Raw genomic sequence first — 96,535 nt, 5'->3', positions numbered from 1 at the left:
AAAAAAAAATACTTTTTACTTTAAAACCTAATTATCCTTTATGAAATTACAACCCCTTGCTTTACTTCTCTTTTTATTAGCGTTTTCTATAAATAGTTTTTCTCAGGAAACGACAACGCAAATATTGGGTGAGCTCTCGCCTGTAAAACTTATAAAACAACCTACAACAACACTACCTGAAACAAAATTTGAACCAATAATAACGGTTTTTATGTCGCATTGGACAAAAAAAAACACCGTTGGTTTTGACCTAAACGAAATTGCTTTTTCTAATTGGAATGCTGGTGGTGTAAGTTCTATTTCGGGATTATTAAAAGGCGAATTTACAAGAATTCACACCCTTAATAAAAGCAAATGGTTTAATGAATTGATAATTAGATACGGTGTAAACAAACAAGATGGATTTGCGGTAAGAAAGTCTGATGATGCCATCCGATATACCTCCACTTTCGGATATAGAAAAGATACTTTATCCAATTGGTACCATTCTGCAAAATTTAATTTTAACACTCAATTTACTTCTGGATACAATTACCCTAACACACGTTCTCCCATTTCAAAACCTTTTGCACCGGCCTATACTTTCCTTGGAGTTGGAGCAGAATATTTCAACAAAAAACAAAAACTCAATGTATATATTTCTCCTTTAACGATGAAAAACACCTTGGTTTTAGATCAAAATTTAGCTAATCAAGGCGCTTTTGGTGTAACCAAAGCCATATACAACTTAGAAGGAAATCTAATTTTAGAAGGCGAAAAATCAAAAACGGAACTTGGTTTTTTAGTAACAAACTATTATAATAAAGTGGTTTTGGAAAATATTGTTTTGGAAAATCGTTTGAGTTTTTATTCAGATTATATCAATAATTTTGGAAATATTGATGTTGATTGGGAATTAAAGCTTGACTTGATTGTAAATCAATATGTCAAAGCAAATATTGGAACGCATATTATTTATGATGATGATATAAAAGCAAAAAAAGAAATTAATGGCGAACAAATCATCATTGGCTCAAAAATACAGCTCAAACAAATATTGGGTGTGGGATTACAATATGTGTTTTAAAAATTAATTACGCCTTTCTACCGTTGATGGTTTCGTATAATTCCAAAGCGTTTCCATCGGTTAAAAGGGACACGTAATGGCAAATATGCAAGAGCCTTTTGTACAAATCCTCTTTCTCCTCAAGAAATTTTTCAGGTAACATTTTTAATAAAAGTTTGTCGTAATTAGAAGCATTTCCGTTGTATTTATTGTTAAAGGCCATAATAAATTTATCCAACAAGGTTTGAATGATTTGGTAACCGACAATTTCTTTTTCAATGACTTCTCGACTTTGATAAATATTTTTGACACTCAATTTGATAATGTCGTCCATTTGAACTTTATACTTGCTCTTGTCCATCAAAGCGTATGGAAATCTGCCTTGCAAAATGGCGTCTTCGTTTTCTACAAATACCTTCACGGCATCATTTATTAAACTGCCAATTGCCAATGCACGCAAGTAACTAATACGATCTTCTTTAGTGGTTAATGTATTGTATTTAGAAGTGTCAATACTGTCTTTTACTAATTTTATCAGATATTCCAGGGCAAAATCTTCAGAAACTAAACCTAAATTTATGCCGTCTTCAAAATCGATAATTGTGTAACAAATATCATCGGCTGCTTCCACTAAATAAGCCAAAGGATGTCTTTCGAAGCCAATGTCGTTTCCTTCTTTATTTGGAATCATCCCCAATTCTAAGGCTACATCTTCGAAGGATTTTTTGTCAGATTGAAAGAAACCATATTTTTTGTCGGCTATGTTTTGTGTTGGTTTTTTGGGTAAACTTTCCTTTGGGTATTTCATAAATGCGCCGAGAGTTGCATACGAAATTCTCAATCCACCTTCAATTCCGGGACGACTAGCTGTAAGAACTGAAAAACCATTGGCATTGCCTTCAAAATCAATTAAATCCTGCCATTCTTTATTTGATAATTGGTCTTTGTATTGTTGTCCTTTTCCAATAGAAAAATATTCGCCAATAGCCTTTTCTCCCGAATGTCCAAAAGGGGGATTCCCAATGTCGTGTGCCAAGGAAGCTGCGGCAACAATTGCCCCGAAATCATTTGCTTGAAAACCGTGAACTTCTTTTAAATGAGGATGTTTTTCGATAATTTTCTTACCCACTAATCGCCCAATTGAACGACCCACAACCGAAACCTCTAAACTATGTGTCAAACGAGTGTGTACAAAATCGGTTTTCGAAAGCGGAATAACCTGCGTTTTATCCTGCAAACTTCGAAATGCGGCTGAAAAAATAATTCGATCATAATCGACTTCAAAACCCAAACGGGTGTCGTCTTGTTCTATTCGTAATCGTTTGCTCGTATCGCCTTGACGGCGAAGTGATAAAAGTTGTTCCCAGTTCATTGTTGCCTTTTAGATTTTAGAATAAGCGAATATAAAGAAAAAGGATTTGTTTAAAATAAAAATAGCCGTCAAAATAACGGCTAGTCATATCTTTTTTAATTTCGTTAAGGAAATAAAACAACTCCCTTTTTTTTATTGAATTTGTGTTTCTTCACAACATAAGTCTCGGAAGATAGATCATGTAAACCTCTGGCGTTACTTCCCAAGAATGTCAGGCATTCAAGAGGAATAAAACGAGAAAGCGTTCGTTTTAGAAGAGCATTGAAACCCGGTTTTGTGCCGTCTTTTGTAACCACGATTGTTTTAGAAAAATATTTGGCAAAGGTTCTTGAAAAATACATTTCGGTCAAAAAGTAATATAAAAACATAATGACAAGCCAAAAAACTAATTTTTCATTAGTCGTTGTAGATTCAGCCCAGTTTGACAAGGCATAAATGCTGGTTATTTCGCCTATTATAATGACCGTCGTTCCAAGGCTGATCCATATAATATACACAATCAAGAAATCCATAATAAAATTTAGAAAACGTTGCGCTCTGGAAGCTAACAAATCAGCTGTAATTGTAAATTCTTTATTTTCCATTTTGAATGTTTTTGATTACTATGAAAAATGTTTTTGTAGCGATAACTCTCTCAAATATAGTGAATTATTTTTGAAAAAATGGGTTTAAATGGAGAAAACTAGCCCCGATTGTAGTGAAAATCCTTTTGTTTTTTTCTTTAAAAAAAAGATTGCAACGCAAAGCGGGACACGAGCGCAGCGAACTGACGAAGTAAATAGCTGCAAAAAAAAACAGCCATCATCAAAACGATAGCTATTTCTATTATTGGTCGAGATAAAATTACTTCATTCCCCGCAATGACTTACGAACCACACATTTCACACTCATCAGGACCTGCATTTTTGGCTATTTCGATCATCGCTTTGTATTCATCTGCACTCATTTCTGAATTTTCAACTTCTACTTGAACCGCTATATCTTGAGTGGCCTCTGTAGGATCTGCTTTTTTGTCGTTATTCAAAGTAAATTTTATAGCATCAACAGCTGCTTTTGTTCTCAAATAGTACATTCCGGTTTTCAATCCAGATTGCCAAGCGTAGAAGTGCATGGACGTTAATTTTGAATAATTGGCGTTTTGCATGAACAAGTTCAACGACTGTGATTGATCTACAAAATACCCTCTATGGCGTGACATATCAATGATGTCTTTCATGGACATTTCCCAAACGGTTTTGTACAATTCCTTTAAATCTTGTGGGATATTTAGGTTTTGAACCGATCCGTTCTCACGCATTAATTCTTGTTTTAGGTCTTCTGTCCAAAGTCCTAATTTTACTAAATCTTCAAGCAAATGTTTATTGACTACAATGAATTCACCAGAAAGTACGCGTCGTGTGTAAATATTAGAAGTATAAGGCTCAAAAGCCTCGTTGTTTCCTAATATTTGGGAGGTCGAAGCGGTTGGCATTGGCGCTACTAAAAGCGAGTTTCTTACTCCGTTTTTCAACACTTCTTTACGCAATCCTGCCCAATCCCAACGGCCTGAAAGTTCTTCGTCTTTCATTCCCCATAGGTTGTGCTGGAATTCTCCTTGCGATATTGGCGAACCAACATAACTTGAATACGGTCCTTCTTCGATTGCCAATTCCATTGATGCGGTTACGGCAGCAAAATATAATGTTTCGAAAATTTCTTGGTTCAATTTTTTAGCTTCGTCACTTGTAAACGGCAAACGCAACATAATAAATGCATCAGCCAATCCTTGAACTCCCAAACCAATCGGCCTGTGGCGTTTGTTGGAGTTTTCTCCTTCAATTACAGGATAATAATTTCTATCGATTACTTTATTCAAGTTTCTAGTCACGCGTTTGGTAACGGTAAACAACAAATCGTGGTTGAATTTTCCGTTTTCAACAAACATTGGTAACGAAAGGGAAGCTAAATTACAAACTGCAATTTCATCTTTTGATGTGAATTCCATAATCTCGGTACACAAATTCGACGAACGAATTGTTCCCAAATTTTTCTGGTTCGATTTTCTATTGGCGGCATCTTTGTACAACATATATGGTGTTCCAGTCTCGATTTGCGATTCTAAGATTTTCTCCCATAATTCGTGGGCTTTGATGGTTTTTCTGCCCTTTCCAGCTGCTTCATATGAAATATATAATGCTTCAAATTCTTCGCCATAAACATCGTATAAACCCGGACATTCGTTAGGACACATCAACGTCCAAAGTCCGTCTTCTTGAACGCGTTTCATAAACAAATCGGAAGTCCACATTGCAAAAAACAAATCTCTGGCGCGCATTTCTTCTTTTCCAGTATTCTTTTTCAAATCCAAGAAATCGAAAATATCAGCGTGCCAAGTTTCAATATAAATCGCAAAACTACCTTTACGTTTTCCACCACCTTGATCTACGTAACGTGCAGTATCATTAAAAACGCGCAACATTGGAACAATCCCGTTTGACGTTCCATTCGTACCGCGAATATACGATCCTGTTGCACGAACATTGTGAATTGAAAGTCCAATTCCGCCAGCAGATTGCGAAATTTTAGCCGTTTGTTTTAGCGTATCGTAAATCCCGTCGATGCTATCGTCTTGCATTGCCAAAAGGAAACACGAAGACATTTGAGGTTTTGGCGTTCCCGCATTGAACAAGGTTGGCGTAGCGTGAGTGAAGAATTTTTTCGACATTAAGTCGTACGTTTCTATCACAGAAGTCAAATCGTCTAAGTGAATTCCAACAGAAACACGCATCAACATGTGTTGCGGACGTTCCACGATTTTTCCGTTTATTTTAAGCAAATACGAACGTTCCAAGGTTTTAAAACCAAAATAATCGTAGTTAAAATCTCTGTTGTATATAATGTGCGAATCCAAAAATTCGGCGTTATCCATAATCACTTTGTGCACTTCTTCGGACAGCAAAGGCGCTTTTTGCCCATTTCGTGGGTTCACGTAAAGATACATTTCGTTCATCGTTTCCGAGAACGATTTTTTGGTGTTAGAATGCAAATTCGAAATCGCAATTCTCGCTGCCAATTGAGCATAATCAGGATGCGCAATGGTCATCGAAGCCGCAGTTTCGGCTGCTAAATTATCTAATTCGGACGTAGAAACCCCATCGTAAAGTCCTTCAATTACTCGCATTGCTACTTTTACAGCATCAACCAAATCGTTCAAACCATAGCATAGTTTTTTAATTCTATCGGTGATTTTGTCGAACATCACAGGCTCTTTGTGGCCATCTCTTTTTACTACGTACATACTTTTTTTGTTTTTTAAAACAGAAAATCCCTTCGCTGTTTTTCGTTATTTGTAATATTTTTTGGAGCTATTTACTTCGTCAGTTCGCTACGCTCGTGTCCAGCTATCCATTGCAATATTTTCATTACTATCTGGGCCAGGGCTTCAGATGTAAGATTAAATTTCAAGCGTTAATTACGATTTTATAAAAAACCGGAACTCTAAGTCGTGTAGAATTTATATTTTAAAAATCAGCGTCAAAGCTAATTTTTTGAGCTTGAGAATCCGTATTCATAACTCCCGATTTTTGATATTCGGCTACTTTCTTTTCAAAGAAATTGGTTTTTCCTTGAAGTGAAATCATATCCATAAAATCAAACGGGTTCGTAGTATTGTATTCTCTGTCGCAACCTAATTCAACTAACAATCTGTCGGCAACAAATTCTAAATATTGCGTCATTAAAACTGCATTCATCCCAATTAAACTAACAGGAAGTGATTCGGTAATGAATTCTCTTTCGATTTTTAAAGCGTCTACAATAATCTCACGAATTCTTGCTTTTGGAACTTTATTAATCAAGTGGTGGTTGTGTAAATGCACTGCAAAATCACAGTGAACACCCTCATCGCGAGAAATTAATTCGTTAGAAAAGGTTAAACCTGGCATCAAACCACGTTTTTTTAACCAATAAATAGAACAAAATGCACCAGAAAAGAAAATCCCTTCTACGGCTGCAAATGCAATTAACCGTTCTGCAAAAGAATCTGATTCAATCCATTTCAAAGCCCAATCTGCTTTTTTTCTAATTGCAGGAAAAACATCTAATGCATTGAAAAGATCGTCTTTTTCTGCCTCATCTTTTACATACGTATCAATCAAAAGAGAATAGGTTTCGCTATGAATGTTCTCCATCATAATTTGAAAACCATAGAAAAATTTAGCTTCCGCATATTGTACTTCGTTAACAAAATTCTCGGCTAAATTCTCGTTTACAATTCCGTCAGAAGCGGCAAAAAATGCCAAAATATGTTTCACAAAATAGCGCTCATCATCAGAAAGTTTGTTGTTCCAGTCATTTAAATCCTGAGACAAATCAATTTCTTCAGCAGTCCAAAAACTAGCCTCCATTTTCTTATACCATTCCCATATATCGTGGTGCTTGATAGGAAAAATCACAAAGCGATTCTTGTTTTCTTGTAAAATTGGTTCAACTTGTGACATCGCGATTTTTTGTTTTTTTTTAAATTTCAACGAAATTTTATGTTTTCATCGTTTACAAAGATTGTAAATTCTTGCGGTTATTAAAAGCCAAACTTATTCACAATTGGCTTGAGTTTTTAACAAATGTGATTAATTTGAATGTTTTTAATGAAAATTTTAAAGTGCTCTTAATCAGTATTTTAAAAAAAATAAATACCCTTAGATACCGTAAAATATAGGATTTAATAAATTATAAAAATAAAAATAAACACAATTTAAGAAATTATTTTTTCAATTCGCGCGCAACTTTTTCGAGCTCTAAATACCAATCTTCCCCAAATCTTCGGATGAGCGCTTCCTTGACAAATTTGTAAACCGGAACTTCCAATTCCTTGCCTAAAGAGCAGGCATCGTCGCAAATTTCCCATTTGTCATAATTAACAGCAGCAAATTCAGAGAAATCTTTAACACGAATAGGATATAAATGGCAGGAAACGGGTTTTTTGAAAGTAACTTCCCCTTGATTGTAGGCTTGTTCAATTCCGCAAAGCGCAGTTTTTCCATCATATATAACGTATGCACAATCTTTATTGTCAATTAAGGGCGTTTCCAGATCACCATCGTTTCCTTTTGCCCAGGTTCCCTGAGCTTCTATGGCAGCAACGCCTTCTTTGCGGAGAAATGGTTTTACTTTTGGATAAATTTCTTCCAAAATCTTGGTTTCGGCCTCACTCAAAGGTGCCCCGGCATCGCCATCAACGCAACAAGCGCCTTTACAAGCCGATAAATTACAAACAAATTCTTTTTCGAGAATATCTTCCGATATGATGGTTTTTCCTAGTTGAAACATTTTACAAATATAGTTTGCAATTCTCAATTTCGAATATTAAATTTTGTGTTTTTTAGGTAGAAAATGACTGGAGTGCTATTCCATTTATTAGAATAAAATAAATCTTGACAACAAATATATTATTTAGACTTTGCCAAATAATAACCACAATTTGACATTTAACTTATAGAATTTAATACTTTTGTCCCATAAATAAAGAAATTATGCAACTTGATTTTAAAGAGATAATTACCGTAAGTATGGTTCTTTTTGCTGTAATTGATATTGTGGGAACGATTCCCATTATTGTCGATTTGAGAGCAAAACACGGCCACATCGAATCTGAAAAAGCTTCGTTAGTGGCGGGTTTTATAATGATTATTTTCCTTTTTGTAGGAGAGGAATTATTGAAATTAATTGGTATTGACGTGAATTCATTTGCCGTTGCAGGTTCTTTTGTATTGTTCTTTCTGGCACTCGAAATGATTCTCGGTATTCGCATTTATAGGGACGAAGAAGCAAGTTCGGCTTCGATAGTTCCCATTGCTTTTCCGTTAATTGCCGGAGCTGGAACGATGACTACTTTGCTTTCGTTGCGTTCCCAGTTTCATTCGGTAAACATTGTAATTGCGATTGTTTTGAATATTATTGTGGTGTATGTCGTTTTGAAGTCTTCATCTAAAATCGAAAGAATGCTAGGTAAAAATGGTTTGGGAGTGATAAGAAAAGCTTTTGGGGTAGTTCTTTTGGCAATTGCTGTTAAATTATTCGCCGCTAATGTTAAAGGTTTGTTTGTCTAAAATAATTTTTTATAAATTTACCCAATCATTTTTTATATAAAGGCAGTCTTGATTTTTTTTTAAAACAGATAATCAAAATAAGAGTTATTGTTAAATTCTTCTATTTTTTTATAAAAACAAAACACTATTTTATGAAAATTTTTACTAACGTATTGGTGTCTTTGGCATTGGGGTTAATCGTTTTCAATATTACCCTACTAGATTTTAAAAACCCTCTTGAGGGGGACAGTATGATAGCTTTCATTGGAATCGCTGCTTCAATTTGTGCTGTTTTAATTCTTCTTATTTTTAGAATGTCGAAGAATATCGAAGAAAAAATGAATGATAAATTCTAACTTGTTTGGTGTTTTACTATTTGACGGTGGTGTTTCGGGAATTCTTGGTAACCACAAACAAGAACATCTATAAAAACCTAAATCATTTTGGTGTTTGGTTATTCCTATACTTTTAAAATTGGTGGAATGATCCACTATATTGAACCCCATCAAAAGTTACTTTTTAAAAAACAAAGAATCCAACTAAACAATAGGGGTTACAAAGTTGCCAAAGGTATTTATGTCAAAATAACACTTGCTGGCAGGAGAAGTCAAGCAGCAATTACTACCGGAAGCGCTGCTGCCGTGGTGACCGACATTCTTACGTTATGAAATGAAGGAATTCAAACACAATCGCATAACAGCATTAAGAAGTAAGATTTTAACCCCATAAAAAATTAAGAAAATAGTAGTAGATTTACATTTTCTGTAAATTATTTTTATGTTTTCATTTATACTAGGCGTTAACAGGTTCATTCTTTTTGTATTATATCTTTCCTTATTTTTGTTCATATACTATTTTTTAAGTTTTTTTTGGAGCAAAGAAGTTAGTTTTAAAAAAGGGTTGTTATTGCGTGATTTCTTAATCCGAATAACAAATTTTATTTTAGGCATAAGGGTAACTATTTACGGAGAAAGACCCACTGTACAAGGATTAATTGTAGCCAATCACCGTTCCTATTTAGATCCTATTGCGATCATAAGTCAAGTTCATGCCTTTCCCGTGGGAAAGAAAGAAGTGGAATCATGGCCTCTCATTGGATATATTGGTAAAATATCTGGAGTCTTGTTTGTTGACAGAAAGTGCGAGAAAAGCAGACAAAATACTGCCGAAAATATTCGGGAAGTTCTTAGCAAGGGATATTCAATAGTTAACTTTCCTGAAGGAACAACTGATATTTTGCCCACAACTGTCAATTTTAATTATGGCTCATTTGTCATGGCCGCTAAAATTAAATCGGCACTTATACCTGTGGCTATTGACTTTAAAGAGAAAACGGATGCCTTTGTAGGAAATGACACCTTTATCCCCCATTTTATAAAATGTTTTGGCAAACTTACAACAGAAATTAAAATGACTTTTTTTCCACCCATATATTCCGAAGACCCTTCGTATTTATTAAACACCTCTAAAAAAATGATTGACGAAGAACTCATTCGCTTTAGAAAAGAGTGGGATAATGAAAAATAGGTTTTTGCCGCGGTTATTTCTTGATTATTTTGTTAACCATCGCGTCATTTTGTAGTATTATTTCATAAAATTTACTGTCATTATATAACTGACGGGCAAATTCTGCTGATAAATACCGTTTGACCAATGACTTGTTTTTTTCCAGATTCAAATCTAGTGCATTCTTTAAAATAAATTTTTGAAAAGCATCGAAATACAAATCAGTTCCTTCCATTTTTGTCTTGAATTGCATAAAAGAGAACCCTTTGAAAGCATTCCTATTGCGATCTAGTTGTTCAAAAACAAATTGCCCCAAAATACCTGACTGCAATAAATAAATTGTATTTCCTTTGCTGTGATCCACTTCAATTGGAACAAAAACATCAGGAACAATTCCACCACCTCCGTAGACGATTTTTCCTTTTGGTGTTTTATATTTTAACTTTTTTGATGTTTTTATGCTGTCTTTGTTAAATAACTCTCCGTCTTCAAAACGGGAGTCCGATTCCTTAAAATATTCCTCATTACCTTTCGAGTAGGGTTTTTGTATCGAGCGACCTGTAGGGGTATAATATCTCGCAACGGTCAGCCGCACAGCCGATCCGTCGTCAAAATCCATTTCGCGTTGCACCAATCCTTTACCAAAAGAGCGACGGCCAACAATAGTTCCTCGGTCATTATCCTGAATTGCTCCTGCTAGAATTTCGCTTGCCGAAGCACTATTTTCATTAATCAATACATATAAGTTTCCGTTTTCGAAACTCCCATTTTTAGTGGCGAAAGTTTGGGTGATAGTCCCTTTTTTGTTTTTGGTGAAAACAATCAACTGTTTGTCTTTCAAAAATTCATCAGCAATAGCAATGGCTTGCTCCATATATCCGCCTCCATTATCACGAAGATCAATCACCAATGATTTTGCCCCTTCTTGTATCAACTTAATCAAACCTGCGTTAAATTCATTATAAGTGGTTTCGGAAAACCGATTGATTTTTATGTATCCTGTTGTTGAATTTAAAAGTAAGGCGGCATCGATACTTTTTATCGGAATAACACCTCGTCTTATTTTAATTTTAATTTTTTTGTGCTCTGATTTTCTGTAAACAGTGACCTCAACTTCGGAGCCTTCTTCTCCTTTAAGTTTCGAAAACAAAGTATCTGTTGGGAGTTTTCGTCCAAATAGTTTTGTTCTATCGGCATAAAGAATCCGGTCTCCCGATTTTATTCCGGCGTTTTCTGAAGGGCCATTTTCGATAGGTTTTATTATTGCTAATGAATCCTTATACATAAAGAAACTTATACCGATCCCTACAAAATCACCTCTCATATTTTCGGCAATTTGTGATTGCTCGCTTGGTGGAATGTAAACTGAATGGGGATCTAGTTGCCCTAAAATATTGTCAACTGTATGATTCACTATTGAATCCGTATTGATGCTGTCGACGTATTCATTATCAATAAAATCAATGAGTTTGTTGAGTTTGTTTTTTGAGTTGTTTTTGGCAAAAAACTGATTTTGGCCCGGAAAATTGAACCATCCCCCAAGCAGAATTCCAAAAGCAAGCGTTGCAAAAATAAGAATTGGGAAATATTTGGACTTTTGTTTCATATGGTGATATATTGTTCTTTATCGTTCATATGTAATCACTTAGCCTGTTCACTTTCGTTTGAGTTACATCTAATAATAGCTGTTAGCATTTCCGTTATGCTTCATCTATTTATCCTAAAACTTCAATTTGTTCTACTATTACTCCTGCCTTTGTAAGGAAATCCACGCCGGAAGTGTCTCTGTAACCTGTCTGGTAAACAACTCTTTTTATCCCTGATTGATGAATTAATTTACTACATTCTTTGCAAGGTGATAGAGTGATATAAAGTGTGGCGCCTTCACAGGTTTGTGTAGATTTTGCAACTTTTAAAATGGCATTTGCTTCGGCATGAAGCACATACCAATTGGTTAAACCTTCGTTGTCTTCGCAACAATTTTCGAAACCTGAAGGTGTTCCGTTGTATCCGTCTGAAATAATCATTCTGTCTCGAACGATTATGGCTCCCACTTGTTTGCGTTTACAGTAGGATAAAAGACTCCATTCTTTGGCAATTCTAAGATAGGCTCGGTCGTATTTATTTAATTTTTTCTTTTCCATGTTTTATTATCTATTCCAAAATTCACTTTGGAGAATCATTGGCAAAACAACTCCAATTACAAAAGACGACATCACTAATGTCCAATCGCGTTTTGAAAATCGGAAGAGCGTTTGAACTATATACGAAAGTATCAGTACAATAAAAATAACAATTATTTGAGAAGTTTCAATTCCGAATGCAAATTCTAATAATGGCAGTAATTTCGACTGTGGCGAACCTGTATGTATTGTTTTAAAATAAGCGGCAAAACCTAAACCGTGTAAAATCCCAAAAAACAAAGTGACGAGACCAATAATGCTGATGCTCTCTTGTTTCGATGATTTTCCGGAAGTAAAAAGATTAAAAAAAGCTACCGCGATAATCGTTATTGGAATTAAAAAATCGGCCAAATTTCCTCTTAGAATAATCACGCCAAAAACGGATAACATTAAAGCTAATGTATGACCAATTGTAAAAATGGAAATCAAAAGCAGTAATCTTTTCCAATCCTTGAATGCGTATGGAACCGTCAATACAATTAAAAACAAAATATGATCGTAAGCAAAAAGATTAAGAACGTGCCTTAACCCTTTTTCAAAATAAATCCAAAATTCTAACATTGTAAGTGGTTTTAAATATTAGGGGCTGTCAAACTTACAATTTATTTTGAAAATACTTAGAACAGATGGTGTTAAAAGCAATTTCTGCCTAATTTATTTTACTGAAATCATAAAAAATTATTAATTGACTTTCTTTAAAATCGAAATAGAATTATCTTTGTTAGACAAAAACCCAATATTATGTCAATTTCAGATTTATTCAACAACGAATTCAAACAAAGAAATAAAGGTCATTTTTCTGCAATTGTTCGAGTGGCACTTGCCGATGGAAAAATCGATCCAGAAGAACAATCATTTTTAGACAGACTGGCTAGAAATCTTGATATTTCGGAAACGGAATATGAAGAAATTCTAGAAAATCCATTAAAATACCCTGTCAATCCTCCCTATTCAGGTACCCAAAGAATTGAGCGTTTGTATGATTTGGCTAGAATGGTTCATATTGATCATCATTTAGGGGACAAGCAGGTCTCAATGTTGCGAAGACTTGGTTTGGCATTGGGATTTACTCCCGAAAACGCAAACTACATTGTTGACAAAGCGCTTTCACTTACAGATAAAAAAGTGGATTTAGATACTTTTATTTATGAAATGGAGCATATGAATAAGTAATATTTTCGACCATTGAGAAATTAATAAAACAAGGTGAAGCCTTAATAAGCTAATATTTCTTAAAGTTCTAAATTCTTAAAACATTTTTTAGGATTTACTTAATTCCGCTTTCTGCATAAATTCTTCCGCCTTATTGACCATATTATGGCTTCCGCAGAAAAAGGGAACTCTTTCGTGTAATTCTGTTGGCAAGATTTCCATTATTCTATTGAAACCGTTCGATGCTTTTCCTCCTGCTTGTTCGACTATAAAAGCCATTGGATTGCATTCATAAAGCAATCTCAATTTTCCTTTAGGTGATTTTGAGCTCGTAGGATATAAATAAATCCCCCCTTTTATCATATTCCTATGAATATCGGAAACTAAACTTCCAATATATCGCGAAGTGTAAGGCCTGTCTTCTTCTTCAAGCTGGCAATATTTTAAATAGTTTTTTACCCCTTGCGGAAAATGAACATAATTACCTTCATTGATGGAGTAAATAGTTCCGTCTTTTGGGAATTCCATTTTTGGGTGAGACAAATAAAATGTGCCAATGGCTGGATTCAAAGTAAATCCATTTACTCCAAAACCAGTAGTATAAACAAGCATTGTCGATGTACCGTAAATTACATATCCTGCGGCAACTTGGTTGATTCCGGGTTGCAAGAAATCTTCTAAAGTAACCGGAGTTCCTATAGGAGTTACTCTTCTATAAACCGAAAAAATAGTTCCTACCGAAACATTTACGTCTATGTTTGATGAGCCGTCGAGTGGATCCATCAAAACCACGTATTTATTATTATGACCGTGGTCGTTCCCTTCAACGGTTATAAAGTCGTCATTTTCTTCGGACGCAATGCCACAAACAATCTCGCGATTTATCAAAGTTTGAATGAAAATTTCATTGGCATAAACGTCTAATTTTTGTTGATCTTCTCCCTGAATATTTTGCTCCCCAGCCGCACCAACAATGTCAACCAAACCGGCTTTATTGACTTTGTAGTTGACCACTTTTGCTGCTAATCGAATCGAATTAATGATTCGAGATAATTCGCCTGACGAATATTGAAAAGCATTTTGATTTTCGATAATAAATTCTCCTAAAGTCTTGTTGTGTTCTTCCATTTCGAAATCGTTGTAGTTGTTTTGAATTCACAAATGTCGGGTTTTTTGTGAAAATGATTTTATTTTATTTAGTTCTTTTATCAGAATTGTATATTTGCCATTTAAAGTATTAAATTTTTCAAATAAAAGTTGCTTTTCCAAGGCAAATACTACTATAAACAAAAATATATGATAATTAGAAAAGGAAATCCCGAAGATATGGAAGCCGTTTTAGGACTTATTCAAGAACTAGCTGATTTTGAAAAAGAACCTGACGCTGTTTTAGTAACAGTTGATGATTTAATTCGTGATGGTTTTGGTCCGGTTCCGTTATTTTACGTTTTTGTTGCCGAAGTCGAAAAGGAAATTGTGGGCATAGCATTATATTATTATCGCTACTCGACTTGGAAAGGAAAAATTATACATTTGGAAGATTTAGTAGTGAAAGACAAAATGCGAGGAACAGGATTAGGTTATGCCTTATATTCTGAAATCATGAAACAAGGAAAGAGAGATAATGTTCGAAGAATCGACTGGCACGTGCTTGATTGGAACACATCGGCAATTGAATTTTATGAAAAATCAGGCGCGAAAGTTTTAAAAGATTGGTATTTAGCGCAAATGGATGAGGCTGGAATTAACTATTTCGTGGATAATCAGTTGAGATAAAAACCCGCCCTATAAGAATAATTAGAAAAATAAACCTATAAATAAATCGCTTTCAAATTTCAACCGTTAATCTGAAATCTGAAATCTGAAATCTGACTTTTAAATGAGAGTATTCAAATTTGGTGGCGCTTCCGTGAAAGATGCCGAAGGAATTAAAAACGTGTATGACGTTTTACAAAAAGTGGGTTACGAAGATGTTTTGTTGGTAGTTTCCGCAATGGGAAAGACTACCAATGCCCTTGAGGTGGTTATAAAAAACTATTTCGACAAATCGCCAGAATTACAATCATCAGTTCAGGAAGTAAAAAAATACCACAATCAAATCCTTTTGGATTTATTCGAAGATGAAAAAAATGAGGTTTTTAGAGCAGTAAACAAGCAGTTCTCTGACTTAGAATATTTCTTGACCAGCAACAAATCACCCAATTATAATTTTGTCTATGACCAAATCGCAAGTTATGGAGAATTAATTTCGACAACTATTTTGAGTCATTTTATGACTTTTATGGGCATAAAAACCCAATGGCTCGATGTGAGAAACTTCATCAAAACCAACTCAAATCATAGAGATGCGGAAGTGGATTGGGAGTTAACCCAAAAAAATATTTCGAAAAATGTTAAACGAAAAACATTGAATATTACACAAGGGTTTTTGGGTTCTGACGAAAATAATTTTACCACAACCTTGGGCCGTGAAGGCTCGGATTATACCGCTGCCATTTTTGCTTATTGCTTAAATGCCAGAAGCGTAACCATCTGGAAAGATGTTCCCGGAGTGATGAATGCCGATCCAAGATATTTTGAAAACGCTAGTTTATTGAATCAAATTTCCTATCGCGAAGCTATTGAATTGGCATTTTATGGTGCAACTGTTATTCATCCCAAAACCTTGCAACCTTTACAAAAAAAGGAAATTCCCTTGAATGTGAAATCGTTTTTAAACCCTATGTTACCCGGAACAAGTGTTGCAAAAGGTGCTGATTTAGAACCTTATTTACCTTGTTTTATTGTCAAAAGAAACCAATTATTGATTTCGCTTTCCTCCATAGATTTCTCGTTCATAATGGAAGAAAACATCAGCGAAATTTTCGCTTTGTTTCATCAATTCAAATTAAAAGTAAACTTGATCCAGAATTCTGCCATCAGTTTTTCGGTTTGTGTTGAGGATAAATTTGAAAATTTTAAGGAATTGAATGCTATTCTGTCGAAAAAATTTAAAGTCGATTTTACAGAAGATGTTACTTTGTATACTATTCGCCATTTCGATGCAAAAGCGGCACATGCTGTAGAGGAAAACAAAACCGTAATTCTAAAACAGGTGAGCCGTGAAACAATGCAGATTGTGACGAAGGAAATCTAGTTGCCCTATTAAACTGAAACTATTTTTACCGCAGATTCACCAATTTCAAATTTGTGGCTCTGTGGTTTTTTTAATACTTATTTGAAAGAAATGGACTTTAAGCCTATTGTTTTGTTTTATCAAGTCATTTTCAACTTCAAAATCTCTTCATTAAAATTTCCAAATAATAAATACTACTTTTGATACTTTCGAGTTATACTCTTTATGCTAAAAAAAGTATTGATTTTGTTGACAATAATCTATTTTTCTGGGCTTCATGCGCAGGAGACTAACTCGTTGTACAAAACAAAAAAAATACCTGTGTCACTTGACACTATTCATATCGAAAAGATTAGCCTCAACTCCAGTTTTTTTAAGTTGCTTGACGCTAATGAAAAAATAATTGACACTTCTTTCTATAAAATAAATTTTGAGAAAGGAGCTTTGATTTTAACCGAAAATATTTTATTAACCTCCGATTCCATATCGGTGTATTACCTAAAACTCCCTGATATTCTGACTAAAGAATATCATATTTACGACCCCAGTCGGGTGGTTAGTAACGAAGTCACCTTGGAAAATTTATATACAATTGAGGAAAATACACAGAAAAAAGCCATTCCTTTTGATGGATTAAACACTTCTGGTAGCATAACCCGTGGCGTAACTATTGGCAACAATCAAAACGTGGTTTTAAACTCCAATCTAGATTTACAAATCACGGGTAAAATTTCCGAAAAAGTGAGCTTAAGGGCTTCGCTTCAAGACAGTAATATTCCTTTGCAAGACGGGGGTTATTCCCAAAAACTAGATCAATTTGACAACGTTTTTATGGAACTATTTAGCGATAAATGGAACATTCGAGCGGGCGATGTTTTTCTTGAAAACCACAAAACAAAATTTCTAAATTTCAACAAGAAAGTCCAGGGAATCGCCACTAATTTTGACTTTGGAACAGAAGAAAACAAAACCAATATTTTTGCTTCAGCTGCATTAGTAAAAGGTCAATATGCCAAAAGTGATTTCATGGGTCAAGAAGGAAATCAAGGCCCTTATAAATTAAAAGGACAAAATGGAGAATTGTATGTTCTTGTAATTTCAGGTTCAGAGCGGGTTTATGTCAACGGAATTTTATTAAAACGAGGTGAAAACAACGATTATACCATAGATTACAATGCCGGGGAAATTGTGTTTACGCCTCTTTTTACGATCACCTCCGAAATGCGAATTAGTATCGAATATCAATATTCCGATAGAAATTACACCCGGTTTGTTACCTATGCCGGAGGAACTCACGAAAGCAAAAACTGGAGTTTTGGCGGCTATTTATATTCCGAAGGCGATTTGAAAAACCAAACTTTGCAACAAAACCTTTCGTCGGAACAGGCTCAGATTCTATCCGATGCTGGCGACAATCTTGATTTGATGACGGCGCCTTCGGCCTATGTAGATTCCTATTCTGACAACAAAGTGTTGTACAAGAAAATTTTGGCTAACACGGTTGAAATTTTCGAATATTCGAATAACCCTCAGGACGAATTGTTTACTGTTCGATTTAGTTTGGTTGGAAATAATAAGGGAAATTATAGGCTGTCAAATGCAGTGGCAATCAACCGGATTTACGAATATATAGCGCCTATAAATGCCATTCCACAGGGAAATTATGAACCCATTATTCAATTAATTCCTCCAACAAAAATTCAAGTGGTTACCTTTCTTGGTAAATACGCGCCCACCGAAAAAACTTTCGTTGATTTTGAACTAGGACTGAGTAATAATGACAAAAATCTTTTTTCTTCGATAGACGATTCCAACAATCAAGGTTTGGCTGCAAAAATAAACGCCAAACAACGGTTATTCTCGAAAAAATGGGAAGTAGATGCTTTTGCCAATTACCAACTTATACAGAAACATTTTAGTTCGGTGGAGCGTCTTTACAACATTGAATTTGGAAGAGATTGGAATCTAGGAGCAACCACAATTGGAAATCAAAGTTATCTAATTTCCGGGCTGCAATTTGCCTTACCTGAAAAAGGAAGCTTGATTTACCAATATGAAAAACTGGATTTCTCAGATAGTTTTACTGGAAATCGTCATGTTTTGAATGGCGCCTTCAAGTTAAAAAATTGGATCATTCAAAACCAAGGAAGTTTTTTAAAAAGTGACGCTGCTGCTTCGACATCAAAATTCATTAGAAACCAATCGCAAATTCGTTATCATTTCAACAAAAACTGGATTGGAACCAGAATAAAATTGGAAGATAATCAAGAAAAAAATAAAGCGACGAATCAACTTTCGGCTTTGAGTCAAAAATTTACTGAATATGGTTTGATTGCAGGTCGTGGCGACAGCACGAAGGTTTTTGTGGAATTGGGTTATTTCAAAAGAGCGAATGACAGCTTGCAAAACGGATTATTGCAACGAAAAAACAATTCCCAAACATTCACTTTGAAGTCTAAATTAATTCAAACTACCAAAAGTAATTTGTCAATTTATGCCAATTACAGAATTTTAGATTTTGTAGATGCTTTGAAGAAAAACGAATCTTCTTTAAATTCAAGAATGGTTTACAACGATCGTTTTTTTAATCAGTTGATTCAATCTACAACTGTTTTTGAAACGAATTCCGGTTCAATTCCGCAACAGGAATTTACGTATTTAGAAGTTCCTGTAGGACAGGGTGTCTATACTTGGAACGACTACAACAGCAATGAAATTCAGGAATTGCAAGAGTTTGAAGTGGCGCCATTTATCGATCAAGCAAAATATATCAGAGTGTATTTACCTAACCGAATTTACATCAAAACACACCAAAACAAGTTTTCACAATCGATAACTTTAAATCCCAATCGATGGCAAAATGAAATTGGTTTTAGAAAAATAGTTTCTCATTTTTACAACCAAACTTCCTTTATCATTGATCGAAAAATAAAAAATGAAGGCGCTAATTTTGATTTAAACCCTTTCGATAATTCCAATGAAAACGTACTGGGATTGAACTCCAGTTTCAGGAATAGCTTGTTTTTTAATCGGGGAAAACAAAACCATTCGGCAACCTATTCGTATATTCAAAATAGGACTAAAAACTTGCTTTCCGTTGGCTCACAAGAAGCTAAAAACAGTTCCCACCAACTGCAATATTCTCACTTATATAGGAAAAGCTGGTTGTTTGGAATGTTTGCCAAAAGAATAAACACCTTAATATTATCTGAAAATTTTCCTGAAAAAAATTATGAAATAAAAGGGTGGCAATTGGCTCCAAAAATCAGTTATTTATTTTCAAAAAATACCAGTTTGGATTTGTTTTACGAATTTCAAAACAAGGAAAATCAAATTGGAAATTCGGAAACTTTGTTGCAAAATCGTTTTGGAACCTCCTTTATGTTTGCGGGTAAAAAGAATTTCACCCTGAATGGAGAAGTTTCTTTTTATCAAAATAAATTCGAGGGGAATGAATTTTCGTCGGTTGGGTTTCAAATGCTCGAAGGATTACAAGCGGGGCAAAACATGACCTGGAAATTGCTTTTGCAAAAAAACCTGACTCAATTTCTGGATATAAACCTAAATTATCAAGGTCGGAAAAGCGAAAATAGCCAAACCATTCATACGGGAAATATTCAACTGAGGGCCTATTTTTAAATTTATAGTGCAACATAAAACGAATAACTTAATGGTATATTAATGTTCTGGAAACGTGAAAATTTGCTGTGTTTTATAATTTTGCTTAAACATTGAAAACCACATCTGCCAAAATATGAATTCAATTGCTGATAATAAAACAATCTTGATTGCTCCTTTAAATTGGGGATTAGGTCACGCTACGCGTTGTATTCCAATAATAAAAGCCTTGCAGGAAAATAATTATATTCCAATAATTGCTTCTGACGGGATTGCACTTGAACTACTAAAAAAGGAGTTCCCCTATATAAAAACACTAAAGTTGCCTTCCTACCAAATAGAATATGCCAAGAACGGCAAAAATTTTAAATGGAAACTGCTAAAGAATTTGCCCAAAATGATTGAAGCGGTATTGAATGAAAAAAAAATGATCAAGAAATGGGTTAAAAAATATGGCCTTGACGGCATTATTTCTGATAACCGTTTGGGGGTTTTTAGTAAAAAAGTACCTTCGGTATTTATCACTCATCAATTGAACGTGATTACAGGAAATACCACTTGGATTACAAGTAAACTACATCAAAATATTATAAAAAAATACACCACTTGTTGGGTTCCTGATTTCGAAGGAATTCTAAATTTGACAGGCAAATTGGGTCATATAAAAAATCCAGATTTCAAGCTAAAATACATTGGGCCATTAAGCAGAATGCATAAAAAAGAAACCCGAAAAGTATATGATTTAATGATTATTCTTTCGGGCCCGGAACCTCAACGCGGATTATTGGAAGAAAAATTAAAAAAAGAAATTCTGACCTATAATGGGAATGTTGTTTTTATAAAGGGCGTTATACAAAGAGTTCAAAAAAAGGAACAAATAGGGAATGTTACTTATTATAACTTTATGAATACGCGCCAACTCGAACGCACCTTCAATGAAAGTGATGTAGTATTGTGTCGTTCGGGTTACACGACGATTATGGACTTGGTAAAACTAGAGAAGAAAGCTTTTTTTATTCCAACACCCGGTCAATATGAGCAAGAATATCTGGCAGAAAAATTAAAGGAAGAAGGATGTGCTCCTTTTGCAAGCCAGGAAAATTTCAAAATGGAAGACATCTTAGAGATTAAGAACTATAAAGGATTCCCTTCTTTTGATACTCCAATTGATTGGACAAGTTTGTTTGAGATTTTCGAAGAAGTTAACCAAGTAGCTTTATAAATAAAGTGGTTTTTTTACAAAAAAACAATCTAAATCACTCAAAATAAACAGTTAATTTAAGTTTGAAAATTTTGGTTTTGAATCTGTATTTGTTTCAATTTTTTTGGCGTCCTTGTTTTTAAAATAAAAATGGATGACGACTGCTTGAAAACATAAAAAGAGAACAATCATTACTATCGATAGAAATGTGATCGACGAAAAAAATTAATGCAACGTTGCTATTTTAGGGAAAAATAACCTGATTCAACAACTAGGCTTTGTCCTTCTGGGCTTAATACCCAATCAATAAATGCTTTTGTTTCGCCAGTTGGTCTTTCTCTTAAATACATATACAAATACCTAGAAATAGGATAGGTTTTGTTTTTTATCGTTGCTGCTGTTGGATATATTCCTTTGCTTTTAGCGTCTTTTTTTACTTTGCAGTCCTTAACCCCTTCTGCATAAGCGGCTCCGCCGTAACCAATGCCATATTTGTCTTTTCTTACGGCATTTACAATCGCTGCTGTTCCTTGAAAAGTTTTAACATGTTTAGAGAAATCTCCTTTAACCACGTGCTCTTTAATAAATTCGAAAGTCCCTGAGCTACGTTCTCTTCCGTAGAGCCGAATTTTAGCATCGTCCCCTCCAATTTCTTTCCAGTTAGTGATTTTTCCAGAATAAATGTTTCCTATTTCTTCTATTGTCAGTTCAGAAACCTTGTTTGCTTTATTTAAGAAAATTGACAAACCGTCTTTAGCGCAAGGAACTTCAATTGCGTTTTTTTTATATTTTTCTTTTATTTTTTCTGATTCAGCAGAATTTATTTGGCGACTAGAATTAGCAATGTCGGTTGACCCATTAATCAGGGCAGCGAGCCCTACTCCTGAGTCGCCTCCTGTTACCTGAATGGAAACTCCTGGATGTGTTTTCATGTACGTTCCCGCCCATTTTTGAGACAAAATAACTAAGGTGTCAGAACCTTTTATAGTTACTGTATTTAAAGTTGTAAAAGAAAAACCTATTGTCATTATGACCAATAAAATTGTAACTATTTTAATTTTTTTAGATTTCATGTGTTTATTAAATTTGTATTTTATAAAAAATGAAATGTCCCTTACTACAAATTAGCATAGGGATATTAAATTATTATTCGCTTGAATTATAATTTCCCCTTAAATATCCTTTTGAATATCTTGTCCTAATGTTATTAAAACACAAATAATAAAAAGGCTGCTGAAAAGGGTTTTCATTCTTTATACTTTGAATTAACTTGGCGCAAAGATGTGGCTCCAATGTTAATTTAAGGTTAAGTGAGTGTTATTGTGTTAATAAATCGTGTCTAAGGCGTTAATTTATTAATCTTTGGGAAATTTGCTCTTGGCGTTAGAATCTAATAAATATTGTTGTTGAGCACGATACTTATCTGGGTTTTTTAATCGTTTTGTTGGACTTTTTTTAATGTAAATGAAAACTCGGAACCTATTCCAAACTCGCTTTCTGCATAAATTTTTTCCTTATGGGCTTCAATTATATGTTTCACGATGGCAAGTCCTAGCCCAGAACCTCCCTCTGATCGAGATCCACTTTTATTTACACGATAAAAACGTTCGAAGAGTCTTGGGATATTTTGCTTCTCTATTCCTTCGCCGTCATCACTTATTCGAACCAGCACTTTTTTCTTTGTTAAATTGATTACATCAACTTCTGTTAACCCTCCTTCCTTTCCATATTTTATGGAATTAACAATCAGGTTCTCGATTACTTGCTGTATTTTATCTTTGTCTCCGTGAACAAAAACGGGCTGAATCTGATCGTTTTCAAAAGCTAGGGTAATCTTCCTCTTGTCGGCTTTCATTTCTAATAAGTCAAAAACATTCTGGATCAATTCGACAATATCAAAATCAGAAAAATCTAAATTCAAATCACCTACCTCAAGCTTGGTAATCATATCTAAATCTTCGACAATATAAATTAACCTTTCTACACCCTTTTCCGCTCGTTTCAAATATTTTTTTCGAATGGTTTTATCCTCCATTGCGCCGTCTATAAGTGTAGATAAATAGCCTTGCACGGTAAATAATGGTGTTTTTAATTCGTGAGAAACGTTTCCGAGGAATTCTCTTCGGTATTCTTCCCTAACTTTTAACATTTCGATCTCTAATTTTTTGTCGGTTGCAAATTTCTTCACTTCTCTTGTCAGGGTTTCCATATCAGTTGTTATGGGATGACTCAGTAAATTACTGGATTCAAGAAGGGAAACATCATCGTAGAATTTTTTAACTCTCCGATAAATAAAATGTTCCGCCCTATATTGGATAATAATAAATGAATATATATATATACTAAAGATAAAAATAACGCCAAACGTCAATATACTTTTGAAGCTGACATTGAATAGAATTGTAGCTAGCGGCATTACTAATGCAGTAGCGAAAAGACTAATATAAAAGGCTGAAATTAGAGCAAATCTATAGGTTTTTTTAAAACTTATTTTCATTTTCTATGGTTGGTAATTAGCATAAAATGAACACTATAATTATACTTCAAATTTATACCCGACTCCTTTTATAGTTTTAAAAAGGTCTTCTCCTATTTTTTCGCGAAGTTTTCTGATATGAACATCTATAGTTCTCCCTCCCACAATAACCTCGTTTCCCCAAACTTTATCTAAAATTTCGTCCCGTTTGAAAACCTTTCCTGGTTTTGAAGCCAACAAGTAAAACAGTTCAAATTCTTTTCTTGGTAATGCGATTACGACGTTATCTTTTATGATTTTATATTCTTCCCGATTGATTTCGATTCCGCCTACATTTAGCGTTTCGCTATTTTTTTCTTGTTCTTTCAATCGTCGCAACAATGCCTTAACTTTGCTTACCAATAATTTTGGTTTTATTGGTTTTGTAATATAATCATCGGCACCGGCATCAAAACCGGCCATTTGCGAATAATCTTCACTCCTAGCGGTCAAGAAAGTAATAATTACGTTATTTAATTCTGGAATTTTTCTAATGTTTTCGCAAGCCTCCATTCCATCCATAACTGGCATCATTACATCCATAATAATTAGGTCTGGTAATTCTTTTTTAGCTTTTAAGATCGCTTCTCTACCATTTGTTGCTGTAATAATTTGATATCCTTCTTGAGCAAGATTGTAACCCACTATTTCTAAAATATCCGGCTCATCGTCAACTAGTAAAATCTTCGTGTTTCGCTTTTTCATATTGAGAAAATAAAGTAAATTCATTGTGTTTATAGCTTAAAAACATACAATGATTGCCATTTAGATTGTAAATATAGCAATAAAACAGTGGTTTAAACCGTAGTTAACTGTAAAATAATTTCGTTACAATTTAATAACGTTTGAGACATGTAATGGTAACAAATGGTTAACTTAAACTTTACAAAATAACTTTTCCTTTGCATAAAAAATTTTCATGAAAATTAGATTAATCCTCTTGTCGCTTTTTATCACCGCGATTGGCTTTTCACAAAACAAAGGTACTATTACAGGAACACTGACTGATAAAGATGCCAATAACGAAACACTGCCTTTTGCTAATGTATTTGTTAAAGGAACCAATATAAGTACGACTACAGACATAAACGGGAGCTATACCTTAAACATTGAGGCCGGAAATTACATAGTTCAATTTAGCTTTATTGGATATGATCCTTTGGAAACTTCCACAACCGTTACTTCTGGGGAGACCGTAATTGTAAACAAAGCTTTAGGTTCTGGAGGCTATAAACTAGAGGATGTTATTGTTAAAAGAACTGTTAACAGAGAGAAAGAAACTGCTTTATTAATGGAGCAAAAAAATGCAGTTGAGATCAAACAAGCTATTGGATCCGAAGAATTAACAAGAAAAGGCGTAAGCGATGTTGCTTCTGCTGTCGCTAAGGTTAGCGGAATTTCTAAACAAGAAAGTTCTGGAAGTGTTTTTGTAAGAGGCTTAGGGGATCGTTATAACATAACTACTTTAAATGGCTTGCCGCTTCCATCGAATAATCCAGCAAACAAAAATATTCTTTTGGATATTTTTTCTACAGATATTGTTGAATCTATAGGTATTAGTAAAACTTTCGAATCTCAAAATTATGCTGATTTTGGAGGAGCAAATGTTGATATCATATCAAAAAAAATGAATGGTTCGCCATACTTTAAATTAGGCGCAGCCATTGGAGCAAATTCAAATGTATTAAAATTGGATAATTTTTATTTGCAAGAAGGCCCTTCTTACTTTGGTTTGAAGAAAGTAAGCGCTCCTAGCGACCCCTTATTGCCATACAACTTTGCAACTAGTTGGGATAGAACAAAAAGCAATAGAACGCTAAATAACAATTTTTCTTTATCCGGAGGGAAAAAATTCAATGTTGGGGAAAACAGTAGTATCGGAACTTTTTTTACCGCCTCGTTTGATGCGGATGACAAATATACCGAAGGAATTAGTAGGGGTAGAATAACTGCTCAGGGAACAATCAATACTGATTATTTTAAAAAATCATATAAATTCAATACCAATACAACGGTAATGGGTACTGCTGACTACAAAATTAATAGCGGGAATTCCATGTTATACACCTCTTTATTTTTAAATTCAACTGCGCAGGATTATAGTGAATACAATGGGACAAATATAGATTTTCCGGGTTCGAATGATGCAATAGGTTATATTAAACGTGGTACTTTTGACAAAACACAATTATTTATTAACCAGCTTTTAGGTAAACATAAAATTAATGAAAGATGGAATGCTAATTGGGCTGTTGGATATAGTGTTTTAGATAATACAACTCCAGACCGCATGCAGAATACCTTTGCTCCTGCGCAAAACGGATCAACAGATTACACTTTTGTTAGTACTTCTAGTATTAACAACCATCGGTATTTTCAAAGTTTAGAAGAAAAAGAATTTTCAGCAAATCTTTCTACCTCTTACAGTTTTAATAAAAAAGGAGACGATTTTAAAGGAAAAGTAACGCTAGGCTATTCTGGCAAAATGAAAAATGTTGATTTTAATTCTCAACAATATTCATTTTTTCCTGTAAACAACAAAACCCTTTTTCCAATAGAAGGTGTTAATAATACCGATTTGTATTTAGGAGATGCTAATTTCAATCCAAATTCAGGTGATAATGCTAGTAAACTCTCCCAGTTTTACTCTGGACGTTTAAATATTCATGCCGCATACGGTAATTTATTATACAATTTTAACGATAAATTATCAATTATTGCAGGAGGCCGATTAGAACAAATAGAGCAATACGTTTATTTTCTATCTTTATTAAGACCAGACGGTGACGCATCTACATTTTCGCCCGTAAAGATTTTGCCTAGTCTAACCGCTAAATATAAATTAAACGAAAAGCAAAATTTAAAATTTGCAGCAAGCAACACTTATACATTACCGCAGTTTAAAGAAAAGGTAAGAATACTTTTTGAAGATGTTGAGCAAACTTATGAAGGAAACAGTAAATTATATGCTTCAACAAATTACAATGTCGATTTAAGTTGGGAGTTATATCCTAGTAAAGATGAATTGCTAACGGTAACCACTTTTGGTAAATTAATACAAAACCCAATCAATGAAATGTTTACCAATTCATCTTCAGGGAATATTACCTATGCCAACACCGGAGAAAAAGCTGTTGTTGCTGGAGTTGAATTAGAGTTCAGAAAAAATATTTATGAAACAAAAGACGACAACAATTTAAAGGAAAAATTAACTTTTGGCTTTAATGGTTCTTACATGTACCATGACCAAGATTTAAACACTCAGAAAGTACTTATTGAAAACGGATTTGGCGCAAATTTCACTTTCAAAAATTCAAAGTTATCAGGAGCGTCGGATCTTTTAGCAAATGCTGATGTGTCCTTTACAAAAGAATTCAACAATGATAAAGACCTAACGGCAACTTTGACTTATGCCTATGTGTCTGATAAATTAGCGGTGTTAGGAACTTCGGAAAGAGCTAATCTTGTCGATAAATCAGTCGATAGATTAGACTTTATTTTAAAATCTAATTTGTCTAAAAAATTTAAAGTAGGATTGTCATACAAAAATATTTTAAACCCTAGTTACAAAAGAGTCTCTGAGCAAAGCAAAGCCCCTATTCAATCGAATGATGTCTTAGTGAGTTCCTATAAAATTGGTTCTAATATGAGTTTGTCTCTAGAATATAAATTCTAAAAAACACTTTTTAAAGCTTTAAAAGAGGTAGTCGTTAGCTAACGTCTACCTCTTTATATTTAGATTAATCACTCATGTAAACCTAATGTTAATTAAATGACAGGAATTGTTAAAAATATTAACAGCAAGGTAATAATCCCTTAACGTATTAAAAAAGTATAGTGTGTTTCTTTGCAATGTTAATAAACAAATAAAAAACTAAACAAAAATGAAAAAATCAATTTTAGCAATTTTAACCGTCGTGACAATTGCATTCTCTAGTTGTACTAAAGACGAAGTAATTCCTCAAAGCACTTTTGTATTAAATTCAGCTGATTTAAAAGGAAATATTGAAGATGGAACCGTATCATTAGATGCTACAAAAACGTATACTTTAACCGGTGGGCTAATTGTAAGAAAAGGAGCCATTCTAATTATTCCTGCTGGAACAACAATTATGTCGGATCCTACGGCCGATACTGAAAAAGCAAAAACAATATATATTGCTGTCGAAAGAGGTGCAAAAATCTTCATTAATGGTACAGCGAGCAAACCTGTTGTTATGACATCTGGGAAAGATGTGAAAGCAGAAGGTAACTGGGGTGGATTGATTATATGTGGTGACGGAAAAGTAAACACAGGAGACAACGGATCATCTGAAGTAGGTGATTTGAGCTACGGTGGTAACAACAATGCTGATTCATCTGGAGAAATCAATTACTTGAAAATTTCATATACTGGTTCTCGATTTAGCGCTACTAAAGAGTACAACGGTATTTCTTTCTTTGGTGTAGGTAGTGGTACCATAGTATCAAATATTTACACTTACGAAAGTGGTGATGACGCTGTTGAATTTTTTGGTGGAGCCGTAAACGCTACTAACTTAGTTCTCGTAAACTCCTATGATGACTCGTTAGATTATGCTGATGGTTATGTTGGTACAATTTCAAACGTATATATTTCTGGAATTTCATTTGCGGGCATTGAAGGTTCTAACAACGGAGCTAACGATGTTGCTTTGCCAATGACAAACGCAAAATTATCTAACATATCAATTGTAAAAGGAGCAAACGCTAAATTTACTGCTTCTGAAAAAGCAATCAATTTTAAAGAAGGTGGTGGAATACAAACTTATACAAACCTATTTGTAGATGGTATTACTACTTTTGCTAAAATAGATGGCGGTACAGGGGCTACCGCAAGAATTGCTGCGGGAGAATTTAAAGTAAATACAATAAATTTTGTAACCGCAACCAATACTACCACTACTTACGTAACTACTCAAAATGGAGCTGGTAATGGTGCCACTTTACCTTCTTGGGCAGATTGGACTAAATAAAAATAAATCTTATTTTTAAATACGAAACCGTCTAAAAAAATTTTAGACGGTTTTTTTTATTTAAAAACCAGTGCTTGATTCTCTATTTATGACTATTTTCCTGGAGCAAAATAAATTTAACCTCTTGCGCTACTAGTAGATCCGAATTCACAAATGCAGCTTATGGTACTAAATTTATAACTGCTTTAAATATATTACTTAACCCGTTGGGTGTAATTATTAAAAAACGTCTATTCCAGTATTTTTTGTGCAGTAAAACGGAACAAAAAATGTATCGAGAATCGTTTTTAACGAAATTTAGCACAACAACATCTGTTAAAGAACACATATTAGAACACTCTTTTTCTAAATCAAGCTTCAAAACGTATTTTTATTAATTATGGCATACAATTTGAACTGTTTTTTTTATATCTTTACTGCTCCAAATCATACTGATGGCAAAAAATTACTTTTATATTACTCTTTTATTGGTCTTTTTCTTTTCTCTTGATCTTTCTGCACAAGAGGCAAGACAACAGCCAAAGCTTCAAGAAACTACTTCTATTGAAGGGTTAAACTTGTACCCAAACCCTGTGAGTAATGGCAAAGTATACATCAGCTCGAAAAATGATTTAAACAAGGAAATTATTATTTTTGACGTACTTGGAAAAAAAGTGTTTCAACAAATGATGAGTTCAAAAGAATTGAATATTTCCAATCTTACGCCAGGCGTTTACATCATCAAAGTTAACGAAGCCGGGGCTACTGCCACTAGAAAACTAATCGTTAAATAAGTTTTCTCCTCTTTTTTACTTACCCTACTGTTTTACTTACGACTATTGATTTTGTAGTTCTAAACGGAATTAAAAAATTAACTTCAAAAGGTTTCATAACCAATACTTCATTTGTTCCTTCAAAAAACCAGGCGCTATTAGAAACTAAACTATGAATATTTTTGTGTCCTAAATACATTAAGTTAGTTTTACGACCTTTCGCATTTACTGGCAACTACAAATTGTATAAATCACAAAGAGAAAATCTCAAAAATCATTATTTTATGCTATTTAAGGGTTTAGAATTTTAAAAAATGGCTTGAGTTATTTGAAATTCCAATGTTAAGTTTTCTCAATGTAAACAAATTGTTAAGTAAATGTGTCTTTTATGTAAATATAATTGTTATATTTGTTTAACAAAGCAACAAAATTAAAAACTCTAGTTATGAAAAAGTATATAATTATAATGGCAATATTATTCACAGGAACAATATTCGCACAAGAATCGAAACCCGTATTAGAATTGTTTGGCAAAAAAATTAGAGCAACTTATTTTTATGAAAATGGTCAAATACAGCAACAAGGGTTTTTTGAAAATGGAAAACTAGAAGGTGTTTGGCTTGCTTATGATGAAAAAGGCAATAAAACAGCTACTGGCGAATATACAAATGGTCTTAAAACCGGTAAATGGTTTTTTTGGACTCAAGAAAAAGAAGCGTTGGTTAAAAATTTATGCGAAGTTGATTATTCTAATAATAAAATAGCAGAAATTAAAAACTGGACTCCTAACGCTATGGCGAATGGCTATTAATTATTATTCCTAATTGGGGAAATTAAATAAATTATTATAAATAGCGACAAATGTATTTGTCGCTATTTTTTTTGATGCCACTTACTCTTCTGTCCCAAAAATATTTCCCCAGGTATTTGAATCTTCAAAGTTAATGAAGGAGGTCATCAAAGCCAGTAGAAAACTAATAATTAAACGGTTATACCTCCTTTATGTTTTAAATTAATGATTTTTTTACATTGAATTTTTCTCAATGAAAAAATATTTTGTTATATTTACCTTCTAATTTTAAAAAAAATGTTATGAAAAAATTTTACACTTTATCTTTTATTTTATTGGCAACAGCAATGTTTTCTCAAAACCCAGTTTTAACCGCTTTAGTTGATGGTCCTTGTCCAGGTGGAATACCAAAAGTATTAGAAATTTATGCTAATGGAACAGTTGATTTCACATTATTTACATTGGAGAATCAAACTAATGCTAACACGACTTGGACCGCTCCACAAAGTCTAGCTGCTTTTGGAACAAGAACAAATGAATTTGTATATGTTATTATGACAGGTGCTAATTTATCACTTGCAACCTCCGAATTTCCAGGAATTGTAGCCGGAAATTCTATAGAGTCAGGCACTATGAATTTGAACGGAGATGACAAAGTACGTATAATTAACACTTCTACTACCGCCGTAATTGATCAATACGGAATAGATGGAGACGGAACTGGCTTAGCTTGGGAATGGCTTGATACATACGCAAAAAGGAATAACGGAACTGTTACTACTGGGGGTTTTGTTATAGCTGATTGGACAATTACTCCAATTAACACGCTTGACACTGCTGGTCTTTGTTTAACCACTCCAGGAGCTCAATTGCAAACAATTGTTTCTTTAGGAAGTTTTAGCCCAACTTTATCAAAACCCGAATTTAATATTAATGGCCTTAAAGTATATCCAAACCCAGTAACTGATGGTAATTTATATATTACATCTAATAGCAGCAGTGCTAAAACGGTTGCTGTTTATGACATCTTAGGAAAACAAGTTTTAAACTCTAAAACTTCAAACAATGCTGTAAATGTTTCTAGCCTAAAAGGCGGAGCTTATATTGTAAGAATCACTGAAGACGGAAATACTGATACTAGAAAATTAATTATTCAATAATTAATTTCTTCCCCTTTTCAAAACTCCATTCACTTAGTTGAATGGAGTTTTTTTATTTAATTACCTTTGCGAAAAAAATTCTTGGTGCCAACTCCTGACATATTTTCTATTTCTAACCAAAAGCAATTTGAAAAAGTAGCACTTAAAGTGTTTCGGTTTCAATATGAAAACAACTTGGTCTATCATGAATTTTGCGATTTTTTAAAAACGGAGGTCCAAAAGGTAAAATCATTGGAGCAAATCCCGTTTTTACCAATACAATTTTTTAAAAGTCACAAAGTAGTTTCTAATACAAATCCTATTCAAGAAACCTTTACCAGCAGCGGAACTACCGGAACATTGACGAGCAAGCATTTCGTTACCGATGTTTCTTTATACGAAGAAAGTTATCGAAAAGGGTTCTCTCAATTCTATGGTAACATTGAGAATTATGTGGTTTTGGCTTTGCTTCCTTCCTATTTAGAACGCGAAGGTTCCTCCTTAATTTATATGGTCGAAGATTTAATAAATAGAACCAAAAATCCCGAAAGTGGATTTTATCTTCACAACCACGACGAACTCATCGAGAAATTAATACGATTGGATACTGCGGGACAAAACGTGATTTTGATTGGCGTAACTTATGCTTTGTTAGATTTAATTGAAACCTTCAATAATAAAAGTTCATCAATTGAAAAAGAAAAGAAGGTTCCTGACAACCTTGGGCAAAAAACTGAAAAACTGTCAAAAAAACAAAAATTCAATCTAAAAAACACCATTATAATGGAAACTGGCGGAATGAAAGGCCGTCGCAAAGAAATGATTCGGGAAGAATTACACGAACAACTATGCCAAGGTTTTGGCGTCTCAGCCATACATTCTGAGTATGGAATGACCGAATTATTATCGCAAGCGTATTCGTTAGGAAACGGCGTGTTTGAATGTCCTTCTTGGATGCAAATCCTCATTCGCGATACCGAAGATGCTTTGACTTATGTCGGAAATGGAAAAACTGGCGGAATCAACGTAATTGATTTGGCCAATATAAACTCTTGTTCTTTTATCGCCACGCAAGATTTGGGCAAAAAAAATCCCAACAACTCTTTCGAAGTATTGGGACGTTTTGATAACTCTGATATTCGAGGTTGTAATTTGATGGTTATTTGAAAAAGTTATGAGTTATGAGTTATGAGTTAGGGGTTATGAGTTATGCAGTTCTAATCACAAATATTATCATTCATAAATATCTTTACGATGACCTAAATCTATGACATCAATTAATAGAATCGAATCGAAAATTTCATAGATAATTCTGTAATCTCCAACACGAATTCTATATCCTTTTCTGCCTTTCAGCTTTCTATAACCTTGCGGCCGAGGATTATCTGCTAAATCATAGATTTGTTTTTTGATTGCAGAATAATGAGGCTCATTTATTCTTATCAAAGCTTTAATAGCTTTTTTCTTTAAAGTAACGCGTTAAGTCACCACTAGCTTTTGCGTTTGGCTTCAATTATTTTAAATGCCTCTTCAATTGACACTGAAGGTTCATTTAATGATTTTGCCTCATCGTAAAGACGAACATCTTCTAAATCTTCCAATTTCTCAATCATTTTATTGTATTTTTCAATTGGCAACAAAACTGCTGTTTTTTTTCCTTTTTTATCTGTCAAAAATTGAGTTTCCATAGCTTTCATTTATTTAAAGTAAAGTTATAAAATTATTTAACCCGAATCACAAAATAATTTTTCTTTCCGCTTTGCAGCAACACAAATTGATTGTTGATTAAATCTTTGGCAGAAAGCACAAATTCTTCGGTTACTTTTTCTTTATTTACCGAAATAGAATTGGCTGCCAAAGCACGTCTTGCCTCACCATTTGATTTTAGAAATCCTGTTTTTTCGTTTAAAACATCAACAATGTTGATTCCAGCTTCGATTTCAGTTCTAGCAATTTCTGCTTGAGGAACCCCTTCAAAAACTTCTAGAAATGTAGCTTCATCCAGTTGTTTTAAATCATCGGCAGTGGCATTTCCAAAAAGAATAGTAGATGCTTTTATGGCTTTTTCCAAATCTTCTTTCGAATGAACAAATACAGTTAATTCTGTGGCCAATTTTCTTTGCAAAACTCGTAAATGAGGAGCTTTTTTATGCTCTTCGATTAACACATCGATTTCTTCTTTTCCTAAAAAAGTAAAAATCTTGATGTATTTTTCTGCATCAACATCGGTAGTATTCAACCAAAACTGATAGAATTTATAAACCGAAGTTTTATCGGCGGTAAGCCAAACATTTCCACCTTCGGATTTCCCGAATTTGGAACCATCGGCTTTAGTAATCAACGGACAAGTCATTGCAAAAGCTTTGGCTTCGGTGTTTGGATTCATTCTGCGCACTAATTCGGTTCCTGTCGTGATATTTCCCCATTGGTCTGAACCGCCCATTTGCAAAACGCAATTGTAGTGTTTATGCAAATGATAAAAATCGTATCCTTGAATTAATTGATAGGTAAACTCCGTAAACGACATTCCCTCGCCGTCGCCTGTCAAACGTTTTTTGACAGAATCTTTGGCCATCATATAGTTAACCGTGATTCTTTTACCCACTTCACGAGCAAAATCGATGAAGGTAAAACTCTTCATCCAATCGTAGTTGTTTACTAAAACTGGGGCGTTTATTTCCTTGGAATTAAAGTCTAAAAATCGGGATAATACTTGTTTTATTCCAATGACATTTTTAGCCAAAGTAGTTTCATCAAGCAAATTCCTTTCGTCTGATTTTCCCGATGGATCGCCAATCATTCCGGTTGCTCCGCCAATTAATGCGATGGGTTTGTGACCAAAGTTTTTCAAATGAACCAAAAGAATTATCGGCACCAAACTTCCAATATGCAAAGAATCAGAAGTGGGATCAAAACCAATATAAGTCGTGGTCATTTCTTTCAATAATTGATCTTCCGTTCCTGGCATGATGTCGTGAACCAATCCACGCCATTGTAATTCGGTAATAATGTTTTTCATTTAATAATCAATTTTGACAAAGATAGCAATTCGGAAAACAATAGCAATATCAATTTCAATGGCAATTTCAATGATGATTAGTAAAACAAAAATCGTAAATTCGCAATATGGTTTTAGTAACAGGAGGAACGGGATTAGTAGGCGCGCATTTACTGCTTCATTTAATCGAAAATGAAGAAAGTGTTCGGGCCATATATCGAGATGCCAAAACGATTAAGAAAACAAAAACCCTTTTCTATCTCTACAAAAAAGAGAATTTATTTGAAAAAATAGAATGGATCAAAGCTGATATCATCGATGTTCCTTCACTAGAAATTGCTTTCGAAAACATTGATTATGTGTATCACTGCGCCGCTTTGATTTCGTTTGACCCAAACGATGAAAATTTAATTCGAAAAATAAACATCGAAGGAACTGCAAATATTGTCAATTTTTGCATTGCAAAATCCATAAAAAAACTTTGTTTTGTGAGTTCTACGGCAGCTCTTGGAGACTTAAAAGAAAACGAGAAAGTCATCACCGAAGAAACAGAATGGAATCCAGAAAAACCTCATAGTGATTATGCTATTTCTAAATATGGCGCCGAAATGGAAATATGGCGAGGGCAACAAGAAGGACTAAATGCTGTAATCGTTAACCCTGGAGTTATAATTGGCCCTGGTTTTCAGGATCAAGGAAGCGGTAAACTTTTAAAGAATATACAAAACGGATTGCCGTTTTACACCAACGGCTCTATGGGATTTGTTTCGGTTACGGACGTTGTTAAAATTATGTTCGAGTTGATAAAAAGTGAAACAAAAAATGAAAGATTTACTTTAATTGCACAAAATGTTGTTTTCAGAGATTTTTTTGAGAGTGTTGCCAAAGCGGCTAAAATAAAAAAACATTCAATCTACTTAAGTCCCTTAATGATTGGGATTTTATGGCGAATCGATTGGGTTTCTTCGACTATTTTCAGGAAGAAAAGATATTTGGATAGAGCTACTGCCAAAGCTTCTTACTCTAAAAACTTGTATTCGAATGAGAAAATTAAAAACACTTTGGGTTTCAAATTCTTGGATGTTCATGACTATGTAAAAGAAATTTCAAGCCTATAAAAATTTCTTCTTTTTCTTTGATTTTTTTATTGAATCAACTGCTTTTATGTTTGTAATTCTTTTTGTTAAATCAGTCTCTTTTTTTAATATAGTTCCTTTTTTTAGCTTTTTTATTGAATCGGAACCTTTATTCGTTTTTATTTTTGTCTTTGCTTTTTTTTCGGCCTTTAGTTTCCCTTCTTTATTTTTTTGAGCCGTAATTTTCTTGCTTTCAATCTTAATTAAGGTATCCATCAAGGATTTATTTTTCTCTAATCGCGACTTTATCTGCTCGAACATTGCCTTGTAAGCCTTGTAGTCAGATGCGTAATAGATATTGTTTTGCGCAAATTGAACACTATCAATTTTATGTTTTTTATAAATATATTCGGTTGGGTTTATTTTAAAACTGTCTAGTGACGTTGGATTTGTCGTTTTTACACTTTCTAAAATTGACAAATCATATATAATATTTATCATTTTATTTTTTTCAATAAGATGATCAGGCGTCTTTACAATGTCTTTTTTACAACTGACAAGAATAGAAACAACAACTAAAAGTGGAATTATTTTTTTCATCTTTCTTATATTTATCTGCCAAACAATAGCCGTTTTCCAGCGCGAATATCCTTTACTTTAAAAGCGGAATAAACAAGTTGCCCGTTTACAAAAGTATGAGTGACTCTAGATTTAAAAGTAAATCCTTCGAATGGTGACCATCCACATTTAGAGAGAATATTCTCTTTTTTAACGCTCCAAGGCAATCCTGGATTTACGATAACTAAGTCAGCATAATACCCTTCTTTAATGAAACCACGTTTTTTAATTTTGAATATTTTGGCTGGATTATGGCACATTTTTTCAACGATTTTTTCAATACTTATTTTTCCTTGATGATAGGCTTCAAACATCGCTACAACGGCATGTTGAACAAGTGGTCCGCCAGAAGGTGCTTTTAAATACGGTTGTTTCTTTTCTTCTAATGTGTGAGGGGCGTGATCTGTGGCGACCACATCAATTCTTCCATCTAGCAAGGCTTCCCATAAAACTTTTTGGTCATTCGCTGTTTTTACGGCGGGATTCCATTTTATTAAATTGCCTTTAATAGCATAATCCTCATTAGTAAACCATAAGTGATGAATGCAAACTTCGGCCGTTATTTTCTTTTCTTCCAAAGGGATTTTATTCGTAAATAAATCCATTTCCTTAGCGGTCGAAAGATGAAAAACATGCAATCTGGCTCCTGTTTTTTTGGCTAGGGCAATCGCTTTGGAAGAGGAAATATAGCAGGCTTCCTCACTGCGAATAAGGTGATGCGCGGTTACCGGGACATCCCCGCCAAACTCTTCTTTGTATTTTTTCAAATTATTTTTAATGGTGTCTTCATCTTCACAATGCACGGCAATAAGCATCGGTGTACTTGAAAATATTCTTTCTAGAACGTTTTCATTATCGACCAACATATTTCCTGTAGAAGACCCCAAAAATATTTTTATTCCAGCTACGTTTTTCGGATTTGTTTTTAGAACTTCCTCTAAATTGTCATTTGTCGCGCCCATCATAAACGAATAATTCGAATACGATTTCTCAGAAGCCAATTGGTATTTTTGCTCCAAAACCTCCTGTGTTACGGCATTAGGAATCGTGTTGGGCTGTTCAATGTAAGATGTTATTCCGCCAGCAACTGCTGCTTTTGACTCTGATTCTATATCTCCTTTGTGTGTGAGTCCAGGTTCTCTAAAATGCACTTGATCATCGATTGCCCCGGGCATTAAATAATTTCCTTCGGCATCAATGATGTGACATTCTGATGATTTTGGACTAATGCTTTCTGAAATTTCGACAATTATGTCGTTTTCTATTAAGACATCTCCTTCAAAAATAGTTCCTTCGTTTACTATTTTGGCGTTCTTGATTAAAACCCTATTCATTTTCTCTTTCCCTTATAAGGTGTTGACTAATTTTTTCAATCGGAGTGCAATAACTCCTAAAACGGCTTCTTTAAAAATGGCGCTACTCATTTTAGACTGTCCTTTTGTTCTATCGGTGAAAATTATGGGTACTTCGACAATTTGAAAATTCTTGCAAAATGTTCTGTATTTCATTTCGATTTGAAACGCGTATCCCACAAATTTAATTTTATCTAAATTTAACCCTTCAAGCACTTGCTTCTTATAGCAAATAAATCCCGCCGTGGCATCATGGATTTTCATTCCTGTGACAATTTGCACATAAACAGAGGCAAAATAAGACATTAAAACTCGGCTCAAAGGCCAGTTTACAACATTTACTCCAGTTACATAACGAGAGCCAATGGATAGGTCAGCGCCTCCAAAATGGCAAGCATCATAGAGTTTTTCAAGGTCATTTGGGTTGTGTGAAAAATCGGCGTCCATTTCGAAAATATAATCATACCTTTTCTCTAAAGCCCATCTAAAACCATGAACATAAGCGGTTCCCAAGCCTAATTTACCTTCTCTTTTTTCTATAAATAATTTACCTTCAAATTCGGATTGAAGTGTCATTACCCTATCGGCGGTTTGGTCTGGTGAATTGTCATCAATGACGAGAATATGAAACTGTTTATGTTGCGAAAGTACCGATCTAATGATGCTTTCGATGTTTTCAATTTCATTATAGGTGGGGATTATAACAATGCAATCGTTCATGTTTCGAGTAATTTCAAGGCAAAAGTAAACTTTTTATACGATTTCATTCCTACGAAAATACTATTTGTTTTTAAAGGAATGGGGTGTCGCCGTTCTTCCAGTATATTTACATTTTGAATCACGGTGATTTCATAATAAATTATAATAAAAAGAATGAAATAAAAATCAGTAATTTTGCATCGTCATGATTGAAAACGTACTACATCCTAGAATAATAGAAAATAAAGAATGGGCAACGGCATTATTCGTGATGTCATTTGCTGTCATTGCGTTTACAAAATCAGTTTTTGAAAATCGTTTTGCAGACTTTGCTAATTTAATTTTTTCAGATAAGTATATTAAAGTATACCGGGACGGTATTCACCTCAAAAGTGGTTTTACTATTTCTTTGTTTTTTGTACAACTCATTTCATTGGCTTTCTTTATTCAGCTTTCGATGGCACATTTTGGTTACGCTTCAAAAACAGATTGGATTTTGTATATCCAAATAATTACTTTCCTTGTTTTCTTTATATTATCGAAATTTCTAATCGAAAAAATTATCGCCACCGCATTTGACATGGAGGAATTTGTTGAACAATTTAACCTTCAAAAAGTCACTTACAGAACCTATATTGGATTATTTATGCTTCCAATCAATGTTATTCTGTTTTATTACGACTCCATTTCAAGAAATATTTTATTCGTGCTAATAGGTATCGTTTTGACAACAAACGTTTTAACTTATTTAGTCTCAATAAAAAATTATCAAAATTTAATATTCAGTAAGTTGTTTTATTTTATTTTATATCTTTGCGCTCTCGAAATAGCACCGTATTATTTCATGTACTATTTGTTTACAAAAGATATTGCTTAGAAAATATTAGATATGAAAGTGAAAACAATTTTGGTGTCACAGCCCGAGCCTAAAGTGGAGAATTCTCCTTACTTTGAGCTTCAACAAAAACATAAAGTTAAAATTGATTTCAGATGTTTTATCCACATAGAAGGGGTTAGCGCTAAGGAAATCAGACTTCAAAAAATTGATCTTAATAATTTTACCGCCATTATATTAACAAGTAAAAACTCTGTGGATCACTTTTTTAGGGTTGCAGATGAAATGCGTTATAAAGTTCCTGAAGGTCTGAAATATTTTTGTCAATCAGAAGCTGTTGCTTTTTATCTTCAAAAATATGTAGTGTATCGCAAACGGAAAATCTATGTTGGTCCAAAAGATTTTGCCGATTTGTCCCCGTTAATAAAAAAATATAAAGACGAGAAATTTTTGTTGCCAGCATCAGATCAATTGAACCCTGATGCACCGGTTACCCTTAACAACCTCAAAGTTGACTGGACACAAGCGACATTTTACAAAACGGTTATGAGTGACCTATCAGATTTAGCTGATGTCTATTACGATATTTTGGCGTTCTTTAGCCCAACAGGAATAAAATCATTATTTATGAACTTTCCTGACTTCAAGCAAAATGAAACACGAATCGCTGTTTTTGGAAGTTCAACACAAAAAGAAGCGCTGGATGCTGGGTTAAGAATTGACATTCTGGCTCCAACTCCAGAAACGCCGTCTATGTCAATGGCCTTGGAAAAATACATTGCAGAAGCAAATAAAGGAAAATAACATCGTACTGAAATTCATTTACAAAATAAAAATTACAAAAAAACCGCGACAAACGCGGTTTTTTTTTACACTGTTTGCAAAACATAAAATAAAAATTCTTTGCTTTATTTGTTTTTTACTTAAATTTGGTTTCAAATTAAAACTAAACTCTAAAATTTAGTTTCAAATAATAACTCATGAAAATTAACTCTCTAGTTGTAGAAATCGACGGAATCGACAAGGAAATTTTACGTTTCTTAATGGAAGATGCTCGGAAACCAATCCTTCAAATCGCCAACAAAATAGGAATATCTGGTGCTGCCATTCATCAAAGACTTCGAAAATTAGAGCAATCTGGTGTGATATCAGGGTCTAAATTAGTGGTAAACCATAAAGTATTGGGCTATAATACTATGGCATTTGTTGGTGTTTATTTAGACAAAGCCGCCAGAAACGCAGAGGCCGTAAAAGATCTTAGAAAAATACCAGAAGTTCTGGAATGTCATTATACAACTGGGAATTGGTCCATTTTAATAAAAATTATTTGCCGTGATAACGAGCATTTGATGCATTTATTAAACACAAAAATTCAAGCAATTGAAGGTGTTTCTAGAACAGAAACCTTCATTTCTCTGGATCAACAAATCGATAGGCAAATTCAATTGTAGATTAGAATAAATAAAAATTCGCCTCAATAAAATTAAGGCGGATTGTGTTTTTTAAAACAAGCTGGAATTACCTTCTATTGAATATAGAAACATAATACATCAGGGTAGCGATTGATCCCAAAGCAGCAACAACATAAGTTCTCGCAGCCCATTTAAGAGCATCTTTTGCACCCGCTTGTTCTTGTTGTGAAAGCATGTTTTTGTTCTCTAACCAAGCCAATGCGCGATTACTCGCGTCGTACTCCACGGGTAAAGTGACAATCGAAAACACGGTAGTGGCAGCAAAAATTACGATCCCAACTAACAATAACCCTGGAAAAGTATTCAGCATCAAAATACCTCCAATTAAAATCCATTGCATATATTTTGACGCAACGTTTACAACGGGAACCAATTGAGAACGCATCGTTAACCAACCATAAGCCGTTGCGTGTTGTACGGCGTGACCACATTCGTGGGCCGCAACTGCTGCTGCTGCTGCGTTTCTTTGATTAAAAACCGCTTCACTCAAATTGACGGTTTTATCCGTAGGATTGTAATGATCCGTTAATTGGCCCGCCACCGAAATCACTTTTACATCTGTAATTCCATGATCAGCAAGCATTTTTTCGGCAATTTCTTGTCCCGACATTCCGTTTCGCAATTGTAATTTGGAGTATTTTTCAAACTTGTTTTTCAATCTTGAGCTTACTAACCAACTGGCTAGCATAATACCGCCCATTAAAATCATCGATGGCAAACTAAATCCTAACATAAATTTCTTTTTTAAATTAATTTTTACAACAAACTTTAATCAAATTTTGAGCCAAATTAAACAATGCCATTTTGACATTAGTTAAAAATTTATTAAAAAATTTGAATGGGAATGACAATGTCAATTTTTTTCTACCCTACCAAATTTATTACCTTCCCCGGAACAATAATAACCTTGTTCGGGGTTTTTCCGCCCAATTGTTTCAATGTTCTTTCATCTTTCATGATGATTTCCTGAATTTCGGCAACGGTTAAATCCAAAGGCAATTCGATAGTAAAACGCATTTTTCCGTTGAAAGAAACGGGATATTCCTTGCTACTTTCTACCAAATGTTTTTCGTCCAATATTGGAAAAGCAACCGTAGAAATTGATTCTGAATTTCCTAATTGACTCCATAATTCCTCGGCAATATGTGGCGCATAAGACGAAATCAAAATAGTCAATGGTTCCAAAATGGCACGGGAATGACAATTTTGAGTTGATAATTCATTCACACAAATCATAAACTGCGAAACCGAAGTGTTAAAAGAAAACCCTTCGATATCTTCTGCTACTTTTTTGATGGTTTTGTGTAACGATTTCAGGTGGTCTTTCGTCGGTTCATCATTGTTTACAATCAACCCATTTTCATCAAAATACAAACGCCATAATTTTTTCAAGAAACCAAAAACTCCCGAAATCCCTGCCGTGTTCCAAGGTTTTGCTTGTTCCAATGGACCGAGAAACATTTCGTACAAACGCAACGTATCGGCTCCGTATTCATTACAAATGTCATCTGGTGTTACAACATTGTATTTGGATTTTGACATTTTTTCGATTTCGCGACTAACAATGAATTTGCCATTATCTTCTGTAATTAATTTTGCGTCTGCAAATTCCTCTCTCCATTTTTTGAATGCTTCAATATCTAATTCATCGGATGTATTTACTAATGAAACATCAACGTGAATAGGTTGTACTTTTTGACCTGTTATTTTATTTATAGAAACATACGTATTTGTTCCGTCTAATCTATAAACAAACGCACTCATTCCCAAAATCATTCCCTGATTAATCAGTTTTTTGAATGGTTCTTCGGTTGGTGCAAAACCTTTGTCTTTCAGAAATTTGTTCCAAAATCGGGAATACAATAAATGTCCGGTTGCGTGTTCACTTCCGCCAATGTATAAATCTACGCTTTCCCAATATTTCAAGGCATCTTTGCTGGTAAATTCTCCGTCATTGTGCGCATCCATATAACGCATCCAATACCAGGAACTTCCCGCCCAACCTGGCATTGTGTTCAATTCAAGAGGATAAATTGTTTTATTGTCTGCCAAATTTGTGCTGACTACTTTATTATTTAAACTATCCCAAGCCCAAACCAAAGCATTTCCTAAAGGCGGCAATCCGTCTTCTGTTGGCAAATATTTTTCTACTTCTGGCAAGACGATTGGCAAATGTTTTGCATCAATCATTTGTGGCAAGCCATTAACATAATATACCGGAAATGGTTCACCCCAATATCTTTGGCGAGAAAAAACCGCATCACGCAAACGGTAATTAATTTTTCCCTTTCCTTGGTTTATTTTTTCGAGTTCTAAAATAGCTTTTTTGGTCGCTTCTTTGTAATTCAATCCATTTAGAAAATCAGAATTGGCAATAACAACATTGTCTTTCGAACCATACGCTTCTTTGGAGATATTGACATTGGCAAAAATATTCTTGATTTCTTGCATTCCGCTTTGTCCTTTGAAAAAATGGGCAAAAGCATAATCTCTTTCGTCGCCGCAAGGAACCGCCATAACGGCGCCAGTTCCATAACCAGCCAGAACATAATCCCCAATCCAAACCGGAATGGGTTCTTTGGTAAAAGGATGTTCAGCATAGGCTCCGGTAAAAACTCCCGAAATGGTTTTTACATCCGCCATACGCTCTCTTTCGGAACGCTTTGCCGTCTTTTCGATATAATTTTCAACAGCTTGTTTTTGTTCTGGAGTCGTAATTTGCGCGACTAATTCGTGTTCTGGAGCAAGAGTCATAAAGGTGACTCCAAAAATAGTGTCAGGACGCGTAGTAAAAACTTCTATTTTTTTAATTTCAGAAGCTGAACCAGCTATTTCATCTAATTCTTTGGTGATGGTGTCTAAAACGCCATTTAAATTTCTTAAAATTTCTTCTTTATTAAAACGTATAATTCTAAACCCTTTTTCAGTAATAACTTTCGCTCTTTCTAGATTCGTGACTTGCTGAAAATCTTGGGTTTCTTCATTAATTAAGATGACGAACATTTTAGAAAGACAAACAAAATCAACGATATAATCACCTATTAAATATTGGTGTCTGAACTTATAATCTAATGCTTTAGACTTTAGACTTTGCCATAATATATGTTCTGTTTCTGAAGGATTTTGTCTTAATTCTAGTGCTTTTTCAAGCAAAATATGAGTGTTGTTTTCATTGTTAGCATTTGCTGTTAAAATTGGAAAGGCAACCAACGCTCCAATCGATTTTCCAATCCAGTTTCTCTGACTTTCTTTTATGCTTTCGCTCCAATCGATCTCATTTAAACCTTGTAACAAACGTTCTGCGTAAGCAGAAATTCGCATACTCCATTGGGTCATTTTTTTACGAATAACAGGAAAGCCCCCACGCTCCGAAACACCGTTTACAATTTCGTCGTTGGCTAAAACAGTTCCTAATCCCGGACACCAGTTCACTTCGGTCTCGGCTAAATAAGTCAATCTGTATTGCAATAAAACTTTTTGCCGGTCTTCTGTCGAAAGCGCTTTCCATTGGCTTGACGAAAAAACAGCAATATTATCGTCACAAACAGAATTTATGTTTGCATTTCCTTCGCTTTCGAAAACGGAAATTAAGGTCGAAATATCCTCGGCTTTGTTGCTGTTTTTATTGTACCAAGAATTGAACAATTGAATAAATATCCATTGAGTATGCTTATAATAATCGGCATTTGAAGTGCGAATTTCCCGGCTCCAATCGAAAGAAAATCCAATTTTATCCAATTGTTTTCTGTATCCGGAAATTTGATTGCCTTCCTTATCAATGCCTCCATCAATATTTACCGATGTGGTGTCTTCTGGACGTTGACCTGTTTGAATAGCGTATTGTTCGGCAGGCAATCCAAAACTATCATAACCCATTGGATGCAAAACATTGAAACCGCGGAGTCTTTTGTATCTCGAATACACATCCGAAGCAATGTAACCCAGAGGGTGTCCAACATGCAAACCAGCTCCTGATGGATAAGGAAACATGTCCAAAACATAATATTTTGGTTTTTCTGAATTGTTCTGTGCAGCAAAAGTTTGATTTTCGGCCCAATATTTTTGCCATTTGGCCTCTATTTCGTTCGGATTGTACTTCATATCTTTAATATATCCCTTTCTGGGTTCAAAACACCTAAAGGGTATTTAATTAAACTAATAAAATTAGGTTGCAAATTTACATTTATTGTACGAAAGTTAAAAGTTTGAGCGTTATTAACTTTAAATAAAGAAATTCTTTATTATTTTTACCCCATAATTACAGTAAACTATGGCTTCTTCATTTGATAAATTTCAAAAACGCAGGTTAATTTCTTCTTATTTCTCAGTTGTACTAAGCATATTCTTGGTATTATTCCTGTTGGGAATTTTAGGGTTTTTTATCATTAATTCTAAAAAATTAGCAGACGATTTTAAAGAAAAAATTGCCATGACGGTGTTTTTTAAAAATGATGCAAACAACAGTGTTTTGAAATCTTTTAAAGGAGAGCTAAAAACCGCTCCATTTGCAAAATCATTTGTGTTTGTTTCCAAAGAAACTGCAGCAAAAGAACACACCGACATTATTGGCGAAAATTTTATGGCTTTTCTTGGTGAAAATCCTCTTCAAAATTCGTTCGATATTAACCTTAAAGCGGATTACGTTGTTAAGGACAGTATTGCAAAAATAGAAAGTCGTTTGCGAAAAAACCGTATGGTTTCCGATATTGTCTATGATAAACAACTGGTTGAATTAGTAAATGACAACATTAAAAAAGTGAGTTTTTGGATACTGATAATAAGCGGTTTCCTTACGGTAATCGCAGTTTTGTTGATCAATAGTTCGTTACGTTTGTCCATTTATTCTAATCGATTTATTATTAAAACGATGCAAATGGTTGGTGCTACCAAAGCATTTATCAGAAAACCGTTTGTGATGCGCAGCATAAAACTAGGAATGATTGGTGCGGGATTTGCCGTTCTTGCGTTAATAGGCCTACTGGCTTATATTCAGGTTAACTTCCCCGATTTAGGAATTCTTGATGATAAATTACTTGTTGGTTTAGTATTATTGGTAGTTTTTGGAATTGGTATTTTGATAACTTGGATTAGCACTTATTTTGCGACACAGCGCTTTTTAAATTTAAGAACTGACGACCTTTATTAATTCACAATATTAGATTTACACTTTTTATGAAAAAACAAGATCAAAAAACCAAAGTGAAACACGAATTTCTTTTTGAAAAAATAAATTATAAAATCCTATTGATTGGCATTGCGGTGATTACATTAGGATTTATTTTAATGTCTGGAGGCGGAAGTAATGATCCAAAAGTTTTTAACGAGGCTGTTTTCAATTTTAGAAGAATCCGCTTGGCGCCAACAACCGTTTTAATAGGATTTGGAATCGCCATTTATGCTATTCTTAAAAAACCTAAAAAAGAATAAATGAATACTTTTCAAACTATTGTTCTGGCCATTATTGAGGGAATTACCGAGTTTTTACCCGTTTCTTCAACAGGCCATATGATTATTGCCTCTTCTTTTTTTGGGATTGAACATGATGAATTTACCAAACTCTTCACCATAGTAATCCAATTAGGCGCTATCCTTTCGGTAGTTTTTTTATATTTTAAACGGTTTTTTCAAACCCTTGACTTTTATTTTAAATTATTGGTGGCCTTTATACCTGCCGTAGTTTTTGGATTACTATTTAGCAAAAAAATAGATGCTTTATTAGAAAGTCCTTTAACCGTTGCCATTTCTCTCTTAATTGGCGGAATTATTTTATTGAAAGTTGACGACTGGTTTGCTAATTCCGAGGCAAGTGAAACATCAAGTGAAATTAGTTACTTGCAAGCTTTTAAAATAGGATTGTTTCAATGTTTAGCTATGGTTCCTGGGGTTTCAAGAAGCGGCGCAAGCATCGTGGGCGGAATGTCTCAGAAATTATCTCGAACAAGCGCTGCTGAATTTTCCTTTTTTCTTGCAGTACCAACGATGCTTGGCGCAACAGCCAAAAAATGTTATGATTATTATAAGGATGGTTTCGTTTTATCTCCCGAGCAAATCAATTTGTTAATTATTGGAAATGTCGTGGCATTTATTGTGGCGCTATTAGCCATTAAAAGTTTCATAGGCTTTTTGACCAAGCATGGCTTCAAAGTATTTGGTTATTATCGTATTGTTGCTGGAATTGTGCTTTTGGCAATTCACTTTTTCATTCATCCATTGACAGTAATTTAATGTTAGCCGAAGATTTTCTTAACGGACAAATTTTACTTATCGACAAGCCTTTGCATTGGACGTCTTTTCAGGCTGTAAATAAATTGAAACATTTGTTGATTAACAAAGTTGGTTTGCCAAAAAAATTTAAAATTGGTCACGCAGGAACTTTAGATCCTTTGGCAACCGGATTATTGCTGGTTTGCACGGGGAAATTCACCAAAAGAATTAGTGAACTTCAAGGTCAAGCAAAAGAATATACTGGAACTTTTTACATTGGAGCAACAACGCCATCATACGATTTGGAAACGGAAATAGACGAAGCTTTCGACACTTCACATATTGATGAAGCCTTAATTCGCATAACGGTAAAACAATTTTTGGGGGAAATTGACCAAAAACCACCCATTTTTTCTGCCATAAAAAAAGACGGAATCCGTCTTTACGAGCATGCACGTGCTGGTGAAACCGTAGAAATAGCTACTAGAAAAACTACAATACACGAATTTGAAATTACACGAATTGCACTTCCCGAAATCGATTTTAGGGTTGTTTGTAGTAAAGGAACCTACATTCGCTCTCTGGCTTTTGACTTTGGAAAAGCAATGGATTCTGGTTCGCATTTGACTGCGTTACGGAGAACGAAAATTGGTGATTATGAGGCAAAAGACGCTACAGACGTCACTTTCTTTGAGCAAAGTTTAGCCTATTAATTGTTGCAAAACAAATACTCATAGAAAAAAACCCTGTAATTGTTTTGAAATTAAAATTTCAAAACACAAACTCTTCGCTCAATTAAATAAAATTTGTTTAATAATGAGTTGTGCTTTTACCTCCATATAAAAAGGTTATAACATAATCATAGGGTTTTTCGAATAGATTTTTCATTAGTATATTTTTTTAATTGTTAAACAATATTTAAACCCCAATGAAAAAGTAAATCAGAACATGTAGATGTGGTGGAGATTAGAAATCCACAAATTTTTTTATAAAAACAAATCTTTAATAAAGAATTGGAATTAAGTTGTTTAGTGTTTTAAAATAGTAGAATAGTTGTATGTGTTGCTTTTTATAATCCAAATTCACTTTTAATAAAGACTTAAATCTAATGCCAAGTATAATATTAGAAAAACACATCCCTAGAAAATAAACTTAAAAAATAAACTCAAATATTAATTTAAAAAAAAATTAGAATATGTCTATATTTGCACAACTCAATTCAACAAAGCAATGAAGTACAAAAGAATTCTTCTAAAATTAAGTGGCGAATCATTAATGGGAGACAGACAATATGGTATTGACCCCATAAGATTGGCTGAATATGCCAATGAGATAAAGAAAGTTCACGAACAAGGAATAGAAATAGCCATCGTAATTGGCGGAGGAAATATCTTTAGGGGTGTTGCCGGAGCAAGCAATGGCATGGATCGTGTACAAGGAGATTATATGGGGATGCTGGCTACGGTTATCAACGGAATGGCATTACAGGGTGCGCTCGAAGATAAAGGAATGAAAACCCGTTTGCAAACTGCATTAAAAATGGAGTCAATTGCAGAGCCTTATATAAAAAGAAGGGCTGATCGTCATCTTGAAAAAGGACGAATCGTAATTTTTGGTGCTGGAACAGGAAACCCTTATTTCACTACAGATACAGCCGCTGTTTTACGTGGGGTAGAAATAAACGCAGACGTAATTTTGAAAGGAACAAGGGTTGATGGCGTTTACTCTGCCGATCCAGAAAAAGATGCTTCAGCAACAAAATTTAATTATATTTCGTTTGAAGACGTAATCAAAAAAGGCCTGAATGTAATGGATTCTACAGCATTCACCTTAAGTCAGGAAAACAAACTACCTATCGTAATTTTCGACATGAATAAAGCAGGAAATTTATTGAAAATTTGCAAGGGAGAAAACATAGGAACAGAAGTGAATATTTAAGCCCGCTAGTCCAAAAAGAGAATAGATAAATATAAAAATTATGACTGAAGAAATTGAATTTATTTTAGATAGCACCCAAGAATCTATGGCGGGATCTATTGCGCATTTAGAAAAAGCATTTTTAAATATTCGTGCAGGAAAAGCAAATCCAGCAATGTTGGGAAGTGTTTTTGTTGATTATTACGGCGCGGCAACACCGCTTTCTCAGGTTTCAAATATAAACGTGCCCGATGCAAGAACAATTACCTTGCAACCTTTCGAAAAGAATATGTTGCATCCCATTGAAAAGGCAATTATGGTTGCAAACATTGGTTTCAACCCAATGAATAACGGAGATATAATCATAATAAGTGTTCCTCCACTGACCGAAGATCGAAGACGAGACCTTGCAAAACAAGCAAAATCAGAGGCTGAGGATGCTAAAATTGGGATTAGAAACGCTCGTAAAGATGCCAATTCAGAAATTAAAAAGTTAGAAAAAGACGGAACATCCGAAGATTTTTGCAAAAATGCTGAAGATGAAGTTCAAGTCTTAACAAATAGTTTTATTAAAAAAATCGATGAGCATCTTGTTCTCAAAGAAGCTGAAATAATGAAGGTGTAACTTTCAAAGAAAATAAAAAATCCGCCCCGATAAGAACCGAGGCGGATTTTTTATTGTTTTTTATTCAAATAAAATAACAAAATTTACGGCTTTCAAAAAACCGAAAGACAATTTATTCCAATTTTAACCTCGAAAGCATTTTTATGCAGCCAGAAAAAGAAAGAATATTAGCCAAAAAACCATAAATGTAACTTTACAACGGTCAAAATGTCTCCCGTTTTATCTACCTTTGCAAACATTTTAATCCTTTTATGAAAAAAACATTTAAAGTAGGGTTTTGGGAGTTCATCGCCAGAATGGTACTCACAAATAGACTCAAAATACTTGCGGTTATAATCCTCATAACTGCCGCTCTTGGCTCACAATGGGAAAACATTCGATTTACCTTTACCGAGGCAAACCTTCTTCCTGACAATAATATTGTAAACAAGGAATACAAGGGGTTTTTAGAAAAATTTGGCGAAGAAGGAAACCTTATTGTCGTGGGGGTAAAAGACAGTGCTTTTTTTAAACCTAAAGCTTTTATTGCCTGGAATAAATTAATGTCTGATTTTAAAAATCAAACAGAAATCGAGTTAGTTGTATCGGTAAATAATTTAAAAAAAATACAAAAAAACGAAGCAAAACAAACCTTTGAATTGGTCCCGTTTGTTAACCAAAGTAAAACAAACAGCCCTGAATATTTGGCATCGATTAAAACTGAATTGTTTCAAAAAATGCCTTTTTACGAAGGCGTACTGTTCAATAAAAAAAATGGCACGATTCGTTCCGCTATATATTTAGACAAAAAAATAGTAAACACGATTGCGCGTAAAGACTTCATTCTTAATTATTTTATCCCAAAAATTGAAGCTTATGAAAAAGAAACCGGGATTGATTTACGCGTTTCCGGAATGCCTTACATCAGAACGCTTAATGCAAAAAGTATAATCGATGAAATACGCCTTTTTATTGGCGCCTCGATTTTAATTACTTCACTGATTTTCTTTTTCTTTTTTCGCTCGTATCGAGCAACCTTAATATCAGTGATGATTGTTATCATTGGCGTTATGTGGACTTTTGGTTTTCTAGGTTTGTTTCATTATGAAATCACAGTGCTAACCGCAATAATTCCCTCATTGATTATTGTAATTGGAATCCCCAACTGCATTTTTCTTACCAATAAATACCAACAGGAATATTTAGCTCACGGTAATAAAGCAAAAGCACTACAAAGAGTAATTACTAAGGTGGGAACCGCCACTTTAATGACTAACTTAACAACGGCAGCTGGTTTTGCCACTTTTATTATCACTAATAGTGAGTTGTTGAAAGAATTCGGAATTGTTGCTTCTGTTAGCATTATGGCGTTGTTCTTTTTATGCCTGATTCTTATTCCAATTTATTACAGCTACCAACCTGTTCCAAAAGAAAAACATTTAGAACATTTAAGTCGAAATTACACTCGTACTTTAATGACTTGGATAGAAAAAATGGTGCGACAAAACAAACGCCATGTATACCCCGCGGCTATCTTCTTGTTTGTAGTAAGTCTATATGGCGCTTTCCAAATCAAGACTTCAGGAAGTTTGATAGAAGACATGCCTAAAAAAACCGGATTTTACAATGATATTCTTTTCTTCGAAAAAGAGTTTGACGGAGTAATGCCACTTGAAATCACCATTGACACTGAAAGAAAAAAAGGAGTAATGAAGCTTTCGACTTTGAAAAAAATGGACGAATTTCAAAAAACAATCGAAGAAATTCCGGAACTTTCAACGCCAATTTCAATCCTCAATCTTGTCAAATACTCAAAACAAGCCTATTATAACGGAAATCCAGAATACTATGATTTGCCAACGTCTCAGGAACAACCATTTATCTTGAGTTATGCAAAAAACACCGCAAAAAACAGCCAAAAAAATATCATGAAAAGTTATGTGGACAGCACGGGACAAGTTGCCCGAATCACCACTTTTATGAGAGACATTGGCACAGGTAATATGCTAAAAATTGAAAACAAACTAAAAACAAAAATCAATACCATATTCCCGCCTGACAGGTATAAAGTCACCGTGACAGGAAAAGCTTATGTGTTCGAAAAAGGCACCAAATACCTACTTGAAAATCTTATTTTTTCACTTCTTTTTGCCGTTTTTCTAATTTCGTTATTGATGGCTTTCATGTTTAGATCCTTCAAAATGGTTGTAGTTGCTTTGATTCCTAATCTGCTGCCATTAGTAATTACCGCAGGATTAATGGGTTATTTTGGCATTCCTTTGAAACCTTCAACAATATTGGTGTTTAGTGTCGCGTTCGGACTTTCAGTTGACGACACCATCCATTTCTTGGCACAATATCGACAGGAATTGGTTCGAAATAATTGGAAAATAAAACGATCTGTTTATGCCACAATAAAAGAGGCCGGAGTGAGCATGTTTTATACATCGGTAGTTTTGTTTTCTGGATTTTCAGTGTTTATGTTATCCGATTTTGGAGGCACGGTGGCGCTTGGAGGATTAATTGCAGTAACCTTGATTTTTGGTGTATTGTCTAACTTGGTTTTATTACCTTCATTGGTGTTAACATTGAATAAAAAATTGGCAAACGAACAAGAATTTACAGAGCCTAAAATCGATGTTTTGGACTACGATGTAGACGAAACGGGAGTTTTTGAAGAAAAAAAATAAATCGTTTATATTTGCAATTCGATTTAATCATCAATGACACAAATTTTCACCCTGAGCAAAGCCAAATGGCTATATCCTAAATTTTAAATCCTTATTCAAAAATGAAACATACAAGAGTAAAAGACCTGCTAAACAGCACAACAACACTTCAAGCAATAAACGCAAAAGGTTGGGTAAGAACTTTTAGAAACAATCAATTTATCGCGTTGAACGACGGTTCGACCATCAATAATATACAATGTGTTGTCGATTTCGAAAACACAGCTGACGAAACCTTAAAAAGAATAACCACTGGTGCGGCAATTTCGGTTACTGGAAATTTAGTAGAAAGCCAAGGAGCTGGTCAAAAATTTGAAATCAAAGTTGAAAAATTAGAAATACTTGGTGACTCAGATGCAGAAAAATTCCCAATACAACCCAAAAATAAACCAAGTTTGGATTTCTTGCGTGAAAATGCACATTTACGAGTACGTACAAATATTTTTGGAGCGATTATGCGGGTACGTTCTGTTTTGTCGTTCGCCGTTCATAATTATTTTCAAGAAAAGGGTTTTGTGTATGTAAACACCCCAATCATTACCGGTTCTGATGCCGAAGGTGCTGGAGAAATGTTTAAAGTAACCGCTTTACCTTTCGACAATACTCCAAGAACAGAAGACGGAAAAGTAAATTACAAAGAAGATTTCTTTGGCAAAGAAACCAATTTAACTGTTTCTGGACAATTAGAAGGAGAGACTTTTGCGATGGCTTTGGGACAAATTTACACTTTTGGACCAACATTTAGAGCTGAGAACTCGAATACTTCTCGCCATTTGGCAGAATTTTGGATGATTGAACCTGAAGTGGCTTTCAATGATTTGAATGACAATATGGACTTGGCCGAAGATTTTATACAATATGTAATTAAATACACATTAGATAAATGTCCCGAGGATTTGAAATTCTTAGAAGGTCGATTATTGGACGAAGAAAAATCAAAACCACAAGCTGAAAGAAGCGAAATGGGATTGCTAGACAAACTAAACTTTGTTTTAGAAAACAATTTCAAACGAGTATCTTATACCGAAGCGATTGACATTTTGAGAGATTGCACGCCAAATAAAAAGAAGAAATTTAATTATATCATCAACGAATGGGGTGCTGATTTACAATCGGAACACGAACGTTATTTGGTGGAAAAACACTTTAAATGCCCGGTAATCTTGTTTGATTATCCCGCAAACATCAAAGCATTTTACATGCGTTTGAACGAAGATGGAAAAACAGTTCGTGCGATGGATATTCTTTTTCCAGGAATTGGAGAAATAGTGGGGGGTTCACAAAGGGAAGAACGTTTTGACGTTTTAGTCGAAAAAATGAAATCCTTAGGAATCGACGAAGAAGAATTATGGTGGTATTTAGACACCCGAAGATTTGGAAGCGCCGTTCACTCCGGTTTTGGACTTGGATTCGAAAGATTGGTGCTTTTTGTAACTGGAATGACAAACATTCGCGACGTAATTCCTTTTCCTAGAACGCCACAAAATGCAGAGTTTTAAAAACTTGTTTATCGTTTAATGTTGTTGATATACTACAACCTTAAACCCTAACCTTTTTAAACGATATAAATGTTAAAACAATTTCTAAATCTAAAGTTGTCTCAGAAATTATCTCCACAACAAATCCAGTTGATGAAGTTAATTCAATTGCCTACGCAAGCATTCGAACAACGTTTAATAGAAGAAATGAACGAAAATCCAGCATTGGAAACGGGAGATGAGGAAGAAGAAATTTACGAAAAAGACGAATTCGACAATGATGATACCAATGATGAATTCGACGATTATGACGACAATGAAAGTGAGGATACGAGCGATATTAATATCGACGAATATTTAAGTAGTGACGAAACGCCAGATTACAAAACCCAAGCCAACAATTACAGTGATGATGATGAGGAACGTGAGTCGCCACTGGTTGCGCCAATAAGTTTTCACCAAGATTTAATCAATCAACTGAATACTTTTATATTGAATGATGCCGAACGAGAAATTGCCGAATTTCTTGTGGGAAGCATTGACGACATGGGTTATATTCGACGAAGTATCCCTGACATAGTTGACGATATGGCGTTTACCCAAGGTGTTTATACCGATGAAAAAACAGTAGAGAGAATGTTATATGTCATTCACGAACTAGAACCTTCGGGTGTTGGCGCACGTGATTTACAGGAATGTTTGTTGCTGCAATTAAAACACAAAACACCTACGGAATACGTGGCTTTAGCTATGGATATTATCGAAAACCGGTTTGACGCTTTTACCAAAAAACATTACGACAAACTGTTGCAAAAATACGCGGTTTCGAATGAGCAACTCAAAACTGCCATTCACGAAATAGAAAAACTAAATCCAAAACCGGGTGGTTCCTTCACCGGGAGCAATAAAATCACAGAACATGTTGTTCCTGATTTTGCCATTCGAATTGATGGCGACGAATTAGTTTTGACATTAAACGGAAGAAACGCACCCTCTTTACACGTTTCCAAAGATTATCAGGAAATGATGCAAACCTATAAAAATTCTCGCGATAAATCGAATGCGCAAAAAGACGCTGTGCAGTTTATCAAACAAAAACTGGATTCGGCAAAATGGTTTGTCGACGCCATAAAACAACGTCAGGAAACGCTTTTTGTGACAATGAATGCCATTATGCATTACCAACAAGAATACTTTCTGGAAGGCGATGAAACCAAACTAAAACCAATGATTCTGAAAGACATTGCTGATGTAGTAGGGTTGGATATTTCGACTATTTCCCGCGTGGCAAACAGTAAATATGTAGAAACACCTTACGGAACGAAACTGATCAAGGAATTCTTTTCGGAATCGATGACAAACGACCAAGGCGAAGAGGTATCAACGCTTGAAATCAAGAAAATTTTGCAAAATGTGATTGAAGACGAGGACAAACAAAAACCGTTTCCGGACGATCAATTGGCCGAAATTCTTTTGGAAAAAGGCTACCCAATTGCCAGAAGGACCATTGCGAAGTATCGAGAGCAACTGGATATTCCTGTAGCGAGAATGAGGAAGAAGTTATAGGAGTGCAGATTAACGATTATTGATTTTAAATTTACATCGTATAACATTGAAAAAAATCCTCCCTTTTTCTTCCTATTTATTACATCCAATATTCATTCCGGTGTATGCCGCCCTGTTTTACTTTTTTTTCTATGACTCTTATTATACAAATCCTGAAAAATATTTTGCTTTTTTTCAAATAGTAATTGTCACGCTATTGCTTCCCATTCTCTTTTTTTTCGTATTGCGCACTACTGGAAAAGTTGATTCCATAATGATTTCAGAAATATCGCAGCGTAAAATTCCATTGGTTATTCAGTGTTTTTTAACTATTATGTTAGTGCGAAAAAGCATCACTTTAGATCACTTTCCGGAATTTCACTTTTTCTTTTTGGGAGGGTTATTAAGTACTATTTTGGCATTGATTTTGTTGTTTTTTAGAACAAAAGCGAGTCTTCACATGGTAGGCATAAGTGCCTTGACTGTTTTTATTATCGGATTAAGTATCCATAATCAAACCCGAAACATAAATTTGATTGCTTTTTTAGTGCTTATGAATGGTGTTGTGGCTTCTTCCCGATTGGAAATGAAAGCACATACCGTCAAAGAATTGGTGATTGGCTTTGTTTTGGGGATTATTCCGCAAGTGCTTTTGTTTCGTTTTTGGCTATAAAATGTAGAAGATTATTCCAATATTCATTGCATTCATATCTAAGGATTCATTTCCGACTTTTGCCGATTGAAACAATGAATTCAACCCATAATAAGCATAAACATTTATCGTATTATAGCCTGCTGAGATATAAGTTCCGTATTGAAATTTATTAAAATCTTTGTTATTTGTGATACTTATTTTGCCGTTGACATCTTGATAAATTGATTTGTCATATAACAAATATCCCATTTTAAATCCTCCATAGATTCTCCAAAATTTATGACTTTCATAAGTTGATGTCCGCCACCTAAACTCAATAGGAACTTCGACCAAAAACTGCGAAAATTTGTTTTTATTGTAGGTGGTTTTGGGGTCAATAATCGTGTAAACATGAGTTTGGTTGAGCTCCGTAATGGCAATATTCTGATTATAATTATTGTAAGAAATTCCAAGTCCCGTTGCTATTGCAATGGTTCTTTTTTTATTGATTGGCATATCCCTAAGAAAGCCCATAGTAGCTCCAAACGAAAATTTATTTTGTGTCAATCCCGCTGGTTTATTTTGTAATGTGTTGAGGGTGAATCCTAAATAAAACTGGTCTTCCCTGTATAGCGAATCAATTTTTACGGGTGGTGAAACAAGATTTGTGTTTTGCGAAAAAACATTAACCGCTGTACATAAAAGAAATATTTTCAAGAATAAACGCATACTTTATTTTTGTGGGATAAAATTACGAAAAAAGCTAACCGAAAGGATAGCTTTTTAGATTACACAATTTATATTGCAGAGAGGAAGGGATTTGTATTGCCTCCTACTATACCTTATATAACATAAGCTTTTCAAAATATATTTCTAGGGTCTCGATTTTGAACCTCAAAAAACCATTCTTTTTTGACAAATCTTAATATACAAATGTAAGGAATTTTACTGAATAAGCGGTTCAAAAAACAAATAGGTTTATGCGTTTTTATCCTTTTATATGGGGTTCTACGTGTTCGTATTTTAAACCTGTGTAATCACAAAACTCCTCCACACTTACAAGACTACTTTGAAGTTTATTACAGTCTTTTTTTAGCTTGTGCAACAATCTAATACTTTGACGATAACTCTTCCCGGTAATGCGCTGTATGTCCTTCGGGTATATACATATTCTCTTTGGTTCGGTTTTCATACACTCTTGATTTGTGTATAGCTATTTCAGGACAAGACACTTTTGCAAAAACCACAGCTTTAATTAAAAAAATAACTAAAATTGTCATTATTTAAAAAAAAAACATTAATTTAGGCAATCGATTACATTAAATAAATTATTAACTAAAAAATTTAGACATGAAAAAAAATCTACTTTTTATTCTTTTATTCGTAATACTTTTTACGGCAAATTCGCAAGCCCAAAATAAGGTTTGGGATTTTGGAAATGATGTTACAAACTTTCCGGTAGGTCCTGAATTATCTACTACCACTGTTGTTGATGGATTAACTTTAGAGCCTGGTGGCGGTTCTGGTTTTGGTGTAGTGGAATCAAATAGTGCCACTTGGTTTGCCGATACTGCTGCTGAGTATGTATCTGTAAATCGTTTTAAAGGCGGTGGTAATAGTAATGTAGACCCATCTGATGGCGTTACTTTTATGCCAACGAGACGTTATTTATCTTTTCCTGTTGAAGGTCCTGTTGCAGTAAAAATATGGATGAGACAAAGTGGCACAAGTTTACCACGAGCCCTATGGGTAACTGATGGTACTGCTGCGGTAACCCACTATGATGGTTTAGGTGATACTGACCCTCAATATATGGAAGCTAATTATACAGGTGGTGCAGGTAATCTTTATATTTTGTGTGCTGGTAATGCTTATAACTTGTATAAAATAGAAATAAGCTCTACACTACTTGGCTTAAATGATCTAGTTTCTCCTGTAGAAACAAATATAAGATCTGTTAAAAACAAAATTTATGTTTACAATACAAAAACGAGTACTGATGTTAAAATCTACAGTATTACGGGTGCATTAGTAAAAGAATTTAAAACAAATTCTGATATCGATTTTGATTTTAAAGCCGGTATTTATATTGCTACCTTAACTACTGCTGATGGCAAAAAATCTGTTAAATTATCTACTTATTAGTGCGTTAAAAGAAGCAATTCAATAAAAAGAAGCCGTCTCAAATTAATTTTTGAGACGGCTTTTTCATTTTAACAATGAATTATAAGTCAATGTTTACTAAACTTTATTTTTTAATAATTATATGGCCAAATATACCTTGTTCTGTAAATACTTTTAGCACATAACTTCCATTGCTCAGATAACTCATATCAATAGTTTCAAAATTAGCTTCAATACTTTTTACTAAGTTACCTGATAAACTATAAATTTCAACCTTTTCAATTTTAGCCAACATGGATATTTTTAAGCTACTTGTAACAGGATTTGGATACAAGCTCAATTTTGGAGCGTTCAAATCTTCTATACCAAGTGTGCCATAAGATGTCTTCATATAAAATAAGTTTGCTGCAATATTTCTTGTAATTGTATGATTTCCTGCAGCGATAGGTATTGTGATTATTCCTGAGGCATCCGTATAAATTGTTCCATCAACTACGATACGTGCGGTTGGATCATCTATGGTTGTGTTCATTACGAGCGTCAAGTTACTCGCTTGAGTGGTTGTATAACTAATTACTGTCGCCATTTCAATTTTTAAACACTGAGTAAGAGTTAAACCATCATAAGTTATGGTTCCTTTAGATGTCGAAAGGTTTGCTGTTGAACCAAAAGTATAGAATGAGCTCGTTATGCCTGATGTGGTAAAATTGTGTATTTCATCACTAGGCAGGGTTCCATGAGGAACTACTGTGATATTACCAGATAATGTTACAGGTGTAACTGCAGTACCACTCGTTACAACAGAGAAAGACACATCAGCCGTTGGAGTTCCAGTGACTGTAATTGTTTTAGCATTAGCGTCTTTTACGAAACTAATTCCTAATGCAGGTAATCCACTTACAGCCGCATCAGTTGCATCGCCACCCCAAGTAAAAATCATTGGGTCAATCGCATTACCTTCCACTACTGTTTGGTCGTTGTTATTAGTTGAAGTAAGTGTTTGACTGTTTAGAATTACAGGGGTTTCGCCTTGTACATATAATAAGCTAGTAGTATAAGAATTTAAAGCTGCCTTTAACAAGGTATTCACATCTGATGAGAAATCATCAACAGCATTATTAAATGTCCATTTAAAATCACCCCCAGAAACGCGTCCGGAATATGCAATTGCGTTATCTTTTGCACCCTCAGGAGTATCGGGTACTAAATTTTTAACATATAAAGTTGGATCGGTGTCGAAGTTGTTGTATGTATTAACCCCTAGTTTCGAAGTAATGCTGCCACTAATGGTTTCATCTCTTGTTGTAGCCGCATAAGCATCAAATTCAATAAGATTGGTAGTAGCATTATAAGGAACATAACGTGTTTGCCCGCTCATAAAATTATTAATTGCTTTAATTGTTCCGCCAGCTTCTCCAGAGAATGTACCAGATGAACCATTATAAATATCTGTACCTTGTTTAGAGGTAAGCATCGGATATTTGCAATTACGGAAATAATTATTTTCGACAAATACCGACGAACCCATCGTAGACCCTACTCCATATTTGGCATTACCATCATAATAATTATTATATACATGTGCAGAATAAAAACGGACACGCGGGTGACGGGAATCAGAATGATCATACCAGTTATGATGATAGGTAATGTACAAACCAACAGTGGTATTTTCACTCAATCCTAGAAGGTTACTTTTTCCTGAATCCCAGAAATGATTATAAGAGAAGGTTACATAGGTTGATCTTTTACAATCTAGTGCACCGTCGCCTTTGGCTTGGTCAGCATCACTGCCCGGAGCCCCATAGAACATATCGCAATTGTGAACCCAAATATGATCATTATCTTGTTGTAATCCAAGATTATCACCTTCAGAGGAATTGGTTAGCATAAATCCAAGATTACGAACTTCAATATTCGATGCTGTTTTAATTCGCAGCCCCCAACCATTAGCAACAGCATCAGAACCAACACCTTCAAAAGTGATAGAACTTGATGCATTATTTTTGTTTTCAATAACAATATCTCCACTTAACATATAGGTAAGGTCGGTAATATTTCCTATTAATCGAACAACCAATGGACGGTTATCTGAACCTTTTTTAAATCCGTCTAAAATTGCTTGCAAACCTACACACGGATTTGCATTTGCACCAGTCACAGTAAGAGAAACCGTGTTTTTTGTGTTTTGAGTAATGTATATAACAACGGCGTTAGTTTTTAGCGTGCCGTCCATATTGTATCCACCTGGAATGCGCCCGCCTTGGTGAGCAAAACCATTACGATCGTAAGGTAACACTGTTAAACTTGCTGTTGAAGCTGCAATTCCTTCAACACCTCCATTAACCGCAGCTACTTTGAGGGTATAGGTTCCAGCAGCTAGCCCTAACACATCAGCCCGAAAATAAGTACCATAGCTGCGAATAAGTTGATTATCAATTTTTTTGTCTGTTTGTCCCCCTCCGGTATAATATACATTATAGCTATCTACACCTGAAACAGTTTGCCATTTTACATAAGCAGACTCCAACCATCCTACAGATTCGGTTATAACCGGTTGTGCAAAAATTGGCAAGGAAATCATTATAATAGTCAAGCTAAATAATATTTTTCTCATAATTAAATTCAAACTTTAATAATTGATGTTATTAGATTACACTATTCTAAATGGATTCATTTGATCTTGTAATCGATTGCACAAATATATTTAAAATACTCTTGTCAAGATTAAATCTTCTTAAAAATCACCCATTTACTTTTAATTTATGTACTTATTTGAACGAAGCCAATTTTCACAAATTTCTGTCCAATATTGACTAGTATCCTTTACCCCAAGCCCAAAACCATGGCCTCCTTTTTCAAAGATATGTAATTCAGCAGGTACATTGTGTCTTTTTAACGCTTGATAATAATTTAGACTATTTTCTACCGGAACCGATTTGTCGTCTGTAGCATGTACGATGAAAGCCGGTGACATATTAGAATTTACACACAATTCATTTGAAAATTTATTAACTAATGCAGTAGTTGGATTTGCACCCAATAAATCATTTCGGGAACCTTTATGTGTAATTTCGTCTATCATTGAAATTACAGGATAAATTAGAATAGAAAAATTCGGACGCGCACTAATTGAATCAAGTGTTTTATATAATTTATCATTGTAATGTGTTGATAATGTTGCCGCTAAATGCCCTCCTGCTGAAAAACCCATAATTCCAATTTTATTTATGTTTAATTTCCACTTTTCTGCATGTCTCCTTACGATGCGCAAGGCTTCCTGAGCATCTTGCAAAGGACCAATTGATTTATCCTTCATAATTAAATCGCTTGGCAATCTGTATTTTAAAACAAATGCTGCGATACCAAGTGAATTAAGCCATTGTGCAACTTTCGTCCCTTCTTTATCCATGGCTAAATGCGAATAACCGCCACCAGGACAAATAATGACAGACGTGTTATTAAATTTATCATTTTCCGGCAAAAAAACGGATAAGGTAGGTGTTGTAACCTTACTTATGTTATATACATTTCCTTCTTTGTAAAGTGCTATTTCTTGATAATCTTTATTAGCTAAAACATTTGGAATAGTATCAGGCCAAACGGAAATAATTTCAGTTTGAGAATAAACACAACCATTTATTCCCAAAACGAAACAAAAAATCAAAATTTTTACGTGTTTTATTCTAAATTTTAAAGTTGCCATCGTTGTTTTATTATATGAATTCGAACACTTACTAATCCTTAATCTGACGTATCTTTTTTGCTAAAGGAATATCTAATTGTTGGATTTGCATCATTGCCATTTTTGCAATCTCAGTAGCGCCTTTTATAGAAAGATGTGTGTTATCTTCTTTACCTTCTGGATAATACAATATTTCTCCCGCTTTAAGGTGCAAATGCAATTCCTTTGATTTTTCAATACCATTAGATTCTTCAAGCTGTTCAGACAGGTATTGTAGATCAATAAAAGGAATATTAAATTCTTTTGCAACTAATCGGGCTTCCATAGGATATTCGCCGTGAGTGTCGATTAATGTTCCTTTTTCATTGAAATTTCGCCTTACAATGGAAGAAAAAATTATTGGTGTTGCTCCTTTTTGAAGAGTTTCTTTTACAAAAAGAATTAAATTATTGCGATAGGCGGTATGTGGATTTGTATAGCGTTTGGAATCATTTTCCTTTTGATCATTATGTCCAAATTGAATAAAAACATAATCCCCATCCTTTAATACATTATAAACAGCTTCCCAGCGTTTTTCATTGATAAAACTGCGTGTACTTCTTCCATTTACAGCCCTGTTATAAATGACAACATCCTCATTAAAAAAAATCGGCAACATTTGAGCCCAACCCCTTTCAGGATTTTCTTCAGGATTTTGTTTGTTGGCCATGGTAGAATCACCTATTGTATAAATAGTAATTTGTTGGGCTGATGCAAAATTTGCAACTAAAAAAACCCATGAAACTATTAAAATATATTTATTCTTCACTTATCTAATATTTTATGATCCCTAAAATATGTTTTGGCTTAATAGTTATCCCATTTACGTATTTGAGGAACTAAATCTGTCAATTCTGAAATTTTAACCGGCAACCCAGAATCAATACTTTTACAAGCTGCAATTCCAATTAGTACTGCCAATGAACCATCTCTGACATTCGCGGCATGATTTAATGTTGGTTTGCTGTTTTCTCCTCTAAAAATTTCATCAAACATTAATTTATCACCACCCCAATGTCCGGCTCTAACATAAGGAAATTCAATTCTTTTATAATCTTCAAAATTACGCTGTGAAACAATTTCGTGAAAATTAACTTCTTTTTTGGTGTGTGAAGAATTATCCATTTCCTTTTCATGAATTTTAACCTGATCTTCAGGATTAATTTCTCTCCAAGGAATCCCTTCCTGGGTTTCTAACCTTCCTTCTTTTCCATTAAAGGCAAAACGAAAACCTTCAAATGGCGAATAGGTTGTTAATGAATACGTTACCTCTACATTATTGGCATATTTTACCAAAACCGACATTTTATCAAAAATATCAATCTCTTCTCTCCACAAACAATTATCTCTTAAATAACCGTCGTATTTTTCATTAGCAGCATATAAATTCATGTAATGCTCATTTTTTGTCATATCATAATAAAAATCACATTCTTTGGTATGTGCACAAGATCTGCAGCTTTTACCTCTAAACGCATTGTTTTTTCCATATTTTTCAAGTGCACCATTGGCATAAACCTCAACAGGATCTGAGCCAATCATCCAATTTAACAAATCGAAATGATGTGCAGATTTGTGTAACAAAAGCGTTCCGGATTTCTCTCTTAAACCGTGCCAGCGCCTAAAATAATCTGCACCGTGGAACGTGTTTAAATACCAGTGTAAATCAACTGAAATTAAATCTCCAATTTCTTTAGAATCAATAATTTCTTTCAGTTTGGTAAATACTTTTCCATAACGATAATTAAAAGCCATGATTAACTTTCCTTTCGAATTGCGTTGTGCATCAATAATTTGCTGGCATTTTTGTTCATCTGTGGTCATTGGTTTTTCAGTAACCACATCAATGTTTTTATTTAATCCTTTTATGATAAATTCATGATGTGTAGCGTCAACAGTTGTCACAATCAACAAATCAATCTCAACGGAATTCAACATTTGGTCAAAATCGGTAAATGTCGGGCAATTTACGCCAATGAAGTTTTTCGCATATTTTACACGTCCTTCATTAATATCACATAAGGCAACAAACTCCACAATATCTCCATATTCTTCCCTCAAAAATTTACCGTATAAGGAGTTTCCTCTACTTCCGGTACCCACCATTGCCACTCTTTTTTTGATCGTGGCATCCATTAAAACCTGGCTAAATGCAGGAGAAAAAATCATTGATCCCGCAATTGCTGCACCCGTAGTTTTTACAAATTTTCTGCGTGTTATTTTTGAACTCATCATTATTTGTGTTAAAATTAATTAATTTTTAACCTGATTTATTTCGTACCATAAATGGTCTAAATTGCACTTCTTTTGACCAAGTATTTTTTTAATTGTATACTTTTTTGCCTGACGTTTTTTTAACTGATGTGACCATGAAACCCTTTTTTCGGAATTTGATCCAGCACCGGTTGACTGATGCTCGGCATAATATGCGGTTTTTTCAGCTTCCGGTTTAGCCCAATTGTTCCATCCTCCCGGTTTTATGTGATTGCCCATTTCACAATCAATAAAAACTGTTTTGGCGTAAATTCTCCAAGGTCTTCCCAAATAAACTTCATTGACACCATCTTCAGCCGTTAATCGGCAATTTTTAAACACAAAACCAAATTCAGCTCCTTCGGGAGTAGCGGCTGCAGTTATGTAGGAATTTTTTTTGCTGTGAATAATACAGTTTTCAAACAGAGCAGTTGCTTTTCCAAAAATAAAATCGGTGGTGCCTTCAATATAACAATCTTTAAAATATTGCCTATTTCCGTCTCCAGAAGTATACAAAGTATCTTGATTTCCCAAAATATTACAGATTTCAATCACAACTTTATCAGAAAACACCGACAATGCAACTGCTTGTCCAACTTCACCAGAAGTATTTTGAATGGTTAAATTTGAAGCGTAAAAATCATTGGCCTCAACCAATAAAGTATAAGTATAGAAGGTACTATTTTTACCTAAATTCATTTTACCAAAATAATCATCGTAAGTAATTATTGTGTTTTCTTTACTTTCGCCAATTAAAGAAATATTTGTATTCCATTCATGAACTTTAATTTTTTCATAATAAATTCCATCCTTTATAAAAATAATCACTCTTTGGTAAGGGAAAGATTTTGAAGCATTTATTGCTTCCTGAATATTAGTATAATCTCCACTCCCATCTAGAGAAACAACTACATTGTATTCATTTATTGGTTTTTTTTTTACAGTTTCCTTTTCAATTAAAGAAATGTTATTTTTTTTAAGCCATTTCGGATACATTTTTAATACCTCTTTTGGTTCATTTGTATACCACGCATACCCATTTCTTCGCTCTGCCCCAATTTCAGCTAATGTTGCTTTTTTAATTCCATCTCGATCACAAAAAAATGGGGTGTTGTCTTCCAATTCCATAAAACGTGCCCAAATTGCAGGCGCATTTTCATCCGAAACCATTTTTTTATCTATTAATTTGCCTTTTTCATCATAAAATCTGTCTTCTCTTAGTCCGGATATTTTCACTTTTTCAAACCAATCAACAGCGCTATTCACCGCGGTAATAATTTCTTTTGAAGGGTTTTCAATTTCAATTAATAACAATACAATCTTGGCCGATTCTTTTCCACTTAAAGAAGGTAATTCATAGGCGCGAGCTTTTGCAGGCAATAGTGTATTTTCATCGTGTTGAGCGCACCAGGTTGTTAAAACATCATTTTGTTTGTACTGGGTTTTAAGTATGATTTCAATTCCTTTGTCAAAAGCTATTTGCACTTTTTCAATAATATCTTCTGAAGGTTTTATGGAGAAATAATCAGTTTCATTTTTAATTTCTTTTAACACATTTAAAATGTTCACCATAGAATCATCATTAAATGTAATATGTGTATAATAACCCTTTTTTAAAGGATAAAATTGAGGCCAGCCTCCATTTTCATATTGGGCTTCCAAAATATAATCCAGCCCTTTTAAAAACGCAACTTTATAACGTTCATCCGGCACTTGTCGGTACATTTTAGAAAGAAAAATCATTTCATTTACGGTCGCGCCATTGTCTGTTGTCACATTATGATCATCACTTTTTAAAGCAATTAACACCTGTTTTTCTTCCTTGGTTAAAGGATTTTGCATTTGAATATTTTTTGGCCATCCACCAATATTTCGTTGATATAACAAAACGTTTTCTGCTATATCTTTAGCTTCTTGAGTACCAAACCAAACTCCTTCATCCATGTCAATAATTTTGGACCAAGATTTATCTAATACTTGTGCCTTAATAGTGGTATTTGCTAAGCAGATAACAAATACTGAAATAATAATTTTTTTTAAATAACTCATTTTTATTTATTTACTTATTTATTCTAAACCAATCAATATCAACACTTCCCGCATCATTTGTTATGCCATTTCTAAGGGCTAGAAAACCTATTTTTGATCCAATCCATTTCCCTTCTTTGGCTACAAAAGTTGAGCCAATGGATTTAAACTTTTCACCATTTTCGCTATAAAAGAAATCACAAACCCCGCCCTTACGAACCTTTACTTGAAGATAAACAGTATTGTTTTTTATTTTGATAGATTCACCTTCCAATTCCAAACCATTTTTATCGGCATCTTTACAAATAACTTGAGAAATATATAATTCGCCATGTTGCATTTTAAAACTTAAATAACTGTAATCCAATCCCATGATTAAAAGTCCCATTTTTTCTCCATCAAAACGGGCATTAAAAGTTATTTTTGTTGTTGACGTAAATTCTTCTGAAGGAAATTTTTGCAATAGTAAATTAGGAACTTGATACAAATTAATTGCATCATATGGTATTGGACGACAATACATCGTATAATGCCCTAAAGTTGATGGAAAACCCCAATACACTTGTGGGTTTGCGTGCCATTGCCATTGCAATCCTAATTTTGTCGAATTAAATTCATCAGAATCTGGAGGAGTTATAATTGGATATGTTTTACCAACATTGGGTTTTTTATAATTTGAAACTGGTTCTCCTATTCCATTTTTATCACCATCATTTCCAATAACCGGCCAGTTATTTACCCATTTCATTGGTTGTAAATGCACAATTCTTCCATAAGCGCCTTTATCCTGAAAATGAAAAAACCAATCTTCCCCAGTTTGTGTTTGCACCCAAGCTCCTTGATGAGGTCCGTTTATATCCGTTTTTCCTTGTTCCAAAACTTTTTTCTTTTCATAAGGACCGTAAATATTTTTAGACCTTAACACTGTTTGCCAACCTGTTGAAACGCCTCCCGCTGGTGCAAAAATGTAATAATAGCCATCGCGTTTATAGAATTTTGGTCCTTCAATGGTAGATTCATCCAAATGACCATCTATGATTAACACATCATCATTATTTGCAATCGTACCGTCCGAATTTAGCGTGCAAACAGCCAATAAACTTTTAATTCCTGCGCGACTTCCGGCAAAAGCATAGGCTAAATACACTTTTCCATCATCATCCCATAAAGGTGTCGGATCAATAATTCCTTTTCCTTGTTTCACTAAAATTGGATCGGACCAAACTTTTTTTGGATCTTTTGCCTTCACCATATAAATTCCATAATCCGGATCGGGATAATAAATATAAAATTCATTGTTATGATAACGGATGCAAGGAGCCCAAACGCCGTTTCCGTGTTGTGGTTTGTCAAAGACATCAAATGGAGGCTGTTTTTGAAGTGCATAATTTACCAACTCCCAATTTACCATATCTTTAGAATGCAAAATTGGCAAGCCCGGAATACAGTTAAAAGATGAAGCCGTCATATAATAATCGTCTCCAACACGAACAACATCCGGGTCGGAATAATCCGAATGTAAGATTGGGTTTTTATAGGTTCCGTCTCCATTATCGGCCACCCAAACCTTTGAAATAGGTTCTGATTCCTGCCCGAATACTGTAACAAAACTTAAAAAAAACAATATGACGCTGCCTTTTCTCATAAGTTGATCCTCTTTTTTTCTTTATTACTTTTTATTGCCGCTTCAATCACTTTTATCACATTCATTCCTTCAGTTCCAGAAACCGGAACTGATTTATTATTTCTGATTGCATCATAAATTTGATCATAATATTCCATATAATCTCCGTTTAAAGAAGGAATATGTTCCCTGATAATTTTTCCGTCTATTTCAGTATGTAACAATCCTTTCTCATGGTCAGATTCAGTTCCCCAATCTTTTGTGCCAGGAATTTTTCCTTCCTGAAGGTCTTTTTCCTGTACATCGGCTTTCGATTTTATGAAAGAACCTTTCGTTCCATGGAAAATATTTCCCGACAATGCTTCACGAACAAAATAACTTGATTTAAGCGTTACCCGATGTGCTCCGTAATATAATTTAACATCAAAAAAATCTTCCACTTTTGAATTTGGACGAAAGATATCTAAATCGGCATATACCGAATTGGGCAAACCAAACAATACCAGTGCCTGATCAATTAAATGTGAACCTAAATCATATAAGTTTCCCACGGCGGCTGTCGGTGTTTCTTTATGGACTTTCTGACTTAATTTTGGGTCAAAACGATCGAAATGAATTTCAGCATCCACCATTTTTCCAAGCAAACCTTTATCTATAATTTTTTTTACCGTTTTAAAATCACTGTCGTATCTTCTGTTATGATACACTGAAAGTGTTACATTTTTCTCCTTAGCCAATAGAATTAATTCTTCTGCCTGAGCAACGGTTGCGGTAAATGGCTTTTCAACAATTATATTTTTACCCGCATTTATAACTTGTTTAGCAAATTTAAAATGGATAACACTTGGTGTATTTACAAATACCAATTCAATATTCTTATCTGCCAACATTTCTTCCAAGGTTCGAAAGGTTTTTACATTTGGAAATTTATCTTGTGCCAGATTCTTTGTTCTTTCCAAAACGCCATAAAAATTAAACTTGTCATTTGCTGAAATGAAAGGTGCATGAAATACGTTTCCGCTCATACCAAAAGAACATAAGGCTGTATTTATTGGCGTAAAATTCATTCTTTTTAGTTATTTATCCAATTCCAAAGCTGCTAAAATAAAAGGTCCGGTTGCTTTAGGGTCGTTATCCTGTTTTCTTTCATTAATATAATACTCGTAGGAGCCATCTCTATAAGGATTTCCACCTAAACCGGCTACAGCACAAGCTTGGGTTATGGTTAAATCTCCAGTTTCAGAAACCTTTACAAGTTCTCTTGTTAAACCGTTAAAAGCCTTGGTGGCAACGTCTTTGTATTTGGCAGGCAAATAGCCTTTATTTACGCCTTTTGCCAATGAATATGCAAACATCGCACTCCCTGAAGCTTCCAAATAGTTGCCCTGTTTCCCTCCCATATCGGTTACTTGATACCAAAGTCCTGATTCATCTTGAAATTTTGTTAAAGCATCTGCCAATTGATTTAAATAATTAACCAATTCGGCTTGTTTTGGATGTTCTTTTGGAAAATAATCCAACACATCAACCAAAGCCATCGCATACCAACCCAATGATCGTGACCAAAAATTAGGAGATGTTCCTGTTTCTTTATTTGCCCAATCCATTGCTTTGCTTTCATCCCATCCGTGATATAACAGACCCGTTTTTGAATCTAAAGCATGTTTTTGAATCAATTCAAATTGTTTGGCAACATCGTCTAAATTTTTACCGTTTTCATAAACAACCGTATATCTTGTATAAAATGGCGCTCCCATATACAAACCATCTAACCACATTTGATTTGGATATCTTTTTTTATGCCAAAAGCCTCCTTCACTGGTTCTTGGATGCTCATTTAATTGTTTGCGCAACAATTGCATCGCTTTTAAATATTTTTCATCTTTTGTGGTATTATACAAATTGAAAAGCATATTTCCGGCCTCAATCATATCAATATTATAATCTTCAAATTTGTAGCTTGGAATAGTTCCTATACTGTCAATACAAGCATCAGCATACCCTCTTATATAATCCAAATACTTTTTGTCATTGGTGCTTTTGTATAGTTGCTCAAATGAGGTTAAAACCAATCCGTGAACATAATCCCATTTTGGTTCTGTTTTGCCATCAATCTGATAGGCTTCAGGATGATGTTTCATTAAAGTTAAAGCCATTCTTTCAGACCATTTCAATGAATCTGAAATCACATTTTTAGACTTCAATTCTTCCTGAACTTCCTTTTTTCCTTGTTTACAACTTGCAAAAGCTGCTAACCCTAAGAAAAATATTACTAAAATAAGTGAACTGTTTTTATAGGTATTCATAAGGTTTTAATTTAATTTTTTTGATATTTTTTAATCACAAGGTATTTTAATTGCGTATCACCGGCATTAGAAATTCCATGCATTTGCATTGACGGACAATACAAACTTGTATATGGACCAACTTTTATTGTTTTTCCATCTAAATAGAAATTTGCTGTTCCTTCCAAAACAAAAAAGAATTCATCTTCCATGTGTTTGTGAGGTTCATGGGTTGATTTATAAGGAGCTACTACACTCATTTTTAAGGTTCGGCCATCAACAAATTCCTTATCGGCAAACCAGTATTGATATCCTACACTTGTTTCAACAGTTTCATCCATAGAAAATTGATTGACACAATTTTCAATGGTATATAATTTGATTGAATCGTTCAACTTTTTGTTTTCTTGAGCTGTGCCTGATTGGTGTGTAAAAACCACAATACCAATAGATAAACCAAAAAAAATAGATTTTATTTTAGCGGTTTTCATTCTTTTCATTTTAATGAATTTGTATTGTTTAATTCATTTAATTTTTCATCCAAATAACTTAAAAATTCAGCTTCTGTTTTAATTCCGTCCTTTTCTTGTTCCCAAGCACCTAAAAAGTAGAAAGAAATCGCTTTGGTAGACGGTTTAAATACCAGTAAATAGTCGTGTTCCCATTCTGTAACTTCACTTACGGTTTCAATTTCATAAAAAATGGCCATCCCCAATTTATCAGGAACTAAAGATTGTACACCATAAGTTGCTATAAATCCCCATTTTTTATTTGTACTTTCTTTTGAAAAATAATTTACGTCATGCCTAACAATTCCCGTACAAATTCCTTCAATTTCCTTTGAAGCCTGAATGGTATGTTTCGTGTAAAGTTGATCTGGCGTTATTGTTAAAACCGAATTAAAATCGATTTTGGCTTCAGCAGTTTTCCACCCAAAATAATTAACTGAAACCGTTGATTTATCAATTGCATTTTCAACTTTAGCGAAAGTCGAATCTACATTGTTAAAATGTAATACTTCCTTATTTACATATCTTCCGATGGCTCCTATTCCCAGACCTTTTCCGGCTTTTAAAATATCCATTCCCCAATCACTTTTTTCGTGATAAGAATCAAAACCATCCTGACCTACTTTTGGAAGAATGATACTGTCTGTTACTTTTCCAAAAATATCAATACAATTTCTCCAATCCAAATACAATCTGTAACCAACTTTATTACTCTCCCATCCTGGTCCTTCGTATCGAATAAACCAAGAATGGTCTGTATGTTCAGCTGGTACTTTTAATTCATTTATATTTTTAAAAGTTCCATCAATATATTCTCTTCCTTCCCAATGTCCGCCTTCCTTAATTGAAAGCTCGGCGTAGGTTTTGGCGGTTTCAATATTATAAGTTGTTAAAGATTCAACAACTTCAACTTTCTTGTCTGTATTTTTACAAGCCATAAGACTCATAAATAATAATATTGCTGTAAATTTTAATGTTTTCATTTTTCTTGAATTTTATAAACCGATTTTATTTTAATGTTTTATCTAAAAAGTTTGTTACAAGTTGAACTGTTTCCTCAAACCAAGGATGAAATAACCAAAAAGAATGTGGACTGTTTTCTATTATTTCTACTTGATTATAAATTCCATATTCATCTAAAATTTTTATCATATCATCCTTTCCAGCCAAAAAACGCGGATACTGACTTCCAATAAACAATATTGGTGGAGTGTTTTTATCTGTATGCGTTAAAGCTGATGCTTCCATCCATGTTTTAGGTTCTTCATCAGCATTTCCGCCCAACCACCAACTTGCCATTTCTCCTTCCAAAGATTCTGGATGTTTAAATGCCAAAACGCCATCTATATCTATAATTGCCTGTACTGAAGAAGATTGACCATGATTATGATCAACGTCTTCAAAATTATTGTTATTGTTTGTTGTTCCAATTAATGCAGCCATTTGCCCGCCAGATGAACAACCCAAAATTGCAAATTTGCTGGTATCAATATTAAATTCATTTGAATTGGCTTTTATAAACTGAATGGCATTTTTCAGATCAAATATTCCGGCAGGAAAAATTGCTGCGGGTGATAATCTGTATTCAACAGTAAAACAAGCAAATCCTTTTGATGCAATGTAATTGGCCATGGGCACCATAAGAGATTTATTTCCGGATTTCCATCCGCCTCCATGAACCAAAATTACTGCAGGTCTTAACTGTTCATTTTTATTGTAAAAAGCATCCAGATACAGTTTTCTGTTATCAATTTCTTTATAAACAAGATCTTTAATTTCAATGACACTTTTAAAGCAATCGGGTTTCACAATTTCAATTTTCGGATACTTTTTTATTAATTTATTAAATGTGCTGTTTACGGTATAAGATGTATCAACAGGATAACTTATTTGTGAAAAAATAAGATTTGAAAACAAAATACAAACTGTCAATATCACTTTATACCTATTCATTTTTTTACAAAATTATCAATATTCAAAAGCCCCTAAATCTGGCGCAGAACCATTAAACGGTAAACCAACATTTATACCTTTATCAATTAAATCACTTCCTGCTTTTAAATGGAAAAAGGTTACATCGGGTAAACTTCCATCAGCTTTTCTTGAATTCAATAATTGATTATAATCTATACTTTCAAAATCTTCAGAAGTACTGGAAATTCCATTTTGCCAGCTATTATTGGTGACCTCTAAAATAGTGGCATTGATACTGCCAAAATCTCCTAAGATATTGCTGTTTTTAATCGTCAGTTTTTCCAAAGGATTGGTTGTGCTAAATGAGTAATTTTTTCCATTATCATAAGCAGAACAGTTGTAAATAGTCACTTTTCCCCTATTGCTGTTGTGATCAAAGCCATCGAATACATTGCCCACAGCAATACAATTTTTATAAATTGCATGGTGTTTTAACAACTTATCATCACTGCCTCCGGTTTTAAAACCGTTTCCGTCTCCATTTCCTTTTGTGCCGTTTTTTAAATAGCCATTTTTTATGGCCCAACAATTTTCGTATGTTGTTTCAATATTATCTGTGCCGCGTAAATAACCGTCCCAACCATCATCTAAATTTTGCCAGGCTCTGCATCCTATAAATTTATTGCCTGTTCCGGCAGTTAATTTACAAGCAAAACCATCGGCATTTTCCATAGTTGCGTCTGCATTAAAAAATGAATCGCAATTTAATATGGTATTATTTGAAGCGCCGCCATCTATCTGTAAACCAGTATCTGAACATTCAGAAAAAGTACAAAATTCTATTAAATTATGATTGCCTTTAATTTGTAATCCATTATCTCCGGCCTTATAAATATCAATTCCTTTTATATGCCAATAATCCGCGGATAAAACAATCCCCTGATTTGCTGAATTTTCAACCATTGAAGAAAAATCCAATTTCGGTCTGTTCTGACCTTCTTTCCCTTTTAGGGTAATTTTGTTTTGGGCAGTACCTGATATACCAATAGTAATTTTACTGTTTAAAATATAGGTACCCTGGGTTAAAATAATTGAACTTCCCGCTTTAATTTTTGAAAGTGCATCCAAAAGTTGGGTTGAATTGGAAACTTCAATAGAGCCATCATTTCCGGTTTCAAAACTGGATATTGTAATTTCTTTTGAAGCACTAACAATGTTCTTATCGGAGGCGGTAGCGGTAACCAAAACATTTCCGTTTTTTAACGCTGTTAGAAGTCCGCTTGATGAAATTGTTGCTATCGAAACATCTGAAACAGACCAAGCAATGGTTTTATTTTCAGCATTTGCCGGCAAAACATTGGCTGTCATTTGTCCGACAGTTCCAGAAGTAATATTGACTCCGTTAATGGTAATTGACTGAACATAAATGATAGCATCTTGATTCACTTCGTCTTTTGAACAAGAAAAAAAGTTAATTAAAAGTAATATATATATTCTTTTCATTTATATTTTATCAATCCTTTAAAAGGAAAATTTCAATTTAATATTAAAAGAGATATGCAACAAAATGCATACCTCTTAAAATTATAACAAATTCATGCATTGGATTTTACTATTGTCTCCAACGCGGATCTCCAACTTGGTTATCCAATAATGTTTGATTTGTAATTTTAAAATTACCTGTTGAAGCATCTTCAAATCCAGGATTTAAATCTGTATGTGTTCCGGAACCATCATATCTTAATTTTGTGGAATCAAAAAATCCCGGGGCATTAAAATAATTATTATTTAAAAGTGTAGGATTTGGATCTGTTCTGCTTTGGTTTGAATAATATGCTGAAGTTTCGGCAAACAAATTATTTTTTACAGTTATTTTATTCAACTGGAATCTTACATATAAAATTCTATTTGCAGTATTTGAAACACCATATAAAGTACAACTTTCTAAAAGTACATTACAAGTTAAACCTGTTTGGGTTGAGGTTCCCGCATCATCAATTCTAAAAAAGTCACGACCTGGTGCACAATTATTAAAAGTACTGGTTTTAACAGTAATGTTTAACGCATCAGAATTTCTAAAATCTATAAAATCACCCCCACCAGTTAAAATATTGGTCACAATACTATTTTCAACAGTTACTGATTGAACAATGGCGCCGGTAACATTACCTGCAATAAATGAGCGTGCAAAATCGTGAACATTACAACCACTAACTAAAAGTGAATTATAATTTCCAACTTCGGTATATCTTATCACATCCGATAAACTGGTACCATCATCTCCCACCAAATCCAAATCAATTAGATTGACATCAACTGCACCTGCGTTAAGTTGGAAATTAACTTTTAAAAGTGGTTTGCTATAACTTCTTAAACCTTGAATTGTAATTGATTTATTTAAATTTATGGTACCGGTTTGTGCGGTATAGTCACCTGCTTCCAGTAATAAAATATCTCCAGAAGCTGCATCAGCAATCATTTGAAATAAATCATCATCCACTGTGACCAATGTATTATTACCTACATCAATTCCTGTCGTAAAAGCTGCCACACCTCTGGTTTTGGCGTTATTTATCAATAGAGCTGTATAGGCTGTTTCACTAGTTAATCCAGTTACTATGGCAATTCCATCTATTTTCTCTTGTGGTGTAATATCATGTGTAATGGCACCAGGATTGACAACAATTTTAGTAACATTGCTATTAGGCACCCATCTAAATGTAGCTTCTAATGCTTTTATATCACCAGACTCAGAAGGTAGCATCAGTTGTTCCGTTAAGGTTGTTGCTATTGCAATTGCCCACTTAGAATCTTCCAATCCTGTTAGACTTATTGCTTTTACTCTTATTGAATAAACTGTTTCTCCTTCTAACGCTACCTGAATTGGCAGTTGATCAGCAGTAACTTCGATAGTTTTAAAAACAGTATTGAAATCGGGATCATCAGCACTAAATTCCACCACATAATGGTCAACATTATCCTTTGCGGTCCAATTCAATTCAACTATTGTTTGATTTCTTACTTTTGCTGTTAATGCTACCGGAGCAAATTCTCTATTTACTGATAGCTCTTCAATCACATTTTCATCATAACGACTACAACTTGAGATCGTAATTGTCAGCAACAATGTGAATAGTAATTCTTTTAATATATATTTTGTTTTCATAATAACGTGTTATTTATTAATTTTTTTAGTTCCTAATAGCCATAATCGTTAACCAATTTACCATTACTTCCATCAATAAACACTTGCCATATTGGCCAAAACTGTCTATCATCAGGGTTTACACCTGTTTTAAAAAGAGAATTTACCTTATCATCAACCAAAGAATTCCAACTAAAAGCAGAGTATTCTACTCCTGGATCTAGATTTTCCCCTCTATTTAGTCCATAAACATCTAAAGTTACGTTGTCTGCTTTATATTTATAGTATAAAGTGGTTGGTACATCTGTATACTCGCCTGTACGGTTTTTCAAATCTGACATTTTTAACTTAGCTTCTTCTAAATTTGTATTTAATAGATTCCAACGAATAAGTGCTTGTTTACGTTCCATTTCTCCTGTAAATTCAAATTTATGCTCTTTAACAATGGCCTTAAACATGTCCTCTTTGCTTGATAAAGCATTTACATAAGCATCTACTTTTTGGGCCCGAACTGCAGGAGCAAATGCTCTTAGTCGTATTTCCTTTAAATAAGTTGCGGCAGCTGCGGCTCCTTCCAATTCATTCGCAGCTTCAGCAGCTATTAATAGGACTTCGGCATATCGCATATATAACTTATTTACGCCATCATCATTGGTTGAAGTAACATAACGAGTCATCCACTCATAGCGGTATTTACCAAAATACCAAGTATCCAAACTTCCCAATTCTTGTTTGGCAATCCCATTTGTGGCGGTACCATATTGATAAGGAACACAGGTTACATCTCTACGGCTATCAGACTCATCAAAATCATAAAAGACAGTAGGAAGAGGTCCTGCAGATCCACCTCTAGCTTGACCTGTATATTGATCAACACTTCGGTGTCTTACAGCAAAAGAGAATAACACCCGGCCACGACCATCAGAAAAAGGTATTTCCCAAAGTGATTCTCCACCTGCAATAATATTTTCTTCATTGTATTTTCTCCATAAAGTTTCAAAGGACGATTCTAAGTGAGCAGTTCCACTTAAAATGACATCACGACATTCATCCAATGCCAGTTTATACATTTTATCAACTGAAAGTTCTGGGTCGTTACTTCTTCTAACACCATCTGGATATTGTTGAAAGCCACTGGCAGCCATTGCTAAACGAGCTCTAAGTCCTTTTACAAAAGCTTTGTTAATTCGCTCAACACTAGTTGTAGAAGCATTTTCATTAGGCCAAGCGACCAATATTGAAGCTTCTTCTAAATCTTGAATAATTTGCTTATAGATTACATCCCGACTTGATTTTTCTATATAAATGGTTTCTGAGTTGATAGGTTCAAAACGAGCCGGAACATCTCCCCAAGCCTTTGTTAAGTCGGCATAATAAACGGCACGTAATGTTAATGCCTCCCCCAATAGTTGTCCAAGCTCAGTTCCCGGAGTTGGATTTCCGAAATTACGCAAACCACGAATACATATGTTTGCACGCTCAATACCCAAATACATCATAGCCCAAGCATTATTTGTGCTATTCATTTGGCTGTTATTAGGCTTAGTGTCGTAAACCATTAGATCACCTTGAGAATCATTCAACTTTATTGAGCTATAATGCCATTCCGTATCCGTATTAAATCCATAAAAAGGTATAAAACGCCCTCTATAAGAGTTTGTTTGCCCAAACGACTCCATAATACCATCTATAGCTCCTTTAGCTAACCCAGGTGTAGAAAAAATAATGGATTCATCTAAAGTTGATTTTGCCGGCGCTTCCAAGAAGTCGTTTTCCAATTCTTGACAAGAACTAAAAAGTCCTGCAATTATTATTCCTGCAATTAATATTTTATGTTTCATCTTTTAATATTATTAAATTAAAAATTTAGGTTTAAACCAAAAACCACTTGTCTGCTACGTGGAAACGGTGAATAATCCACCCCTGGTGTTAGAGGTGTCTTTCTTCTTGTGGAAACTTCAGGATCCAACCCTGAATAGTTTGTAATAATAAAAACATTATTACCCGTAACGTAAAATCTTAGTTTAGAAATTCCGATTTTTGAAACCATCGATTCTGGAGCTGTATAACCTAATGTAAGTGTGTTTAATCTTAAAAAAGAGCCGTCTTCAACTGCCCAGTCACTGAACACAAAACGAGACATATATGGAGACCACATTGTAGTATTAGCGTTTAGGGTTGTTAATGCAGCAGGATGAGAAACCAATTGGCCTGAAACGGGATCTAAATTTGTCCATCTAGTTCCATCAGCCATTTCTGAACTAAGGTTTCTATATTGGCCATTCGTATTGGAAGTAGTAAACTCAATTTTATTTGCATTATAAACATCATTTCCTACACTCCAGTTAAAAGCTGCCGAAAGATCAAAACCATGAGCATTGGCATTAATTATAAATCCGCCAGTATGTTTTGGATTAGAATTTCCAATAATTGCATTGTCGCTCACAGTGACTAAACCATCACCATCAATGTCTTTTAATTTCATGCTTCCAGGCATAACGGTCCCTACAATGGCGGTATTGTCTACAACTCCGGATTTCAGTGTATAACTTCCTGTACCTGCATCATAATCAAAGTCTGACACTTCATAACGGCCATCGCTTTGGTATCCATACATTAAACCTATTGGCTGACCAACATTTATAACATAATCATTTCCTATTTGTGTAGAAGCCCAGTTGGTGTTTTGACCGAAATCATCCATAACTCCAAGTGAATTTATACGATTTTTATTGAAACCTATATTGAGGGAAAAATTCAAACCATAATCTTCTTTATTTATTGCATTTATATTTAACGAAGCTTCAATACCTGTATTTTGAGTTTCACCCATATTCCTATACTGACTTAAATAACCTGTTCCTGGTACAGGAAAATTAATTAAGAGGTCTTTGGTAACGTTTTTATATGCTTCTACAGACCCACTTACAAGTCCTCCTTTCAAAATATCAAAGTCAAGCCCAAGATTTTGTGTAACAGTAGTTTCCCATTTCAGATCAGGATTTGCCAACGTACTGGATGCAGCCCAATAGTTGGTCACATTATTTAAGTATGTTGTGTTATTTGATTGAAAATTTTGCACCGTTTGACCAGATGGGATATTATTATTACCGGCCTCACCATAACTTAGTCTTAGTTTAAGTGTATTTATCCAATTTACATCTTTTAAAAAATTTTCCTCTTTTATTTTCCAAGCTACTGCAGCAGATGGAAAATAACCCCAACGATTGTTGCCTAAGAACTTACTTGAACCGTCTGCACGGAAGGTAGCTGTAAAAAGATAACGGTTTTTATAGTCGTAGTTTACACGGCCAAAAAAGGACAGCAATTTATCATCCGGACTGTAATAGTTATCAACTGCTTGCGGCACACCTTGTGTTGTGAGGTTTTTGGCAGTATTAAAGTCAAAAAACTTTGGAAAACCCTGAATTTCAGTAGTTACCTCATTACTATTATTTATTAACATTTCTTCTCCCAAAAGCAGCTTCAAACTATGATTGTAACCCAATATTTTTGTAAAGTTATAATTAAGTGTATTTGCATTTCTAAATCGATCTCTTTTTCCGTCACTGAAGACCAATGATGGCTTGCCTTGATTTTCAGCAGCCGGTTTGTTGTTTGCATAATACGTTGAACGTCCATAGTAACGGTAATCTAAATTGCTATAATTATCTAGGCCTAAATCCGTTTTAAATTTAAGGTTTTCGATTATTTCCCAAGAAAAACTACCAAGCATATTGAAATTTTTTCTAAGCTGTTCACGCTGATTATCATCTACAGCAACAAAAGGATTTACTAAATAACTTGAAAGCGCTTCATCAGTATTATCTGTAGTTAAACCTGGTAATGGTATTGGAGAATAACCTACGCTGTGTCTAAGACGTGCATCAGCCGATGATACCTCATTTTGTTCATTGGCTCCTCCACCATTTATTTCTGTATCTGAATAACGAAATGTTAATGATAAATCAATTTTTTCAGAGGCTTTGTTTTTTAATGCAAATGACAAGTTGTTTCTTTTATAATCAGAACCCTCCATAATTGTTTTTTCATCATAATTAGCGAAGCTAAAATTATAATTAACCTTTTCAGAGCCTCCACGAATTCCCAAATCATAGCTTTGAACTTCACCCAAACGACCATAAATCTGTTTCTGCCAATTATTTCCTTCCATGCCGGCATATAGATCATAATCTTGCCATTGCCCAAAGTATCTTTCATAAGAGGGCAAATCATCTTTAAGCAAGGCATATTCATATTGCCATTTTACAAAATCTTCCGGTTGCTGTACATCAATAGTTTTTGCAATCTTTTTTAATCCATAGAAATTATTAAAACTAACAGCTATTTTGCCATCTTTACCAGTTTTAGTGGTGATAATCACAACCCCATTTGCGCCTCTTGAACCATAGATAGCCGTAGATGACGCATCTTTTAAAACTGTAATCCTTTCAATATCTGATGGAGAAACATCACTCATACTGTTTATAGGAAATCCATCAACAATTATTAACGGAGAACTGTCTTGAGTTAATGACCCACCGCCTCGAATTCTAATTTTTATTTCTGCATCTGGAGAACCTTCAGTGGACAACACCTGAACCCCAGCCATACGTCCTGTTAAAGCTTCCGCTACATTTGAAATGGATTGCTTTTTTAAATCATCACCGGAAATTGAAACAACAGAACCTGTTAAATCCGACTTACGAGCAGTCCCATAACCAATTACCACAACTTCATCAAGCGCGGCTAGATTAGAATTAAGGGAAATGTTGATTATATTTTTTCCCGCCACCCTAATTTCTTGAGTTACGTAACCAACATAGCTAATTACTAAAACAGCATTTGAATTTGAAACCTTGATACTGAACTTGCCATCAAAATCTGTAGTGGCAACATTTTTTGTTCCTTTTTCAATAATATTTACGCCAGGCAACGCTTCACCCGAAACCTCTGTAATTACACCCTTTATGGTAGATCCTTCTTGGGCAATAATATCATTTCCCATGAGCACGCCCAGAAAAAGGAGAATTGTAAAACATCCTTTTAAGGCTTTTTTTAATAAAACTTTGATGTTCATAATTTAATTTTAAATTTGGTTAATGTTTGATTAATTATTCAGGTTTTTCATTAGTTCTCCATTTATATAAGTGTTTTCAAATTGTAGATTTTCAACATTTTCCAATGAATAAATGGTGTCAACGTTTTCAATCACAACGTTTTTAAGCGTCACATTTTTAATGGTGGATTCTTTGTAGCCTTTCGCTAAAATACCATACTTGCCACCGTATTTTACTTTAATGTTTTCAAGATATATATTTTGGATTACTGGAATAAAATTGCCAGTTTGATTGCCATAAAAATCGTAAAACATATTAATCTTTAACACAGCTTCCTTAACTTCTCCAACTTCAATATTTCTTACATATATATTTTCAATTACGCCTCCTCTTTTGGAGTTGGTTTTAATTCTAATTGCTCGATCTAAGTTTGGACTATCCATCACACAATTCTCAACAAAAACATTTCTAACGCCTGCAGAAATTTCACTTCCTATTACTACGCCACCGTGCCCATCAATCATTTTACAATTTTGGATCACAATATTTTCGCTTTTTATGGCCACACGTCTGCCATCAGCATTTCTTCCGGCCTTTATGGCGATACAATCATCTCCTGTATTAAAAGTGCAATTTCTAATAATAACATTTTTTGAATATTCCGGATCACAGCCGTCATTATTAGGTCCGTGACTTTCAACGGTAACCCCGTCAACAATAACATTGGTACATTTAATTGGATGCATCACCCAAAAAGGCGAATTGATAATCTTCACGTCCTTAATAAGTACATTTTCACAATCAAAAGGCTCAAAAAAGTTTGGCCTTAGGTAGAAACCTTCTCCAAAAATCCTTTCTGAAACGGCGATATTATTTTCAGCCATTTCTAACAGTCTAGGAAGGGAAAGCGAATCCAATTGGCTTGGATCTCCTTTTTTCGATCCATAATCCTTGCTTCCTTTCCAGGTCCACCAATTTTGATTATTTGCCTGTCCATTTAATATGCCTTCACCAGTTACTGCAATGTTTTTTTTCTTATATGCGTAAATTAATGGGGAATAGTTCATAAGTTCAGTCCCTTCAAATGAGGTATGTACAATTGGATAATCAAGTGGATTGGTGCTAAATAAAATTTCAGATCCTTCATCCAAATAAAGATTTACATTATTATCTAAATGAATTGCCCCTGTAAAGTATTTTCCAATAGGCACAATTACTTTACCCCCTCCGCTTTCGGTACATTTTTTTATCGCTTTTTTAAATGCCTCCGTATTGTCAGAAATTCCATCTGCGACTGCACCAAAATCTAAAATATTAAAGGTGTTGTCTGCAAAAGTTGGCTCCACAACAGTGTCAATTATCTTTTCCATTAATTTCCATGGAACATTTTCAACAACATGAACCTTAGATTCTTTACATGAAATAATTAAAATCACAAATATTAACAAAAATAAATATGTCTGTTGTTTATTGAAAAAATTATTGTTTATCATGCATCTTTAAATTTTAAAATTTTATGTTACAGAGGTGCTAGAGATGTAATCGATTACACAAACATAAGCAAATTGTTAATACACGCCAAATAATTTGTTAAATAATTTTTAACAAGTACAAAATAATGATGCTTTTTAAAGTAAGTATGAGCAGAATAACTTATTTTTGAAAAAAATCACAAGTATTTCACGATTTTATTTTTAATTTGTCTTTTAAGGTAATCGATAACACAAAAAATTCGTTTAATAGAATTATTTACTGATTTTGCTAAAAAATTTAAAGGCTACATTCAATGACTAAAAAGACAACGATTTACGATATCGCTAAAAATCTTAATATTACTGCCGCAACTGTTTCTAGAGCATTGAATAATAATCCGAAAATAAGCAGTGCTACACGAGAATTGGTTTTGAAGACCGCTAAAGCCCTTAATTATGAACAAAACAGACTTGCACTAGCTCTTAAAAGTGGAAAAAGCCATAATGTTGGAGTCATTGTACCTCGTATAGATAGTAGTTTTTTTGGTTCAGTTATTCGTGGAATTGAAGAAGAGTTTAACCCACATGGTTATCATGTGATTATTTGTCAAACCCACGAAGACGAGAATAGGGAAAATGAGAATATTGACACGCTTTTGAATGCTCAAGTAGATGGTATTTTAATCTCTACTTCCAATACAAAGATAGACCCTTTTAACCGCATACTTAAAAAAAATATTCCCTTGGTGTTTTTTGATAGAAGCAAAACAATGAACGGTGTAAGCTCGGTAACCATTAATGATTTTAAAGGGGGCTACAAAGCCACCAAACATTTAATAGACCAAGGTTGTACTCGTATCGCACATTTTTCAGGTGATCGTTCCATTGAAATCTTTAATGAACGCTTTTTAGGTTACAAACAGGCTTTACTTGATAATGGAATTGATTTCAAACATGAATATGTTATTCAAACTAAAAGTACACTTGAAGATGGAAGAAAAGCAGCACAATTATTATTAGAAATGAAAAACCCTCCCAATGCGATCTTCTCATCTAGTGATTTTACAGCTCTTGGAGCCATTCAAGAAATTAAAGCCCAAGGGCTTAAAATACCAGAAGACATATGTGTCTCAGGATTTGCGAATGAGCCTTTCACCAAGTTTATGGAATTATCAATAACTTCGGTAGATCAATCACCTCTTGAAATGGGTAAAATAGCTGCAAAAGTTTTATTAGAACAAGTGAATAACTCAAATAGTGTTATGAAGATAGAAAAGAGGGTTGTATTAGAACCTGAATTAATTATTAGAAAATCTTCTTTAAAAACTCAAGAATCAAACACTAATTTAAAGAAGTTATCCTTTTAAAGTTTTTTAAAGTGAAACGCCTCTACGCCAAGGAATAAAATCATTTTGGTTTAAAAGGGTTGCTTTTGTTTTTATTTTCCCACTTGCTACCTCTATTATTAATTCAAGCATTTCCTCTGCCATTTCCTCAATAGTTTTCTCACCTCGTATAATAGGCCCAGTCTCTATATCAATAATATCCGGCATTCTTTCAGCAAGTTCGGTATTAGAAGATACTTTAATAACTGGGGTCACTGGATTTCCTGTTGGAGTACCCAGACCTGTTGTAAATAATATAATATTAGCTCCCGAACCTGCAAGCGCCGTCGTACTTTCAACATCATTGCCAGGTGTACATAATAAATTAAGACCTGGTTTTGAAATGTATTCTCCATAATCTAATACATCTTGCACAGGAGATGTACCGCCTTTTTTTGCGGCACCTGCCGATTTCATTGCATCTGTAATTAATCCGTCTTTAATATTCCCTGGTGATGGATTCATGTCAAATCCTGAGCCAGCATCAATAACAGATTTTTCATAAGCTTTCATTAATTTTAAAAACTTTGCCCCTTTTTCATCATCCACACATCTGTTTACTAATTCTTGTTCAACACCACAGAGTTCTGGAAATTCTGCTAAAATCGCTGTTCCATTTAAAGCTGCCAACATATCGGAAACAGCACCTAAGGTAGGATTCGCAGAAATGCCTGAAAACCCATCGGAACCACCACACTCCAAACCAACTTTTAATTTTGATAAGGGTGCAGGGTTTCTTTCAATTTGATTGGCTTTTTTTATAGCTTCAAATGAATCTATTATTATAGCATTCAACATTTCGTCTACAGTTCCCATTTTTTGTTGTTCATACAATATCACAGGTTTATTGATATTGGGATTTATAGCTTTTAATGCTTTATTAAATACCTCTATCTGTAAATTTTGGCATCCTAAACTCAATACTGTTGCTCCTGCAACATTTGGGTTGTTCACGTATCCTGCTAATAATCTGGCAAGACTTTCGGAATCCTGACGAATACCGCCACAACCTCCAGGATGAGTAATAAATTTAACTTCAATATTATCAAACACGTCCGTAGAACTTGTTTCATCAAGAGATTCGTTCCCACCATTATTTACCAAAGACCTAAGAAGTAGTTGGTGCGGATTTACTTTTTTCCTTAATAGTTCTTTTTCAAAAACTTCTTTTAAAATTTCAATATTCCTATTTTCACAAAAAACCAATGGAAAAAACAACCATACATTGGCAGTTCCCACCTGACCATCTTCTCTATAATACCCCAAAAAGGTTCTTTCCTTCCATTTTTCAACATTTGGAGCTTTCCAGCTAATCGTTTTTGTTTTACCATACACCTTTTCGCTTTGATGCTTTACATTTTCAGTAGTTAAAATGTCTCCTTTTTGTATTGCTCCATTTGCGGTTCCAACCAAGACGCCATACATAATAATCCTTTCTCCGGATTCGAATGTTTTAAATGCAATTTTATGTTTTGATTTGGTATCTGACAGAATTTTAATATCTTGTCCTTCAAATGAAACAATATCCCCTACTTTTAAATTGACCAATGCCACTGCAACATTATCTGATGGATGTACTTTTATGAGTTTGTTTTGCATGCTTCTAATTTGTTATAGTTCTTTAATAAAAACTTAATACGTTTTACCAAAATTTGTAAACCCTACTTCAATGCCATTTGTGTCAATTTCTTTTAAAGCTAGAGTGATAGCCTCTGTTAAATTTTCGACTTTAGTTAAATCTTCTCCCCAAAAGTCTTTAATACGCAATGTGTTTTTAGCTATTTCTGAATACTCATTTGATTTCCAGATTTCAGCAAATTTGGCAACAATATCACTACTATCATTAATTGGCAAACTTTCACCTTTCCATGACCCTTTATAAAAGCGTATTAGACACGCAAATGAAAAGGTAAGATGTTTAGGTAATTTTTTATGAATTGAAGCATATTCCAATATACTTGGAAGCACACGTACTTTAAATTTAGAAATTGAATTTAAAGCAATATCTGCTAATTGATGCTTGATAAATGGGTTTCTAAATCGATCAAGAACTTCCTCGGCAAAAAGCTTTAATTCAGCTCTATCCATAGGCAATGTGTCGTTAATTTCATTAAAAATTACATTGTTTACAAAGTTTCCAGTGAAATTATTGTCTACAGTTTGTTTTACTGTTTTATTCCCATATAAAATAGAAAAGGGTACCATTGAAGTATGTGCTCCATTTAAAATACGAACTTTTCTGGTTCTATAAGGCTGCATGTCTTTCACAATTTTTACATCTAAATCTGTTTTATGGAAAGGCAATTTTTCTTTTAAATCATCACCACCTTCAATTACCCATAAAAAAAATGTTTCTGCTGCAACAATTAAATTATCCGAATAATCTAGTTGAGTATTGTAACTTTCAATTTCGTCTTTTGGATACCCTGGCACAATTCTATCTACCAAAGTACTATGAAAACTACAGCTGTTTAACAACCAATTTTCAAAGGCCTTACCTAAATTCCAATCATCTATATACTTTAAAATAATCTCTTTTAACGTCTCTGAGTTATGGTTAATCAATTCACAAGGAATTATGGTTAATCCTTTACTTGTATCACCTTGAAAATGTTTGAATCTTTCATGCAAAAGCACTGTTAATTTAGCAGGGAACGAACTTGGCGGTTGCATTTGCGGTGTGTCACTTTTTACATAAGCGATACCGGCTTCCGTTGTATTCGAAATAATAAACGCTAACGATTCTTCTTTAGCTAAACTTAAATAATCGTTGAAGTTTGCATAAGGATCTATCGCTTTAACAATATTAGAAATCACTTCAACCTCCTCGATTTCTTGTCCTTTTTTTACACCTTTCATAAACAAGGTGAACAAACCATCCTGATCATTTAGCATACTTACTAAACCTCTATCTATTGGCTGTACAACTGCTACTCCAGCATTAAAATCAACTTCTTTATTCAATTTTTGAAAAGCATAATCTACAAATGCACGTAAAAAATTCCCCTCTCCAAATTGAACAACTTTTATAGGGAGTTTCTTTTCTAATCCAATATTTTTTCTGCTTAATTTTTTCATTTTATTATTTTTTGAATTACCTAAATCTTACAAGCCAAAAAGTCTTGGTAAAAACATTGATATTTCTGGGATAAAACTTATTAACATTAATACGACTAGCATAATTGCTAAAAAAGGCAACAAAGGCCCTATAACTTTTGTGACCGAAACTTTTGCGACTCCACTTCCTACAAATAGCAAAGTTCCCACCGGAGGTGTACAAATCCCAATACATAGATTCAATACAATTACAATTCCAAAATGAACGGGATGCATTCCTAAGGTAGTTACAACAGGAAGGAAAATTGGTGTAAATATTAAAACAGCTGGTGTCATATCCATAAACGTTCCAACAATTAGCAAAATAATATTAATCGCTAAAAAGATGGCAAACTTGTTATTTAACGACTCTAACAAAAAAGTGCTGATCATTTCTGGAATTCCTTCAAAAGAAAACAACCAAGACATGGCCATTGACGTACAAATCAAAAACATTACAACTGCTGTTGTTTTTCCACTTGACAATAATATTTCAGGAAAATTTTTCATTTTCATATCGCCATAAATTAAAGACAGTATTGCTGCATATAATACCGCAATTACTGAAGCTTCTGTTGCAGTAAAAATTCCGGCTACAATACCACCGACTACAACAACCAACAATAATAAACTAAAAAAAGCCTTTCTAAAATAGGTCCAAATTTCCATGAAGGTTGACCGTTCTCCTCTAGCATAACCTTTACTAACAGCAATAAATGCTACATATCCCATAATAGCCAAACCTAGTAGTATTCCAGGTAAATAACCAGCAATAAATAATGCTGCTACCGAGGCAGTCCCGCCGCTCGCTAAAGCATATACGATTAAAATATTACTAGGTGGAATTAATAATCCTGTTGTTGACGATGTAATATTTACTGATGCACTGAACGTTCTAGGATACCCTTCTTCTTCCATTCTATCTGTCATAATTGAACCTATTGCAGAAGCAGCAGCAACCGCTGAGCCTGAAATGGCACCAAAAAGCATGGATGCCAATACGTTTACATAAGCCAATCCACCCGGAAGGCTTGCTACCAAAGATTTTGCAAAATTGATAAGTCGATTAGCAATACCACCCTGCTTCATAATCTCTCCTGCCAATATAAAAAACGGAATTGCCAATAAGGCAAAACTATCAATACCTGTAGTCATTCGTTGAGCAATGGTAGTTAAACCAGGCATTTTATCAATATTCAATAATAAACTTAAAGTTGTTGCAATTCCAATGCTGTATGCAACTGGAACCTTCAATGTCAAAAGCGTAAAGAAACTGACAAACAAAACAATAATACTAATAACTTCTATACTCATAATTATTTACTGATTTTGTTTGTATAAATATTTGTTATGTGATATACCGAAAAGCACATAATTAGAAAACCACTAAATGGTAAAATAGCATATACATACCCTAGAGGTATACGTAAAGTACCCGATAATTGCTCTAAATGTAGTGTCGTATAAACTAAATTTAAACCTCCTATAACCATTACAGTTAAGGCAAAAAGAAATATGAATACTTCAATAAGTATTGACGTTTTTCTTTTATTGGCCGTTGATAGTTTTTCATATAAAAAGTCCATGGATAAATGTTCTCTTTTTGCATTTAGATATGAAGCTCCTAAAATGGTCATCCAAATCAATGAAAATCGAGCAAACTCTTCAGTCCAAGTAAAAGATGTCCCTAAAATATATCTTGAAAACACTTGGAATAACACATCTAAAACTAATAGTGCAAAAATGATAATCAAAAACCACTCAAGGATTTTATTAACTTTATTAAAAATAAACTCAGATTTATTCATGTTAATTTCTTTTAATTTCTTTTACAATATTAGCCATCTCAGGAAATTCTTTTACAAACTCTTCAACCACAGATTTTGATTTTTCTTCGAACAAAGATTTTTCTGGAATTATTATTTCTACTCCCCATTCTTTTGCAATTTTCATGGATTCTACAACAGATTCATTCCAGAATATTTTTTGTGCTTGAGAGGATTCGTCTGCTGCTTCCTGTACCCAGACCCTCTCTTCTTTAGATAACTTATCCCAAAATTTGGTACCTATCAATAACACATCTGGAACAGAAGAATGTTGATCTAAAGTATAATATTTACTAATTTCATAATGGTTTGATGACACAAAGGATGGTGGATTGTTTTCTGCTCCATCAACTACACCTTGCTGAATGGCTGTATAAAGCTCTCCATAAGCCAAAGGAGTTGCAGCTCCGCCCATGGAATTTACCATGTTAATTGCCATTTGATTGTTCATTACCCTAATTTTAAGGCCCTTCAAATCATCTGGCGTCCTAATGGCTTTTTCACTAGTATAAAAACTTCTACTTCCAGCATCATAATAACAAAGTCCTCGCAACCAGAATTTGGATCCTTTCTCTAAAAATGATTTTCCAATTTCACCTTCTAAAACACTAAATTGATGCGCTTTATCTCTAAACAAATATGGTATTCCTAAAATATGGTATTCTGGAACAAAATTAGATAATGTGGCTGCACTCACCTTAGCGGCCGCAACACTTCCAATTTGCAATAATTCCAATACTTCCCTTTCCGAACCTAATTGGCCATCAGGAAAAATCTTCACTTTTAAAGTTCCTTTGGACTTTAATTCTAACGCCTTCTGAAATTCTAATATCCCTTTATGAACAGGATGCGTTTGAGGTAAGGTATGTCCTAAATAAAGGACCTTAGTACCATCTGTTTTTTTGCAAGACGTTATAGTTGCAAAAAGAATCGTTAATAGAATTATTTTAAATCGCATTATTATTCTTTTAAGTTTTTAATGATACTTAGTACTTTTGCCACATCCTGCTCTAATTTTGCATAATCTTTGTTTGCAATAATTTCCTTTGAAATTAATTGCGACCCCATACCAACACATGTAACGCCTGCATCAAACCAGCCTTTTAAATTTTCTTTTGTACGAGAAACTCCGCCGGTAGGCATAATGCTTGTCCAAGGTTGAGGTCCTTTTATTCCTTTTACAAAATTTGGCCCGTAAATATCTCCGGGAAATAATTTCACTATTTCACAGCCTAATTCTTCTGCACGTGCAATTTCAGTAAGGGTTCCACATCCAGGAGACCATAATACTTTTCTTCGGTTACAAGCAATTGCAATGTCTTCTCTTAAAACAGGAGTTACAATAAAATTAGCTCCCAAAGCCATATATAATGAAGCTGCTGAACCATCTGTAACAGAACCAACTCCCATTATCATACCTGGTAATTCTTTAATAGCATATTTTGTCAATTCCCCAAAAACTTCGTGGGCAAAATCTCCGCGTGCTGTGAATTCCATTAATCTTGCACCACCATTGTAACACGCTTTTAATACTTTTTTACTTAATTCTATATCACTGTTAAAAAACAAAGGAATCATCCCTGTTTCTTTCATTGCTGTTGCAACTTCTATTCTTGTAAATTGTGCCATACTATATATTTTAAAAATCAAGTGGATTTTAATTAGGATTGTTGAGCTATAATTTTCACAGCTCAACTTTCCAAATTAACAAAACTTAATTAACATAAATTATTTTTTTATCTCGCTACTCTTCCAGAGGCGTCTCCGTCCATTAATTTTTGAACCTCATCCACAGTCACCAAATTGGCATCTCCTTTAATGGTGTGTTTTAAACAAGAGGCTGCCACGGCAAAGTTCAATGCGTTTTGATCATCTTCCGGATAGGTTAACAATCCATAAATCAATCCTCCCATAAAACTATCTCCACCGCCAACTCTGTCAACAATATCTGTAATTTGGTATTGCGGTGACTGCAGCATTGTTTTTCCGTCATACAAAACGCCTGCCCAGGTATTGTGCGAAGCTGAAATTGAACCTCTCAACGTGGTGATTACTTTTTTGGCTTTTGGAAATTTTTCCATCGTTTGCTGGCAAACGGATAAAAAAGCTTCCGCTTTAACATCGTGCCCTTGGGTGGTAATATCCAACCCTTCCGGTTTGATTCCGAAATGCATTTCTGCATCTTCTTCATTTCCTAAAATAATATCGCAATAAGAAGTCAATTCTGTCATTATTGCTTCTCTGTTGCCGCCATACTGCCATAATTTTGCACGGTAGTTCAAGTCTGTCGAAATGGTTATTCCTAATTTGTTGGCTGCTTTTACCGCTTCCAGACAAACATCGGCCGAACTTTGAGAAATGGCAGGTGTTATGCCTGTCCAGTGAAACCATTTTACACCTTCAAATACTTTTTCCCAATCAATCATTCCCAACTGGATATTGGCCATAGATGAATGTGCTCTGTCATACACCACTTTTGAACCTCTTGAAACTGCGCCGGTTTCTAAAAAATAAATGCCCAAACGGTCGCCGCCATACACAATATGGTCTACGCCAACACCTCTTTTTCGCATTTCCATCATCGCACACTGTCCAATATCATTTTTTGGCAATCGTGTTACAAATTCTACCGGAATCCCGTAATTTGCCAAAGAAACTGCAACATTCGATTCTCCGCCGCCATAAACAACATCAAAGTTATTTGCCTGCGAAAATCTTAAAAATCCTGGTGGAGACAAACGCAACATGATTTCTCCAAACGTGACTACTTTTTTCATTATTCTTTAAAATAAATTGTTTTGATTAAAATTTGAAATATTCTTTTGCATTGTGATAACTAATATCGGAAACCATTTTACCTATCCATTCCATATCGTTTGGCAGTTCGCCTCTTTTAATTTCGTCTCCCAGAAGATTGCATAATACACGTCTAAAATATTCATGGCGCGGGAATGATAAAAAGCTGCGTGAATCTGTCAACATTCCAATAAAACAACTTATTAGCCCCATATTAGAAAGTGCATTTAATTGTTTGGTCATTCCGTCTTTTTGATCCAAAAACCACCACCCTGATCCATACTGTACTTTCCCTTTAATGCTGCCATCATTAAAATTACCAATCATTGTCGCCATCACTTCGTTGTCGGCTGGATTTAAGTTATAGATAATCGTTTTGGTCAATTTATTTTTACTATCCAAGGCATTCAAAAATGCAGACAATTTTGAAGCTTGAGAATAGTCGCCTATAGAATCCCATCCCGTATCAGGTCCTAATACCCTTAACATTCGTTCATTATTATTTCTTAAAGCACCTAAATGAAATTGTTGCACCCATCCAAATTCGTGATAAGTTTCAGATAAAAATAACAAAATGGCGCTTTGAAATTTAAGTGCTTCCACATTACTTATTTCCTCCTTATTTCTTTTCTTCTGAAATATTGCATTGACTTCACTTTCAGTAAAATTTTCAAAATAAATTTGATCTAATCCGTGGTCACAAAGCTTACAACCGTGAGTGTCAAAATATTGAATTCTACTTTTTAAAGCGTCACATAAATCTGTATAAGAATTAATAGAAATATCAGCGGCTTTTTCGAGCAAATCCAAATAACTATTGTAGCCGTCATTTGAAATTAAAATTGCTTTATCTGGTCTAAAAGCGGTGCTCACTTTTATCTTAAGCTCACTTTTTGCTATTTTTTGATGATGTTCCAGGTTGTCGATTGGGTCTTCCGTAGTACAAACCACTTTAACATTCACTTTATGAAGTAAATTTTGTACACTAAACGCTTCTATATTTAATTTTTCTTTGGTTTCCTGATAAATTTTTTCTGCTGAATTTTCATTTAATAAATCGTAAATATCAAAGTATCTTGCCAATTCTAAATGCGTCCAATGATATAACGGATTTCGCATCGTATGTGGAACTGTTTTAGCCCAACTTAAAAATTTATCTTTATCAGAAGCACTTCCTGTGATAAATTCTTCGTTGATCCCTAATGTTCGCATGGCACGCCATTTATAATGATCGCCATTTATCCATACATTCGTAATATTGTTAAAAATTGTATTATCGGAAATCTGTTGTGGCGGCAAATGATTGTGATAATCAATTATTGGTTGGTTTTTAGCATAATTATGATACAATTCCTCTGCAAATTTATTTTCCAGTAAAAAATTATCGTGTATAAATTTAGTGCTCATATTAATTTATTTAAATAAAATTATTCTTCATTTGAAGGTTTTCCAATTGTTGCTAAGATTCCGCCGTCAACATATAAAATATGACCGTTTACAAAATCACTTGCTTTTGAAGATAAAAAAATCGCCGCTCCCGCCAAATCGTTTGGATCTCCCCATTTGGCCGCGGGCGTTCTGTTGATTATAAATTCGTTAAATGGATTCCCATCAACCCGAATTGGTTCCGTTTGTTTAGTTGCAAAATATCCGGGACCAATGCCATTTACCTGAATGTTGTATTTGGCCCATTCTGTTGCCATATTTTTAGTCAACATTTTTAATCCTCCCTTTGCTGCAGCATAAGCTCCAACACTGTTACGACCTATTTCGCTCATCATGGAACAAATATTAATCACTTTCCCTTGCTTTCTTAAGACCATTCCTTTTACAACGTGTTTGGAAACAATAAACGGACTTACCAAGTCTATATCAATGACTTCCTTAAAATCTGCAACTTCCATTTCTAACAATGGTGTGCGTTTTATAATACCGGCATTGTTAATTAAAATATCAATGTTTCCAACTTCAGCTTCAATTTTAGCAATTGCGGTTATCACTTCTTGCTCATTGGTCACATTAAATTTATAACCTATGGCCGTAATACCTTCGCTTTGATATTCCGCAACAGCGGCATCAATTTTTTCTTGTGAAGAATTTCCATTTATAATAATGGTTGCTCCGGCCAAGCCTAAACCTCTTGCCATTGCCTTTCCCAATCCGTGTGTGCTTCCGGTAACAAGTGCAATTTTTCCGCTGACATTAAATAAAGTATCACTCATGATTTTTATCTTAAATCGGTTATTTTGGACACATCCATATCACCATAATCGAGATTTTCACCTGCCATTCCCCAAATAAAAGTATAATTTGAAGTTCCTGATCCACAGTGAATAGACCAAGGAGGAGAAATTACCGCCTGGTAATTGTCCATCCAGATATGACGTGTTTCTTGTGGTTCTCCCATAAAATGACAAACTGCCTGATTCTCTGGAATTTCTAGATAAAAATAAACTTCCATCCTGCGGTCATGAATATGAGCCGGCATGGTATTCCAAACACTTCCTGTTTTTAATTCGGTCATTCCCATTTGTAACTGACAAGTAGTTACAATTCCGCCAATAATCATTTGGTTTACCGTGCGGTGGTTAGAAGTTTCCAAGGAACCCAATTCTAATTTATTGGCCTCAGCTTTACTGACTTTTTTGGTTGGATGATTGGTATGCGCCGGGGCAGAATTTAGGTAGTATTTTGCAGGACTATTTTTATCATCACTTTTAAAAATAACTTCTCTATTTCCGGCACCAATGTATAAGGCATCTTTGAAATCTAATTCGTAAGCCGTTCCATCAATCATCACAGTTCCTTTTCCGCCTACATTTATAATCCCAATTTCTCTTCTTTCCAAAAAATATTTAGCTTTTAGAGGATCAATGGTTTCAAGCGATAATGGTTGTAATGGCACAGCAGATCCAGCAATATATCTGTCATAATGAGAATAAGTGAGGTTAATTTTCCCAACTTCCATTAAGTTTTCAATTAAAAACTCTTCTCTTAGTTGAAATGTGTCATATAATTTTACAGCCTTTGGACTAGGGGCGTATCGTGATTCATAAGTTGTTGACATAATTATTATATTTGTGTAATCGATTACACAAATATAATATAAATTACATTAAATCCTATTTTTTTTTACTTTTTTCATTTATGCTGCCCCCAAAAATTCGGACAAGTTTTCAAGACTAATTTAAATAGGAATAAAAACCTTAAATTAGGTGGAGTTATCTCTGCGGTGAGTCAAATGACTGTTGCGGAGGAGAACCTAAATAAACCGAGAGATGGAGACTAATATTTCCCTCCGAACTGGAACCGTATCCGGGACATTTTTGAGCATTTTGCCCAATATTCTTTCGGAAGATATTGCAAAAACAATTATCTTAGCGGTCGTAGGAGCCACAGCCAGTTTTATGGTTTCGCTCCTTTTAAAATGGTTGATAAAAACCAAAAATAAATAGTCCAGTTATGATTGGTAACCTTTTCCGGACTAACTAAGAAAGCCAAGTCGTGAGACCTGGCTTTTTTTGATTTGTTTAGTTTTTTATTAGATTTATGATGAGTTTCAAAATAATTTCTCTTTGTTCAGGTAAACTCTGAGCAACTGCTAAGGCGAGTGCAACAAGTGTATTGTCATTTACTTTTCGTTCTCTTTTTTTGTTTAGGTGAAAATTATTCAGTTCTAAAAACCACACAAAGATAAATGATCCAATACGTTTATTTCCATCGCTAAATGAGTGTCCTTTGATAATCGAGTATAAAAGTTGAGCTGCTTGTTCTTCAATTGTAGGATATGCTAAATTTCCAAATACTGTTTGAGAAATACTACCTAAAATACCTTCAAACGAATCATCTTTTTCATTTCCAAAAAGGTGGCTTGCTTCACTTTTACTCATTAGCTCTTCTTTGAGTTCTTTTATTGCTCTTTTAACATCAGTATAATTAATTACATATATTATATTGTCATTTAAATTGTCAATAGATAGATCTTCAGTGTCATATTTATTAAGTAGTTCAAATGATTTGGAATAATGAGTTATAATTGAAAGGAAACCATCAGTTAATACTTTTTGTGTTTCAAATCTTTTTTCATTTAGGAAATCAACCTGTTTTTCTAATTCAACAATTTTTCCCTTTTGGTTTTCTAATAATTCCGTGTTTATAGCATATCCTTTTATTAAATAGTCCTTTAATTGTTTTGTGGCCCATTTTCTAAATTCAATTCCTATAGGAGATTTAACCCTATATCCTATAGAAATTATCATATCCAAATTATATATTGCGGTTTTTCTTTCTACCTTTCTTTTACCTTCAACTTGAACTTGGCGGAATTCCCGCCAAGTTGATTCTTTGTTCAATTCACCTTCGCTATAAATAGTATTGATGTGCTCGCCAATAGTTCTTCTAGCTTTACCAAAAAGGGCTGTTATTTGCTGTTCAGTTGCCCAAACCGTATCGTGTTCACTATCAAGTACCACCTGAAACTCCACTTGTCCATTGGATGGTGTGAAAGTTACAAGTTCAGAGTTATTCGGATGAGTTATATTTTGTTTTTTTTCTGGTAACATTGTGTTCTTAAAATTTGATTTAACTAGAAATTATTTATCAAATATATGTAACTTTCATTCAATATTATATTTTTATTTGATACAATATCGGTTCAAAATGGCTCTTCTCATTTCATTAATGAGTACAATGTTTTTATGCAATTGATCTTCTTTTTGTTCCAGCAACCTTAACGCTAGAATTTGTTTCTGGTGCAGCTCGTGTTCCTGCAGCATTTTATTGACTTTATAATCAAAGTCTTTCTTAAAATCATTGATTCGCAAAAATGGAATTACGGACCCGATTAAAAATTGGTGCCAGAAGTTTGATTTCCAAAGGCTATATGCAAGCCAGTAGACTGTTTCGGCATCCTTTTCGTCTGGACATAGTATAACAAAGCTGTTGGTAAAAGGTTCTTTTTGGGGCTTTCCGGAGTTCATTCCTTTGTTGAGGATAAAGATTTGGTTTCCCTTGTAGGCAGTGTTTTTTTGGTGGGTCTTGATGATGAAATTTGGCATAGTGCTGTTGGTTTAAAAAATTCGACTTAATTTTTTTGAAAAGAAAAAAGAGAAAAAAAGAAAGCCATATAATCAGCAGTAATGACGAACGGGAATGGAGGAAGGCACGACCGACTGGAAGTGAGGAATGGATGCTAAATTTGCTGGATTTTTTTCTCTTTCTTTTCAAGAAAATGCACTATAGTTGTCGTGGAAGATTTTAACACCCCCAAGTACCGCAAGGAATGGAGCTAAAATGAAGCGCAAGCGGAATTATAGCGGAATGAATGAGGAGCGCAGTGGCGGGGTTGCGGCAATCGAACAGCCACGCTAGACCGAGAACGGAACGTAGCTTGCTGAGTGGAGAGAAGGGGTAGCAGCGTGAAACGGCGGGGAAAAAACTTAAGTCACCCGCCGTGGCGGGGTACCTTGATTTAGGGCAAAGCGACCGAATGAGAAGTGATTGGAGAGAACTTATTTGTGAGTAGAATCCAAGAGTTTCTGAAAAATTAAAATGAGGGAAGCGGAGCCAACCCCGATGGCTGTGCGAAGGAGCAACCGCTGAAGAAACTAAGGGCGGCAGACATAATACTGCTGGAATGTAGTGAAACGTAGCTTGCGGAGTGTAACGAAATGAAGCGGTATTGTGG

The 96,535-nt window shown here is 34.2% G+C and carries 82 protein-coding genes and 1 pseudogene; 33 read left to right on the top strand and 50 right to left on the bottom strand.

Annotated elements, in window-relative coordinates:
- Positions 1-40 precede the first annotated feature (40 nt).
- Entirely contained in the window at positions 41-1,066 is a 1,026-nt protein-coding gene (locus tag AABM59_RS01230; RefSeq protein ID WP_338407164.1) for a DUF3078 domain-containing protein, read from the top strand.
- A 7-nt stretch (positions 1,067-1,073) separates the two neighbouring features.
- Here AABM59_RS01230 and AABM59_RS01225 read toward each other — a convergent pair whose 3' ends face one another.
- From AABM59_RS01225 to AABM59_RS01205, 5 genes are all read right to left on the bottom strand, one after another.
- Positions 1,074-2,417: a deoxyguanosinetriphosphate triphosphohydrolase gene (locus AABM59_RS01225; RefSeq protein WP_338407163.1), complete on the bottom strand. Its 1,344-nt coding sequence runs from the start codon at positions 2,415-2,417 to the stop codon at positions 1,074-1,076.
- Positions 2,418-2,521: 104 nt separating this feature from the next.
- Positions 2,522-3,001, bottom strand: a complete 480-nt coding sequence (locus tag AABM59_RS01220) for an RDD family protein (protein ID WP_338407162.1) — start codon at positions 2,999-3,001, stop codon at positions 2,522-2,524.
- A gap of 281 nt (positions 3,002-3,282) precedes the next feature.
- Positions 3,283-5,694 carry a ribonucleoside-diphosphate reductase subunit alpha gene (locus AABM59_RS01215; protein WP_338407161.1) on the bottom strand — a complete coding sequence of 804 codons (2,412 nt, stop codon included), beginning with the start codon at positions 5,692-5,694 and terminating at the stop codon, positions 3,283-3,285.
- A 223-nt stretch (positions 5,695-5,917) separates the two neighbouring features.
- Positions 5,918-6,895, bottom strand: a complete 978-nt coding sequence (locus AABM59_RS01210) for a ribonucleotide-diphosphate reductase subunit beta (protein WP_338407160.1) — start codon at positions 6,893-6,895, stop codon at positions 5,918-5,920.
- Between the two features lie 262 nt (positions 6,896-7,157).
- The gene (locus AABM59_RS01205) at positions 7,158-7,724 is read right to left on the bottom strand and encodes a DUF3109 family protein (RefSeq protein WP_338407159.1); all 567 of its coding nucleotides are present in this window, start codon (positions 7,722-7,724) and stop codon (positions 7,158-7,160) included.
- Positions 7,725-7,924: 200 nt separating this feature from the next.
- Here AABM59_RS01205 and AABM59_RS01200 point away from each other — a divergent pair, with 200 nt between their 5' ends.
- The 4 genes from AABM59_RS01200 to AABM59_RS01185 all read left to right on the top strand — a co-directional run bounded on the left by AABM59_RS01200 (position 7,925) and on the right by AABM59_RS01185 (position 10,009).
- A complete protein-coding gene (locus AABM59_RS01200) occupies positions 7,925-8,503 on the top strand; it encodes a MarC family protein (RefSeq protein ID WP_338407166.1) in 579 nt (192 codons plus the stop codon).
- Positions 8,504-8,634: 131 nt separating this feature from the next.
- A complete protein-coding gene (locus tag AABM59_RS01195; RefSeq protein WP_338407158.1) occupies positions 8,635-8,838 on the top strand; it encodes a hypothetical protein in 204 nt (67 codons plus the stop codon).
- Positions 8,839-8,964: 126 nt separating this feature from the next.
- On the top strand, positions 8,965-9,150 hold the full coding sequence (locus tag AABM59_RS01190) for a hypothetical protein (protein ID WP_338407157.1): 186 nt from the start codon (positions 8,965-8,967) through the stop codon (positions 9,148-9,150).
- Positions 9,151-9,388: 238 nt separating this feature from the next.
- Complete coding sequence (locus AABM59_RS01185) at positions 9,389-10,009, top strand: lysophospholipid acyltransferase family protein (protein ID WP_338407156.1); 621 nt, start codon at positions 9,389-9,391, stop codon at positions 10,007-10,009.
- A 13-nt stretch (positions 10,010-10,022) separates the two neighbouring features.
- On the opposite strand, the gene AABM59_RS01180 is transcribed toward AABM59_RS01185, so the two are convergent.
- From AABM59_RS01180 to AABM59_RS01170, 3 genes are all read right to left on the bottom strand, one after another.
- The gene (locus tag AABM59_RS01180) at positions 10,023-11,594 is read right to left on the bottom strand and encodes a S41 family peptidase (RefSeq protein WP_338407155.1); all 1,572 of its coding nucleotides are present in this window, start codon (positions 11,592-11,594) and stop codon (positions 10,023-10,025) included.
- 109 nt (positions 11,595-11,703) lie between these two features.
- Positions 11,704-12,132, bottom strand: a complete 429-nt coding sequence (locus AABM59_RS01175) for a dCMP deaminase family protein (RefSeq protein WP_338407154.1) — start codon at positions 12,130-12,132, stop codon at positions 11,704-11,706.
- 6 nt (positions 12,133-12,138) lie between these two features.
- Positions 12,139-12,732, bottom strand: coding sequence for a HupE/UreJ family protein (locus AABM59_RS01170; protein WP_338407153.1), 594 nt, complete (start codon positions 12,730-12,732; stop codon positions 12,139-12,141).
- Positions 12,733-12,912: 180 nt separating this feature from the next.
- On the opposite strand from AABM59_RS01170, the gene AABM59_RS01165 reads away from it, so the two are divergent.
- On the top strand, positions 12,913-13,344 hold the full coding sequence (locus AABM59_RS01165; protein ID WP_338407152.1) for a TerB family tellurite resistance protein: 432 nt from the start codon (positions 12,913-12,915) through the stop codon (positions 13,342-13,344).
- An 87-nt stretch (positions 13,345-13,431) separates the two neighbouring features.
- Here the strand turns inward: AABM59_RS01165 and fbp are convergent, their stop codons facing one another.
- Complete coding sequence (gene fbp / locus AABM59_RS01160; protein ID WP_338407151.1) at positions 13,432-14,451, bottom strand: class 1 fructose-bisphosphatase; 1,020 nt, start codon at positions 14,449-14,451, stop codon at positions 13,432-13,434.
- A 168-nt stretch (positions 14,452-14,619) separates the two neighbouring features.
- On the opposite strand from fbp, the gene AABM59_RS01155 reads away from it, so the two are divergent.
- The 4 genes from AABM59_RS01155 to AABM59_RS01140 all read left to right on the top strand — a co-directional run bounded on the left by AABM59_RS01155 (position 14,620) and on the right by AABM59_RS01140 (position 21,278).
- On the top strand, positions 14,620-15,099 hold the full coding sequence (locus AABM59_RS01155; protein WP_338407150.1) for a GNAT family N-acetyltransferase: 480 nt from the start codon (positions 14,620-14,622) through the stop codon (positions 15,097-15,099).
- 103 nt (positions 15,100-15,202) lie between these two features.
- On the top strand, positions 15,203-16,459 hold the full coding sequence (locus AABM59_RS01150) for an aspartate kinase (RefSeq protein WP_338407149.1): 1,257 nt from the start codon (positions 15,203-15,205) through the stop codon (positions 16,457-16,459).
- Positions 16,460-16,663: 204 nt separating this feature from the next.
- On the top strand, positions 16,664-20,077 hold the full coding sequence (locus AABM59_RS01145; RefSeq protein WP_338407148.1) for a hypothetical protein: 3,414 nt from the start codon (positions 16,664-16,666) through the stop codon (positions 20,075-20,077).
- A gap of 115 nt (positions 20,078-20,192) precedes the next feature.
- A complete protein-coding gene (locus AABM59_RS01140) occupies positions 20,193-21,278 on the top strand; it encodes a glycosyltransferase family protein (RefSeq protein ID WP_338407147.1) in 1,086 nt (361 codons plus the stop codon).
- Between the two features lie 218 nt (positions 21,279-21,496).
- Here AABM59_RS01140 and AABM59_RS01135 read toward each other — a convergent pair whose 3' ends face one another.
- From AABM59_RS01135 to AABM59_RS01125, 3 genes are all read right to left on the bottom strand, one after another.
- Positions 21,497-22,330 carry a phosphate ABC transporter substrate-binding protein gene (locus AABM59_RS01135; RefSeq protein ID WP_338407146.1) on the bottom strand — a complete coding sequence of 278 codons (834 nt, stop codon included), beginning with the start codon at positions 22,328-22,330 and terminating at the stop codon, positions 21,497-21,499.
- A gap of 359 nt (positions 22,331-22,689) precedes the next feature.
- Positions 22,690-23,754, bottom strand: a complete 1,065-nt coding sequence (locus tag AABM59_RS01130) for an ATP-binding protein (RefSeq protein WP_338407145.1) — start codon at positions 23,752-23,754, stop codon at positions 22,690-22,692.
- Between the two features lie 39 nt (positions 23,755-23,793).
- Positions 23,794-24,477, bottom strand: coding sequence for a response regulator transcription factor (locus tag AABM59_RS01125; protein ID WP_338407144.1), 684 nt, complete (start codon positions 24,475-24,477; stop codon positions 23,794-23,796).
- A 214-nt stretch (positions 24,478-24,691) separates the two neighbouring features.
- Between AABM59_RS01125 and AABM59_RS01120 the strand changes: the two genes are divergently transcribed.
- From AABM59_RS01120 to AABM59_RS01110, 3 genes are all read left to right on the top strand, one after another.
- The gene (locus AABM59_RS01120; protein ID WP_338407143.1) at positions 24,692-27,448 is read left to right on the top strand and encodes a TonB-dependent receptor; all 2,757 of its coding nucleotides are present in this window, start codon (positions 24,692-24,694) and stop codon (positions 27,446-27,448) included.
- 208 nt (positions 27,449-27,656) lie between these two features.
- A complete protein-coding gene (locus AABM59_RS01115; RefSeq protein ID WP_338407142.1) occupies positions 27,657-28,766 on the top strand; it encodes a hypothetical protein in 1,110 nt (369 codons plus the stop codon).
- Positions 28,767-29,200: 434 nt separating this feature from the next.
- Positions 29,201-29,539: a T9SS type A sorting domain-containing protein gene (locus tag AABM59_RS01110; RefSeq protein ID WP_338407141.1), complete on the top strand. Its 339-nt coding sequence runs from the start codon at positions 29,201-29,203 to the stop codon at positions 29,537-29,539.
- A 19-nt stretch (positions 29,540-29,558) separates the two neighbouring features.
- Here AABM59_RS01110 and AABM59_RS01105 read toward each other — a convergent pair whose 3' ends face one another.
- On the bottom strand, positions 29,559-29,717 hold the full coding sequence (locus AABM59_RS01105) for a hypothetical protein (protein ID WP_338407140.1): 159 nt from the start codon (positions 29,715-29,717) through the stop codon (positions 29,559-29,561).
- 246 nt (positions 29,718-29,963) lie between these two features.
- Here AABM59_RS01105 and AABM59_RS01100 point away from each other — a divergent pair, with 246 nt between their 5' ends.
- The 3 genes from AABM59_RS01100 (at position 29,964) to AABM59_RS01090 (ending at position 32,614) form a co-directional block, all read left to right on the top strand.
- Positions 29,964-30,329, top strand: a complete 366-nt coding sequence (locus tag AABM59_RS01100) for a membrane-binding protein (RefSeq protein ID WP_338407139.1) — start codon at positions 29,964-29,966, stop codon at positions 30,327-30,329.
- A 281-nt stretch (positions 30,330-30,610) separates the two neighbouring features.
- Positions 30,611-31,468, top strand: coding sequence for a T9SS type A sorting domain-containing protein (locus AABM59_RS01095; RefSeq protein WP_338407138.1), 858 nt, complete (start codon positions 30,611-30,613; stop codon positions 31,466-31,468).
- 81 nt (positions 31,469-31,549) lie between these two features.
- Positions 31,550-32,614 carry an acyl transferase gene (locus tag AABM59_RS01090; RefSeq protein WP_338407165.1) on the top strand — a complete coding sequence of 355 codons (1,065 nt, stop codon included), beginning with the start codon at positions 31,550-31,552 and terminating at the stop codon, positions 32,612-32,614.
- Positions 32,615-32,680: 66 nt separating this feature from the next.
- Here AABM59_RS01090 and AABM59_RS01085 read toward each other — a convergent pair.
- From AABM59_RS01085 to tyrS, 3 genes and pseudogenes are all read right to left on the bottom strand, one after another.
- Positions 32,681-32,908, bottom strand: a pseudogene (locus AABM59_RS01085) (type II toxin-antitoxin system RelE/ParE family toxin); the annotation flags it as partial.
- A gap of 29 nt (positions 32,909-32,937) precedes the next feature.
- Positions 32,938-33,135 (bottom strand): hypothetical protein, encoded by a 198-nt coding sequence (locus AABM59_RS01080; protein ID WP_338407137.1) that lies wholly within the window; start codon positions 33,133-33,135, stop codon positions 32,938-32,940.
- A 32-nt stretch (positions 33,136-33,167) separates the two neighbouring features.
- Positions 33,168-34,466 carry a tyrosine--tRNA ligase gene (gene tyrS / locus AABM59_RS01075; RefSeq protein ID WP_338407136.1) on the bottom strand — a complete coding sequence of 433 codons (1,299 nt, stop codon included), beginning with the start codon at positions 34,464-34,466 and terminating at the stop codon, positions 33,168-33,170.
- A 107-nt stretch (positions 34,467-34,573) separates the two neighbouring features.
- Between tyrS and AABM59_RS01070 the strand changes: the two genes are divergently transcribed.
- On the top strand, positions 34,574-35,563 hold the full coding sequence (locus AABM59_RS01070) for an NAD-dependent epimerase/dehydratase family protein (protein ID WP_338407135.1): 990 nt from the start codon (positions 34,574-34,576) through the stop codon (positions 35,561-35,563).
- Here AABM59_RS01070 and AABM59_RS01065 read toward each other — a convergent pair.
- The 3 genes from AABM59_RS01065 to AABM59_RS01055 are packed head-to-tail and all read right to left on the bottom strand — an operon-like array spanning position 35,558 to position 38,211.
- Complete coding sequence (locus AABM59_RS01065; protein ID WP_338407134.1) at positions 35,558-36,121, bottom strand: DUF4296 domain-containing protein; 564 nt, start codon at positions 36,119-36,121, stop codon at positions 35,558-35,560. The genes AABM59_RS01070 and AABM59_RS01065 overlap by 6 nt on opposite strands.
- Before the next feature lie 11 nt (positions 36,122-36,132).
- A complete protein-coding gene (locus tag AABM59_RS01060) occupies positions 36,133-37,473 on the bottom strand; it encodes a dihydroorotase (protein ID WP_338407133.1) in 1,341 nt (446 codons plus the stop codon).
- 12 nt (positions 37,474-37,485) lie between these two features.
- On the bottom strand, positions 37,486-38,211 hold the full coding sequence (locus tag AABM59_RS01055; RefSeq protein ID WP_338407132.1) for a polyprenol monophosphomannose synthase: 726 nt from the start codon (positions 38,209-38,211) through the stop codon (positions 37,486-37,488).
- Between the two features lie 184 nt (positions 38,212-38,395).
- Between AABM59_RS01055 and AABM59_RS01050 the strand changes: the two genes are divergently transcribed.
- The 3 genes from AABM59_RS01050 to AABM59_RS01040 all read left to right on the top strand — a co-directional run bounded on the left by AABM59_RS01050 (position 38,396) and on the right by AABM59_RS01040 (position 40,476).
- The gene (locus AABM59_RS01050) at positions 38,396-39,067 is read left to right on the top strand and encodes a DUF4271 domain-containing protein (RefSeq protein ID WP_338407131.1); all 672 of its coding nucleotides are present in this window, start codon (positions 38,396-38,398) and stop codon (positions 39,065-39,067) included.
- A 12-nt stretch (positions 39,068-39,079) separates the two neighbouring features.
- The gene (locus AABM59_RS01045) at positions 39,080-39,829 is read left to right on the top strand and encodes a uroporphyrinogen-III synthase (RefSeq protein ID WP_338407130.1); all 750 of its coding nucleotides are present in this window, start codon (positions 39,080-39,082) and stop codon (positions 39,827-39,829) included.
- 176 nt (positions 39,830-40,005) lie between these two features.
- Positions 40,006-40,476, top strand: coding sequence for an Lrp/AsnC ligand binding domain-containing protein (locus AABM59_RS01040; RefSeq protein ID WP_338407129.1), 471 nt, complete (start codon positions 40,006-40,008; stop codon positions 40,474-40,476).
- A gap of 67 nt (positions 40,477-40,543) precedes the next feature.
- Here the strand turns inward: AABM59_RS01040 and AABM59_RS01035 are convergent, their stop codons facing one another.
- Positions 40,544-41,230 (bottom strand): zinc metallopeptidase, encoded by a 687-nt coding sequence (locus tag AABM59_RS01035; protein ID WP_338407128.1) that lies wholly within the window; start codon positions 41,228-41,230, stop codon positions 40,544-40,546.
- A gap of 131 nt (positions 41,231-41,361) precedes the next feature.
- Positions 41,362-44,598 (bottom strand): leucine--tRNA ligase, encoded by a 3,237-nt coding sequence (leuS, locus tag AABM59_RS01030; RefSeq protein ID WP_338407127.1) that lies wholly within the window; start codon positions 44,596-44,598, stop codon positions 41,362-41,364.
- A gap of 169 nt (positions 44,599-44,767) precedes the next feature.
- On the opposite strand from leuS, the gene AABM59_RS01025 reads away from it, so the two are divergent.
- The 10 genes from AABM59_RS01025 to AABM59_RS00980 all read left to right on the top strand — a co-directional run bounded on the left by AABM59_RS01025 (position 44,768) and on the right by AABM59_RS00980 (position 55,647).
- Complete coding sequence (locus tag AABM59_RS01025; protein WP_338407126.1) at positions 44,768-45,643, top strand: permease-like cell division protein FtsX; 876 nt, start codon at positions 44,768-44,770, stop codon at positions 45,641-45,643.
- Positions 45,644-45,669: 26 nt separating this feature from the next.
- On the top strand, positions 45,670-45,924 hold the full coding sequence (locus AABM59_RS01020) for a DUF3098 domain-containing protein (protein ID WP_338407125.1): 255 nt from the start codon (positions 45,670-45,672) through the stop codon (positions 45,922-45,924).
- Positions 45,925-46,722, top strand: coding sequence for an undecaprenyl-diphosphate phosphatase (locus AABM59_RS01015; protein WP_338407124.1), 798 nt, complete (start codon positions 45,925-45,927; stop codon positions 46,720-46,722).
- Positions 46,722-47,414 carry a tRNA pseudouridine(55) synthase TruB gene (gene truB, locus AABM59_RS01010; RefSeq protein WP_338407123.1) on the top strand — a complete coding sequence of 231 codons (693 nt, stop codon included), beginning with the start codon at positions 46,722-46,724 and terminating at the stop codon, positions 47,412-47,414. The genes AABM59_RS01015 and truB overlap by 1 nt, the downstream gene beginning before the upstream one ends.
- Before the next feature lie 517 nt (positions 47,415-47,931).
- Complete coding sequence (gene pyrH, locus AABM59_RS01005; protein WP_338407122.1) at positions 47,932-48,639, top strand: UMP kinase; 708 nt, start codon at positions 47,932-47,934, stop codon at positions 48,637-48,639.
- 40 nt (positions 48,640-48,679) lie between these two features.
- Positions 48,680-49,243: a ribosome recycling factor gene (gene frr / locus AABM59_RS01000; protein ID WP_338407121.1), complete on the top strand. Its 564-nt coding sequence runs from the start codon at positions 48,680-48,682 to the stop codon at positions 49,241-49,243.
- A 251-nt stretch (positions 49,244-49,494) separates the two neighbouring features.
- Positions 49,495-51,912, top strand: a complete 2,418-nt coding sequence (locus tag AABM59_RS00995; protein ID WP_338407120.1) for an efflux RND transporter permease subunit — start codon at positions 49,495-49,497, stop codon at positions 51,910-51,912.
- A 101-nt stretch (positions 51,913-52,013) separates the two neighbouring features.
- Complete coding sequence (asnS, locus tag AABM59_RS00990) at positions 52,014-53,450, top strand: asparagine--tRNA ligase (RefSeq protein WP_338407119.1); 1,437 nt, start codon at positions 52,014-52,016, stop codon at positions 53,448-53,450.
- 69 nt (positions 53,451-53,519) lie between these two features.
- Entirely contained in the window at positions 53,520-54,995 is a 1,476-nt protein-coding gene (gene rpoN, locus AABM59_RS00985) for an RNA polymerase factor sigma-54 (RefSeq protein ID WP_338407118.1), read from the top strand.
- Positions 54,996-55,041: 46 nt separating this feature from the next.
- A complete protein-coding gene (locus tag AABM59_RS00980; protein ID WP_338407117.1) occupies positions 55,042-55,647 on the top strand; it encodes a hypothetical protein in 606 nt (201 codons plus the stop codon).
- Here AABM59_RS00980 and AABM59_RS00975 read toward each other — a convergent pair.
- Positions 55,642-56,337 carry a porin family protein gene (locus AABM59_RS00975; protein WP_338407116.1) on the bottom strand — a complete coding sequence of 232 codons (696 nt, stop codon included), beginning with the start codon at positions 56,335-56,337 and terminating at the stop codon, positions 55,642-55,644. The two genes, AABM59_RS00980 and AABM59_RS00975, sit on opposite strands and share 6 nt — an antisense overlap.
- A 621-nt stretch (positions 56,338-56,958) precedes the next feature.
- Here AABM59_RS00975 and AABM59_RS00970 point away from each other — a divergent pair.
- Positions 56,959-57,753: a T9SS type A sorting domain-containing protein gene (locus AABM59_RS00970; RefSeq protein ID WP_338407115.1), complete on the top strand. Its 795-nt coding sequence runs from the start codon at positions 56,959-56,961 to the stop codon at positions 57,751-57,753.
- A gap of 103 nt (positions 57,754-57,856) precedes the next feature.
- Here AABM59_RS00970 and AABM59_RS00965 read toward each other — a convergent pair whose 3' ends face one another.
- From AABM59_RS00965 to AABM59_RS00890, 16 genes are all read right to left on the bottom strand, one after another.
- Positions 57,857-59,968: a T9SS type A sorting domain-containing protein gene (locus AABM59_RS00965; protein WP_338407114.1), complete on the bottom strand. Its 2,112-nt coding sequence runs from the start codon at positions 59,966-59,968 to the stop codon at positions 57,857-57,859.
- 522 nt (positions 59,969-60,490) lie between these two features.
- Positions 60,491-61,438, bottom strand: a complete 948-nt coding sequence (locus tag AABM59_RS00960; RefSeq protein WP_338407113.1) for an alpha/beta hydrolase — start codon at positions 61,436-61,438, stop codon at positions 60,491-60,493.
- A 31-nt stretch (positions 61,439-61,469) separates the two neighbouring features.
- Entirely contained in the window at positions 61,470-62,225 is a 756-nt protein-coding gene (locus tag AABM59_RS00955; protein WP_338407112.1) for a rhamnogalacturonan acetylesterase, read from the bottom strand.
- 38 nt (positions 62,226-62,263) lie between these two features.
- Positions 62,264-63,691 carry a Gfo/Idh/MocA family oxidoreductase gene (locus tag AABM59_RS00950; protein ID WP_338407111.1) on the bottom strand — a complete coding sequence of 476 codons (1,428 nt, stop codon included), beginning with the start codon at positions 63,689-63,691 and terminating at the stop codon, positions 62,264-62,266.
- 18 nt (positions 63,692-63,709) lie between these two features.
- The gene (pelA, locus tag AABM59_RS00945; RefSeq protein WP_338407110.1) at positions 63,710-65,758 is read right to left on the bottom strand and encodes a pectate lyase; all 2,049 of its coding nucleotides are present in this window, start codon (positions 65,756-65,758) and stop codon (positions 63,710-63,712) included.
- 10 nt (positions 65,759-65,768) lie between these two features.
- Positions 65,769-67,382, bottom strand: a complete 1,614-nt coding sequence (locus tag AABM59_RS00940) for a glycoside hydrolase 43 family protein (protein WP_338407109.1) — start codon at positions 67,380-67,382, stop codon at positions 65,769-65,771.
- Positions 67,379-68,428, bottom strand: a complete 1,050-nt coding sequence (locus AABM59_RS00935; protein ID WP_338407108.1) for a Gfo/Idh/MocA family oxidoreductase — start codon at positions 68,426-68,428, stop codon at positions 67,379-67,381. The genes AABM59_RS00940 and AABM59_RS00935 overlap by 4 nt, the downstream gene beginning before the upstream one ends.
- Before the next feature lie 9 nt (positions 68,429-68,437).
- Positions 68,438-69,667 (bottom strand): glycoside hydrolase family 88 protein, encoded by a 1,230-nt coding sequence (locus AABM59_RS00930; RefSeq protein WP_338407107.1) that lies wholly within the window; start codon positions 69,665-69,667, stop codon positions 68,438-68,440.
- Positions 69,668-69,678: 11 nt separating this feature from the next.
- Positions 69,679-70,146, bottom strand: a complete 468-nt coding sequence (locus tag AABM59_RS00925) for a cupin domain-containing protein (RefSeq protein ID WP_338407106.1) — start codon at positions 70,144-70,146, stop codon at positions 69,679-69,681.
- Positions 70,143-71,138, bottom strand: coding sequence for a DUF4861 family protein (locus AABM59_RS00920; protein ID WP_338407105.1), 996 nt, complete (start codon positions 71,136-71,138; stop codon positions 70,143-70,145). Before AABM59_RS00920 ends, AABM59_RS00925 begins: the two co-directional genes overlap by 4 nt.
- Positions 71,139-71,163: 25 nt before the next feature.
- Positions 71,164-72,108 (bottom strand): alpha/beta hydrolase, encoded by a 945-nt coding sequence (locus tag AABM59_RS00915; RefSeq protein WP_338407104.1) that lies wholly within the window; start codon positions 72,106-72,108, stop codon positions 71,164-71,166.
- 15 nt (positions 72,109-72,123) lie between these two features.
- The gene (locus AABM59_RS00910; protein ID WP_338407103.1) at positions 72,124-73,572 is read right to left on the bottom strand and encodes an Ig-like domain-containing protein; all 1,449 of its coding nucleotides are present in this window, start codon (positions 73,570-73,572) and stop codon (positions 72,124-72,126) included.
- 109 nt (positions 73,573-73,681) lie between these two features.
- Positions 73,682-75,235, bottom strand: a complete 1,554-nt coding sequence (locus AABM59_RS00905) for a DUF4957 domain-containing protein (protein WP_338407102.1) — start codon at positions 75,233-75,235, stop codon at positions 73,682-73,684.
- 32 nt (positions 75,236-75,267) lie between these two features.
- Complete coding sequence (locus tag AABM59_RS00900) at positions 75,268-77,055, bottom strand: RagB/SusD family nutrient uptake outer membrane protein (protein ID WP_338407101.1); 1,788 nt, start codon at positions 77,053-77,055, stop codon at positions 75,268-75,270.
- Positions 77,056-77,072: 17 nt separating this feature from the next.
- Entirely contained in the window at positions 77,073-80,294 is a 3,222-nt protein-coding gene (locus AABM59_RS00895; protein WP_338407100.1) for a TonB-dependent receptor, read from the bottom strand.
- Positions 80,295-80,324: 30 nt separating this feature from the next.
- Positions 80,325-81,644 carry a glycoside hydrolase family 28 protein gene (locus AABM59_RS00890; protein WP_338407099.1) on the bottom strand — a complete coding sequence of 440 codons (1,320 nt, stop codon included), beginning with the start codon at positions 81,642-81,644 and terminating at the stop codon, positions 80,325-80,327.
- A gap of 416 nt (positions 81,645-82,060) precedes the next feature.
- On the opposite strand from AABM59_RS00890, the gene AABM59_RS00885 reads away from it, so the two are divergent.
- Entirely contained in the window at positions 82,061-83,113 is a 1,053-nt protein-coding gene (locus AABM59_RS00885; RefSeq protein WP_338407098.1) for a LacI family DNA-binding transcriptional regulator, read from the top strand.
- Between the two features lie 6 nt (positions 83,114-83,119).
- Here AABM59_RS00885 and AABM59_RS00880 read toward each other — a convergent pair whose 3' ends face one another.
- From AABM59_RS00880 to kduI, 10 genes are all read right to left on the bottom strand, one after another.
- The gene (locus AABM59_RS00880; protein ID WP_338407097.1) at positions 83,120-84,730 is read right to left on the bottom strand and encodes an altronate dehydratase family protein; all 1,611 of its coding nucleotides are present in this window, start codon (positions 84,728-84,730) and stop codon (positions 83,120-83,122) included.
- A 33-nt stretch (positions 84,731-84,763) separates the two neighbouring features.
- Positions 84,764-86,209, bottom strand: a complete 1,446-nt coding sequence (locus AABM59_RS00875; RefSeq protein WP_338407096.1) for a tagaturonate reductase — start codon at positions 86,207-86,209, stop codon at positions 84,764-84,766.
- 27 nt (positions 86,210-86,236) lie between these two features.
- Positions 86,237-87,541 (bottom strand): TRAP transporter large permease, encoded by a 1,305-nt coding sequence (locus AABM59_RS00870; RefSeq protein ID WP_338407095.1) that lies wholly within the window; start codon positions 87,539-87,541, stop codon positions 86,237-86,239.
- Positions 87,542-87,543: 2 nt separating this feature from the next.
- Positions 87,544-88,035, bottom strand: coding sequence for a TRAP transporter small permease (locus AABM59_RS00865; protein WP_338407094.1), 492 nt, complete (start codon positions 88,033-88,035; stop codon positions 87,544-87,546).
- A 1-nt stretch (position 88,036) separates the two neighbouring features.
- The gene (locus tag AABM59_RS00860; RefSeq protein WP_338407093.1) at positions 88,037-89,011 is read right to left on the bottom strand and encodes a TRAP transporter substrate-binding protein; all 975 of its coding nucleotides are present in this window, start codon (positions 89,009-89,011) and stop codon (positions 88,037-88,039) included.
- A gap of 2 nt (positions 89,012-89,013) precedes the next feature.
- Positions 89,014-89,682 (bottom strand): bifunctional 4-hydroxy-2-oxoglutarate aldolase/2-dehydro-3-deoxy-phosphogluconate aldolase, encoded by a 669-nt coding sequence (locus AABM59_RS00855; RefSeq protein WP_338407092.1) that lies wholly within the window; start codon positions 89,680-89,682, stop codon positions 89,014-89,016.
- Between the two features lie 107 nt (positions 89,683-89,789).
- A complete protein-coding gene (locus tag AABM59_RS00850) occupies positions 89,790-90,830 on the bottom strand; it encodes a sugar kinase (RefSeq protein WP_338407091.1) in 1,041 nt (346 codons plus the stop codon).
- Between the two features lie 25 nt (positions 90,831-90,855).
- Positions 90,856-92,256, bottom strand: coding sequence for a glucuronate isomerase (uxaC, locus tag AABM59_RS00845; RefSeq protein WP_338407090.1), 1,401 nt, complete (start codon positions 92,254-92,256; stop codon positions 90,856-90,858).
- 20 nt (positions 92,257-92,276) lie between these two features.
- Positions 92,277-93,071 carry a gluconate 5-dehydrogenase gene (locus AABM59_RS00840; RefSeq protein ID WP_338407089.1) on the bottom strand — a complete coding sequence of 265 codons (795 nt, stop codon included), beginning with the start codon at positions 93,069-93,071 and terminating at the stop codon, positions 92,277-92,279.
- Positions 93,072-93,076: 5 nt separating this feature from the next.
- Complete coding sequence (gene kduI, locus AABM59_RS00835; RefSeq protein ID WP_338407088.1) at positions 93,077-93,916, bottom strand: 5-dehydro-4-deoxy-D-glucuronate isomerase; 840 nt, start codon at positions 93,914-93,916, stop codon at positions 93,077-93,079.
- 211 nt (positions 93,917-94,127) lie between these two features.
- On the opposite strand from kduI, the gene AABM59_RS00830 reads away from it, so the two are divergent.
- Positions 94,128-94,304: a hypothetical protein gene (locus tag AABM59_RS00830; RefSeq protein WP_338407087.1), complete on the top strand. Its 177-nt coding sequence runs from the start codon at positions 94,128-94,130 to the stop codon at positions 94,302-94,304.
- Between the two features lie 75 nt (positions 94,305-94,379).
- Here AABM59_RS00830 and AABM59_RS00825 read toward each other — a convergent pair whose 3' ends face one another.
- Positions 94,380-95,411 carry a virulence protein RhuM/Fic/DOC family protein gene (locus AABM59_RS00825; RefSeq protein WP_338407086.1) on the bottom strand — a complete coding sequence of 344 codons (1,032 nt, stop codon included), beginning with the start codon at positions 95,409-95,411 and terminating at the stop codon, positions 94,380-94,382.
- Positions 95,412-95,483: 72 nt separating this feature from the next.
- Positions 95,484-95,906 (bottom strand): hypothetical protein, encoded by a 423-nt coding sequence (locus tag AABM59_RS00820; protein WP_338407085.1) that lies wholly within the window; start codon positions 95,904-95,906, stop codon positions 95,484-95,486.
- Positions 95,907-96,535 lie beyond the last annotated feature (629 nt).

Source organism: uncultured Flavobacterium sp. (genome assembly GCF_963925185.1).
Lineage (GTDB): Bacteria > Bacteroidota > Bacteroidia > Flavobacteriales > Flavobacteriaceae > Flavobacterium.
Note: the sequence above shows the minus strand (reverse complement) of the source record. Positions and strands in the feature narration are given on the sequence as shown.

Coding starts and splice junctions, on each gene's coding strand:
- AABM59_RS00960 (WP_338407113.1), bottom strand. CDS start 61,438: ATGGCAACTTTAAAATTTAGAATAAAACACGTAAAAATTTTGATTTTT.
- AABM59_RS01025 (WP_338407126.1), top strand. CDS start 44,768: ATGGCTTCTTCATTTGATAAATTTCAAAAACGCAGGTTAATTTCTTCT.
- AABM59_RS01215 (WP_338407161.1), bottom strand. CDS start 5,694: ATGTACGTAGTAAAAAGAGATGGCCACAAAGAGCCTGTGATGTTCGAC.
- kduI (WP_338407088.1), bottom strand. CDS start 93,916: ATGTCAACAACTTATGAATCACGATACGCCCCTAGTCCAAAGGCTGTA.
- AABM59_RS00950 (WP_338407111.1), bottom strand. CDS start 63,691: ATGATGAGTTCAAAAATAACACGCAGAAAATTTGTAAAAACTACGGGT.
- AABM59_RS01220 (WP_338407162.1), bottom strand. CDS start 3,001: ATGGAAAATAAAGAATTTACAATTACAGCTGATTTGTTAGCTTCCAGA.
- AABM59_RS01180 (WP_338407155.1), bottom strand. CDS start 11,594: ATGAAACAAAAGTCCAAATATTTCCCAATTCTTATTTTTGCAACGCTT.
- leuS (WP_338407127.1), bottom strand. CDS start 44,598: ATGAAGTACAATCCGAACGAAATAGAGGCCAAATGGCAAAAATATTGG.
- AABM59_RS00905 (WP_338407102.1), bottom strand. CDS start 75,235: ATGAAAACAAAATATATATTAAAAGAATTACTATTCACATTGTTGCTG.
- truB (WP_338407123.1), top strand. CDS start 46,722: ATGTTAGCCGAAGATTTTCTTAACGGACAAATTTTACTTATCGACAAG.
- AABM59_RS01055 (WP_338407132.1), bottom strand. CDS start 38,211: ATGAACGATTGCATTGTTATAATCCCCACCTATAATGAAATTGAAAAC.
- AABM59_RS00930 (WP_338407107.1), bottom strand. CDS start 69,667: ATGAATACCTATAAAAACAGTTCACTTATTTTAGTAATATTTTTCTTA.
- AABM59_RS01125 (WP_338407144.1), bottom strand. CDS start 24,477: ATGAAAAAGCGAAACACGAAGATTTTACTAGTTGACGATGAGCCGGAT.
- AABM59_RS01130 (WP_338407145.1), bottom strand. CDS start 23,754: ATGAAAATAAGTTTTAAAAAAACCTATAGATTTGCTCTAATTTCAGCC.
- AABM59_RS01120 (WP_338407143.1), top strand. CDS start 24,692: ATGAAAATTAGATTAATCCTCTTGTCGCTTTTTATCACCGCGATTGGC.
- AABM59_RS01105 (WP_338407140.1), bottom strand. CDS start 29,717: ATGTATTTAGGACACAAAAATATTCATAGTTTAGTTTCTAATAGCGCC.
- AABM59_RS01095 (WP_338407138.1), top strand. CDS start 30,611: ATGAAAAAATTTTACACTTTATCTTTTATTTTATTGGCAACAGCAATG.
- AABM59_RS00860 (WP_338407093.1), bottom strand. CDS start 89,011: ATGCGATTTAAAATAATTCTATTAACGATTCTTTTTGCAACTATAACG.
- AABM59_RS00965 (WP_338407114.1), bottom strand. CDS start 59,968: ATGGACGGCACGCTAAAAACTAACGCCGTTGTTATATACATTACTCAA.
- AABM59_RS00885 (WP_338407098.1), top strand. CDS start 82,061: ATGACTAAAAAGACAACGATTTACGATATCGCTAAAAATCTTAATATT.
- AABM59_RS01080 (WP_338407137.1), bottom strand. CDS start 33,135: ATGGAAACTCAATTTTTGACAGATAAAAAAGGAAAAAAAACAGCAGTT.
- AABM59_RS01135 (WP_338407146.1), bottom strand. CDS start 22,330: ATGAAATCTAAAAAAATTAAAATAGTTACAATTTTATTGGTCATAATG.
- fbp (WP_338407151.1), bottom strand. CDS start 14,451: ATGGAAGAACACAACAAGACTTTAGGAGAATTTATTATCGAAAATCAA.
- AABM59_RS01230 (WP_338407164.1), top strand. CDS start 41: ATGAAATTACAACCCCTTGCTTTACTTCTCTTTTTATTAGCGTTTTCT.
- AABM59_RS01170 (WP_338407153.1), bottom strand. CDS start 12,732: ATGTTAGAATTTTGGATTTATTTTGAAAAAGGGTTAAGGCACGTTCTT.
- AABM59_RS00995 (WP_338407120.1), top strand. CDS start 49,495: ATGAAAAAAACATTTAAAGTAGGGTTTTGGGAGTTCATCGCCAGAATG.
- AABM59_RS00895 (WP_338407100.1), bottom strand. CDS start 80,294: ATGAACATCAAAGTTTTATTAAAAAAAGCCTTAAAAGGATGTTTTACA.
- AABM59_RS01045 (WP_338407130.1), top strand. CDS start 39,080: ATGAAAGTGAAAACAATTTTGGTGTCACAGCCCGAGCCTAAAGTGGAG.
- AABM59_RS01065 (WP_338407134.1), bottom strand. CDS start 36,121: ATGAAAAAAATAATTCCACTTTTAGTTGTTGTTTCTATTCTTGTCAGT.
- AABM59_RS01110 (WP_338407141.1), top strand. CDS start 29,201: ATGGCAAAAAATTACTTTTATATTACTCTTTTATTGGTCTTTTTCTTT.
- uxaC (WP_338407090.1), bottom strand. CDS start 92,256: ATGAGCACTAAATTTATACACGATAATTTTTTACTGGAAAATAAATTT.
- AABM59_RS00915 (WP_338407104.1), bottom strand. CDS start 72,108: ATGAATAGGTATAAAGTGATATTGACAGTTTGTATTTTGTTTTCAAAT.
- AABM59_RS00855 (WP_338407092.1), bottom strand. CDS start 89,682: ATGGCACAATTTACAAGAATAGAAGTTGCAACAGCAATGAAAGAAACA.
- AABM59_RS00935 (WP_338407108.1), bottom strand. CDS start 68,428: ATGAATTTTACGCCAATAAATACAGCCTTATGTTCTTTTGGTATGAGC.
- AABM59_RS00940 (WP_338407109.1), bottom strand. CDS start 67,382: ATGAGAAAAGGCAGCGTCATATTGTTTTTTTTAAGTTTTGTTACAGTA.
- AABM59_RS00825 (WP_338407086.1), bottom strand. CDS start 95,411: ATGTTACCAGAAAAAAAACAAAATATAACTCATCCGAATAACTCTGAA.
- AABM59_RS01140 (WP_338407147.1), top strand. CDS start 20,193: ATGAATTCAATTGCTGATAATAAAACAATCTTGATTGCTCCTTTAAAT.
- pelA (WP_338407110.1), bottom strand. CDS start 65,758: ATGAGTTATTTAAAAAAAATTATTATTTCAGTATTTGTTATCTGCTTA.
- AABM59_RS00910 (WP_338407103.1), bottom strand. CDS start 73,572: ATGAAAAGAATATATATATTACTTTTAATTAACTTTTTTTCTTGTTCA.
- AABM59_RS01165 (WP_338407152.1), top strand. CDS start 12,913: ATGTCAATTTCAGATTTATTCAACAACGAATTCAAACAAAGAAATAAA.
- AABM59_RS00840 (WP_338407089.1), bottom strand. CDS start 93,071: ATGAGTGATACTTTATTTAATGTCAGCGGAAAAATTGCACTTGTTACC.
- AABM59_RS01060 (WP_338407133.1), bottom strand. CDS start 37,473: ATGAATAGGGTTTTAATCAAGAACGCCAAAATAGTAAACGAAGGAACT.
- AABM59_RS00865 (WP_338407094.1), bottom strand. CDS start 88,035: ATGAATAAATCTGAGTTTATTTTTAATAAAGTTAATAAAATCCTTGAG.
- AABM59_RS01035 (WP_338407128.1), bottom strand. CDS start 41,230: ATGTTAGGATTTAGTTTGCCATCGATGATTTTAATGGGCGGTATTATG.
- asnS (WP_338407119.1), top strand. CDS start 52,014: ATGAAACATACAAGAGTAAAAGACCTGCTAAACAGCACAACAACACTT.
- AABM59_RS01190 (WP_338407157.1), top strand. CDS start 8,965: ATGATCCACTATATTGAACCCCATCAAAAGTTACTTTTTAAAAAACAA.
- AABM59_RS00925 (WP_338407106.1), bottom strand. CDS start 70,146: ATGAAAAGAATGAAAACCGCTAAAATAAAATCTATTTTTTTTGGTTTA.
- AABM59_RS00870 (WP_338407095.1), bottom strand. CDS start 87,541: ATGAGTATAGAAGTTATTAGTATTATTGTTTTGTTTGTCAGTTTCTTT.
- AABM59_RS01225 (WP_338407163.1), bottom strand. CDS start 2,417: ATGAACTGGGAACAACTTTTATCACTTCGCCGTCAAGGCGATACGAGC.
- AABM59_RS00880 (WP_338407097.1), bottom strand. CDS start 84,730: ATGCAAAACAAACTCATAAAAGTACATCCATCAGATAATGTTGCAGTG.
- AABM59_RS00850 (WP_338407091.1), bottom strand. CDS start 90,830: ATGAAAAAAGTAGTCACGTTTGGAGAAATCATGTTGCGTTTGTCTCCA.
- AABM59_RS00820 (WP_338407085.1), bottom strand. CDS start 95,906: ATGCCAAATTTCATCATCAAGACCCACCAAAAAAACACTGCCTACAAG.
- AABM59_RS01015 (WP_338407124.1), top strand. CDS start 45,925: ATGAATACTTTTCAAACTATTGTTCTGGCCATTATTGAGGGAATTACC.
- AABM59_RS01150 (WP_338407149.1), top strand. CDS start 15,203: ATGAGAGTATTCAAATTTGGTGGCGCTTCCGTGAAAGATGCCGAAGGA.
- AABM59_RS00890 (WP_338407099.1), bottom strand. CDS start 81,644: ATGGAAAAGATAATTGACACTGTTGTGGAGCCAACTTTTGCAGACAAC.
- AABM59_RS01155 (WP_338407150.1), top strand. CDS start 14,620: ATGATAATTAGAAAAGGAAATCCCGAAGATATGGAAGCCGTTTTAGGA.
- AABM59_RS00875 (WP_338407096.1), bottom strand. CDS start 86,209: ATGAAAAAATTAAGCAGAAAAAATATTGGATTAGAAAAGAAACTCCCT.
- tyrS (WP_338407136.1), bottom strand. CDS start 34,466: ATGAAAAACATTATTACCGAATTACAATGGCGTGGATTGGTTCACGAC.
- AABM59_RS01050 (WP_338407131.1), top strand. CDS start 38,396: ATGATTGAAAACGTACTACATCCTAGAATAATAGAAAATAAAGAATGG.
- AABM59_RS01040 (WP_338407129.1), top strand. CDS start 40,006: ATGAAAATTAACTCTCTAGTTGTAGAAATCGACGGAATCGACAAGGAA.
- frr (WP_338407121.1), top strand. CDS start 48,680: ATGACTGAAGAAATTGAATTTATTTTAGATAGCACCCAAGAATCTATG.
- AABM59_RS01210 (WP_338407160.1), bottom strand. CDS start 6,895: ATGTCACAAGTTGAACCAATTTTACAAGAAAACAAGAATCGCTTTGTG.
- AABM59_RS01020 (WP_338407125.1), top strand. CDS start 45,670: ATGAAAAAACAAGATCAAAAAACCAAAGTGAAACACGAATTTCTTTTT.
- AABM59_RS00920 (WP_338407105.1), bottom strand. CDS start 71,138: ATGAAAACATTAAAATTTACAGCAATATTATTATTTATGAGTCTTATG.
- AABM59_RS01145 (WP_338407148.1), top strand. CDS start 16,664: ATGCTAAAAAAAGTATTGATTTTGTTGACAATAATCTATTTTTCTGGG.
- AABM59_RS01100 (WP_338407139.1), top strand. CDS start 29,964: ATGAAAAAGTATATAATTATAATGGCAATATTATTCACAGGAACAATA.
- AABM59_RS01175 (WP_338407154.1), bottom strand. CDS start 12,132: ATGGAAAAGAAAAAATTAAATAAATACGACCGAGCCTATCTTAGAATT.
- AABM59_RS00830 (WP_338407087.1), top strand. CDS start 94,128: ATGGAGACTAATATTTCCCTCCGAACTGGAACCGTATCCGGGACATTT.
- AABM59_RS01115 (WP_338407142.1), top strand. CDS start 27,657: ATGAAAAAATCAATTTTAGCAATTTTAACCGTCGTGACAATTGCATTC.
- AABM59_RS01195 (WP_338407158.1), top strand. CDS start 8,635: ATGAAAATTTTTACTAACGTATTGGTGTCTTTGGCATTGGGGTTAATC.
- AABM59_RS01070 (WP_338407135.1), top strand. CDS start 34,574: ATGGTTTTAGTAACAGGAGGAACGGGATTAGTAGGCGCGCATTTACTG.
- AABM59_RS01205 (WP_338407159.1), bottom strand. CDS start 7,724: ATGTTTCAACTAGGAAAAACCATCATATCGGAAGATATTCTCGAAAAA.
- pyrH (WP_338407122.1), top strand. CDS start 47,932: ATGAAGTACAAAAGAATTCTTCTAAAATTAAGTGGCGAATCATTAATG.
- AABM59_RS00900 (WP_338407101.1), bottom strand. CDS start 77,055: ATGAAACATAAAATATTAATTGCAGGAATAATAATTGCAGGACTTTTT.
- rpoN (WP_338407118.1), top strand. CDS start 53,520: ATGTTAAAACAATTTCTAAATCTAAAGTTGTCTCAGAAATTATCTCCA.
- AABM59_RS00970 (WP_338407115.1), top strand. CDS start 56,959: ATGAAAAAAAATCTACTTTTTATTCTTTTATTCGTAATACTTTTTACG.
- AABM59_RS00975 (WP_338407116.1), bottom strand. CDS start 56,337: ATGCGTTTATTCTTGAAAATATTTCTTTTATGTACAGCGGTTAATGTT.